The organism is Bacillus cereus group sp. RP43 (assembly GCF_040459645.1).
Taxonomy (GTDB): domain Bacteria; phylum Bacillota; class Bacilli; order Bacillales; family Bacillaceae_G; genus Bacillus_A; species Bacillus_A mycoides_C.
Map to the genome: position 1 here is coordinate 2,766,885 of NZ_JARVHQ010000001.1, position 115,343 is coordinate 2,882,227.

Consider the following 115,343-nt stretch of genomic DNA (forward strand, 5'->3'; position numbering starts at 1 on the left):
ATTATATATATTGCTTACTATTTGATTGTATTTTCCACTACAATATATCCGTATTTATTTTTCAGTTTCGAATCTGTGACCATTTTATTTCAAAAAACCGTTCGCAATTGGGCGCTGGCTGGTTTTATGCTATTAATAGTCGGCTTATTCGTTTTTCTAAATCCCGATGTGGATCAATATTTATTTATATATTCTCTTATGGATATCTTAAATACCATTTTCTTTATTCTATTACCAATCTTCTTTTTCGCTTACAGCATTCTTTTTACTTGGTTTACTAGGAGGAAACAGCTTTGATTCGAAAATGGATATGGATTGTAATCTGTTGTGTATGTTTAATTAGTTGTAGTCAGAGAATTCCACTTGAGAAGGTTTCATTAATCCTTTTAATTGCCTTGGATAGAAACTCTAATGGAGACGTAAAGGTGGGCACAAGCATACCACTCTTTCATCATAAACAACAAAAAAGTACTATAGAGCATTGGACGCAGGCATCAACTGTATATAATGGATTCAGTAAGATAGATACGAAGTTAACGGGTTATATGACAGCCTCCAAAGCCGAAATTATTTTAATTGGAAAAAAATTAGCACAAGAAGCAAATTGGATGCAGGAGCTTGATTCTTCTTACCGTGATCCTTACGCTACCATTAATGCTAAAGTAGTACTTGTTGATGGACCTGTAGAAGAAATTTTCACAATTAATAAGCCCGACAAACCATCACTACCATCTTATATAAGTAGTGTAATCGAATCCTCCATTCAAAATAATCAATCCGTTTCTTCCACTATTCAACAATTAATGAGAGAAAAAAATGAAGAAGGAATGACACAAGCTGTTCCAGTTATCAAAAAAACACAAAATGAAATTGACACGATAGGAATTGCACTTTTAGATCGACAAGGAAAATTTTTAACTCGTATCCCTAAAAAAGATGTTAAATTCTTCAATCTTATAAATAAGCCCAAAAATAAAGGCCGGATGATACTACACCTTGTGCTTCCTCCTAAAAAATCCAACAAAAAACCAAACACTTCTATCTTGGTACAGAATGCGACAAGGAAGATAGATGTTAATTTTCAAAACGGAAAGTTTGTATTTAATCTCGATATAAATGCAAATGTAGCTTTAATAGAAAAAACCAATGCGAATTTAATTAAGGGACATTATGATAATAAAAAAAACATAAATAATTTAAAGAGCGCTATTCAAAAAGAAATTAATAAGAAGTTACAAGATATTTTGGATGAAATACAGCAGAATAAAATTGATCCAATCGGATTATCCCTATATGCTAGAGCTTTTCAATATAACGAGTGGAAAAAACTAAAAGGAAATTGGTTGCAAGCGTTAGCAGAGGCTAAAATAACTGTAAAGACACACGTCAAAATAAAAGATACTGGGACCATTAGAAATTAGACTAGCCTATTCTTGTATTTGATAGCATCTCTCAGTGGAATTTCCCTTCCTCAATAATTATTATGTAAAAGACGCTAACTCAAAGAAAAATCTTTCGGTTAAATGCTAACCAATAGATTTTTCTTTTTTATATAACCAGTTCTTTTAAAATGGCAACAATTTAACTACGGTAATCAAGTACAAGTTTCTAATTTAAGGAATTTAAGAACTTATAACTCTGTTGCAGTAAACATGCCAGCTGCCATTTCTATAGCAACTCCATGATATAACATCAAAGCCGAAATTCCTAAGTTAAGGGGTTTCGGCTTTTTGAGTTCGTTCGAATATCTTAGTTTTAGTTTTATGTACTTTGATAGAATAGATACACATCAGCATATTTGTGCTTAATTTTATCGTTTAATGCGGCTTTAATAAATCATTTTTAGTTTATATCTCCCATACTGATAGCAATTGAATTTTATTATTTATCCCCTTAGATTATTTCAAATGATTCTATTTTCTTTCCATTTGACTCTTTTGATATATTTCAAATTTCTTGATTACATGTTGTATAGGGGAGCCCTTCTTTTTTCCACGCAAGAAATCCCCCCTTTAAATTAAATACTTTCTTTATATCAGCTTTTTGTAAAATGCTAGCTGCTATAGCGGAACGTAACCCCGTTCGACATTGTAAAACTATTGGACAATTTTTCGGTACATCATCTAGCCGTTCAAGTAGATTACCTAAAGTGATATGTATTGCATCATGAAGATGTCCTTCATCCCACTCTTTTTTACTACGCACATCGATAACCTTTACACTTCCATCTTTTATTAACGGATATAATTCATTTGATGTTTTTTCCTTATAGATCTCTAAACTATGGAATCTTTGAATTACCTTTGAAGGTGCAAAAGCAATAATATTATCTAAGCCAATGGACTCAAAGTCTCTAATAACTTCCTCCACTTTAACCTTTTCCGCATCTAAAATTATTAAAGTTTCTTTTTTATAATCTAATATCCCCCCACACCAAGTTGTGAAAGAATTGTTATAAGGTATGTTAATTGACTTCTCGATGTGGCCAGCAGCAAAACACTCTACATCCCTTATATCAACTATTTGCTGAACACCCCTCATCACTTCTTGAAGTTCTTCTATTGTATAAATAGCAGTAATTTCTCTCTTCTTACGAGTTGGTGGACCATACTTATTTAAATTCTTCATTAATGGAAAATACTTTGGAGGCTCTGGCTGTCCCGTCAATAAATTCGATACAAAATTATCTTCATCATTACACTGAAACGCCCAATTAAACATCTTTTCATAACCTAATGTGGAAGTTGGAATTGTTCCTAATGCTTTTCCACATGCACTTCCTGCACCATGTGATGGCCATATTTGCAAATAATCGGGGAGTATTTTTATTTTTTGTATAGAATCAAATAATTGTTTCGCTCCTATTTTCGCGGTATCTTTAATACCAACAGCAATTTCTAACAAATCGGGTCTACCTATATCTCCTACAAATATAAAATCACCCGTGAATATTCCTATCGGTTTATCATTCGTATAATTATTTTGACTTGTATCGGTTACTAAAAAGGAAATACTTTCAGGCGTATGCCCTGGGGTATGAATGACATTGAATTTTATATGACCAACCTTAAACTCTGTTCCCTCTCTAACCAAATTGTATCGGCCTTCGTTAAGATATTGATATTTCCACTCACTATCTCCTTCATCTGATACATATAAATTTGCATTAAAAAGAAGGGAAAGTTCTCTAGACCCAGAAAGAAAATCTGCATGAATATGAGTCTCAGCCGAAGCGATTACTTCCATCCCTTCTTTTTTAGCAAATTCTATATATTGTTCTATATAGCGGCTGGGATCAATAACAATTGCTACGCCTTCCTTCTGACAACCAACTAAATAGGAAGCATGAGCTAATTTTTCATCATAAAAATATTTTAAAAGCATAGCTATTCCCTCCAAATGCTTAGTTCAAATTACTTCTCGGTTGTTACAACAACTCTCTCTATCTTTTCTTATAGAATCCCTTTCAACATTAAATTCCAATACATATAGGGCAACATATATCTTTTAAGTAAAAACATACTATACCGTTCTTTCGCTTGATTAAACGGAAACGTTTCTTGAGGCTCATGTTCATAGTTAAATTCAGCAAGTATAAGACTTTTATATCCTGTAACAATCGGACAGGATGTATACCCATCATAATTAGCCTGCAAGTCTCTTCCATTAAGTACGTCCAAAATATTTTGTTTTAAGACAGGTATTTGTTTTCGAATTGCCGCTCCAGTTTTAGATGTAGGTAAATTGGTACAATCTCCAAGTCCAAAAATATTCTTATATTGTACATGCTGCAAAGTATAAGGACTTATATCTACCCACCCATGATGATCACTTATCTCACTTTCTTTAATAAAGTTAGGTGGCCCCATTGGTGGAACAACATGTATCATACTGTATGGTACTGTTTCTCTTTTCATTGTTTGCGTATCTTCAAAAATTGCTTCTCTCTTTTCAGCGATAATTTCAACTAAGTTTTTATTATAATTCGTTATAATTTGCTTTCTTTCTAGTACTTGTTCTAATGTATCTGCATAACGTGGCACCTGAAATATGTTTGCGTTTGCAGAATAAAACATTACTTCACTTCTGTTTCTTACCCCGCTATTACAAAAATACTCTTCTGCTAAATACATAATTTTTTGTGGAGCGCCACCGCATTTAATAGGAGTATTGGGGTGGGTAAAAATCGCTTTTCCTCCTTTAAATTTTTCGATTTCTCTCCAAGTAGACTCAACATATTTATAAGAATAATTGCTACAGACCCCATTAGCCCCAATAGATTCCTTTAAACCTTTAATACCTTCCCAATTTATTTGTATACCGGCTGCTACAATAAGAATCTCATATTTAAGTAGCATTCCATCATCTAAAAGTATCTTATTTTGATCTGGAAACAACTTAACAACACTTTTAGGAATCCACGTTGCTCCTTTTGGAATAAGTGATTCTTGATCACGCATCGTACATTCCTTTGAAACAATTCCTCCCCCAACTAAACTCCATAGTGGTTGGAAGTAATGTTTTTTAGATGAATCGATAATAGCTATACTTTCTTTCAATAGGGGTACATTTCGTAACAAATGTGCAGTAGAAGATAGTCCTGCAGTCCCAGCGCCAATCACAATAATTTTATAATTATCTCTGGTCTTCATTATCCTCTTCCTATCTGAATTTAATTTTTAAGTTAACTAATTATTAGCCTTATTCCATCGTAGTAACAATATTATAAGATAAAAATACTATTATTTTATCTAATTAAAACGAATATTCCGTTAACATTACCCGTCGACATTACTATATGCGTAAATCCCTTATGTTACTTCTTTAATTTGTTTCAAACTCTACAAACTTTACATTTCTCAATATTAGCCTGTATCCTATCTCACTTTAATGACATTACACTTCTATAGATAATGAAATGCAAGTTTCTTTGGTATGGTTTGTCCATCCTCCTTTTCAGGGGATAGACAAAAACAATCTTATTCCAATAGCTATATTACCTATTCTTTTTTGAATCTTTGTTATAAATATCTATACATGCATTTGAGAACGTCTTTGTTGTTTTTCCAGTCCCTCAATAATGTGAGAATTGCTATTACCATATTTCCCGTAGCCTTTGATTTATAGGGAGATGAAAAAATAATTTATTTTTCTATATTAAGCAATGTTAAGACTACGAGTTATTCCAAATAAACTGGACGAAACATATACTTCATTTAAAAGAAGATTTTTGTCTTTGATTGGATAAAAAGTTTAATTTAGAATTATTTAAATCGGATGAAATCCTTACCATAATAAATTCTCTAAAACTTAACTAAGTGAATTTATTCTTTGTATAACTATACTTAAAAGCCTTTTAACCACTTTAACCGCATCACTTCATTCATTAATTATTTACTACAGCCGCTTTTGTTTTATTGGATAATTAAATCATAAATTCTAAATAGAAGAATAAAATAAATTGAAGAACTTCATTGTAATATGCATTATAAGTTTTAAATATTAAAATCAAAAAATATATTATTTTTTCATTATTCTTTGCTTTATAAAATGCTAATAATTTATTACGAACTTTTTTGGCCAATCGTCTATACCGGGGTCATACTACGATTAAAATATATAACAGCAGGAATCAATATTTATTTTGTAGAATGAAATATTATGAAATAGATTAATATTGGTAGGAGGAGTTATAATGAAATTAAGTAAAATCGTATTAACTGGAACCTTGTTATTAGGAAGTATGACTAGCATTGAAATAATTTCACCAATAAATGAAGTTAAAGCCGCATATTCTGAACCTTTTAATGACGATTGGGGATATAAAACCATTAATGAATTAGAGGGAGCTGAAAATAGTACATACCAACCCGACTGGAATATTGAACACCTCATAACAGGAGATACTTTCTACTTAACTCAACGTTTTGGTAGAGCGCATTTTGGTGCCAAAATGAAGATTTTCAAGGTTCACCCTGACGGCACTTTACAACGCTTTATTACAATTGAACCAGAATTTATTACTACGCCTACAGGGTTAGAAATTTGGAGAACACCAATTACAAATGTATATACTAAAGGGACATATATTGCAGTAATTAAGTATAACGGAGAATTTACCTACTCAAATCATTTTCAAATTAATTAACTCTTTCCTACTCAGTAGCTAGAATTGATTAATTAGGTAGCTATGAAGAATTAAGATCTTAACCAGCTTCAATTGGATCTTAACTTTTTTAATATAAACACATTTTACTTTTAATAGAAATAAGTTAACTATTATATCCACCTACTCTTCGTATGCAATATTGCATACGAAGGGCCTTAAATATTTTGGTATACTATGCATGTGGATTTTTCATCCAAAATTCCACTCAAACGCATATTTATGTATATGCCGACCCTAATTGCTAAAAGTGAGAAGAATGTTATTCATTCTTCTCACTTTTTTTATTTAAAATGTGTGCTTGTACTTAGGTCTTTAGATATTTTACATTTTGAATCTTAATACTAATCCACGTATGTGAATTTCCTTATAAAAATAAACTCCAAAATAGAATTAATCTTCCAAATTCCACCTATGGAGTCAGTTGTTTTCTAAAAAACATTCCAGCGTTTTTATCAATTGATTTTAGAATAGTTAAATAATAATACCATATACAAGCTCTGCATAAATTATTCATTTTCTTTTATATAATACCTACCTTTTTACTTCTGATAAATCATTAAACATTGGATTATATTTCACTTTTATATAAATAAAAGCCAAATAGCCGTTCATAATGAACGACTATTTAGCATCTTACTAATAATTTGAATGTTCTTCATGTTAATCTATTTTGTGTAAACCTGTTGAAGTAATTTGATAGGTTCTTTTCTTACCTATATATTCCTGTTTACTATTCTCAAGGTTAATAAGTGTAGCCCGTGTCTTTTCCTTTACTGCTTCCCCTTCTATATGGGTAAACTCGATATAATCTCCCACTTTGACTGGCACAGTTTGTCTTTCAGCAGTTTGCTGTCTATTTCCCACTATTTCCTTATTGTACACAACACTACCGGATGAATTCTGTACTTTGATACTTGCATACGTATTATTAAAATAAGAATGTGGTACGCCTGCTTCTAAATTCACCTGCATTTTCTCTGTTACCCTATTATAATTTACTTTTGCAATTTCTCTATCACTATATCCTTTTAAAGACCAACCAAATTGATTTCCGTCTAAAACCGTTGCTTCTGGGATTTTTTCTACTTTCTTCAGACCTTCTTTTGTAACTTCGTATATGGCTTTTTTTCCAAAGCTCTCTTGTTTACTATTATCAACATTTGTGAGAGTAGCTCTATGCACACCTTCTAGATGTGTTAACTCAATATAATCTCCTACTTTGACTGGAACTTTTTGCGATTCAGCATTTTGTTGTTTGTTTCCATAAATGTCTTTATTGTATACTACTTTCCCTGATGCATTTTGTACTTTAATACTCGCGTATGTTTCATTAAAATAATGATGTGGTATGCCTGCCTTTAAATCAACTTGCACTTCTTCTGTCGATTTATTGAGATTGATTTTAGCAAACTCGAAATCGCTAATTCCTTTTAGCGACCATGCAAACTGCTTTCCTTCTAAAATATTAGAAGAGTTCGGTATATCTGGATTAAAACCTAAGTTATCTAATATAGATTTTAAATCAGGTAAAACACCTATTCTATCATTCCACGGATCTTGAGATTTTGTTCCTGTATTTGGATTACTTAAGATATTTCTTAATTCGGCTGGTGTATAAGGGGAACCTCGATGTTCTTTAGCAATACCTTGAATCGAAGTTGCTGCCCCAGCAATAATTGGTGAAGCACTTGATGTGCCACTAAATGTTGATGTATATAAATTTGTAGTATTTTGACTTGGATTTGCTGATGTTGTATCAACATTTTCTCCCCATCCATATACATCTAATCGACTTCCATAATTTGAAAACCATAAACGTTTATGTGGAACAGTTGATGATCCCGCCCCAACCATAATAGCACCTGAATCCTTAAAGTCTGGACTATTTCGATTTAAGATCTTTTTTCCATTACGATCTTTAAAATTATCTAAGTCGTTTGAACCATTTGCGCCAGCTTCTATAATAATAATCCCTTTATCTGTACCAACACGAATCGCATCAAAAATATCTGGATGTACTTCTACAGGTAAATATTTATCCCCATACCCATCATACGAAGCTTGTGCCTCTAATAAAAGAATATCCCCTGCTTGTAAATTATGTACAGCACTTAAAATAGCATCCGCTGTATTATAAATTCCATTATCCCTAATTTGGGATATTACTTTTACATTTGCTTTTGGTGCAATTCCAATATTTCCAATTTGATTATCTTCGGATGAAACAATTCCTAATACAGAAGTACCATGAGCTCTATGTTGGCTTATATTTTGTCCAGACATAAGCTTTATATTTTTATTGACTAAATCCTCATGGTTCAATAACCATCCATATTCCATATCCACAAAAGTTGTACCCTTCCCGTCACCACCTTTAATGCTCCAAGCATGCGAGGCATTAATTCCCTTTGGTGCCGCTTCAAGATATCCTTGATTTTTAAATCTAGGATCATCGTACGGATTAACAGATAAATCTGGTAACTGTATTTCAGGGGGTGTCAAAATTTGTTTTTCTTGTATATAAGCTTCTTCTACAAGAGGTGATGTTTCAAATTTTTTCAGTAATAATTCTATTTCAATGTTATTAGGAGCTTGTACAATATAATAATTTAATAAATTGTTAGCTGATTGATTAGCAAATGATTTAGAGTGTAATGATAACTTTTCAATCTCTATTGGATTTACAGATGAGAACAGGCGATCCAAAGTAAGTTCTGTATTTTCAGAAAATAACTTTTTTAAATTGTTATCATAATTTCCATTTTTTATTCGTTTCTCAATACCATCTTCATAAGGTAAATCAATTTCATTTTTAAACTTTACAATTAATTGTTCTTCCTGTGAATCTCTTTTATTAGAATCTGTTTCTTTGTATGTGACATTATAAGATTCAGCGTAAACTTTATTATGAATTCTATCATTTTGTAGTATTAGATCTGTTCCTACGAATGTTGTCATTGCAATTGATGAAATTAGAAACCCTTTGAATATGTTCATACTATACCCGCCAATCTATTTTCTCTTGAGCATTTTTAAATGCGCTTAATAGTTAAGAGTTTTATATAATATATAAATCAATAATTTAAGTTTTGTAGTGAAATCTATGACTTTATTAATAATCCCATAGAGGTAACCTGATATATTCTTTTCTTTCCTATATATTCCTGTTTACTATTCTCAAGATTAGTAAGTGTGGCACGTGTCTTTTCCTTTTGTGCTTCTCCCTCTATATGAGTCAACTCAATATAATCTCCTACTTTGACTGGAACAGTTTGGCTTTCAGCAGCTTGTTGTCTATTTCCTACAATTTCTTTATTGTACAAAATATTGCCAGATGAGTTTTGAACTTTAATGCTTGCATACGTACTAGTAAAATAGGAATGGGGTACTCCCGCTTCTATTTTAATCTGCATTTTTTCTGTTGCTTTGTTATACTCTACTTTTGCGATTTCTCGATCATTATATCCCTTTAAAGACCAGGCAAATTGATTTCCATCTAAAACTGTTGTTTCTGGCATTTTCTCTACTTTCTTCAGGCCTTCTTTTGTAACTTGATACCTTGCTGTCTTTCCAATGGTTTCATTTTTGTTATTTTCAAGGTTAGTTAAAGTTGCTCGCGTTTTCTCCTTTGTTGCTTCTCCTTCTATATGGGTAAATTCAATGTAATCCCCTACCTTGACTGGCACAGTTTGGCTTTCAGCATTTTGTTGTTTATTTCCCACGATTTCCTTATTGTACAGAACATTTCCAGAAGAATTCTGGACCTTAATACTCGCATACGTACTAGCAAAGTAGGAATGTGGTACACCTGCTTCTAGTTTTATCTTCATCTCTTCTGCCGTTTTATCGTAATCTACTTTTGCAATTTCTCTATCACTATATCCTTTTAATGACCATCCAAATTGATTTCCATCTAAGATTGTTGCTTCTGGCATTTTTTCTACTTTCTTCAGACCTTCTTTTGTAACTTCGTATATGGCTTTTTTTCCAAAACTCTCTTGCTTACTATTATCGACATTTGTGAAAGTAGCTCTATGCACACCTTCTAAATGTGTTAACTCGATATAATCTCCTACTTTGACTGGTACCTTTTGTGATTCAGCATTTTGCTGTTTGTTTCCATAAATCTCTTTGTTATAGATCACTTTACCTGATGTATTCTGCACTTTAATACTTGCATATGTACTATCAAAGTAGTCATGTGGTACACCTGCTTTTAGATCAATTTGCATTTCTTCTGTTGATTTATTTAAATTTACTTTCGCAAATTCAAAATCGCCAATCCCTTTCAGCGACCATGCAAATCCTTTACCTTCAAAAATGTTTGGAGATTCATTTTTGATTTGTACCTTTTTCTCAACAGTTTGATCAAATAAATCCGTTAATACAATTTTTGCATAAGCATTTGTTGATAATGATATAGATTGACTGATTCCATTTTGATAAGATTTAATATCATCAATTACGTTAATAGGTTGGCCCGTCATATTTTCATTGTTATAAATTTCAATTTTCCCCTTAAATTGCGGTGTACTATTTTCTTTTAGTTTCCAAGATACATTTAATTTTTCATTTTCATAATATATAGATTGAATATCAAAATCTAGTTTTCCTATTTCAGGTTGAGTAGGTTGATTTAGCGTGAATATTTTTCCTGATCCAATGGTAGACTGCGTATTACCTCCTGCTTTGACCCATACATATTCTGAAGTGGCTCCTCCATCATATTGATAAGTATTATCATGCGTCCCTGAGATATTTTGATTATTCCAAGAACTCCATTGTTTATCTACTAACTTTCGGCTATAACCATTTTTCAGGCGCGCTTCTCGAACATTCTGTCCACTATCAGCCCAGTCTTCTTGAAACATTCCTAATCCATGATTAAATGCAACATTAGCAACAGGAAAATCCATAATTGCAATTTGATGCCATTTATTATTTGTTACATCTTTCAGCCATTGTCCAAATTTAGTATGACCATTTTCTTGCCATGAACGCATTGTCATTCTGTACCAATTGTAGTCTTTCCAACCATAAGTTGTTTGAACCTTCATTCCTGTTCCTTCTCCTCCAAAGGGTCCAGCTTGCGAATTCGGAGATAAGTATTCGGCCTTTATTGCTTCTTTAGAGGAAATTGGATCCCATAAAGCAAAATGTAAAGTACGTTTTCCATTTTCATCAAACCCACTTTGTTGTTGAAAACCAGCATATCCTCCAGCTTCACCACCTGCATTCCAGTTGTGTACAGCCCAGTACGTATAAGGTGGAGTCTGAACTGGTGACCAGTCTATACTAATAATATCTGAGGCAGGTATATTTTGGGGACTGACATAAACTGCTGGAGCAGCTGAATGTGTTGCAGCTTTAGTGTGCGAAATAGACGCTCCAAACATAGAAAATATGCTACATGCTGCGGTAATTATAATAACTTTATTAAACCTTTTCTTTTTTTTCTGACTAATCACTAATCTACTTCCTTTTCTTATTTTTATTTTTGAATACTAACTTAATAGAGAAATCTATCAAAATTCAAGCAACATCCAGTAATTCTTTAAACTACTGGATGTTGTTCTATCTTCACATCTGATTCTTACATATTACTTGATTGTAATTGGTTTCCATAACGATAAAGCAAATATCCAATTCGTGTCACCATTTCCTTGATGATTTTGAACAGCTTCATACACTTTCCCTTGATGTTCTACTTTGTCACCCTTTGTATACGCCTTCTTCGGATCCCATTTTTCATAAGATACATTTTGATCCTTTGTTTTTATCGGAAGAATGTTACTTTGAATTGATGTATTTCCAGCTGCATCTACAGCCTTCACTGCATATTTATATTCCTTATTAGCTGTTAAGTTTTGATCAGTAAACGTCGTTCCTTGTACCGTTTGAATCAATTGTCCATCGCGTAGTACCTGATATTCTTTTACACCTACATTATCTGTGGAAGGGTTCCATTTTAGCTCTACACTGTTAGAAGAAACGTTGCTTGCATATAATCCTTGTGGCTGTGTCGGAGCCTCTGTATCTGGTTTCGGATTAACAATTTGATTTACTGTTTTCAGGCCATCCTTTGTAACTTCGTATATGGCTTTTTTTCCAAAGCTCTCTTGTTTACTATTATCGACATTCATAAAAGTTGCTCTATGCACACCTTCTAGATGTGTTAACTCAATATAATCTCCTACTTTGACTGGAACTTTTTGCAGTTCAGCATTTTGTTGTTTGTTTCCATAAATGTCTTTCTTATATACTACTTTTCCTGATGCATTTTGTACTTTAATACTCGCATATGTTTCATTAAAATAATGATGCGGTATGCCTTCTTTTAAGTCGATTTGCATTTCTTCTGTCGACTTATTGAAATTGACTTTAGCAAACTCAAAATCACTAATTCCTTTTAATGACCATGCAAACTTGTTTCCTTCTAAAATATTATTTCCATTAGGCATATCTGGTTTAATTGGATTAGAATCCGTACCCTTCCAAATCTCTGCTGTTAAAATTGGATATCCTAATGCAGCCACTTTTTGGATGGTATCGTTATTTGGACGTAATCCCCACTTCTCAAAGAAAGGAATCAAATTTTGTTTGGCTACTTTTGATGCTGAAATCATAAATAATTGTTTTTTCGTTTCATCAGTTTGTGGAAGTTCACTTGAAGGCATGTCTCTATACAATTGATGTAATTTAGGATGGAAATCCTCTCCATATGCTAACTGTAGTTGCCAAAGCATAACAAGCTTAACAAAAACATCACTAATTTCGTCATAATTTTTATTCGTTTGTTCTAGATATTGAAACGCTTTTGGATAAATTCCACTTTTCTCTAAATTGGATGGTTGATTAAATGCTTTTTCTACAGAAAGGCTGTATATATTATTTTGTACTTCTGTCATATTATAAAAATTCCAGGGCCATTGTTGTCTCAAATGCCCTGCCTCATGCCATGGACCCCAGCCATCTTTTATAAATTTATTAATATCTAACACGTATTGGATTGCATCTCCTACATAAGCGGTTCGATAAGGATACGCATACATATAATAATCGGGCGAATGATTTTCTTCTACGTAATGAATATAATGTTTATCTGCTTGTTCCTCGGATAACCCAGCTACTTTGTCCTGAATTCGAGTAGCTTCATCCAACTTTTTTAAGAGTTGTACAGGATCTGTATTAGAACCCAACAAATATTTCTTAACACGTGCAGGGCTAGCCGTAATTAATACACGTTCTCCCTTTAACTCCACTGCATGTGCATTTGGATATTGGTCCAGCATGTTTATTAAATCTTGTTTCGTATGCTTTCCTAGTTCAAAGAAAGGAGTAGTCGTCCCACCTGTTGTGACTGTTGTTCGAATGGTACCACCTTGTTGTTTATTATAAAAATAAATCATTCCCCCATTTGGAGATTGGATTGTGTTTATACCCGGTTTTAATGTAAATGATTTTATTTTAGAATCTTCTCTCCAAGAAGCATCATACGAATACGTTCCAATGTATGCTTGAATATCTTGATTTCCTTCTACATTAATTGTTATTTGTTCATTTGGCTTTGCATATAAACCAGTTGGTTCATATGGACTAAATGCCATACTTTTTCTTTCCTGTTGTTTTAGTACCTCAACATCCCCTTTTCCTGGGACTGTATATGTTCTATTTTCTAATTTAACTGACTTTTCTTCTTGCAGTGATGTTGATAATTTTTTTTGCTGCTGCATTTCCTCTGCAAAGACATCCGGTGAAGAAATCATTCCAGTCGCAAGCATAGTTACTGTAGCAGTAGCTGCAAGTATTTTTCTAGTTTTATATTTTGAATTATTCCCCATATTATCTCCCTCATTTTTCCTTATTGCATGTAAGGATTATTATTTTATTTATTATGTTTTTACACCAAAAATCATTTACGCTATTTATGTTGTATCTAATACTCTATTTTTTCTCATAATAATCTCCTTTTCTTTATTTCTAATTGTTTATAAATGTTATTTGATGACACATAAAATAACAACTTTGCGATAAACTCATCAATAACAACCTATTATGTTTTGATTCAGTATCGTTAACTTCCATCTAATTGTATAAAAGTATTCAATTAGTAAAATAAGAATATAAAGCTCACTAATCATAGGTTAGGATTTATGGAAAAATTCATAAAAATCATTCACCTTAAAATTTTAAACTTGTATAACTACTTTCTACATATAGGATGGAGTTATACATATATTTATTTACTCTTAATGTAAGAGACTTCACTACACTAAAAAATATTTCAATAAAAATAGAAGACAGAGGCCTAATTAAACCTCTGTCTTTTCAATTTATAAAGAACAAAAAATCATTTTATAACTGTATAAATGCCCTTGTAACAAAAACCGCATTCCCCTATTTTTTTGAAGAAACAGGATCCATTTTTAATGTTTTTATCCCTTCTTTTAATGTAAACGCATCAGCTCTTAATGTTTCCCAACTGTCTTTCGCTGCATTCAGGTTAGGTTTTAAGAATTTAAATTTATTTTGATCTGCTTTTTGGGACGCTTTGTCAATATGACTAAGCACTCCTGAATATTGAGAATCTAAATCATGCCATTGTGCAGACATATAAGTAAGAGCATTAATAGCCGACCCAATTGCATTGTGCATTTCATTAATGTTATTATACGCAACACCGACTACACGATTTAATGTTACTTTATAGTCTATAGTTTGACGTAATTGCGCTAATAATGGCTCTAACGTACCTAAATTATCTCTTGCTACACCTATCATTACACCTCCGGCAATCCATGTAGGAATAGAGGGAACTGATACAGTTATTATTCCATCTGATTCTACTTGTTTAAAATGTCTTACTTGCTCTAAAACATCATTTAGGTGCTTTTCATCTTCATCTATTCCAGATGCTTGGTTTTTTAAAATCGATTCCAAGATATTTTTATGACCTCCAAATGCTCGGACATCTTCTCCAATACTATCTCTTAACTTAGCTAGTTCTTGTATTAAATTCTGTGTATATGCTTGATTTTGTTTAATCTCACCTTGTAAATCTGTAATGCCTTCTTTTAATGTGTCTGCGTCCCCTTCATTAATCGCTTCTACTAATGTGTCATAATAATTGTCGAATTTAGTATCATACTCTACAATCCCCGTCAGTGTATCTAAAAGTTGTTTTTTTATGTGTGAATCCCATTTCGTAGCATGCTCTCTTGCATTCTTTTGATCTTGTAGAATTTGACTAGGTAGATTTGTATACCCTTTAATATCAATTCCTTCAAAGTTGACATCTGGATTATTAATTAACAAATAAGAGTAATCATTCATGGATTTTGCAAATACCCCAGCATCTTGTAAAGCTTTTTTCATCTTTTCGCTGTTTACAGAAAGAAATATATCTTCAGTACTAGTTTGTTCCATTTTACTTTCACTTGCGTAGGCTGCTACTGGAGAAACGACAGTAGTTGTTGTCAAAGTTAAAAACGTTGATACAGCAAGTAATTTGTAAGGAAAGTTTTTATTCACTTTAATTCCTCCTATGTATATATATTGATTTTTAGTTTGTTTTTTCTTGTTTAAAAGCAATGTCTTTTGAAATGAATTCTGCGTCCTTATGAATATCATTCCAACTTTGTTTTGCAGCCTTTAAATCGTCAGGTATTAACGAAAGTTTATGTTCTTGCATTTGATCGATATTATCATATAAATCTTTATAATTTGCTCCCATTGTATTCCATTGTTGCTGAATACTTGTTAGAGACATAATTGCTTGATCAACTGTTTGATACAAATATGTTAAAGTGTCTTTTGTATTAGTAAGTGAAATAACTGCTTGGTTAGCTAAATCAGCTTTCATACTTAATTCTCCAATTTTATTCGAAATTTCATTATAGGAGTTTATATGATTAGATGCCTCAACACCAGCTGCTGTTCCTAAACCGATACCAGCTGCCCCTAGAGCTGTTAGACCACCAACAACAGCTGGTGTCGCTGTGCCACCAGTCACAACAATTACTACCGCTCCTGCAATCGTTCCAATAACTAAAATAGCTGCTCCTAATCCACCACCAATTGACCAGGCTAATACATTATCAAAATGTGCTTTCTGCGTAGAACGTAAATTCTCAATTTCGGCCTGTAGTTGTGGGACAAGTGCTTGTTTTCCCGCTAATATAGCCGTTAATCCCCCTTGTCCATCTGGACCTCCAACATTATTTTTAAAATCTACAGTATTTGTATACAACTTTGTTTTGAAAGCTTCTAACATCTTAATAACTTCCGTAACTTCATTTGAATTTGTATGAATTGTACCGATTAAATCCCCAATTCCTTCTTTGAGGCCCGCCTTATCTTTCTTTTTTACAGTATCTACTAGTGTGTCGTAATAATTTTGAAATTGTTCATCATAATTTACAATATTACGTGCTGTCTTTTGAATGTTTGGCTTCGCTGTATCTAGCCAGTAATTTGCATTGATTCGTGACAGTTCCTGATTCACGTGAATGTTTTTGATTAATTCTCCCCCTCCTGAACCTAAATCAATGTTGGATAAATTTACATTCGGTTGCTTAATCATTGTTTTTGCGTACAAATCCATTACAAGAATATGAGAGCCTGTTTCAGCCAACACTTTCTTTAACCCTTCAGGTCCTAACGCATAATTTTCTATTTTCTGTTCTTGTGCTGTCTGTTCTTGTGCAAGTGCGTGAATAGTACTACCATTCGTAGCAGTTATAACCGTTGCTAAAGTGGCCAAAGTTATGACCTTAAATGGAAATTTCATTATTTGATTCTCCTCCTTATTTTCAATTGAGTTATTATCTTTTTACTAAACCTAAATTCTTAATATTAAAATTTATAAACTTGTTCTTCGAGTTGATTTGTTACATTTTTTAGTCGTCTTAATGTATCTTTTTGAGACTGAGTGTTACTAGTATCAACTTCAGTCAATAATTTTGTAATACTATTATTTATTAGATTCAAATCCTCTTTATAACGTTTCATTAGCTCAATTTCCCCATCTACTTGATTAGCAAATGTATGCAAATCATTTTGCATGAAAAGAATCATTGATTTTTGTAAATCTGCTACTGTTAATTTAGTTGTTAAGTCATATAATGTCTGATTTTGTTTCTCTAAATCATTTAAATATGCTCTTTGCTCTGCTGTTAGTTTATTAATTTCGGCAAAGGTACTATATGTTTTTTTAATTTTTTCAGGATCAATCACTTTCATAAGATCATACTCTTTCGTTTTTGTAACTGCAGCTGCAGCAATTTCACCTTTTTTACTTTTCTCTATTACTTCACGTGCTTCTTTTTTGGCAGCTTCAATTTCTATAGCTGATTTTCCCTTTTCTGTTGCTTCTTGCTCTGCTTTCTTCTCTGCTTCTACAATAGCATTGTTTATTTCTTTTCCTTTGTTATACGCTGCTACCGCTGTTTGGGCAGCCGGTTCAATGATATCTTTTGATAGACTATAAATTTCTTGGAATACCTTTAGCCCTTGTTCATTTAAAGCTCCTGGTAATAATGCTATTTGCTGTAAATCATTTTGAATTGATTTTTTTGTATTTAGCATTTCATTTTTTAACTTGTCTATTTTTCCTGTTCCCTCTGAACTAAGTACACTCTGCGCTTTTGTCACATCAGTATCAAGATTTTTCAGTTTCTTATCTACCTGTAGCTTAAGATCTGTTAACTCATTAATCTGACGTTGCACGTTTTCTTGGTTTGTTATAGTCATATCTTGAAGAACTTCCAGTCTATCTAAAAACCCTTCTTTATCTTCCTTATTATCTACAAATCCTTTTAATGTTGGATAATAGCTATTAAATTTGGTTGCAAATCCTTTACTTTTTGAATTTAGTAGAATTAATTTTGGATATAGTTCTGATGACCACTCTTTCATATCTTGTTTAATTAGAAATTGAGTTGTATTTAAAGATGGAACTTCTTCAAGTTGCACATTCGGACTTGCTAAGGCTCCATCTATAAAGGTTTGTGTTAATTTGGAGTGTGCACCTATTTTTCGTAATGCTGAGGAAATATCTATATTATCTTGTTTCGTTTCTGCCTGAACGATTGGCATTGCGAGAGTATTGATAGGAATAGTCGCTCCAGTAACGATTGATGTTATTAAAAATCCTGTCATAATTTTATTCTTCATTCCGTACACCTCTTCACTATTGTTTTTTACAATTTTAATCGTAAATGTTGTACAACCTAACGTTAGGATTTCATCACACACACTTGAGGATAGAAATTTTTTCGATAGAGTAATCGTATCTCGTTTTTTATTTATTTTTGATAGAATATAAGGACCTTACTTCCCCCTCATTTTAAACACTATGTTTTTCATAAGTAAACCTGAAAATCACATTGATTAAATTTAATTTTTCAGATATTTATTATTCTAATTTAAAAATATTATATTTAAAAAAGTTAAATACAAATTTCATTTCATAAAGTGAAATAATTATACTATGATAATTAAACATAAAAATTCTTTGATTCCCTTAAATCTATATGAATCCCTTACCTAAAAATGATTTCAATATAATTTAATAGTGATTAACACATATGTGTCTTTTATATGGATATGTAAAATTACATATCCATATAGGAGTATCTAGCTTAACTACTCCAAAATATTATTATCGTATACATAATAATCATATTGCTACGAACACCACAGGAGAAAATTTCCCACATGCACTTTAGGGGATAAATTGTCCATGAAATAATAATTTTCGCTTATATACTTACTATTCATTATAGGAATACAAAAAAGCGATTCTTTTCACATTAAAAAGAATCGCTTTCCAAGTTCATATTTTCAATTACATTAAATAAAGAATTGAGAGATTATCACCTAAGAGCCTTAACTATAACTTCAGCTGCCTCTGCAATTAGTTGATTATCATAGGTAGCCTCTTTCTCATCTTTACTAGATAAAATTGCGATGATAATGGGTGCTCTATTCGGAGGCCAAACGATAGCAATATCATTTCGTGTCCCATAACTTCCAGCTCCTGATTTATCTCCAACTACCCAGTCAGTTGGTACGCCTGCACGAATAAGTTTGTCTCCTGTAGCATTTCCTTTCATCCACTCTGTAAGAATTTTACGTTTATCAGCTGGAAGTGCATTTCCGACCGTAAAAGCCTTAAGATTGGTAGCAATTGCTTTCGCTGTACTAGTGTCACGAATGTCTCCTGGAATAGCCTCGTTTAACTCTGTCTCAAAGCGATCAGCCATAGTAACCCGATCACCCATCTGTCTAAGCGCTTTTTCATATCCCTTAGGTCCGCCTATTTTATGAAATAAAATGTTACCTGCAGTATTATCACTGGAACGAACAGCAGCCTCAGCAATTTCTCCTAGTACCATTCCGGTATCTACATGTTTCTCAGTAACAGGTGAATATTCCACTAAGTCGTCTTTCGTATAAGTGATAACTTCATTTAATTTCTCAATTGAGTTTTGCTGTAGCAATACTCCTGCCGCTAATGCCTTGTAGGTTGATGCAAAGGCAAATCTTTCGTTAGGTCGATAAGCAATTGTTCGATTAGTACCAGTATCAATAGCATACACACCTAATCGAGCATCAAATTTTTTCTCAAGTTGAGAGAATTCTTTATACGTCGCATGATTTTTATGTTTAACTGGTCCGGTCTTTTCTTTCGCTTCAACTTGCAATGCCCCTCCTGTAAAAGCTTCTAGACTTGTAAGACTTAAACCTAATATACCAACGCATATACCTATTTTTAGCATCCTCTTGTTTTTCAAAATCATCATTCCTTTCAAATTTTCAATACTGAAAACAAGTAGTAAATTCAATGCACTGTATCCTATTTGAAGACTTGTTTTTATACGTACACATAATAGACCATCTAAGAAACAAGTTTGTTCCATAAATTTAAAACCTTTTTAACTAGTAGCCAAGATATTAACAAAGGTAAGAGATAGCAACTATGATAGCTGCTATCTCTTATTTCAAATCTTCCTTTTTCTTTAACTTATAAAGGCTTTTATATAAACAGGGTCTCTTCCCCTGAGAAAAGTGCACAAATTTTACTAATTTTGATTCGAACTATCTGTACTAGCAGCTTCACCATGTATACGTTGCTTTTTTAAATCAAAGTATACATCTAAAATTTCCTTTCCAATTATAGAATTAATTCCATTTTTATCATCATGAAGCCATGGGACTACTACAGAAAATGCTACTTCTGGATTATCATATGGAGCATATCCAACTAATGTTAAGTTGTAACATTCCATACGTTCTCCTTTTGCATTTCTACCAATTGGATCATCTCCACCATATACAGTTTGAGCTGTCCCTGTCTTTCCTGCTGGTTTGTATGGAGCATTTTTGAAATACTTCACGCCAGTTCCATCACCTTCTTGGAATACCCATCTAAAGCCTTCTTTTATCCGATCAATATGTTCTTTCTTCATATCAACTCGATTTAATACGACAGGCTCTATAGATCGTATAACTTTGCCAACTTCCTCTTCTTTTATTGATTGTTCTCTTATTTCTTGTACAATTTGGGGTTGCATTCTATATCCACCGTTAGCAATAGTTGAAATATATTGTGCCAATTGCAATGGCGTATAAGTATCATACTGACCAATAGAAAAATCTAGTAAAAACCCAGGTTGACTGTCTACTTTTCTAGTTTGCCCAATTATTTCATTCGGTAAATCAATACCTGTTGGTACCCCTAAACCAAATTGTTTAAAATAATAACGCATCTTATCAAATGCTTCTTGTTTAATATCCAATGAACCATTCGGTACGTAATTAACTCCCGCAATTTTTAAAGCTGTCTGGAACATATATACATTCGAAGATACTTGTAAAGCTCGTAAATCATTAATATTACCAAATCCGGATACATTCCATGATTTCTTGGCTTGTGTACCTTTAAATTTCATCGGCGCATCATAAAATTGATCTCCTGGCTGTATTGCCCCTGTCTCATATCCAGTTAATAACGTTGCGCCTTTTACAGCTGACCCTAGCTCATACGAAGTTGTCATGTTACCTAATGCCAAATCCTCAATCTCTATTTTCCCTTCTTTTTCTACAATCTTTTTGCCTGCCATAGATAAAATCTGTCCGTTATTTGGATTTGTCATGACGACAAACGCTCGGTCCAACAGTGGCTCTGAACTCTTAAAAGCTCTCAAATTTTTCTCTATACTTTCTTCCACTTTCTTTTGTAATTCCATATCAATCGTTAATGTTAAACTATTACCACTTTTTCCTTTAGAGATTATTTCTGCGCTAACAATGTTTCCTGATTTATCAGTAATGTTTTTCACTTCTTCTTTTGTGCCGTGTAATACATCTTCATATCGTTGTTCAATATAACTTTTTCCTACACGATCATTACGGTTATATCCACGTACCAAATAAGAATCTAAGTTTTCTTTCGGTAGTCCTTCTTCACTACTTGTAATATTACCTAACACGGAACGAAATAAATTACCATTTACATAATTACGTTCCCAATCAACTGTTGTATCTACTCCTGGAAACTCCGCAAGGTTTTCACTTATCCGCGCATATTCTTGATCTGTCACATCTTTTTTAATAATTTGTGGTGTCAGTTGATAACCTGAACTCATTTTACTTTTAATAGCTAACACCTTTAAATCTTGTGCTGTTAATTCTGCCAATTCTACTTCTGTAACGCGACTTCGTCTTAAGTCTTGAATTTTTTTGTCTAGTTCTTTTCCCTCTATTCCCTTTTCTTTAAACTTTCCTATATCTTTTTTAGTAATTTTTGATTCCGCACGTTTCGTATTCAATTGCATCCAGAAATCTTTTTTATCGATATCGGTTAACTTATTTATATCTTGTTCGGGCATTTCAAGTACTTTCGCCAATTCTTTTGCTGTTTTTAAAATATCTTCACTCGTAATCCCCTTCACCCTTGTATACGTAATTGTGCGAAGAGATTTATTATTAACGACCGTTTTCCCTTCTCGATCTAGAATTTGTCCACGTGGAACTGGTATACTAGTTGTTTCATTTTGACTGTTTTCCACTTGGTTCTTATAAGCCTCTCCCTCAACGATTTGTACTTTTCCTAGCTGCATAATAATAGCTGAGAATAGTACAAATATGCAAAGGAACATTATATTCAATCGAATAGATATATATGTCTTCTGTTTCTTTACTTTTTGTTCTTTCATAAATCCTCCATATAATTCTTCCGGAAATCCTCACTAATATTTAGTAAATAAATATACTAAAAGCATTCCCTATATATTAGAAACCACTATTCAGTTATAATAGTGTCTTATCTTTTTTGTTAAATCCTTGTAAGCATCCATTCCTTTGGGTTTAGCCGCGTAATTGATAAATCTCCCTTCCTGTTTTTTTTCTTTATTTTTTTGTCGCCTGCATTAGAAATGCTAAACTGTATAATGACTCATATTAAACTTACACATAGACTTACTATTAACATGTACTTTTTTTCATACTGATTGTTCCTTTCTTCATGCTGTAATACTTAATAGACAATCTAAATCATAAAGTTGTTCCACATTTACAAAAAAAATAATTAACTATAAGATAGAATAGGCTAAATAAGGGAGGGCTTTATGTTACATACGAAAATAAAAAGATGGAGATTTTTATTGGTTCTTTCCATTGTAGGTGTGATTTCACTAATTTTATTAAGAATCAATTTCATTTCAATTACTATCGCAACTTCTTCAGCTGAAAGAGGAAAAATTCTTGATCAAAATGGTGTAATACTAGCTACAAATAAAAAAGTAAAATCTCTGTATTGCACCTCTAATCATGAGGAGTTAGCGAATCAAGATACATCGAATACATTAGCTTTTTTCAATCAATTTTCAACCAATTTTCAACATGAGATTTCTGCAGAGGACATAAAATCACAATTACAACAATCCTGTAATAAGCAGACTATGAATGAAATATCCTTATACTCTGATATAAATGAAAATGAAATTTCATTCATAAACAAGAATAAACCTAAAAATGTAGTGATCAAAGACGAATTCATTCGATATTATCCAAAGAACGAAATTGCTTCACAAGTAATTGGGTATGTAGAAAATGACCTTAATTCTAAAAATGTACCTGTTGGTAAAAGTGGGATTGAGTTTCAATATGAAAATGATTTAAAAGGAAAGCCAGGAAAAACTCTTATTTTTAAAATTAAAAATAAGAAATTCTTATGGAACATCCAAACAGTACAAAAGGGAAAAGATGTCAGGCTAGCTATAGACTCTAAGTTACAGCAAAAAACAGAGGAAGCACTAAGATCTCAAATTAAGAAAGTACCTGATGCTAATGCTGGTTATGCAGTAGTAACCGATGTAAAAACTGGTGCAATTTTAACTATGGCCAACTCGGCAGTTTTTGATCCAAATATATTACATACACATGTATTATCTAAAAAAGAAAACATTAAATCACTTTCGCAAAATAAAGCAATTCAAAAATTAAAGTATGGGGAATCTTATGTAAATATGGCCTCTACTATAAAGCCACTTACTATTTTAATTGGATTAAACGAAAAGCTTTTTCAACCTGAGGATACATATTTGGATAATGGTAGTTTTCAGTATGATAATCAAAATAACATTACTAATGCTCCTGGAACACCCACAGGTGAAATTACACCGAGTCAAGCTATCATTAATTCATCTAATACATTTATGACAGCAAAAGTAGCTCTCCCCTTATTCAACCGGAATAATGGGAATATAGAAAAAGTAGCAAATATATGGACAGATTATTTAAAGCAATTTGGCCTCCGCTCTAAAACTGGTATTGATTTACCCTTTGAAGAAGACGGAGAATATGAATTTCATCCATCTAATAAGTTTGAAAATGGAATCTCTGCTTTATTAAATGCATCTTGGGGAGGAAATGAAGTACACACCCCTCTTCAACTTGCTCAATATGCAGCAACTTTGGCAAGTAAAGGTGATAAATATAAACCTCAAATCGTAAGTGCTATTATTGGTCAGGACGGTAAGGAAACAAAAAAGTTTAAACCAATCTTAGAAAGTTCAAATCGTTATCCTATGAAATTTTGGAGTGTCGTGCAAGGTGGGATGAGTCAAAATATACAGGAGATTAAAAACTTGCCCTTTGATGTCGCGGGTAAAACAGGGATAACTGGCTCTCCGAACGAGCAAGAAAGAATGATAAATCATTCTCTTTTCATTGCATATGCTCCTACCGAAGATCCAAAAATTGCTATTTCTGTCGTTATTCCTGGTAGTAATTCGGAAAAAAACATTGCTGCTCTCGTTACATCAGAAATTTTAAAGTCTTGGAATACACTTCAAAAGGAGGATAAAGATAAAGAGGAAGGTTCATTAAAGTGAACCTTCCTCTTTTACCATATAGATTCTATATTCGTTATTTTCCATATACCTTCATGATTCTTTTCGAACATGAAAGAATATTTAATATCAGTTAAAACATACTTTTTTTGTACATATCCAGTAGTATTACCGTTAATAGTCGATATTTTTATATATCCATCATTTTGCACTTTTTCCGGGATCCAAGCTTTTACCATTTCATTAGATACTTCATATAAAACTTGTGATTCTCGTTGTGGTTCAGCTAAAATTTTCGTTTTATTTCCAGTAACAGTTACATATATAAAATGTTCTTGCTTTGATTGATTACTTTCTGTCGATCCACTTGGCACTTTGTAGACTTTCTTCGTATCATTCACAAATTCTCCCCCCATTGTAAGAGCAACTTGCAACTCATGAAAAATATCTTCATCAAACTTCAATTCATCCTTCTTATAAGTCTTCCCTTTAAATAGAACTTCATCATTTAACACTCTATACAGGTCATTTTCATTTTTTGAATTTGTACTTCGATATAAATCATTCATAAATTGTTTTAATGATGGATCTTGAGCAGACTCATCTTTTGTTTTCGGCTTAATTTGAGTACTACTTTGTACCGGTGATTTATTATCATCAAGCCAAGGTTGTTGAACAATAAAAAATAACATTGTACAAACAAAAACAACTACAATAGGCAATACTTTTTTACGAAATGGTCTCTTGTGTGTTACAGAATCTACTTCACTATTTTGGTATATCGATTGCTTTATTTTATAAATAAATTCCTCTTCATCTTTACGATGCTCCATCGGGCCGTTTTTTAATTTCCTATACCAGTCAGGGTTTTTTTTACTGTTCATCATTTCTACCCTCCCCTATTAGTTTTGAAACCTTACTTCTCGCTCGGCTTAATCTAGATTTGACTGTTCCAATTGATACACCTAATGTTTCAGCCATTTCTTCATAAGATAATTCATATTTCGCGTCCAATATTAGTATTTCGCGGTGTTTTTTAGGTAGTTTTAATACAACCTCCCACACATCATTCATTTCCTCTTGATTAAAAAATTCTTGTTCTGCCGATGGAGATTGCTTATCATCACTAAAAAATCCCACTAAAGATATCCTTTTAAAATAAGAGGATTTCAAATAGTTTATTGCCGTATTTCTTGTAATTTTTAATATCCACGTTTTAATAGATGACTCTTTTCGAAATGAATGCCAATGTTTAAAAACCTTTATAAATACATCTTGCGTGATGTCATCTGATAAGTGTGGATCTTTCGTAATAATAAATGAATAATTCCATACATCTTGCCAATAGTCTTTTATAACATAGTCAAGCTCATCATGATTACATTTTTCAATAAACTTCTGTTCCATTTCCACACCTCAAACTTATTTGAATAAACATAAAACTGCCCTCACTTTTAATATGGTTTCAATATATAGACATGATACAAGTTTCATTTGTTCCATTGTTTATCTTTTTTTTGATAAAAGAATCCTCCTGAAAAATGTAAAGGTATGCAATACATTTCATTACATAATCACCTTTACATCCTCTTCGATGACAGACTCTATATTCAGCCCGTACTTGCAAATAATGAAAATGATGCCATATCAACTTTCTAGAGCCACAATAACATAGAAAAAGCATTCTCAATTAGGGAGAATGCTTTTTTTAAAACTTAATTATTCTTTGTTTTGCCCAATTTATACCATTGAGTTAAGCATACATATAATAAATTTAGTAAAAGATTTTACCTTATACTTAAGTGTTATTTCTGAAAAATATGTTTTACTTTTTCGCCGGGAACATTACTCCCCCCTCTTCCTTTTACATCTTCAATCATCATGGTAACAATCATGTCTGGCGCATTTGCATCAAAAGCTGCAAACCATCCAAGTTCTTTTCCGTCTGCTTCTTTCGACTCTTTCAGCTCTGCTGTACCGGTTTTACCAGCAAGAGTTATACCATCAACCTTAGCAATTCTCCCCGCGCCATCAGGGTCATTAATGACTTTTATTAATGCACTTTTTAATATCTCTTGATTCTTTTTAGAAACCACATTTTCTTTCCAATTCTCCGCTACTTTGGCTTCTTTTAAAAGATGAGGCGATGGAATATTCCCTTCATTCACAATCGGTGCATATGTTAATGCTAAATGAAGTGGTGTCATTAATACTTGTCCTTGTCCATATCCCGTATCTGCTAGTTGAATATCGTTTTTTATCCCATCTTTTGCAATTGTTGAAATAGGAAATTCGTATTCGATTGGTAGTTTTTCATGAAATCCGTATTTCTTAAATTCATTTACATACTGATCTTTCCCCATTTTCAAAGCTTGTTGAGCAAAATAAATATTATCAGAGTACTTCATTGCCTTATCAAAATCAATTGGACTAGCTTCCTTCACACGTGTTACATAATAATTTCCCCACGATGAATCTTTTGTCCATTTTAATCCTTGAATTTTAAATTCTTCTTTAGGATTTATTGTTTTCGTTTCCAAACCAATTGCACCTGTAATCGTTTTAAATACAGAACCTGGTACAAATGCTTGTGTGAAACGATTCGTCATTGGCAGTTTCGAGTCGTTATTCCATGCTTCTCGTTGGGCTTTTGATGCTCCTCTAACTATCGTATTTGGATTATAAGCAGGGCTACTTACAAGTGCAATTGTTTCACCCGTTTTAGGATTGACCGCTGCACTAGATCCTGCTTCATTTTTCATCTCATTAAAGATTTTTTCTTGAATTGCAGCATCAATTGTTAACGTAACATTTTCCCCTTCTTTTGCTTCTTTTTTTGCTAAGTTTTTAATCTCTTTCCCGTTCTCATCTTCCATAAATACGCGTCCACCCTTTTCACCACGCAATTTATTCTCTAATACTTTCTCTAAACCTGTCTTACCCACTAAATCATCTGCTTGATAACCTTTTTTTTGAAGCGATTTTAACTCCTCTGCATTTACCTTTCCTATATATCCCGTTAAGTGTGCCGCTGCTTCTCCTAATGGATACGTACGAATATTTACTGGGCGAGATGAAACTCCTTCTAATTCAATATAATCATTCTGTCTGGTTCCCTCTTTTAAAATACCAATTGGTACAAGGGAATCTGGTTTTATCCATTTCGCTGCGAGCTTCTGATCGACCTCTTCTGTAGACATATCAAGTAATTGTGCTACTATTTCTTTCGTTTGCGCTGCCGTTTCACCTAGTTTCTCTGGAATAATTCCAACCTCAGACGCTTTACCATTCGTTGCAAGCCCTTTTCCATTTCGATCATATATTTCTCCGCGTTTTCCTTGCTCTGTTTGCATACGTACTTTGTAATCTTTTTTCATACCTGGGAAAATGAAGTCTGGTGTCCAATCTATTTTCCAAGATTCCTTATCTTTCACGAGTTTTGCTTCATGGATGAATGAAACTGTTCCTCCATCCGTATCCATTTTAACTTCAAAAAGAAAACGTTCTTTATCTTTAGTATTCTCTTCTTTCGTTTTAATTTTTAAATTCTCAACTCCAATACCTTCATAGATTTTTTCATATTTCTCTGTGAAATCCTTTTTAGAAATCGTTTTTTTTGCATGTTCTGATAAACGATCATACATATCTGCAAATTTTTTATCATTCCATAAATTGATATATTCTTCAAATGCTTGTTTTGGCGGTTCGTTTTTATTACATCCTACCAACATAACTCCAAAACAAAAGAAAAACAGCATCCATAATTTTTTCAATTCAATCTACTCCTTTAGTTATAAATGATTGTTCCTTTCTTAAAATATTAAATAAAAATGTTTTAACGCTTAATAGACAGTATAAGTAATGAAATAGTTCCACATTTGCAAAAAGAATTAACTTTATTGTTAAGCTGCATTCAAAAAGGGAAGATTTTAAGATTCTTACAAACGAAAGAAGCGAATATATTTAGCGAACATTATCATTATTAGTGTTGCTTTGACAATTTTATTTCAGTTACTAATACTACTTCTTTAGTTGAAAGAGGTAGTATTTTTGATCATAATGGTAATGGTTCGATCTCATCCAAAGTATTTTCACAGAAAAAAGGGTTCTGGTGCAAACACTCCACAACGTTTGTAAGTAACCTTCTAGACTTGGACATACTGATACTAGTACTCTAAAAAAGGACGTAATCAGCCTGGACTAATCTTATTAACAGTAAGATGGTACCTGCCGTACAATTTAAGCTTTCGAAGAAAATGGGTAAATTGCGATAAATTCAATAATATAAAGGTTTCAAATGTGAACTGATATTTAATAGTTTACATCGAGATTTATTTCATTCATCAAGGTTTGCTTTAGTAAATGAAAAGGATAGTTAGCCCTCATAATGGACTAACTATCCTTTTATTATTTTTTTCTTGACTTAGAGTTCACTCTAACCATTATAATCAACTCATAGTTCATTCACGATAAAATCAATTGGATAAAATTCAGGAGGGATCGGAAAAGCTAAAATCAAAAGTGGCTGACATTAACGCAGACCTGGATGTTGTTATTCGAACTTTCGATTTATCTGTTACTACAATTGTACGTTAAGTTACTATTTAAATAAAAACCACCGATTTCCTGTACGTTAAGAAGTCAGTAATTCTTGTTATTTTTTCCTTATTTCGTTTTCTCTTAATAGTCGTAAATCTTCTATAATATATTTAGTGCATATAAAAGAGACGGAACCATAAAATCAGCAAATTAGAAAATAAAACAGGATGGGAGTCAGTTATTATGGAACAATCAAATAAAGCGTTTAGCGAGGCATTAGTAAAATCGTTAAGAGGAGAACGCGGACATCTTCCCATCAAGAATGCTTTGTCGGATATAGACGTGGCGCTTGCGGGAAAACGCAGAGAGGAACTGCCTTATTCTATTTATCAATTAGTGAAACACATGACCTACTGGCAAGATTTTCTCTTATTATCCGCTCAGGGGAAGAAGCCTGCATTGCCTGTCCATGTAAAAGAGAGCTGGCCTGAAGAAAAATGTCCTGGCAGTGAGGAAGAGTGGCAACAGATTATTCAGTATTTTCTTCAGGGGATTGAACAGGCATGCGCGATTGCCCAAACTGTTCAATTGGACAAAACATTGGAAGAATGGCCTGGTGAAACCCCGGGCGGTGTTCTACGCAATATTGCATCTCACAACTCCTACCATTTAGGAGAAATTGTGCTGATTCGCAGATTATTTAGTGCTTGGCCACCGCCAACAGGCGGATATCCGGCCTAAACAAAGAAAGGGTTCCAACCCATGCCCATTAACTTAAGATTTTGAATTACCCCCAAAACGAAATTTTTACCACTTTACAGTTATTTATGAGAATTAAATTCATTTTTTTCATTACTGGGGAACAACCATTTTTTTAACTTGATGGAGAAAGGGTACAAAAACAAAAATTTCATCTCCGAAAAAAATAAAAAAAACGATTGCTTGGATCCTAAGAGGCAATCGTTTTTTCTTTTTAAGCTGTTTGTAATGACCAATTACAGGTTTAAAATATTATTTAGTGTTATTTCTGTTTTCCAAAACCTTCTCCATATTATTAGTCGCCCATTCCTTCACTAATAGGATAATTGGACATAGTGACTCTCCAAGTTTTGTTAATAAAATATCAACCATCTTTCTCATACAATCTTGCATACTACAACTTTCTAATATAACGGATCCAATTCTTTCACAAAAACAAAAAACTGCTGGAATACCTCAACAGTTTTTTAATCGTTAAAACTAATCTGTCTTGTAGCATAATACATTTTGAAAAAATATGAACTTCCTTAAGGGATTTTCATCAGCTGCTATTCATTTCCTATTATGTAAGTCATAGCACTGATCATAGTTATGGAAACTAAAGTAAGAAAGCAATATTACAATGAAATCGTGACATTCTGTTGAATACTTTTTCGTTTTCAAATAAAATAAACTAATAAAAATTTTTAATTTTCACTTTGTAATTTGATAAATTTCATGTTAATATAGCGAAGGCTATGAAATATCTGTCGCCATCCATACTTATTTTCCAGAATATTCACTCCTTAAAAAGTATAATTATTCTAAAAATTGCATCATCCGTCACCTATACAAGGGCTACTTTCAATTTGTAATGCACATAACTAAAAATAGCTTTTTTAATAGATAATTTTTCTATCTTCCTCATCGGTTCTAATATACATAGTAAAAGATCACTTTTCAAATACCCTTCCCTTTCTTTTTAAAGATAGAAAATCTAAATTAAATTCATTCATAATACTACATACAAACTAGCAGAGAGGCATAAACTATGGGAATTTCTACACTATTATTAAATACCTTTATTATTATTATTTGTATCCTTAGCTATCAAGTATTTTGGCTAGAACATAAAGAAAAAATAGCATGTAATAATATATTAATTTCTGTTCTTTCCTCCATTGCAATTATTTTTTGTATGACTTTTCCTTTTCATTTACATGCTGGGTTTATTTATGATTTACGTTTTATTCCAATAATATTAGTTTTTCTATATGGAAATACAAAGAGCATTATTTCTATAGGAATTTTATATCTTTCTTATAGATTTTACTTAGGTGGAAGCGGAGTTTTCCCATCATTTATTATCTTTACTATTATTACTGGTATTACAATAATGTTTCGTTACTTGTTACCCATTTATTTCAAGGAAAAAAAGATATTATTAAGCATACTACTTGTTTTGATATGTACAACTTCACTTTCTATCTTTGGTATTATAACTCAAATAAACACAGGTGGTAAAATTGGCTCTACTCTCATTGAATTTTTATTAAATTATATAGTCATTAATATTTTTACAGTATTATTATCCGTTTATTTAATAGAGGGAATGATTGAGAAATTTAAAATGAAAGAAAGAATGCAAAGAGCAGAAAAATTTTATATAGCTAGTGAACTAGCTGCATCTATTGCGCATGAAATTCATAATCCACTGACCACGGTACATGGATTCACTCAATTATTAAATGAAAATGAGAACACTAAGATGTCTCAAGATAAGTACTTAGAAATTATGTTACTTGAAATGCAGCAAATACAATCTACTATAAATAACTATTTATCTTTAACCAAACCACAAAACATTATAAAAGAGAAACTAGATATTAATCACATTTTAAATCAGGTGAAAGATGCTATTTCACCAATCGCTCTATCGTACAATGTTAAATTAAAACTGAATATTACAGACTCCCTTTTTATAAATGCTGATCCTGAAAAATTAAAACTGTGTTTAACTAACATCATACAAAACGGTATCGAGGCTATGATAGATGGTGGAGTATTGCAAATTAATATACAAAAAATTAAAGGGAATATTGTTATTGATATTATTGATTCAGGAATTGGAATGTCCTCCGAACAACTAAAACGAATTGCCTTACCATTTTATTCAACAACTGAAAAAGGCACTGGACTGGGTACCATGATTGCCTACAGTACTATTAAAGAATTAAACGGAGATATAGACATAGAGAGTAAAGAAGGAAAAGGAACACGCTTTTCTATTAGTATTCCTTGTTAACATAACAAAAGTATATTTCTTTCTCACGTAATTATATCAAGATATGGTGAAAATATATGATGTTACAAGAGGTAGTAAATTTATAATAAATTCACTACCTCTTGTCTCTCTATCCACTTATCGAGTTTAATCTTGGTATCATCATTTAATCGTTTTCTTTTACCACATAACATCCTTGAAAGTGTTAAATATGAAATCTCTATTTCTTTTGCTAACTCACGTATACTTTTATTATTCTTCTCTTTATAGGTGTTCATCTTTTCAATATAAAACTCAATACTATTTAGGATTTCTTGATTTAGTATACTTATTGGCTGCTCTTCAATAACTGGTTGTTTTTCCTCCATCTCAATGACTATGGCTATTAGCAAAACGAAGAAAGAAAAGAAACGGGAAAAAAGAAAATCCATGGATGTATCGGATAAGCATCATTATTATTATGCTCACTGTTTTTCTATTCGTGAGTCAAGTTTGGAAATTATGATACAGAAATTGAGATGCACAATTGCATCTTTTATTTAGATATATTGATGTATAATGAAATTGAACTGCTCAACATTTTTCGTTTAAGTTAGTCTATCAAGCTCTAACTACCTAATGAACTCAAGTAAACGCATCTTAAGTCATTTTAAGAAATACAAAAGGCGCCCATGTAGGCGCTTTTTGTATAAGAAAACACCTTATATTTCAGCTTTTAGAATTCTTCTATTTCAACTGTAAAATGTGGCTTGAATTTCACTTCGATTCTTTTCTTTGCTTTTGCCCCTTGAATGTATAGCGAGTCATTACGCGTATAAATTTGTTTCACCGACTCCATCTTGGTTTCAATGATACGTTTGTCTTCATAAAGCATTTTTAATTCAACAGTTGCATCATAATAGAACATAATCATTACCAATTCAAATCCAAGTTTATCGATTTTGCAATATCTATACGCACCCGCACCTGGAATATAATAATCTTCTGGTTCATCCTCGAATATTTCTAATAACTCGTATTTATCATATTTTATATCCAATATTCCTCAACCTTTTTTGTACTAGAATGTTTTAACTATGCTATTCATTTGTAACTAATCTCTGAAACTTGGACATACTGATACTAGTACTCTAAAAAGGACGTGATCAGTATGGAAAAGCAAAACCTATTCAAGTGTTTGGGCTAACAGCATAAAATACAGTTCCGCTCGAAATATATGCGCTATATTCTCTATTATTTTATCTTTGCACCAGAACCTTAATTCTTAACTAACTATTTGGACAACCAGTTAAACGGGACATTTTATGGATGATAAATCTAGGTTATGGCCCGTTTTTATATGCCATTTAGATCTTCCCTTTTAACATCAATTAGTGAGATTCTTATTTCCCACCTTTGTATAAAGTTCAAATTTGCTCTAACTTCACTCCCGTGCTCCAAAATATTTGGTGCCTTAATCATTTTTACACCTTCAGGGATTTCATGTTCTCTTCTAGAAATATGTTTCAAATCAGAAGGTATTAACCGCAATTTAGGCATAGGATGGATGACCTCTTTTTTTTACAATCCTTAATTAATGTGCTCAATTTTATAATATAGATTCTAGACAACTACCCAAAAAAGGTGGGAATACAAGAGTTTACTGAAATCAAAAAATCATGTTATGACATATAAAACCGACAGCTCTCAATCCGGATAAATTGGCAAAGACGTAGCAATGATGCTTAAGATTCAGAAGTCTACTTTGGATCACAACAAAATATAGATTTGAATCATATTTCTCAATGAACAATATTACTTAACGTGATAAAATAATATTGGATGGGAGCCCAATATTATTAAAATTAAGATGGTTCAAGTCAGAGGAAGGCACCCTAGGGTGTCTTTTCTTGTTTATTATAAAAAACCTCAAGCATGAATTATATACTTGAGGTTTTTTTCGATTTCTTGTCTCAAAGATACCAATATAGAACTTGATGGAATTCCTAAAAAAACATCTCTTAATACAAATTATATCATATTTGTTAAATAGTGAACTATTATTCTGACTTCTGTACAGGCAAACTACTAAAAATCAATTCAGCAACTTTTACATATCCTTTTGAGTTTGGATGAATTAAATCCGTAGACCAAAGCGTATTGTCAATAACTAAATGATGATTCCAAAAGTCAACATGATGAAGCTTATACTCTCTGCTCAGTGAAAGTATAACTTCATTTGCCTCTAATAATTGTTCTTTTAATACTTGTTTTTTTTCAGAAGAAAAAGGAAGCCTAACTGTAAAATCTGGAAGGTTTGCTATAATAATATCAGCACCTGTTTTACTTAATGTATCTATCATAAATTCCATATCGTTCTTATATGTATGATGATTCCAACGTCCTTTTAAAACATCGTTTGCACCTGCAATTAGACTAACCAAATCTGGATTAAAAGTTAATGCCTGCTCCAATTGCTGTGAGCGAATTTCTTTAGTTACTAACCCACGTTTTGCAAAATTAGCATATTTCAAATCATTTACACACAGTTGAACAAAATGATCTACCCAGCTTTTTAATGCTATTCCCTCAACTTCATCCCCTATCCCCTCTGTAAAACTATCACCAATCGCTACAAATCGCTTCCACATATCTAGTCCCCCTTTTTTGTTATTCATATCTACACTATACAATATCCCACAGCGTAATTGTTCTTCTTAAATGTTTTTCAATTTAAATTAAATTCCATAGGAGATTTTTCAAATGAGCAAGACAACTCGATTAAACTATTTCACATGAACAAAAACATGAAAATCTACGTTATCTTCTCGCAGAAATAGGTTGAGACCAACTATCTTTTCCATTATCATTTAAGCGTACTTGAAAAACATATATAGGTTGAGAAAAGCCTTTTGTATCAGCGTAGTAATCTATATTATAATCTGTAATGACTAATGTATCACCTGCTTTGAAAGATATTATAGGATCAAAGTCTCCTTGTTTTAGTTTTTGAAATACTTCTTTGGGAGACAGAATTTCGACATCTCGAATATGTGATTTTTTTGTAACTGGCTCATTGTCATTAGCCATTTTTGTAATTCCCTCTTTATAAACAGGCATTTTATTACCTTCGTCTTTTAACTCTATTGATGTTTTTATAGTGACATCAGTCATGTCTGTTTTTGTAATGGGATCTAAAGGCATATTCCCAAATTCCTTCATTTGATATGAAATCATTATTCCAAGTGCAACAAAACTTACTGTAATCGGAAGAAATAAATATTTGGTCATTTGTGTATCTGTTTCTTTTTTCTTCAACAATATAAGAACTATATTTAACATAGAATATCCTAGCATCATTCCTAAAGTATTATGAAGTAAATCGGCTAGTTCCATACTTCCACGTTGCATTATAAATTCAAGGATTTCAATCAATAAACTTGCTATAATTGAGCTGATTAACATCCATTTTGTTTTTTGAAAAACATTACTAAATAAAGGTAGTAAAATTCCTAACGGAAAAAGCATACCTATATTCACAATGATATGGAAAAAAGAAGAAAATGAAAAGGTATTCCATGCTTTTTTATAAACACTAAGTACATCAAAGTCAATTGTTCTTGCAAAAGTTATATCATCTGGACGACCAAATGAAGTGGCTGATAATGCAAGGGAATAATATCCTATTATTAACATAAACAATATAATTTGTTGTACAGTAAATTTTTTTCCTCCTCTACATACCTTTTTGTATACTACAAAGTAGCTAAAAGCAAAAAGGAGTAGTAACAAGAATGTAAGTTGTATTGTAGGAATTGCAACGAGAACTAGTAGTTCGGAAATAAAATTCATTTTACACCTCTGTTTTTACGAATAAAATATTCAATAGTTTTATATAACAATCTAGATATAGGTAGCGATGTGTTGTTACCCCTAATAATTATTAATATAGAATTAAACCTATACTCTTGAAACTAACTTTATATGAACAAGCGGCTACCAGGAAACTAGCGTTTTACTAATTGTATTTTCGGCTATGTTTGGATAAACGTTACGAAGATTCTCTTTAGTAAGAGGATTTTTGAAGTTAAGTATAAGATTAAAAATTTATTCAATTTTAGTATGTTTATATAGAATCCATAATTGACCGGATCCTAATATACTTAGGATCCGGTAATATACGTATATTTACTAAAGAAATAAAATTCCTTCAAGCATTACATTTTTTTTCGAAAATTTATTGTTCTTTGTTTTGCCCAGTTGATACATTTCTTTTCAATTAACTGATACGAAACTATCGAAAAAAGTATTGTCATTGAAATACACAAAGCAAGAAGGAAAAAGATAGGTATCTTTGTATACAAAAGTTTAAATAGTACCATCATGATTGGAAAATGACACAAATAGATACTGTATGAAATTTCTCCTAAGTATACAAATACACTCTTATTTAAAAATGCTTTCACTTTTAGGTTACTCATGGCCATTATTATAAATATACTAACACCGATTACGACACCCCAATCTTTTAATAAGAAAGTAGTATCATTACGGGAAAAACCATAAATTAAAATGGAATATAAATATAGAATAATCCCTAATGCAATAAGAAATCCTTTATTAAATTTTTTCATATTCCTATATAAGTAGATAAGCTTTTCCTGATGCTTAAAAATTAACATTCCAACCATAAACATCGATGTGAAATGCAGTGTATCGGCATAACCATTATAAAATCCCTCTGCTTTCCCTATATGCAACATATTAAGGAAAACACTAATTAAAGAAAAGCTCAAAGCAAATAGTATCGTTTTCTTCCAACTCAGTTTATAAAAAAGAAGGAATAACAAAGGAAACACAATAGATATACGCATTTCTTGAGCCAATGACCAGATAACTGGATTATAATTTTCCGTAAAAAAGTTATTAAGAAGCACAAAGTGGTTTATAATATCTATTTTTGTTATAGACCCCTGCCACCTATCATAGAACCAATCCCGTAGTCCAGCCACTTCATACGGCGAGAATAAAATAAATAAAGCAAAGGTAATGATTATCCAAAAATAATAAGGGATATAGATTCGTACAAATCGCTTAATTAAATATCCCCAATAATTTGTTTTTGAATGATAAAGTGCCATAGATAACACAAAACCACTTAGTACATAAAAAACGATTACAGCTTCTCCACCCGCCCATAAAAACCTAAGCGGGGAAAATTTAATAGAATTAGGCAACGATGGTAGCATTAAACAAAAATGTCCAAATACCACTGTAAGTGCTGCTAATCCTCGTATGGAATCTAATTCTTTTATTCTCTTACTCATAAAATGTTCTCCTTGTAAATTGTAGATTTTGCTGTTAATAAAGGCCACTATACTAGTGTAGTGGGAGAATTGTACATATTGTTTCTTTAAATTCCTAATATAAGCAGTACAAAGTCAATCTATGTATCTGTTTAAGGGAACTTTCGAATTTAGGCATAAGTTATATAATAATAGAAAGAAAAAAGAAATTTCATTCTATAAAATCGTATTGTTGTTTAGAAAACATTTTAAAACTGTTTTCTAAACCCTTGTTATAGTCTGTCTGTTTATCTGTCCACTGAACACCCTTATTGCCAGGCCACCCTGAGGTATTTGCAACATGTTTTAATAGCTCTGGCCCTTTTAAATTTTGTTGTAAACCACGGTTATATGCATTTGTCATATTAGATATTGCAATTCGAGTATTCGTTTCTATATTTTTCAAATCTTCGTTCGTTAAATCTTTAGGTGCTAGTCCACCTCGATGGAGCTGAAACAGTCCAAATGATGTTCCCTGATCTCCGACTGCATTTTGATCAAACTTACTTTCATGGAATGCAATAGATAAAGGAATCCATGGTGGCATACCATGCTCTATTGATATTTGTTGTATCGTGTTTCTTACTTTAACTCGGTTAGTATGATGGTCATATGCGTATTTTGTAATATATAGCCCTACTGTTAAAACCAAAATAAATACTCCGATTTTTATTAATGTCCCTCTCATCGACGTCACCTCACTTGTCAGTATCAGAGATTGTCACTAATAATATTTGATTATTCTTTGTTTCATTAATTGCCAATTTTTAAGTGGAATTATTAGGGGTTTCTTCCATACAACATCCACCTTTATCACTTTCAGTACATTTACTGTTGCAAGGAAGAGAGTTTTCTCCAATTCCTGACTTTTTTATTCGATTAAAATTAAAGAATAACTCTATACATAGCGATAAACGCTATAAAAGATACTTAAATTTTTTAAAAAAATTCATTTTCTAGCCTCCATTTCTTTATACAATTAATTTAAAACAAAATATTTAATAGAAAGAAAAGATTTTATTAATTTTTTATAAAATTTGATAACAGAAATAAGTACCAGGTATTATTTTTTTATTGTCACTTGATCGAATAATGAATGATTACTCATCATGTAACTTTATTAAACTAACATTGCACCAGAATCCTTTGAATCAAAAGATCGAAAATAAAAGCCATCCTTTCTGTATATTTCTACAAAAAGAATAGCGTTTTTTGATTATATGGATACAAATTTATCTTAGCTTGATTGCAATACCAAAAGTTCCAAAGAACCAAATTTGAGAATTAATGCAATCTTCAATTCCAAGCCATCCACATAAGAATCTATAATACTTTGAAACCTTTTGTTTCAGGCTAATATTTAGTTTTATCCTACAAAGTTAGCCTTTTACTATATCAACCGCACTATTCCACATACCTCTAAAGAAAGATCCTATTTCGCGCATTAAACGTGTAAACCAATTAGCTTGTTCTACTTCAGATTTTGTTACAAGGTCTACTTGTAATGATTTACCTGATAAAAACCCAGGATCTGTACTATCTTTAGGTGATATAATCATTTGGCTAATTGTTACGCCTTTTTTAATAGGCGCTTCTTGTTCTTTATTCGATACTTTAAATTCTTTTTTATAAACGTCATTGTTGCCCTTTGGCATTGGAAGTGAAACAGCTTGCTTCGTTTGAACAACTACATCTTGGCCCTTTGCATTTGCTACTCGCACTGTTTCATGCCCTTTTACTACTGAATCTTTCCCATAGACTTTCTTCACTTCAAAATTCGCAAATCCATAATCATATAATTTCTTTGTTTCATCAAAACGTGCTGTATGAGAGTTTGCTTTTATCACTACAGAGATTAGACGCATACCGTTTCTTTCTACTGTACCAGTGAAACAATCTCCGGCTTCTGGAGTAGTTCCTGTTTTCAATCCATCAACACCTTCGTATTGCTTAATTAAACCTTTTAACATCATGTTAAAATTCACCATATCAATTGGATACTTGCCACCCTTTTGGAATGTTTTTTTGGGGATTTTTGCTGTATCTAATATTTTCGGAAAATCTTGAATGAGACGTTGTGCTAAAATCGCACAATCTCTTGCGGACATTTTATTTTTCTCGTCTAGAGTTGTCCCTTCTGGGTGATATCCTTTTAAATCTTGGTTTGTTAAACCTGTAGAGTTTACAAATATATAATTCTTCATTCCAAACTCTTTTGACTTATCGTTCATCATTTTTACGAAATTGACTTCTTTTCCAGCAATCTCTTCAGCTAAAGCAATTGTTGCACCGTTTGCAGAGTAAATTGCCATTGCCTCATATAACTCTTTTACCGTATAAGAGCCACCATTTTCTAATGGAACGTTTGATAATGAGCGATCTTGCGAAATCTTATATGCATATTCAGAAATTTTAACTTTTTGATCCCATTTAAGTTTTCCTTTATCCACCGCTTCATGAACTAAGTATTCACTCATCATTTTTGTCATACTAGCAATTGCTAATAATTCATCTGCATTTTTTTGATATAAAATTTTCCCGGAATTTGCTTCTACTAAAATTGCTGATCCTGCTTCTACGTCTATAGCAGGGACTGTTTCCGCTGATGCATTCCCAGATGTAACAACCATGCTACAAAATAGTGTAAGCACTGTTATTATTCCAATAAATCTCTTGCAAAACATACCTTTCACTTCTGTTACCTCCAATATCTTTGTATTCAAAAAAGCGTTATTCTAACATAATCCCCAAAAAAATAGACAGTGTTATCAAATTCTATATACATATAAGACATTAGGATCGCTTTCATATAGACCATCTCATCACACCCTTTAGGCGCACTGATACTTCGTATTTCCACACACATCCCTCTTTTTAATACCCTTGTATTTTTCAAAATGATCCGTACTTTCATATTTTTTAGGATTACACTTAATAGACAATCTAAGTAATACATTTGTTCCATGTTTACAAAAAATAAAACCGGTGTGTCCTGATTAAATATCGAGACACACTAGTAGATTAGTCCTTTTCTTATTGTCTACTTGACAGAGTCTGTCAGTCTTTTTTCAAAAATTACTATATTTGCATAAAAACCATATATTTCTATTACTACTGCTATTCTTCTCTAATTACATCTATAACATTATTCTTTTGAATTTTCCGAAGCGGAATTAGTACTGATACATAACTAATCAACAGTGCAGTTATTAATGCAACTTTCCCCTGCAATTTATTCATCTCATCATCCCCTTGTTCAAAATTCTACTTAGTTATATCACAAGATGCCCTTTAAAATATTGCGCTCTTATTTTGCATCCTAAATGCCTCACTAACATAAAAGTTTGCCCTTTTAATTCACAATTTAAATTTACTATCGTCTCTTCCATTACTCATATCAATGAACTTCCCCTTTATTCCAATACTTGCTTTATAGTAATAAATAAATTAATTTGTCAGTATCATTTCTACTATGAATGGCCTACTTGAATTATTAACTTAAGAAGTTTCTTAAGTTTTAAAAAAAGCTTATGGAACCTTTTATTCCATAAGCCATTCTATATGATTGGATGTTCAACAATAAAGGATATCCAACCTTCTTTATATTCTACATGTATATTACCATTATGAAGTTCAACAATTCTTTTTGAGATAGCGAGTCCCAGTCCATTTCCTTGACCATCTTCTCTTGCCTTATCACCCCTGAAAAACCTTTCAAATAATTTATTAGGATTGCTAACAGGCGGCTTCTCGACTTTATTTGATACTTTCAAAATTGCTTTGTTCCCTATTAGTTCAAGACATATTGATAATTCGGATGGTTTCATGCTGTACTTTATCGCATTCATAAACAGATTTTCATAAACACGTACCATTTTTTCTACATCCATGAAAATAGGTATTGTTTCTTCCGTTATTGATTTTTGAACACTTAAACCTTCCTTTTCAAATATAGGAATATATTCTCCAACTATTTGCTCCAACAAACCTGACAAATCAACTTCATTAAGGTTTAACTTAGTATCGCTGCCTGATAAACGGGTATATTCAAACAGTTCATCAATTAGATATTTCAATCTCTGTGATTTTAAATAAGTGGTTTCTAGGTATTCCTGTAATTGTGTTTTACCGTCGTATTGCCCTCTTTTTAATAAATCTACATATCCGATAATAGATGTCAACGGTGTACGCAAGTCATGAGATACATTAGTAATGAGTTCATTTTTTGTATGTTCTAATCTTCTTTCCTGTTCAAATGTATTCTCTAATTCCTTGGACATATAATTAATATTTTGAGCAAGTTGGGTTAATTCGTCCTTCCCGTTAATCCCAATAGTCAAACCCAGTTTTCCATTGGCAATATCATTCACATTATCAGAAATGAGCTTCAAATATACTATTTTTTTTCGAACCAATATCAAAAAAATCACTATAAAGTTGAAGATTGCGAACGTGAATAAGAACAACATTACGATTCTGAATTCAAACATGCCAAAATCTTCGTGTTTTATAAATAATGGATCTATGACGTATACCAAAATGAGGATTGTTAAACCAAATGAAATAAAAAAACTAACTGCAACAGCACCAAGAAGTTTTATAATGATCTTATTTCTGAAACTAACATTCTTCATATTTTATACCCAATTCCCCAAACAGTTTTAATATAAATGGGATGTTTAGAATCCTCTTCAATTTTGTCTCTTATTTTTGTAATATGCACCATGACGGTATTATCTGATTTATAAAAAACCTCTTTCCAAACTGATTCATATATTTTTGCAACACTCAGGACAATCCCTTTGTTACGGACAAGTAGTTCGAGAATATCAAACTCTTTTGGAGTTAGCCTTGTTTCTTTTCCCCTTACCCATACTTGACGAGTATCTGTATTCACGGTTAAGTCACCAATTTCTAGAATGCTTTTATTATGTTCTATTGACGTATTGTATTTTTTAAACCTTCTTAATTGGGATTTTACCCTAGCGATTAATTCCAATGGGTTAAACGGCTTTGATAAATAATCATCTGCACCAGAGGCCAGTCCCTGAATTTTGTCTATATCCTCAGATTTTGCAGATAGCATAATGATAGGCATATTGCGATCTTCCCTAATCTTCATACACGCTTCAATACCATCCATATTCGGCATCATAATATCTAAAATAATCAGATCAAACTCCTTTTCTTCTAACAGTTGTAAAGCTTCCATAGCATCTTCAGCCTTTTGAGTTTTCAGACCTTCATTTTCCAAATAAACAGAGATAAGATTTCTAATCTCTTTATCATCATCAACAATAAGAATTTTTGAATCCATATTATTCCTCCACATTTTTCTCGTATTGAACAACTAAAGACATAAGCAGGTGGTACATTTCTATCCTCTCTTTTTGTAAACTTATAATTGAAAGACCAAAAATAACATAATCGGTATAAGAGATACCTTCTTAAATATTGTTCTAAATTTTCTTTAGATCCATTTACAATTAATAAGTTTTCTTCTTCATTAAATTTAGCTTTTAATAAAAAATAATTGTTTTGATATTCCTTCTTTTAATTAAATTTTTTTGATTACACCGGTAGTGTATATAATTTATAAAATAAAAAAAGAATCCTCTTCAATACGTCCTTTAAAGGAAATTCTTTTTCAAATCTTATTTTCTTTACTCGTTACTTATTTTCACCAGTTTTTCTCCTTGTTCTAAAAGTGTTTCATAGTTATTGTTCTCTTTAATTTCTTCGATTTTATTTTCAATTGTGAGCGTATTATTTATATTAAAGTACGTATTTAATACTTCATATGGCGTCTTTCCTTGTTTGGTTGCACTATCTTCAATAGCTTCTTTCCATGGAATATTTGCTTTGTCCATGCTTAATTCAAGAGCTGAACCAGTCTCATATCTCATATTCCGCTCTAAAAACCTTGGAGATTCTGCCTGTCCATTAGCAATGAAGTTGAACGCCTCCATAAAAGTAACATGATATGGATTCTGTTTCTTTGCAAGTACCATAAGATTTCCACCAGTTAACTTACTATAACGATACTCTAAGTATCGTGCTGAACCTTCTATTGCTTCAGTTTTTGTTTCTCCAATTAATTGAGGCCATTTTTTATAGCGATAGTTACGTACAATTGTCCAATCATATAATGCCTGATTAATACTTTCTGAGTTCGTATCAATCATTGCTTTATCTAATAGCTTAAATTCTAATCCCATTAGCGCGTAATTTTCTTTATTAATCGGATATTCGTGAATAGACTCTCCATCATTTGCATCATATGTCCAATCTTTTTGTTTATAAGCATGAAAAGCTTCATGTAATAAGAAAGACGAAAAATCAAAATATAAATCTGGATTACTAAACATTTTAGAATAATATTTTAAATAAAACACATCCATATCGTTAATATTTATTATCCCAAAGTTCCAAGGAATCCAGGTAGAAATAGTTCTAAAATCAAAACGAGTTAAGCGATAGATTTTAGGTAGATGCAGAGAATTTGAGACTTTTATTTCCTTTGCAAAAATACTATTTTCTAATCCCGGTACATTAACTGCATAAGCTTCTTGTCTAAAGAATCCCCCGTCTTTATTACTACGTATCAGAACCAATGGCATTTTTTCGAAGCGATAATCTTCATTCCAAAGTTTATCACTCGATTCTTCGAAGCTCTTATAAATAGTAGATAATTCTTTTAACATGTTTTGATCCGTGTTATCTAAAGACTTAAACTCTGTATGATCTGTTTTATTTAAAATTATGCTTCCCAACATAATTCCTATAAATATTACTAATAAGATTAAAATTACCTTTAAAAATTTTTTCAACATACACTCCTTTTCTAAAACGATAATCCTTATGATGAATAAGGTTTACAAGTTTTATGTTTATTAACACTCTTTTGGTGCAGACCCAATTTTAAATAATAGCTAAAATAAATACAATGAATACAAGATATTATTTTGATAATTATTCCATCCTATCAAAATTTTGATTATAGTTAACAATTAATATTGGATGATTATTCAATTTTATTGTAATGGGATAGTGCAAGCGTTCCTACAAATGAGGTTAAAGTAGTACTCAATGTAGGAACGCTGCTATCTTGCCTCTTCATTTTCCTTCATTATTAAGATATAGAAAGAATAGTATTTTTCTCTTTTAATTGCTCATACATAACTTCTTGTAAGTTATACATGAAATGCGACCCCTACTTGTATTTACTTTTCTTCTAACACTTTCTGCCGCTCATTGCTGCATATTTGTATCTCAAATTCACTTTCTATTTTGCTTACATAGTATTTTTTCACTTCATCATACGGGGGCCAATTATGTTGATAGTTAGTATACATAACATTATTACATTAATTTTCTTTCGGAAGTACAATTCCTTTATACAATTGAACTGTAATCAAGTAGTAAATCGAGTAAATCACTACAAAAATAACAATTGGTAACCAAATACGAAAGTACGGATCAATTAAAAGAGGGCCAAACATGTTCATACCAACTAATATGTGAGCGATACCCACAATTGCTGGGACTAAGAATACGAAGAATAACTCCTTATAAATCGATTGTATTAATAACTCCCGGCGAACACCGATTTTACGAAGCATTTGATAACGTGTATTATCTTTGGATGCACCAGATAGAATTTTAAACATTAAGCAACTCGCCATCATTGCTAAGAACGCAATTCCAACGAAGAAACCCATAAACATTAGTCCGCTGGCAAAACCATGATTCATATTATATGTTTGATACTTACTATCCAGTTCTGCCGCTTTCACATTTTTATATTTCGCTACCTGTAATTCATCAAGTTTTTTCCATTCTTTTATGTATGATCCAAAATCATCTGTCTTCCCAATAAACACCGTATTTTCTGTACCTTTCATACTATCGTATATATTTTGATCGACAATTTTCACTTTATGATCAGGATACATATACATTGGCTGGATTGTTTGGAAAGCGTCGCTCCATTGTTTTGGTTTCCCATCATCTTTACCCCATTGTCTTGACAATGCAAATGCATCCATGGGAATTTCCTCTGAAACTTTCAGCGTCTTCCCATTTTTTCTATCTTTTACTAAAGGACGATTTTTCTCTAAATCTTCTTTTATATAATAAACATACTTATCATCTACTTTGTAGCGATATTCAAGATTCTCTTGGAATAAGATACCACTCAAAATGTCCTTTTCTTCCGCTGTTGGATTATGAACTACCGAATCGTAAATTGTTCCTTTATCAGTCTGCTTTAAAACGTCGTTTTTAAATGCCAGACCACACGCAATTCCACCAGCGCCAAGAGCCACTAAGATTGCTACCGTTGCAAGCACATTTGTTAGGCCATTAATGCGGAAGTTTAATTGAGCAAAAGTAAAAGCATTAAGCCCTTTTTCACTACGCTTTTTATTACTCTTTAACTTTCTAATCATAACTGGGAGAAGTGATCCAAATAACATGTAAGTACTAACTGTTGCTGTGATTAATCCAAGAGCCATTAATTTAGGAACGATTCCTAGATCTTTTTCATGTGGTATATAGATCAGTGATGCATAACCAATACCTAGCAAAATCAGACCGAGGAATGCAACTACAGCTGCCATTTTTCCTTTTACCGCGACATGCTCTGTTTGTGCATCTGCATGTACAAGTTGTAATACAGAAATACGTGATAATTTAATACTATTCATACTTGCTGATAGTACAAATAATGCAAAGAAGAAGATGCAAGTAACAACCATAGATGGAATGTACAAAGCTTTGTAACCTTCTCCAGTTAACTCCAATTGTTTCATTAATAACCGACCGATACCCTCTGCAAGTCCTACACCAACTGCAATTCCGATTACAAGAGATGCGGCACCTAATACGATTGTTTCGATAAACATAAGTAAGGTAACTTTATGCTTTTTTGCTCCTAACATCATGTACATGCCAAACTCTTTTTGGCGAAGAGATAATAAGAAAGAGTTTGCATATAAAATATAAAAAAATGTTACAATTGCTAATAAAAAGGAACCAATGTGGAATATATATACAATAGGACCCACATGTGCATTAGATTCAAGGAACCCTTTATTTAGTGCTAGCGTTTGAAACATATAGAAAATTGAAATAGATACAATAAGACCAACCAGTAAGACAATATAATCTTGTAATTTACTTTTTAACCCTGACATGGAAAGTTTAAATAACATGCCCAAACCCCTTTTCTTACGCTTTTTGTGTGCCTAAATCTGCAAGTACGTCTAAAATTTCTTTATAGAACTCTTCACGTATACCACCGCGATGAATTTCTTTATATAGCTCACCATCTTGAATGAATAAAATACGCTGACAGTAACTTGCACTGTACGGATCATGTGTAACCATCATAATAGATACACCTTGCTCTTGATTTAAGTTTGTCATGGCATCAAGTAAACTGGTTGCATTTTTAGAATCAAGAGCTCCTGTTGGCTCGTCTCCTAATATAATTGCTGGTTCATGAACTAACGCACGTGCCGCTGCTGAACGTTGCTTTTGTCCACCAGATACTTCAGATGGATACTTTTGAAGGATTGCTGAAATTCCTAACATATCAGCTACCTTTTCTACTTTCGGCCCAATATTTCGTGATGGAACACCTTGAAGGGAAAGTGGAAGTGCAATGTTTTCATAAATAGATAAGTTCTCTAATAAGTTAAAATCTTGGAAAATGAACCCTAATTTTTGTGAACGGAAATCTGAAAGCTCACCTTGTTTCATTTTCGTAATATCCGTTCCTGCAATTTCAATAACACCACCTGTCGCTTTATCAAGTGTCGAAATTACATTTAATAATGTTGTTTTGCCAGAACCAGATGGCCCCATAATACCGACAAACTCCCCCTCTTGAATCGAGAATGAAACACCTTTTAATGCGTGTGATTGATTCTCACCTTTTTTACCGTACACTTTTTGAACGTTTTTCACGTCTACAACTGGTTTCGTCATATATATCCTCCTACGTTTGTATGATTGATAAGCTACTGTTTGAGTTATGTCTTTTTCGTTTCCACTTGCAATGCTTCATCTGTAAAAGTATTAAACTTGTCCACCACCAATACACATCCTTTTATTTTTCAAAATAATAAGTCCTTTCATACTTTTGTAATACATAAAAATAGGTATCAAACGGGATTTATTGTATTTAATTTGAATATCCATTTTTAGTAATACGTGTAATAGACAATCTAAGTAATAAATATGTTCCCTTTTAAGATAAGAAAGCACTAGGTGTTTTGTTAAGAAACACAATTACGGTTTTAGAATGAAGAAACGATTTTGTGCAATCATTTGAATTATAAATAAAATATATTAAGAACTACTGATTATATTTCTTAATTTTTCTTAAGATAATCTATAAAAACCAAACCATAATGGGGAGATTATTTCATAATTGATTCTAGTACAAATAATAAAAAACAAAATTAGATATTGATTCCTATTGGAATCAACTCTAAAGCAGTTATTCCATGCCAATCACCTGATATGTAGATCGAGACATACATTCTGCTTTTTAAATTGCAATATAGAAGGTGTAATAAAAAAACATATTGCAGAAATAGAGGGAAATACGTAGTTTACAAAGGATATTTTCATTAAGTGAGCATATATAGCGCTCTCTAAAAGTATAAAATCTAATTCATAATAAAAGTAAGTCTATAACATATTTTCACACGTATCTCGCTTGTCCCCCAATTAAATCCGTATCCATTGAGCGTTTCGAATATCGTGTATTATAAATTTTTTTGATTGAGTATAAAATTTTGAATTTGTTCTATTTTGATATATTTAGATACTCTTTAAAATTTCGTTTTATATTCCGATGAACAATATTAAATAATATTATTTGTTATACCAACAGAAATATTAAACATCACATCCATGATCTGTTGGAAAAATTATTTGTGAGATACATCTTAACGATGTAATTCCGTATAAAGTAGTAAATCATAAAAAGTTATTTGCTAGAATAATTCTATTGCAAAATTTCAAATTAAGTAAAACGAATTTCATTTCAGCTCCAAGGTAAATAAGCACCTTCTATATTTTTCAATATTACAAAATATCAATAAATATAGAAGGTGCTGGTTCTATCCATATAGACGTAATTTTTTACTTTTCTGTAATATTTACAAAATTGACGGCTCTCTTGTCCTCAGTGCCTAAAGCCGTATTCACTTTATCTATTTCCTTTCTTAATTCGGGTGCTTTCCCTTGATTGACTAAATTAAGATTCCCAAAAGATTTATTAAAAGATAGAAATTGTCTTGTTTTTTCTTTCCCATTTATTTCTTTAAATAATGTATCATCTACAATTAATAGGATCACGTTGGATCCACCACGATATGGAGATAGCCATACATCCCCTTTATATTGAACATTCATTTTTTTCTCATCAAATGTTAGTTCTTTCAAGTCTTTATATTCTTTATTTGCAAATAAAATAATTTCATCTTTTTTTATTTTGTGTAAAGAATCCAGGGGAATTGAAGATGTGAGTCCACTATTATTATCTCTCTCACGTATAAGCCCTTTTTTATTCATTTTTTCAGCAGTTGTTTTACTTATAAATAGCACTTCACTATTATTAGAATCCCCAAAATCCGCTGGGAGCTTTATGTTGTGTTTTTTATTTTCTATGGTCCCTTTTTTTATTGCATATAAGTCTTTTGATATAGTTATATCTTTGTATAAATCTATTATAGAATTTCTAGTTTGTTCGTCTATCTCGCCAACCTCTATTGCAAGTCCATTTGCTGGAGAATCTTTTGCACCAAATAATGAACATGCTCCTAACATGGTAATAAAAATACCTGCTACTATCAATAATCTTAGTCTTTTTTTCAACCTATATTCTCCTTCTTTTAATTATTTTTGAATTAAAAAATCGTTTTATACATTTTTTTCAAGTATTGAGAACGAACAAAGTAAAAGTATATAATTTGCAAAACTAAGAAACAAATTAATACCATAACTGAACTACCCAAGACTGAAAAATTGGCTAACTTTTGTAAGGCCATAAAAGCAACTGTACTATGTGTAATCGCTATTGAAATTGGTAAAAAGAATAACAATGTAAGTTGACGTGACACAACTTTCTTTAATTCCGGTTTGCTTAAACCGACCTTTGCTATCATTTTATATTGCTGCTGATTTCGTTCTAAGTCTGTGTATAACCGGAAATATAAAAAGCTTGCGGCAAACGTAAAGAAAACAATGCCTATTAATACACTCATGATAGATGCAAGTCCAAACCCTTGCCTCATCTCTATCCATGTAAGAATTAAAGCCGAAAATGTATATTTTTCGCTGTCTACTATATGCTCATTTATACCTTTATTATCCTTCTGAAAAGCAGCTACAATATTTTCCGCAACTTTTTTTGTTTTCTCCCAATCTTTCACAATAAAACCATTAATAGTGTTTTCAAAATAGTAATTCTCTGGATCCGGTATCATTTGATTATATACAGCGTCTGGTACAATAATTATCGTTACTCTTGTATCTTGTAATTCTTTCGGAGTAAGTATTTTATTTACATGCATATCTTTTTTTATATCTCTATACAACAATTGAAAGTTATTTTGATTAGATTTTGTATTAGCAACTTTTCTTGAAGGTATGACAACACTATCATTTTCATCTTTTAAGCTTTCTTTTTCAAAACCAAATGCCTTAGCTAACTTATTATAATCACTTAATTTTATAACGGTTGATAATAAATTACTGTTATAGAGAGTATCTCGAATTTGTTTTATTGAATAAGTCACCTGTTTGAAATTAAACTCACCATCATGGAGTTCGCTTTCTATTTTTTTTAAATGTTCTTTTTCTAAATCGTTATTATTATAAGACTGATAAGAAAATGCAAAAGGACTTTCCGATTCAGCCATGGATGAGTTGCCTAATCCCATACAAGTCCCCACTGCAGTGAAGGCAACGGTAGAAATAATAGTGACCATAAAAAACATTTTTGCATTATCTTTTAATTGATACACTAAATCTGAGATGGTTAGTATGTTTGTTTTCTTAAAGAAAATATTTTCCCTTTTCTTTAATGCACGTAACACATACACACTGAGCTGGGTAAATAAGAAGTACGTTCCAAGTACAACAAAGCTCACCCCTGCCCCCATCATGAATAATACATAATTCGAACCCTTGTACTGAATTGCGTTAATACTATGGAAAACAGCCGTATATCCTAATCCCATACAAATAAGTGCGAATAAAGATAGCCAAAAGGATGCTTTTGGTTCAGGCTTTGGCTTTTCCTCTGCTTTTATTAATTCTACTAATTGCTCTACATTTACTAGTCGAGTAGTGAAAAGTGAAATAAATAAAAATAGTAAGAAGAAAGCTCCAAATGTTATTCCAATTGCTTTAAAGGGCATGTAAAATGGGAGTCCTTTATCAATTATTAACAGATTGTTGCTCATAATTAAGATAAACTTAGAGAACGCCATTCCAATTGTAATTCCTGTTAAAATAGAAGCGATACCAATTATTATATTTTCAATAAATACTAATTTATTCAACTGTGAACGTGACATCCCATGTAGCATTAGAATTCCAAAATCTTTTTTTCTTGTTTTTAAAAATGCACTTACAGAATATAGGATAAAGAAGAATGAGAAGAAAAATATTAACCCCTGCGATATCTGTAGTCCTGACTTTGCAACTGTATTGATTGTTACACTGGTAGCAAGATCGCCTTGTAAATTAGGATGAAATGCAAGTAATGCATAAGTAAAGAAAATCATAATAGCAAACGTACTACTTAAAAAATGAGCCAAATATGTTCGTTTACTTCGAATGACGTTATTAAACGCGAACTGTCGAAAAGTCATTTGCATTTCCTCCTAACAATGCTAAAACCTCTAGAATTTTTTGATAGAATACTTTGCGATTATCTCCACAATAAATCTCATTGTATAACTGTCCATCTTTGATAAACACAATTCGATCACAATAACTTGCAGCCATTGCATCATGTGTCACTAACATCATCGTTGTGCTATTTTCTTTATTAAGCCTTGTCAATAGTTCCATCACATCACGCGCTGATTTTGAATCCAGATTTCCTGTAGGTTCATCTGCAAGTAATAATTTTGGATTATGAATAGTAGCACGCGCGATTGCGGTTCTTTGTGCTTGTCCCCCAGAAATTTCATACGTACGTTTATCTAATATTTCAGTTATCCCAAGTTTTTCAGCAATAGCTTCCACTTTCCTTTCCATTTCTCTAGGATTTACACCATCAAGCGTAAGTGGAAGAACAATATTTTCTTTCACTGTCAATGTATTAAGGAGATTAAATGATTGAAAAACAAACCCTAATTCACGTCTCCGAAATAAAGACAACTGATCTGGAGATAACAGATATGGATTTTCTCCATGAATTACTACTTCTCCTGATGTTGGAGCATCTATAGTAGACACCATATTTAATAGCGTTGTTTTACCACTCCCAGATGGCCCCATAATTCCTACAAATTCACCTTTGTTTATTTTTAAATCAATATGGGATAATGCTGTATATGAAATTTTCCCAGGATAAACTTTCCCTAAATCTGAAACATGTAGTATCTCCACAAGTATTTCACCTTCCATTTCTCTTTTCGATACATGAAGTGTAACCTATATATAGTATGTCTCATATCGATTTCCCTAACATTTATCTAACAAGTTTGTAAGATTCAAAAGAAAAAACCGATGAATAATCATTCTTTCATCGGTTAACGAGATGCATACGGGAATATTATTCTAACTATTGTTCCCTTATCTACCTCAGATTCTAGCTCAATCTTATGATTTAATTTTCCACATACTTCTTTAACAAGATATAATCCCATACCAGTAGACTCTTTAAATTTTCTACCGTTTTCTCCAGTATAAAATGGATGGAAAACACGTGGTAAATCCGCAGTAGGGATACCCACTCCATAATCTCTTACTTCCAAAATAATTGCTCGTCCTTTGGAATACGCCGATACTATTACTTTCTCTTTCTTACTTGATGAATATTTAATTGCATTTGACAGCACTTGATTGAGTATAAATCGAAACCACTTCTTATCTGTTTCTACAATAAGACTCGGATCTACTTTTACCTGTGGATACACATAACTGCGTATAAACAGACGTTTATTTTCATGAATAACAGAATCAATCATTCCCAATAATTGCAATCTGTCTACATGAAAATCTTGTTCAAATGTTTCTAAACGGGCAACATATAAGACCATTTCTAATCCTTTTTTTATTCTTTCCGTTTCTTCATTAATACTGTCAAATCGAGAGTCATCTGCATCTTGTGTAATTAACTCAATAACAGAAAGAGGTGTTTTCATTTGATGAACCCACTGATTCATAAAGGTCATTTGTTCTTGTTGTTTTCGTTCCCATTTTTTTAATTGGTTTTGATAATATTGATATTGAGTTTGTAGTAATTTATCTAAGGCCATTGATAATGGCGTCAAATCACTATCTTTTATTGACTCATTTAACGTTTCCATTGGTGTTGATAGACGCTTGTAGAATGAACGATGACTATAATAACGATATATTAGATAACCCATTAATAAAAAAACACCCAAAAATACAGAATATAATGCTGTCAAAATATGTGGATAACCATCAAACCAATATATAAAAAGAATGATAAGCAATTGGGCAAATGTATAACAAATGAGTGGAATATGTTCTTGTAAAAATAATTTCATTATTCCTTTCCTTCCTTCTCCCAAGTAGCATGCAAACGATATCCAGCACCACGAACTGTCTCCAGTGCGTTTTCAATACCTAAATCTTGCAATTTCTTTCTAATTCTGCCTATATTTACACTCAATGTATTCTCGTCTATATATGAACTATCCCATAGTTGTTCTAAAATCACTTCACGTTTTACAAGGAGCGGAGACTTTGTTATCAATATTTCCAATAACGTTGTTTCTTTTCTAGTAAGTAAAATTGTCTTATCATCTAGTTGAAGTTCCATCCTTTCTGGGAACAGAAATAATCCTGATTGCTCAACTATTCGTTCTTTTACTTTAGGAGCATATTCACCGTATGCTCTTCTGATTTGACTTCGAATTTTAGACATTACAACCTCATAATAAAACGGTTTTGTAATGTAGTCATCACCACCATTTTCTAAAGCCATAACCTGATCCATCTCTCCACTCCTTGCAGATAGAAATATAATAGGACAAGTAGAGATAGCCCGTATTTGGCGGCACCAATAATAGCCGTCAAAATTAGGGAGATTTACATCTAATAGTACTAAATCTGGTTTAAGCTTTTGAAATGTATCTAAAACATTTTCAAAATCCTCTATCATAACACTTTGGTATCCATATTTTTCAATATGCGTTCCCAGTAATTCAGCGATTTTTATATCATCTTCTACAATCATGATTGTATTCATATCTTTCTCTCCTCTAATGGCAGTGTGATTTTTAAAGTTCGTTTGGCTTTTTATATTTAATTTATTTAATAGAGTTGATATATTACATGTATCCTTAAATGCAATTAATATAAAACAAAGCATGTACTTGTTGTTTTTTTAAAAAAATTTTAATAATTAGTGGGTTGATATAAGAAACCATAACACAATATGTTAATGACTTTTATCTTCGTGACTTTGGAATAATGTTTAATTTAACATAACTTGCTACTTCATTTCAATTTCACAAAAAATATATTGTAAGTGCTATATTAATCAGATGTTAAAATTGACAACTATTTTATACAGATTTTACTACTAGCGTTAGTTTATTGGATATTAAGAATTTCAATTATTAAATCCAACTATTTGCTAGAATCATAGCAGATATTAATTATTCTTATTCTAAACTATTAGTTTTTTGTAATAAAAAAACTACATTCTATATTGAATGTAGTTTTTCTAGCTGATTTATTTATTTTTCACTTCATTTTTATAAAAAGCAAATAATGGTTCAATGGCTGGACTAGATAAAAGAGGAATTGCCTTCTCAATCAATTCTCTATCCCAATCAAACCAACGCATTTCCATTAACATATTAATTTCTGTATCAGTGAATCGTTTTTTTATTTCCTTAGCAGGATTACCGCCCACTATTGTATATGGCGGAACATCTTTACATACGACAGATCCTGCCGCAACGATTGCACCTTCACCGATTGTAACGCCAGGCATTATTATAGCATTCATACCAATCCAGGCATCACTTTTAATGACTGTATCACCCTTCGGTTCATAAGATTGTCCGATTTGCTCAGCGAATGGATACACTGTAATCCATTCAGCGTGATGATTATGATTCCCACCCATTAGAATGACAACTCCACTTGCAATACAAACATAATTTCCAATAATGAGCTTATCAAGATGCCAACCCATCTGTTCAATTGGATTGAACAGTGCTTGGGACTTAGCATCGCCCCATAAATACCTTACACAACCATCCTCAAAATTTTGATTTCCATAATACCCTGAATAATAGGAGTACTCTCCTACTTCAATGAGTGGATTTGTTACTATATCTTTTAAATACTTTGTTTCAGACCAATGATTAAATAATGGATGCTTCATAACTATATTCCTCGCTTCTAAGTATTGTAGATTTTTGCAATTTACTTAGAAGCTTAATACGACTGCTACATTTTTTAGCTTTCTCAAACGACGAATCATCATCTTCAAGCCTTTCTTTTATAATAAAGGAATCATAACGTGATAAATTATATAAGTCAAATTAACCATGTTATAATAAATCCGAGAATGCGGACAAGAAAACCATTTTATAATTTTTTTGAAACTCTTTATTTTTTTATTTAAATTACGGTACATGAAATTCACATGGCACTTGTGTAGTAATAATTTCTCCTTATCAAGAGGGTATAATATTACAGCAGAACTTTTACATAGGTGTAGCTTTTGAATAAAGTTTGACTAAATTAACTTAATAAACCTTGATAAAAGAGCGAATAGAAAAAGTTTGATAATTTTTGTGAACCTTACTCAATTAAAGCGCCCGACTGTGGTAGATACATTATCCTCAATTACTTCTTGGGGTAGCGTCAGGAAAATGCGGATTTACAACGCTAAGGAAATGTCACTTATTAAAAAAGCCGATTTCCATCTCAAGGAATCGACTTTTTAGTTATTCTTAATGAACTAACGCATGCGTTAGTTGCATAAGTAAGAGGTTTGAAAAAATAGCCTGTATATATTTGAACGATGAATAACTTACCTATTTTCTTGTGTTGGTTTGCACTATATACAGAAAATCCCAAAAAACTTAACATATTATTTATCTGTTTGTTTTTGCTTCTTTTTCAAATACTCCGCACGCAATTTTTCAAGTTGCTGCTTTTTATCAAATTTGGCAGGCGTCTGTTTTTCATGAAACTTTGCCACAGCTGCCTGACCTTTGTAATCCAATTGATATTTCCCCACTTTGTTCACCTACTTTTCTTGTCTTTAAAGAAAATCTATTCAACAAATATAATATACCTTATTTTACTGAAGTAAATCTTATTAGTCAAAGGAACTTAAAGTAAAAAGCTTGATAACAAGGGAAAAATCAATCTAAAAAGTCGCTTTCCTTAGGCAAGGAAAAGCAACTTTTTGTGTAGTCTTATTCAATTAAATGGCCCGATTGTTGAAGAAAGAGATACTCTGCAAAATAGATCTTTTTATCAATCTTTATTACAAATGATCAAACTTTATTTTAAATCAACAATAGGTAAATTTCTTGGCCATTATTTTGCTTTACATAAAATTCTATACAAAAAAGCAACCTATAAATTTAGGCTGCTTTTTATTCCGTCTTTTATTACTTAGCTAATTCTTTCGTTCCCTGCATTACATCAACGAAAAATCCCCAGTTATTCACAACAGAAGAAATACTAATATGTTCATCTGGAGTGTGAACATTAAAGATATCTGGACCGAATGAAATAGCATCTAACTCAGGCATTTTTTGAACAAATACACTGCACTCAATTCCTGCATGTACTGCGAAGATTTCAGCATCTTTGCTATATTTTTCTTGGTGCACTTTTTCGAATAAATTACGGATAGGCGAATTAGGATTATATGGCCATTCTGGATACTCAGACTCTTTTTCAAATGTTGCCCCTACTAATTCCGCAATATACTTAATTTCATCTACAATATGTTGTTTTAAACTACTTACAGAACTTCTCACTTCGCTTCGTAATTTAATCTCATCTTGCAACGTTTCAATAACACCTAAATTTGTTGAACTTTCTACTAGACCTTTAATATCCATGCTCATACTTTGAATGCCATTTGGAATTAAAAATAACGATGAAATAAGTTGCTTTTGTGTTTCTTTAGCAAATACTTTTTCTACTTTCTCATCCAATTTTGTAAGTGTAACATGAACATCTGGATCAACAGCACGCATTTCTTCTTGTAATACTCGTGTCCATGATTCTAGTATTTCTTCTACTTTCTCTACATCTTCTGTACGTAATACAATTGTAGCTACACTTTCTCGCGGAATTGCATTCGTTTTTAATCCGCCGTGAACTTCACTTATATCAAATTGAATATTTGCTGATAAATCATGTAATACTCGTCCTAATACTTTGTTCGCATTACCACGTTGTTTATCAATTTCCATACCAGAATGTCCGCCTTTTAGACCGCCAACATATAGACGGTATGCATCCATATTCGCTGGCGCTTCATCCCAAATTACTGGAATTGTTTCAACAGCTTTCGCACCACCTGCGCTACTTACAAGTAATTTATGATCTTCTTCAGAATCAATATTAATAAAAATCTTTCCTTCAAAATGATTTGAATCAACAGCGAAAGCTCCGCCCATTGTCGTTTCTTCTTCAGTAGTAATAACTACTTCAAGTGCTGGATGCGGAATGTCTTTTGAATCTAATAAAGCTAATGCATATGCAACTGCAATACCATTATCAGCACCTAAAGTTGTTTGATTTGCATATAACATGTCCCCAATAATTCGTAATTCAATTGGATCTTTTTCAAAATCATGTACGGTTGCTTGGTTTTTTTCACATACCATATCCATATGACCCTGAATAATAATAGCTGGTACATTTTCATAGCCAGCGGTTGCTTCTTTTTTAATAATGACATTTAATGCTTCATCTTGAATCACTTCTAAGTTACGCTCTTTCGCAAAGCCCACTAAAAAATCACTAATTTCCTTTTCATTACCTGATCCTCTAGGAATCTTTGAAATTTCTGCAAAATGATAAAATACAGGGTGCTTTGTTAATTGTTCTAAAGTAGAATACATTTTTAAGCTCCTCTCAAAATAACAAAATAATATGTAAGTCTTTTATCATTATACCATGATTCATTATTTTCACTTTCAATTTCATACTTTAATATCTGCTCGTTAAACATTTAAATTGCATATAAAAAGAGAAAGAAAATGCACTATGCATTTTCTTTCTCTTTTTTTGCTCTCATATATTTTGAAGTACTATTATTCATTAATTTCTCTAACCGATTTATATTTTCCGTTAATGCACCTTTCACAAGAGAGAAATCTGTATTGGGTTCTTCTTTTTTTTCTTTAAAAAACGAAGACTTTTGTACATTTACTTCTGCCATCTCTTCTCCCCCTTTTCAAAAAGATACAATCTTTTATTTATATTATATAGCAAATGCAGATAGGGTGTACACGTATCATTTTCTTTTTAATTCATCTTCTAATTTTTCTACTTGCTGCAAAGTATCTCCTTTTATTAAAGAGAAATCTGTTGTATCTTCATTATCTTCTTTAAAAAAATCATTGTCATTATCTTTTATCACTACAATCACCTCTACGTGCTAGTGTAGGAATGATTGTCCAATTTTATACAAGTTTGTCTAAATTCGCTTTACCTTTATGTATAAGTGAAAAGGACAGAAAAAAATCCTGTCCTTATTTACTAAAATAACTATGATGTATTGTTAAATTATATACATTTTCAAAATCCCGATCTTGAAGATTATTTTTCTTCCCGTCAATAACAATGAAAACATCACTCACTATTTTTGCTGGTATAATACCGACATTTTCTACTTGCACTGCTTTCTGCTCATTCAATTGTTCAATGTGTTCTAATGGAACAATAATACTAAATTGAGAGCGAATACCACGAAAGTTTGTATTTAATTCCTTTGCCGCTTCAAATACAACTATTTTCGCCCCAATCTTTTCCCCATATGAATCTAAAAATACGTTTAAGCTCTTTGTATATTCCTCTTCCGTATGCCATTCCATCGTACCGAATGCTGCTGGATTGACATTTTGAATAATTGTTGTGTAAATTTCTCCTCTTGCTTTAGAAGCAATTAATGATCGTTTTATCGATTGGACAGTCTTACCAATATCACTAAATTTCGCTCCCCATATTTCTGAAATATTTGGTGTTAAAATAAATGCGATATCAACAAAAATAACCATTGCAGTGAACATTAAAAGATTTTTCCAGAGGGTTAAATCAATTCCTTTTATCATGAAATACACGGTGACTGATATTATAAACAACCCATACCAAGTCTTCCTAATACGTTGCTTCTTCTCCTCGTACAACTCTTCGTTTTTCCAATAAAAGAAAACAAGTACTAGAAAAACGATTGCTAAAATAAATAAGCCGATTCGAATGTTAGAGATCACCAATAACATCACCCTCCATTCAAAAACTACTCACGATATCATTACATGCACAAGCAGCTCTCTTTATGACAAAAGACGTGGACAAGCTTCTAAATTTAGCAATATCGCATATACATTAGAAGGTGCCACGTCTTTTACCCCGCATTAACGGGCAGTAAGACCCCACCTCAAAATTCAGAGAAAGCAAGGAAGTTTGATGGGGGATCAACTGCCCATAAAAGCCCGATTGGTTCAACTAATAACCAGTGGGGGGATGAATCCCCCCACTGATTAAAGTTTCACTTTATCATGAATCTACATTGTATATGTAGACAAGCATGCGTTTCAAATTTTCATGTTAAAAAGAAATATGTTTCGGAATTTCCCCTTCAGGTACTTCTCCGTCCATACTTAAATAATAATGACGAATTGGACGTAAATTTTCGTCTAATTCATAAACAAGCGGAATGCTAGTTGGAATATTTAATGAAACAACACCATCATTTGAAAGGTTGTCTAAATATTTCACTAGTGAGCGAATTGTGTTACCGTGTGATGATATCATTACTTTTTCACCATTCTTTAATGCCGGTGCGATTTCTGCATGCCAATAATCAACTACTCTTTTCTCCGTATCCTCTAAACATTCAGTCAATGGGAACTCGCCTTTTTTTAACGTTGTGTATCTCGGATCATTCGCTTCATATCGGGGATCATCTTCAGTAAGTGCAGGCGGTCTCACATCTATACTTCTTCTCCAAATATGAACTTTTTCATCTCCATATTTTTTTGCGGTTTCATCTTTATTTAATCCTTGTAGCGCACCATAATGTCTTTCATTTAGCTTCCAAGATTTATGTATTGGGACCCAAGTGAGATCCATTTCATGAAGTACAATCCATAATGTCCGAATTGCTCGTTTTAATACTGATGTATACGCAACATCAAACGTATATCCATTCTTTTTTAATATTGTTCCTGCTTCTCTCGCTTCACTCAATCCATTCTTTGATAAATCTACATCTGTCCATCCTGTAAATCGATTTTCAAGATTCCACAAACTTTGTCCGTGACGAATGAGTACAAGTTTTATCATTATAATTCCCCTCTCGGAAATATGAATTTTAAAATTTCAATACGTACACATATAAAGTTTTTGGTAATGTGAATTTTTTATCCATAGTTGCCAAATATACAGATAAAAATTTATAATTTTTCAAACTACAAAACAAGATACTATTTCTATCTTTTATTCTACTGGTATTTCACGCTTAGACGTCCATGCATCAAATCCTGAACGGCTATTTGCCATTTCATTCATAACTTGATGCCAACTTTCTTCACATGATTCTCCAAACTTTGAGAAAATAGCTCCCATTTGCTCTCTTTGAACATCGCTCAGTTTTTTCTCTAAGTCTGTTCCGTCTTCTGTTAAAGACAGCTGTTTCACACGACGATCATGTGCAGCTTCATTACTCTCAATAAGTCCTTTATCTAACAGTTGGCGCAACGGTCCGTGAAGAGCTTGTTTACTTATTTCTAAAAGTGATAGCAGCTCATTTACACTAAGCCCTGGAAAACGAGCGATAAAAAACAAAATTCTATGATGTACACGCTGTATACTATATTCTTTTATTATTTCATCTGGTTTTTCTGTGAAAGTTTTATATGCAAAGTAAAATAATGCTAATGCCTCATTCATTTGCTCTTCTTTATGTTGTGTCATCTATTTTCCCCCTGTATGTAAATTATACCACAACTCAATTATGAATAATTAAGTTGGTATATTGAGCCTAATTTCTTCATTCTAAAACCAACAAATTTCAACTATTATATTTTTTGAAGGTTGTTTAATTCGTAAACCATACCTTCAAATAAAGTATCCAAATTACTTTTTACAGATTTCTTAAGGAAATAGGTTAAATTCAAATGATAAATATTGTAAAATTTATTTATTAATATTTTTTTAAAAAACTCAATTGTGATTGGAGTGTTATTGTATGCAAACAAAAAAAGTTTATCTTTATGTATTTAATACGATGTCAGACTGGGAATATGGACATTTAATTGCAGAACTAAACTCAGGAAGATATTTCAAAAAAGAGTTAGCCCCTTTAAAGGTAGTTACAGTAGGAGCTAATAATGAAATTATTACTACGATGGGAGGACTGAGCATAAAGCCAGATATTTCCCTTGATGAATGTACTCTTGAGAGTAACGATCTTTTAGTTTTACCAGGAGGGACTACTTGGGGAGAAAGCATTCATCACCCTATCTTAAAAAAAATTGGTGAAGCGTTAAAACTCGGCACTATTGTTGCTGCCATTTGTGGTGCAACTGAGGGGTTAGCGAATTTTGGATACCTAGATTCTAGAAAACATACAAGCAATGATTTAGAATATATTAAAATGGTTTGTCCTAATTATAAAGGAGAACAACTTTATAAGATGGAACCTGCAGTATGTGATGAAAATTTGATTACTGCATCAGGAGTAGCTCCTCTGGAATTTGCAATGGAAGTATTGAAAAAAATTGATGTATTTGCACCAGATACGTTACATTCATGGTATAACCTAAATAAGACTTATAAGCCTGAATACTTCTTCCAGTTAATGAATTCAATTACTAGATAAGCTAAAAAATTAAATTAGCAGTTTTATATTATATAAAAACCTAAAGTTGTTATAAATACAACAGGTAGCTAAATCTATTATAATCTTATTGAATAACGATGGTCTTTCTTCTTTAGTTATTATAATGAAACGTTCTTTAAAAACCAGTGACGTTTGTAAAACAAAAAATAAAAGGGATGATACATATTAGTCTTGAATCATCCCTTTTTTTATGACGTTAATGTCACCATATTATTTTAATTATTCATCTCCAGCAAGCGTTAACTGCCAAGATACGCCATACTTATCATTTAACCAGCCAAACTTTTTACTAAACGGATATGAACCTAAAGGCATAAGAACTTTTCCATCTTGTGCTAGTTTATTAAAAACTGTTTCGATTTCCTCTTCCGTATCACAAGTTACATAAAGAGACATAGATGGAGTGAATGTAAAATCATGCTTTACATAACTATCGATACACATGAATTCTTGGCCATTTAACGTGAATGTTGCATGTATTACAGTTCCCTCTTTACCAGGTCCCTTTTCATCGTAACGAGAGATGTTTACAATTTCTGATTGATCAAATAGCGACGTGTAAAAATTCATCGCTTCTTCAGCTTTTCCCTCAAACATTAAAAACGTAGTGATTTTTTGATTTATGTTACTCATTTAGAAACATCCCCTTGTTATGTATTTATGCAAAACATACATCGGACAATAAAACCGAACGTACATTCTTATAAGTGTATTGTCTACAAAAACGATGAGTTTGTCAATTATCTATGTTTTATTTCTTCTTAAATAATGCTGTCCAAAGAAATGATTCTCCAAACATATTATTTGGTTGTTCAATTTGCTTCATTTTTCTAATTTCAATTACTTCAAACTCTTTAAATATCTCTCTTAACTTTTCTTCTGAATATGCAAGACCACCTTGCAAACTCCATCCTCTATACACATCCCAGTCCGTTATTTCCGATCCATTTCGCTCATTCAAATCACCTGCTGCAAAACATGTTAATCCGAAATAACCACCCGATTTTAATGAGTTTTTAACTAGATCGACATAATTGATTCTTCTATGTGGTGGAATGTGATGCAAGCAACCGGAATCATATACAAAATCATATTCATCTTGAAAATCCAAATTAAAAATCGATTCACAAACAAATTGTATTTCTATTCCGTTTTCTAACGCCCTCTCTTTGGCCCAATTAATTCCTTCTATAGACAAATCTACGGCTATTACATCAAACCTTTGTTTCGCTAAATAAATTGCATTTCTTCCTGGACCACATCCAAGCTCTAACACTTTCCCTTTTGAAATCCATTCTTTTTGTATATATGAAACTAAATTCTCATCTGGAACATTTGCAAAAAAAGGAACATCCTTTTCTCTATTCGTGTAAAATTCATTCCAAAATGGTACTGCGGGTCTTAATAAAGAATCCATCATCTTCAAAATATCTTCTTGTGTATGTAACGTTTCACTTTTCATCAAAACGCCTCCTGTTAAAAATTCATAATATTTTTACAATAACACACCAGAGAGTTTAAACAAAAGAAAAGCTCCCCATTAATAAAGGAGCTCCGCAAACACTTTTTATTTTCTTAATAAATGTTTAAAATTATTTTTATTACGGTAAATGAAATTAAATTGCTTCATAAATCGAACTTATCGTGTATATACTAATTTCAAAATAAAGAACAAAAAAGAGCCGCAATTTTTCGCGACTCTTTTTTGTCTATCTAATAAATAAAATGATTTACAATCATATCTGAAATTTTATCGGTGATTGTTATTATTTATCAACTTATCAACAAATAATAACAAACCTCTTTATCCCGATTACTATTTTAAGATTTAACGGCCACGTCTTTGCTGACCTTGCTTTGCACTATTGTTCTTATTACTTGGCTTATTAAATGATCGGTTGTTATCATTTCTCGAACTATTTCTTGAATCATTTCTTGAACCACTTCTTGAACCTTCACGGCTATCTCTTTGACGATATTGTCCTGTCTTCTTCGGTTTATCAAATTGTTTTTTTTGTGGTTTTCCATTTTCATCTACATGTTTTATCTTCGGTTGTTCAATTATTTCTCTTTGCAGTGGTGCACCAAGCGTTTTTTCAATTTCTTCTAAATATCTTTCATCTTTCGCTGCAACAAACGTAATTGCAAGACCTGATCCACCTGCACGTCCTGTTCGGCCAATACGGTGAATATAGCTTTCTACATCTTCAGGAATATCATAGTTAAATACGTGAGTGACACCATCTACATCCAGTCCACGAGCTGCTACATCAGTCGCAATTAAGTACTGAATTTTAGCTTCGCGGAAACTCTTCATGACTCTTTCACGTTTCGCTTGAGGTATATCACCATGAAGTTCAGCACAATTATAACCAAATCCCTTTAAATCATCATAAAGCTTACTTGCTCTAACCTTTGTACGACAGAAAATAACTGCTAAAAATGGCTGATCACGATCCATAACAAAACGAAGTGCATCTGGCTTTGCACGATCTGTCGTCTCAATGACACGCTGCTCAATTGTATCTACCGTTACTTCTTCACTTTGTATTTGAATCATTTGCGGCTCTTCCATATAACGCTTCGCTAGTTTTTTAATATCTTTTGGCATCGTTGCTGAGAATAACATCGTTTGTTTACTGTCAGGTGTCTCATCTAAAATATCTTCAATATCATATAAGAAACCGAAATAAAGCATTTGATCCGCTTCATCTAGTACAATCGTTGAAAGATTACTTAAATCAATTGTTTCACGTCGTATATGATCTAATAATCGTCCTGGTGTCGCTACAACAATATGTGTATTACCTTTTAATTTTCTCAATTGTTGTGCTACATCTTGTCCGCCATAAATCGCTAGTACATTAATATCTTCTCTTTGAACAAGCATTTTTTTAATTTCAGTTGTAATTTGCAGTGCTAGTTCCCTTGTTGGTGCAACAATTAAAGCCTGAACATCACTACACTCTGGATCGATTTTTTCTAAAATCGGTAACACGAATGCTAATGTTTTACCCGTTCCTGTTTTCGCTTGCCCAATAATATCTTTACCTGACATAATAACAGGAATTGCTTTTTCCTGAATCGGTGTTGCTTCTGTAATTCCATTTTCACGTAATGTATGATTAAAAGTTTCACTAATTCCTAATTCTAAAAAGTTTTTCAAATAGACCACTTCTTTTCCTTATTTTTCACATTAGCTTTCATTGTACCATTTGTTTCGCCAAATATGAAAAATAAAAAAATTCTTATCTTCTTTTTTTATATTCATCGTGTACTAGGTGGACAAATTCTTTTTGTTTTTTCTCGGAATTTATTAATGCTTCCATGTTAGTAGAAGACAAAATGAACCTTTTAATTTTTCTATTACTCCAAATTAGTCTTGTATACTTTGTATCTTCGTGCAACCTTCGAAACCACTCAAATTCGCTTAATTTGGCAATATGATGCTTTAATTTCATATCATTTCGAGGAAAAAATAAAATGATATCTGCAATTACATCAAACAATAAACTCATCTTCTCCCCTCCTATACATATATATTTCAATGTTACGGAAATATAGTTACAGGGTGATAAAATTGACCACTACATTCATAAAGACTTTTTGCATATTTTTCTTACTATATTTTCAATCTACCTCAATTATTATGGCGAAATCTCAAACCGATATAATAAGTAAATTCAAACACGCTTTACTTAAAAATGATAAAAAATTAATGCAGTCATATGTAACAGAAGGGATTAAACTACCTACTTTCCCAAAAGATAAACCTATTCATGAAATTAAAGTAGTACCATCTCCAAAAGAGGACACTACAATTCTTATTTCTTATTTCAAAGACACTGATGATGTAAGTACTATCGGTTTCATTTTAGAAATAGTAACAAAAAGTAATAAAATATCTCGAATTAATCAAATTTATAATGGAACCAATCCATTTATGAAAGAAGCTACTATTGTAAAAGAATATGAAATGAAGTGTAAGGAACATATACTTACTCCTACAAAATTCCCGTTCGAAATTCACGAATTTCAAGGTTACATCTATAACGATTACTTAGATCTCCAATACTACAATGAAGATTTTAATGGGATTTTAAAAATCACTGTTTCACCAGTTCAAAACAAATTAGGCCTATATGTACATAGGGGAGCTAAGTTCTACAGTTTAAAAAATAATATAAAAGCATTATATAATCCTCATTTTGATTTAGCATATGAGCTTATCTTTCAGAAGAATGGTTTTCAATATACAATTGCAATTGGTAAAAAACTATATATAAAAGGAAAATACCATGCTCATGATTTGATTCAAATCGCAGAATCTATGAATTGAAAATCCTAGCTTTCCGGCATAGGAAAGCTAGGATTTTTATTATTTTATATAGTACACATTTTTTTGAACAGGTACTTTCCTATTTCTTATGGAAATATACAAGTAAGAAAAAATAATAAATTGATTATTTTCTCACTTTTTTGTCCATCCTTTTAAAAAATCTATGTTTTTGTAAAAGGAGTGTTTATATGGAGAAACAGACACTTTGGAAAAAATTCAAAAAAAGCTCAGTAAACCTCGGTAAATCCAGCGTATATGAAAGTATTATTTTATTTTATACAATGAAAAAGAAAGAGTTACCTACTAAAGCGAAACTCATTATATTAGCCGCTTTATCCTATTACGTATTAACAATCGATTTCATTCCAGATATAGCTGCTATTATTGGGATTGGCTTATTAGATGATGTTTTAGCAATCGCTGTGGCGCATAAATATGTTATGCGACATGCTGATGCTGAAATTAGAGAAAAGAGTAAAATAAAAATGGAGTCATTATTTACTTCAGCACACATTTAACGAAGAAAGATAGGCTCTTACTTGTCTTTGCTCACTGCCTAACCATCATCTATAGCTTTTAAACAAATGATTTGAACAGTGTTAATACAGAAAAAAGAACTAAAATAATCTTTTAGTTCTTTTTTGTCAACTCAATTTATTTTTGAACAATAGTTAAAAGAGCCTATTTTAATTTACCAACTAAAACAGGCTCTTTACTAATTTAAATTTACAAGCTCATCATCATTTTACGCTATACTTTGCTACTTCAACAACATTTCTCTTTCATCGCTTTCATCATAGACATAGTAGTCTTCATCATTTCATCACATTCATTCATTTTCACCATCATTGCCTTATCCATTTCTACATCCATTTGCATCATGTTATTCATCATCATTTTCATACACTTCATTTCACACATCATTTTTTCCATAGACATCATCATGTTTGTTGTTTCTACCATCATAGTTTTTTCCATATTAACATCCCCCTAGAATTTTTATGTTACAAGTATAAAAATTCCTTTTCGTTTTTCTAAAACCTTCTTAGTTTACCTCATACAAATATTTATCAATATATTTCCCTCTCAATTCGTCATTGATTAACTTTATTTATTGTCACGCTGAAACGTAAATATAATAAAAAACATCTTATTATAGATGCTTCCTTGTCTAACAATTAAATTATTAACACTATGAAACTCCATTTGTTTCGTAAACATAGGGTAAATCTATTATTTTTATAAAATTCATAAATCCGACTATAACGTATTATAGTTTCATTCATATACTGTAGTAGATCACTAGAAAGGAGGCGTATATATGGAAAGTTGTATTGTGTTCGTAAACGGCCAACCTTTTTTAGTACTCACAGTTGCTGGCATCGAAATTGCTAGATTGGAAATTACTCTTCAAGTAGCACTAGCTTTGAGAGTTCTCGGTATTCCAATCTGTGGGTAATTCATTTAAGTAAGTTTAAAAGAGAGCTTTCGCTCTCTTTTAAACTCTTGTCAAAAAATGCACTTCTATACACTTAGCAAGTGTGACTCATAGCCTTGTAGAAATTATATAATAAATATACAAGCATTTACGTTAAAAGAACTTTCTTTAACACACACATCTGCAAACAATTCAACATCCTCTTCATATCACGTTCTTTATAGTGATTCAGACATGCTATTTGAATCCAGTTATTCTTTTGTAAATATGCTGATTCATAATGAACAATATATCCTTGTAATGCTAATGCATCGCCTACTGCCTTAGAAGACTGCCCTTCGTTTAATTGAATGGTAAGAACAATTTGAGCGGCATGATCTTTAGGTGAAACAAGCTTTAAACCCATAGTAGTAATAGCTTGCTCAATATAAGCATACGCCTCTTTTATTTTTTCAAATGCCTCTTCATCTTCAAATTGCTTCAATGCTTCTTGCAGTGCATAAATTAAATTCCATGAATGGGAGTATGGAATACTATCATTCATTTCATACATACCAATATCTATATACGCAGGTATTGCTTCGTTTTTCTCTATCATGTGATTATGAAAAACGAAAGATAATCCTGTAAATGATTTAATCGCTTTTCCGCTTACACCACTTGCAAAATATACATCCTTCAAATTTATTGGTATTGCTCCGATTGAGCTTATACAATCTACACATAGTTTCATTTGATACTTTTTACAAAGAATGTTTAGTTCTTCTAAATTATTTAACATTCCAGTTGATGTTTCATGGTGAACAAACCAAAGCCATTCATAATTTCCAGTTGCCATTATTTTTTCTAATTCTGTATAAATAAACGGCTCTCCCATTTCTTTTTTATACGTATCAAAATTTAAATATGCACGTTTTGCCTGCTCAATTAATCTATTACCGAATTCCCCGTTCGCTAAAACTAGTCCTTTACCTTTTAATGAACGTAACTGTAAAGCAATTGCATCATTCGCTAACGTTCCTGTTCCTAACATAAGTTGTACACGTTTTGCTTTCGTTATTTGAAGTAATCGTTTTTTTACATTTTCCATCGTCACTTGAAATGACTTAGAGCGATGGGAAATAGGCTTAGTAGAAAATGCCTTTTGGACATTCTCTTCGATGTCTACTGGGCCAGGTAAAAACGTATATTCTTTCGTCATAATCCCCCCAACACTCGACTCTTCAAACATAGCAGGTGTAACATACATTGGCTGGAAAGCTGCTGCTTCTGTACCAACTAACGTATAGAAAGGTTTGAATCCCATTTGTTCATATAAAGGAAGCTCACGTGTTGTGGCTGAAATGAGGGCTAATTCATATCCATTTAGAAGTAAATAACGATGTAAAAAGCGAATTAAGCCTAATAGCGCTCTTCCATTTCGATATTCACTTTCTACTGAGAGCAACCGAATTTCATATACTTTTTCTCCATGCTCTTGTAAATAAAAATCTAAATTTGAAATTTTATAATCTAATGAGAAGGGTCGTTTTCCCCGCACCGCGACCATACCAACTAATTTCCCACCATCTAAACAAATTAAATATGTATTTTCTTCATGAAATCGATCTATACGAAAACGGTTTTTCGTTTCTTCATGCTGCGGAATCTCTTCTACAAATGTTTTATAGTTCAATTTATGTATGCTTTCAAATTCCCAAGTTTGATCAGCAACTATATAAATTAACCCCATGTCCTATCCCCTTTATCTCTCTAATTATCGCTCACTATCTATTTAAAAAATATAATAAGTGGAGATTACTCCACTTATTAAAAGTTCACTTTATTCTCGATTTACATATAGAATAAGTAGAATAATAAGTACACTTAAAATAGTCGTAACACTAGAGTAAGAATAAAAAATCATGCAAATTGGTAAACAAGCGATTGTAATTAACCCTGGCTTAGTAAACCCTTTAAATATTACATAAAATACAATAAAAATACCTATTAGAGTAAGCGCTATCAAATAATCAAATGCGATTAATCCTCCAATAAATGTTGAAATACCTTTTCCGCCCTTGCCTTTAAACAAAATTGGATAAATATGTCCAATGATAACAGCCAATAATGCCAGCATTACGAATGTAGCATCTTCAAAAAGGTATTTTGCTATATAAACTACAATTGCACCTTTGATCGCATCACCTATAAATGTAGCGACAAAATACCCTTTTCCATATACTCGCCCCATATTTCTTGCACCAGGATTTCCGCTTCCTTCATCACGAATATCAACGTTATGTCTCCATTTTGTTACTATATAAGCGGTCAATATGTTTCCAAACAAATAAGAAGCCACTACATACAACAACTGCATACTATTAATCATGTAATCATTCACTTTCTACATGGGAATACTTATACAATATTCAATGACTATGTATATTGTACTTTTTTATCAACATCCCTTTATATATTTTAACATCATATTTTTACAAATCATACAAAAATTCTCATTCAGCTATTTACACTTTAAAATATAAATCCTTCATTAAATAATATGTTCCTTTCACTGCCATTTCTGATCGTGATACAAATGTAAGTTCTTCAATCCTTTCTTCACAGCATTTCTTAAATTCAGTATATATTTCAGGAACTAAACGCAATATGCCGCCACTTACTGCAATTGGAGTTGAAAGCTTAAATTGCATCTTATTATAAACATCTACTGTAATTCTCGCTAATTCCTTACCAGCTTGCATCATAATTTCATGTGCATCATCATTCCCATTTCTCGCTTCCTGAATAATTAATGGTGCGATTGCTGCAACTTTATCTTTTGAAGAAGTATATACTATGCTTCTTATATGAGACGGTGTCAAAAGTTGAAACTGCCTTTGAATATTCAAGCTTAATGGAGAAAGGCTAACTCCTTGATCGAATTGTAATGACATTCTCTTTAAAGCTTGTAAAGCAATCCAATAACCGCTTCCCTCATCTCCTAAAATATGTCCCCATCCACCACTATACTCGTACACTTTGCCTTTCTTTCCTATACAAATGGCACCTGTACCACCTATAGTTAATATTCCATCCTTACCTTTTAAAGCAGCCGCATGTGCAATGATAGCGTCATTAAAAATTTCAATTTGTGTTCCATACTTCTTTTTTAAACGTAATGTTAATTCGTTTGTATTTGCCCCACTTATACCCGCTAATCCTAAACAAATACAAACGCAGTTCCCATTTATTAAACCTTTCTGGCATTGATCGATCGCTTCCATAATATGCAAAATTGCTTCTTCAAAATCTATTATTATATTTCCAAAGCTACTCGTACCTCTTACAACTTCGTTTCCGTCTTGATCAAAAGCAATTGCTTCTGTCTTCGTTCCACCGCCATCTACTCCAATCATATACTTCATTTACTTGCCCCACTTTCATCTTCTTATCGGATGTAAAGTTATATTCCCTAAAACAACAGATTTCTTCGCACCTGTAGCACTCGGCACATTACTCGGATTACAATGGTACGTTTCGTTTGCTAAAACTGCAAATGCGATTGCTTCTTTCGCTGCTGAAGAATAGCCTATATCTTCTTGGATAAAGATTTCACATTTTTCTTCTTTCAATCCATTCCGTATCATTTTGATAAGTGTCTCATTATAACTTCCCCCACCACCTAAAATTATCTCATCGATTTCATATAATGGAAAAATGAACTCCTTATAATGATGAACAATTGAACTTGCTGTAAACATCGTGACAGTCGTCAATATATTTTCGTTACTATGTTTTTCAAACTGCTTCAATAATTCGTTCACAAATTCTATTCCAAACTGTTCTCTACCTGTTGATTTTGGTGGATTCATTTTCAAAAATGGATGGTTCATGCAGTATGTCAACATTTCATCTACAACTACTCCCTGTTTTGCAATTCCACCATTTTGATCATATGGTAAATGAAAGAATCTTTGACATACTTCATCGATTACCATGTTCCCTGGGCCGGTATCAAAAGCAATTACACTCTTATTACTTCGTTTACTTGGAATCACTGTAACATTACCAATCCCGCCAATATTTTGCATTAGCCTATTTTTAGTTTGATGCTGGTATAAAATGATCTCTGAATATGGTACAAGTGGTGCACCTTGTCCCCCTGCTGCCATATCCATCGTTCGAAAGTTAGAGATAACCGTTGTATTCGTTTCATACGCTATAACTGCTGGTTCCCCAATTTGAAATGTTGAAGAAATAATATTACCTTCTGGTGCTGGTTGATGATAAATCGTTTGTCCGTGAGAACCTATTAAACTTAATTGTTTTAGCGACAAATCAGCCTGTTTACAAACTTCCTTTACAGCATTGGCGAAACATAAACCAAGTTTGAAATTTAAACTACATATTAGTTGCACATTTGAATTCTCTATTGATAATGCATGTTGTATCTCATTTTTTATATCATTGCAAAATGGAACAGTATTAAAATGGATGAGTTCGACCTTAGAATCTACACCGTTCCCTTCTATATGAACGAGCGCTACATCTATTCCATCTAACGATGTACCGGACATTATCCCTGCAATATACATAAAATGCATGCCCCCTATTCACTAAAAAACAATTATGTAAGTAAACAACGTACAACCTACAGAAAACAATATAAATCTAATAAACAACTGGACTTTCGATACAAATGTGCCATCAATGAAAGAAACAACGATCGTAAGCAAAACACTTGCCGCAATGCTTGTAACGATCCATATACTATGCATTTGTGGTAGATTTAGCATTCTTAATAAAGGTACTAAGAGTAAATTCGCACATATTACTCCAAACAATAATATAAATACACCTTTATAACTAAATTTTATATTCATTCCATTTCACCTCTCTCGATTTAATATGAAAGAAGTGATAGACAAAAAGTCTATCACTCAAAATAACAGTATAAAACTTAAGGACTAACAGATTCCCCTTCACCATTCTTTTCAATTTCAAGCATATTTTTGTCATACATTTTAAAGAATGGTAGGTAAATAAGGAATGATATTGCTATATTTATAAAAACTAATACAACTGCACGCCAATCTCCACCTGTAGCTAAATATGCGCCAATTGGAGCTGGTAATGTCCACGGCGGCATAATATGTGTTGGCGTTACAAATCCCATCACAGTTGCTGAATATGCAACAGTTGCTGTTACGAGTGGTGTAATGATAAATGGGATAATTAAAATTGGATTTAGTACAATCGGTAATCCGAAAATAACAGGTTCATTAATATTAAAAATACCCGGAACAATACAAGTTCTTGATAATGCTTTCGAATATTTTGATCGACCAAATACAATCATAGCTAATACAAGACCTAACGTCGCACCAGAACCACCAATCCATATAAACCATTGATATAACGGCTCTGGTGATATGAATGGCAACTGATCTGCTCCACTAGCAACTGCTTCACCATTTTTCCCTAAGTATACTTCCCATAATGGCCGAGCAACAGTTCCAACAACCGACACACCATGGATTCCGAATGACCAAAAAAATGTAATTAAAAACACTGGAATGATTACACCGAAATAACTATCACCAGCTTTTACTAACGGTGCTGCTAATTTATCAACAACATGGTGTAAATCAATGCTAAAAACGACAGTTACTAAACTCATTATAATAATAACGAATGCAGCAGGTATAAGTGCTTCAAATGAACGCGATACAGATGGCGGTACTTGTTCTGGCATTTTAATCATTACATTTTTCGTCTTACAAAACCTTAAAATCTCTACGGATAAAATAGAAACAATCATCGTCACGAATAATCCATGACCTCCGAGATTTGTCATCGGAAGCATAAATCCTTTTTTATCAATTAATTCAGGGGTTAACGTTAATAGCAGTGAACATACCGCAAGCTGCGCTCCTGATAAAGCATCTAGCTTATAACTTTTCGCTAAATTATATCCTATTCCAAATGCTATATATAAAGACATAATAAACATCGTTAACCGATATGGTATTAATATACTTGTTTGATTTTTTAATGCCCATACTGATATGAAACTATCTTTCGGTAATGGTGGAAATGCTACTATTAAAAAGAAACTCCCTACGATAATAAATGGTAACGCCGAAATAACTCCATCACGGATTGCTTGTAAATGCCTCTGTTCAGAAAGCCTTGCCATCGGTCCAGATAAGTTTTTATCAAGAAACGTGACAAACTTATTCATAACGCTTCCCCCTAACTAATTAATTCATTTACAGTTTTTAATAAAGTCGGTCCACCAAGCGGCGTGTATGCGTGCGGCGGAATAATACCGCACGGAATGGATTCCTGTTCTGCAAATTTTTTTACAGACTCAAATCTGTGTCTTACTTGAGGTGCAACCATTACAACATCCCAGCCATTCTTTACTTCTTCCTCTACCTCATTCGTTCCAATTGCATGCACTTCCATGTGCACACCTTTTTTCTCCGCTTCTTTTTTTAAAGCGTTTACAACAATTGCGCTGGACATTCCTCCAGAACAAACGAATAAAACTTTCATTATTGAATCCTCCTATACTTATAAATTGTTTCCTTCAAATGAAAGAAAGTTTCACTTTACTCACAAGCATATGAAGAAATGAAACGATTTAGTTATACTGAAAGTAAATTTCACTAAAAATATTTTTCCTATTAAATTAATGTTTCAATATTTATTTGTCTCAATTGCAGGGCCAACCTCACATCATATATTATTTTAAATAATCGTATAATAGGGAGGCGTATAAATGATTATGAAACGTTTATTAATGATGTGCTGTATCGTCATCTTGTTTACTCCTTTCTCTTTCATTTCCCCTCACTCTACTTATGCTGAAGTAAATACTACTTACAAAAAACATGAATTACGCGCTGTATGGATAGCATCTGTTCTCAACATTGATTGGCCCTCAAAAACTAACTTACCTATCGAAAAACAAAAACAAGAATTTACGAAACTATTAGATGATGTTAAAAACATCGGTATGAACGCAGTTGTCGTACAAATTAAACCAACTGCCGATTCTTTTTATCCTTCCAAATATGGCCCTTGGTCTGAATACATTACAGGTACACAAGGAAAAGACCCTGGTTATGATCCACTCGCATTTATGATTGAAGAAGCACATAAAAGAAATATAGAATTCCACGCATGGATTAATCCATACCGAATAACGATGAATCACACTGATATAAATCGATTATCAAACAATCACCCTGCAAGACAACATCCCGATTGGGTTGTACCTTACGGCGGGAAGCTATATTACAACCCTGGTATTCCAGATGTGAAAAACTTTATAACGGAAGGCGCTTTAGAAATCTTAAAAAATTATGATGTTGATGCAATTCATATGGACGATTATTTTTACCCTTATAAAGTAGTTGGCGAAGAATTTCCTGATCAGAAAACGTACGAAATGTATAATAACGATAGATTTACAAATATAGAAGATTGGCGACGTAACAATGTAAATGAACTTGTAAAAGAATTAAATACTGTTATAAAACAAGAAAAATCATACGTAAAGTTTGGCATTAGTCCGTTCGGCGTATGGCGAAATATAGTTGACGATCCGACTGGCTCTAACACAACCGCAGGCCAAAGAAACTATGATGACCTTTATGCTGACACACGTGAGTGGATACAAAAAGGATATATTGACTACATTACACCTCAAATATATTGGAATATAGGTTTCACCCCAGCTGCATATGACATATTAGTAGATTGGTGGGTTAAAGAAACAAATAACAAACCGATTCACCTATACATCGGTCAAGCGGCCTATAAAATTAATAACAACTCTGTCTCTGCTTGGTCTGATCCAGAAGAATATCCAAAGCAAATCGCTTTAAACCGTCAATATCCTCAAATAAAAGGTAGCATGCATTTTAGCTTAAAAGATATTAATAACAATCCACTAGGAGTTAAGGATAGGCTCTCAAAAGACATATATAAGCATCCTGCATTAATCCCACCTATGCCTTGGCTTGATCATGATCCGCCAAAACAACCTACTTTAAAAGGTGCCATTCCAAGAGATGAAGGTATTGCTTTAGGCATAATTGATGATAGAGATAATGACGCTGCTTATTATGCGATATACCGTGTGAATGGAAAGAATGTAGTTGATATTCAAGATCCGAAGAATTTACTTACTACTGTTAGGAAGAAACCATCGGCAGAAATTTTTGTAGATAAGACGGCTTTACCTGGGGAGACTTATACGTATGTGGTGACTGCTTTAGATCGACTTCATAATGAGAGTATTTCTTCTAGTAAAGCAACTATTAAAGCAAAATAATAATAGAATCCCTTATATTAAAAAAACCGCCTTAAAGTCGAAATACTCAACTTTTAAGGCGGTCTCTTCTATTTGTTCTTAAACTTCTCTGTCGCTGCTCTCATCTTCACATTCAAATCGTGATCAATGGAGTCACGAATATCACGCTCTACTACTTCCATTTCCTTTTGGAAATTTTGCAAGTATATTTTTAGTTCTTCTTCTTTTTCAGGACGTTGTGATGGTGGTAATTGTACCACTAATGATAACATCGCTGTTAAATCTTTCATTAAGAACGTTTCAAGTTTATGTTGTTGTTCAAACATGCGTTGTTCTTGATAGTACGGAAGTGCATTTAATACTGAAATTGTAATGTCATCAACCGTTCTTTGTAGTGAAGGATTAATCGAGCGTTTATATGCTTGAATTGTATTTAGTGCATCTGGATATCGATCATAGAAATACAATTTATAAAACGATAGGTCTGTCGGTTTTACTGTTTGCTGTGATTCTTGTCTCAAGAAATCTTTCACTTTCATTGTTGCGATATCAATATCTTCATTCGTAAGCTTTTTCGTTGTTTTTGCCATCACATGCACTTTTTTCTGCTTTTCTTTCGGTAACATTGAGAAAACTTGCTCTCTCGTACGTTGGCCTGATGTACAGAAAAGAGTATTTAATGCATTTTGTTCTTTTTTCCCTTCTGTACGAATCCAGCGATAAAAGAGTGGGTGCTGCGTAAATTCTTGTAAAAACGGTGTTGATTTGTTCGATAATTTTTCAATGGAATCTTGCGCTCTCTTATATGGTTTCGTCCATGAAAAATAAAGTTTACGTCCGAAGTATACAACTAAAACAACGACAGTAAATGCGATTAAAAGTAATGACCCTAATAGTAATAATACTCCTTGAATGAAACTCATTTTTTCACCTCCTCTAATGATCTGTTATTTCCTTGGACGCTGAATGAGTTTCTGCTTCATCTCATCATTAAATGTGTCAAGTTCAATTACAAACTTCTTACTAGACTCAATAATACGCTCTGAAGATTTCTCAGATGCTTCAATAGCAGCGAATACATTTTGGAATGATTCACGTAATTTATCCATGCTAATTGCAGGATTTTCTAGGAGTTTTGTTGTTTCTTCTGTATTTTGTTTTAATGCTTGAGAATTGCTTAATACCATTGATTCAATCGCTTCATTTGTGGCATTAACTGCATCAATTGTTTTACGTTGATTTGTTAATGCCAGCTGAATTGCAGCTGAAACCGTTACAACGTTTTGTGTCATCGTAATTGCATTACGAATTGCCTCTGATAGCTTTTCATTATTTTTCTTAATGATGTCTACAGATGCGATAGATTGTAATAATACACTTTTTGCTTGCTGCATATTACGTGTACGTACAAGTATCTTTTCTAATGCATCATTTATTAACGGAATATCCCTTTGACGTTCTGGGTTTTGTTTCTCGGCTTCAAGCATGCCTGCAAGTTTTCTTCCTAAGTATACTTGTTTATCAAGAGCGTGAATTTTATCATGGGATTGCTCTTTTAACATTTCAAGACCAACCGTATCCTCTTGCAAGTTATCACGTCCAATGAGAAGTGATCTTATAATCTCCTCGATTTGCTTATCTATAGATTGATATTTATGCACGTAATTTTCAAGCGGATTTTTCTTGAACACTTTAAACATAAGTTTCTTCATACCAGATGCTTTTAATGAGTTTGGATCAAGTTCTGATACCACTTTTCGTAATTCTAACAATGTATTTGGAATTTCTTCATTCTTTCCATTCATCATCGCTGTCACAGGTCGTTTTAAAGCTGATAGCGTTTGTCCTGCCGCTTGCTGCTCTTTATCCCCTAAGTCTCCAAGCTGTGACAATACTTTTGATAAATCTGTATTTTGCTCGCTATTTAACTTTTGTACATATAGATCTGCTTCTTTATTCAGTTCTTCAAGTTCTGCATCTTTTATTACTGTATCAACTACTACTTCTACATTATTATCTTTCACAATCGATACAGGCTCTTTTTTCTCGAGTTCAGTCAACAAAATCGCTCCTTTATTTATATGTGCGAATTTATGTGCACTTTATTTCATCTAATATATCGTATTTCATATACATTTTGCTTGTTTGAAATCGATTTTTCAAGAAATACCTGCTTATGCAGTCATTCCCTGTTTCTTAGTATAAGTATACCTGTTCTCAACATTATTTTCCTCAGACTTAAGACCTAGAGAACAACATACTGAAGACGGATTCTTCACAGCTTACCTTACTTATCACCACTGAATATTAATTTGAAGTTCCATTTAGTTACCTTCTTAAATTCATACAATGCTCTATCTTTTGACATATGCTATCTTTCAATGTGATAATTATATTAGGTCCACTTCTAATTATTCTTCCGCGCAACAAATGCTCCCTTTTGAAAAGCTAATAACACGGTTTCAAACGTAACGTCTTCTTCAATCATCTTTATAAATCCAGCTAATTCCCCCGCATGAGAAGTTGCATTATCAATTACAAGAAAACCTTTTGGCTCTAAAATACGTTTTATATGTTCCCACCACCACATGTATTGCGTGCGCTCTGAATCTAGGAAAATAAAATCAAATGAACGATCTACTTGCGAATCTAAAAATGCCCCAGCCTCTTGATTATGAATATCGATTCTCTGTGTAAGATTTGCCCTTTCAAAATTTTCAAGTGCCTCTCCAACCCGTTCTGAAGAAAATTCTACAGTTATAACATTTCCATTTGTTTCTTCTACCGCATTTGCTAGCCACAATGTAGAATATCCATTTGAAGTTCCAATTTCTAAAATTTTTTTTGCATTGCACCCCTTTACTAATACTGATAAAAACTGCCCCATTTCACGAGAAATATTTCTTAATTTTTCTTCTCTTTTTTCTTTATGTCGATCATGCTCTTCTCCATATTGTTCAAGTTGCAATAATAATGAATCTAGAGTATTCATTTTCTCCATCGCCTTTCCAAGCAATATGATGAAAAAGTACATGATGCCCGTCTACTTTTCATTATATGCGAAATGTACACCTTTTTCCTGTTATACGACAAAGAATTAAAATTTTTTATAGCATATTGTTTCGTTTTTTGGTAAAGTTAATTTCTACGTGCAATTATTTAATTCACATTATTTTACAATCAGTTTTCAATTATAAGATAATCTACATTTAAATGAATCGGTATTTCTAATTCAACTAAGCGCCCTTTTTGGACGCATTTTCTTTTGTTTATATATTTCTGTAAGAAAGGATGCTTACACATGAACGTGATTAACTTAGATGCTGCTAGAAGACGTAAACAGCATAAAAAACTAATGATAACTATACCGATTATTAAACGCATTTATGAAGAAGACGGGGAAATTAAATTCGAGGTAGCTGGCGAAAAGGATGTACCTCTTGAAATGTTAGAAAAATAAAACTTTGTTCGCCCAACTAACCTCTATACTCTCACTTAGTTTTGAGGATGAAATCTTACTTCTCGCAAATAACGAGATAAATGAATAAAGACGTACTTCTTCTGAAGTACGTCTTTATATTATATACTTTTATTAAAATGCATAAGTTTTTCTGGATTAACCATCATATAAATGTTTGAAATCTCCCCATCTTCACTTAATTCGGCTGCTCTTGATGGATTCGTGAAAAATATAGGTTGGATCTAACCCTAATGCAAATTGATGTGTAGGGTTGGTTAAGCGTCTTAAACCAATATCTAATACAGCAACGGTAACCGGTATCGATTGTTCACTCCATCTATACAAACTTGTTTCTTCTGCACCTTTTATTATTTTACAAGCTTCTTTCGGTGGAATCGTCACGACAACTGCATTAACTTTAAATACTTCATCATCCGAACAACGAATTTTTGCTTGATTTTTCTAATACAACAACTTTCCTTCCTTCTTTCTTTCGCTAAATATATAGATGCTGTTAACCCAGCAAGGCCCCCGCCAACAATTGCTACATCAAACTTTTTCATAATAAAATCCCTCCTTATCGTTCTAAATACAAGACGAACGATGAAGGAAGGATGTGACAAAAAAATATATTATTAAGTTAGCTACTTTATTTATTTTTGGCAATCCGATCATATTGCATACGAAATAACTCAATAGCAAACGGAATGTCCTCTTCACTCTTTATAAAATAACTAATCCATCCTGATTCGGGTAATACATGGTGTGGTTGAACTGATCCTTGATTAATTAATTCATCTCGCTTTAGTTTCGGAAATGGTAAATCAGCTAACTTATCCCCGTGAAGATGCCCTAATTCTTTCTTGCCATAGTTTAATTCTACTCCACCAAATCGGTGTGGCTTTTCAGAAACACCTTCCCAGCTAAGCACTTCTTTTCTAATTACTTCACTATATGTCATAGTCATTCGCTCCTTTACGATTGGTGTAACTTAAAATTACCATTCCTCTCCATATATTTCATCAATCTAAAGTATGAAAGGCTATACGAATATAGTTTAATCTCAATTAATAAATAATTTTTTAATATTTATTAATAATCTAAAAGGTCTTTATCATATTATACAGAATTATTCGTTAGAAACAACTTCAAGGGATGGATATATATGAGCGAATTATTATTACAAAAGGCTACTTATCTACAATCTGATGAACTAAAGTTAATGAAAAAAGCTATAGAGTTTGCTGAACATGCGCATAATGGTCAATACCGTCAAACTGGGGAGGCATATATTATTCATCCTTTTGCTATTACAGAGGTACTATTAGATTATAAAGCTGATGTTACAACTTTGATTTCTGCGTTATTACACGATGTTGTAGAAGATACGACTTATTCTCTCGAAAAAGTAGAATTACTTTTCGGTACGACCGTCAGTTACATTGTTGATGGATTAACAAAAGTGAAAAAACAACACGGTCAAAAGAAGACATTATACGAAGCGATTAATTTTAAAAAGTTGCTGTTAGCTTCTCAACAAGATATACGTGTTGGCATTATTAAAGTTATAGATCGTCTTCATAACATAAAAACATTGAGTGTTAAAAAACCTGCAAAACAAGTAGCTTATGCAAACGAGACATTAACATTCTTTGCACCACTTGCAAAGCGATTAGGTTTATATTCTATCCAACATGAATTAGAAAACCTATCTTTTCAATATCTACATAAAGAGAGATATAAAAAAGTACATAATTTTTTAATGGAATATGTGCCACATATTCAAAAAAACATAACTGATTTAAGAAAAGGAATAAATTTTTTTTATGATACGAACCTTTCATTTGAAGTAAGTTATGAATTTACCCCAATTTATTCTGCTTACTCACAACTGCAAGAAGCACAAAACATATCAAGAGTTTCACAAATATTTATCACCACTATAAGTGTCCTAGATTGTTATAAAATCCTTGGAATAGTTCATCAATTATATAAACCAACTACACAATATTTCGAAGACAATATAGCACTTGAAAATACTCATTTTAATAACAATTTAAAAACTAAAGTCAATATAAATGATATTGAACAATCAATTATCATTCAAACACAATCAGAGAAAACATTAAGAGATAATGGTATTTTTTCTTTATTGAATAATAGAACTGCAGATATCCAAGCAATCTCTTATAAAATAATGAATGATACAATAATGAATAACAATTTATTAACTAAAGATCCAATTATTTTTCATAACTTAGTATCGTATGAACTATTTGAGAATACCATTACTGCTTACACTACAGATTTACGCCCTATTTATTTACCCGATGGTGCTACAATTATTGATTTTACTTTCTCTGCATTTCCAACAATTGCACATAACTTGAACAAAGCAAAGTTAAATGGCATTCCCGTTCCATTCAAAACAAAGATATCTCATTTAGACGTAATTGAAATCCATTTTGATTCAAAACAAAACTTGGCAATAGAATGGCTAAATTACGCTAATACTGCTAAAGCACAATTAATTATTCAACAAAGACTAACTTAAATAAAAGACCAATGCTTTATCTAAAAAGCATTGGTCCTTTATTGTTACGTACATAATATAAGAGCTAGATTCCTCAAATACTTTATTAAATATCACTTGATTTTTGTACACATCTTACACCGTTAAGAGATTCTTAATATCTGTATTAGAATTAGGTACCTTCACTTTCATCCAAACCCATCACCAATAATTCCGACTTTCATAATTTCATTCTTAATTACATTTTTAATAGTAATTTTGTATGATACACGGTACAGCCTAGAAATCCTTTATAAAATAGGCGATTTTATTATGATGACTACAATTGCACATTACAAAAACTAGACTCATATCCTAATTTCGTACAATGACTTACAAATAGAAAGGCAGGTAATACAATTGACTTCGAATATTGACTACACTTCCCCCTCAACCAATTTCACCCATGATTTAAATAAAAGTAATTTTTTTAAGAAAGATGCCAAAAATTATATAAACGTACTTGGCATTAAACAATTAAACACATTAGAAAACACTTCTTTATTAGATATATATTTAAGTACAGGTAATGTTGTAGAACCACATATCCATCAAAATGCAGCTGAACTCGTTTACTGTATTTCAGGGTCCGCTGTCGTTTCTTTACTTAATCCGTTTACGAATCAAATTTTAAACTTACCTATCAAACCAGGGCAAGTCGCTAATATCCCACAAGCTTGGTGGCATTATGAAATCGCCACAACAGATAACACACATTTATTAGCCATTTTTAATGCCCCGACACCAGAAGTTATTTTTGGTTCTGATATTTTAAGATTAACTCCCGCTAATATGATGGCTCATACTTATTGTCTAAATGAACAACAATGGAAACAAGCAGTATCCCCAATTCAATCTACTACAGTAATTGGTCCCCCGGCAAACTGTAATCAAAACCGTGATATGATAAATCAGTCAACTCCTCCGCCTACTCAACAACAAAATCTATATTACCAAGATTCTTATTACTTCCCTCTTTACTGGGGTTATTAATTAGTATCTCTTAATAAGAAACATCATTTATCTCCTTGGAAAATGCCGAGGAGATTTTTATTATATCTTCTCTTCCAATTCTTTATCGTAACAATTAATAGAGTACATACATATAATATTTATATATTTCATTGGAGGTGATAGCACTATGAGTAATTATAACTATCGAAAAAACTACTCTAATAATAAAAATAGTAGTTCATCAGCGTCCTCTCAATCTTCGAATTCTCAATCTTCCAGTTCCCAATCGGAAAGAGATTTAGCTCAACAAGGCTACGTAAAGAAAAAAGGATGTAACTGTAATAAAAATAAATAAGATCTTTTTTAGCTATACAAAAAGGAATACTCTTAAAAAGAGTATTCCTTTTTTCAATGCTCACCATTTAAGACGCGATGCTTAGACGAATGTTATCCCTGCACTTGCGAATCCTGTAATAGCAGTAGCAATATCGAAACCAGGTGTAGTTGATGAAACAACAAGTAATATCTTATCTTGTGGAGCGACCGGAATTACTTGTGCGCTAATACCACTCGAAGTATTACCGACAGCAATAAGACCACTAAATCCTGGTGTTAATAGTAACGGTGTACCTACTGGCGTGAAAGTATTACTTGCTGCTGGTGCGCTGTACAACTGCATTTGAATTTGTATGCTTCCTAATGCTAAAGCAACCGCTACAGTTACACTAAAGAATCCTGCTAACGAAGTAATTGTACCTGCGCGAGGAGCTACAAATGCGAAATCAAATACTGGAGGTACAGGACCTATAGTAATTGAGCCACCAGATACAATTACAGGGAAGAATGAACTTCCAAATCCAACAAGTGCCCCTGTGTTTGCCAACCCACCTAAAACAGTTGTTAATGCTACGGGTGTACCTGATGCAAACGGAATAACCGCTCCGCCTCCTGTTGCTCCTGTTGCTCCTGTTGGACCTGTTGGGCCTGTTGGGCCTGTTGGACCTGTTGGACCTGTTGGACCTGTTGGACCTGTTGGACCTGTTGGGCCTGTTGGACCTGTTGGACCTGTTGGACCTGTTGGACCTGTTGGACCTGTTGCTCCCGTTCCTGTTGCTCCTGTTGCTCCTGTTGCTCCTGTTGCTCCTGTTGCTCCTGTTGCTCCTGTTGCTCCTGTTGCTCCTGTTGCTCCTGTTGGACCTGTCGCCCCTGGAGTAGCATTGATTAATTGAATTAATAAACCAAAAAGAACTTGTAAAGTTGCAGGATCGATATTTGAGTTGCAGGATACAGGGATAAGATCTAAAGCGAAGAAGAATTGTGCAAGAGCGCTATAAAATTGTTGCAATAATGTTGACAATTGTCCTAAATTAGGTGCTGGAGATTGTAATAAAACTATAATACTTTGAGTTAATTGTTTCAAAAAATTAACTTCTGGGGAAGGTAATAAGGAATTTAAGAAAATTAAAAATTGATTAAATAAATCGAGTAACGCTAATCTGTTTGCATTACTTGGATTTGCAAAAAATGCTGCAATAGCTGATATTAATGAATTTAATAAAGTAATTAATTGACTTAATTGTTGGCTAGTAATAGGAACTGACTGTGGATTTTTACAACAATCTGCTGAAAAAACAATCGAATTGCAGTTATTATGATCAAAACAATCATTATGTTTCATTTATTTCCTCCTTACTTTTCTTATAGTTGAGTGTTTTCCTATTCTAAGAACTATAAAAGATGCGATTGAAAAAAGTAGTTGAGTTATATGTTTCTCTTAAAATAGGAAACATGAATTATAATCAAACTTGAAAACGTAATTTAATTATGTTCATGACTCACATATTAATTATATGTTTTTAATAATTGAGTGCTTAGATTAAACACCTAAACTTAAGAGTTTATTTTATTTTTCCACGTTTATCTCCCAAATTCAATTGCCTATCAATTTAATTATCCATAGTAATCACTAAAACAATCAATAACATACGTTCCACTTATAATGACATCACTTTTTCCATACTAGAATAATTAGTATTTTACCTATACAAAAATTGTGTTGAAACTATAATCAGGATGCCGTTTCTAATATAGAAAATCCTCATATTATATATTGGACAAGTTATTCTAAACTTCGTTCCAATAAATTTAGAATAGGAGTGAGAATTAAATGCCTATCATTCAACCATTTATGGCATCTAGAAGATTCACCTCTACACTAGGAGCTGGAACAGGCACAGGTGCTGCTTTTGCGATTACTGCCACAGCGTGTTTAAACGATGCGGGTACTACTGCAACTGCCTTCCCAACTTTTACGTATTACAATCTCTATATAAACGGTATTCTCCAGCCTAGTGTAAACTCCAGTGTTACTACTGGTCCTACTGGTGCTATTACAATTCCTGGCGGAGATGCATTAGACGGTGGAATTCCAATTACAATTGAATTTATCGTCACTTAATTTTAACTAACCAAATTTAGAACAAAAAGGGCAGATTTCTCTTTATAGGAAATCTGTCCTTTTTAATTGATAATAATAAATTGTAGGATAATTGAAGATCCTTGTGAGGGTGGTTCAGCATCTAATAAAGTTAACTGACCAGCTGTAACTTCATAAAAAGGTTGTGGTTGAAGAATTCCATTTATAAATAGATTAATATAAGAAACTTCACTTGGTGATAAGATTTGTGTTGTACCGTATTGTGCTATACCATCTGCATTAGTATATATAAGTTTTTCCCCATCTGAAAAAGTAAAATATAATAGGTTTGTTGTTGGGATTGTTCCCGGTATTCCCGTTGGGCCGGTTATTCCGGTTGCTCCGGTTGCCCCTGTTGCTCCTGTTTCTCCTGTTTCTCCCGTTATTCCTGTTATTCCTGTTGCTCCTGTTGCTCCTGTTGCTCCTGTTGCCCCTGTTTCTCCGGTTGCTCCCGTTATTCCTGTTGCTCCTGTTGCCCCTGTTTCTCCCGTTATTCCTGTTGCTCCTGTTGCCCCTGTTTCTCCCGTTATTCCTGTTATTCCTGTTGCCCCTGTTGCCCCTGTTTCTCCCGTTACTCCTGTTACTCCTGTTGCTCCTGTTGCCCCTGTTTCTCCGGTTGCTCCCGTTACTCCCGTTACTCCTGTTACTCCTGTTGCTCCCGTTATTCCTGTTATTCCTGTTACTCCCGTTATTCCTGTTATTCCTGTTACTCCTGTTACTCCTGTTGCCCCTGTTTCTCCCGTTATTCCTGTTGCTCCTGTTGCCCCTGTTTCTCCCGTTATTCCTGTTATTCCTGTTATTCCTGTTACTCCTGTTGCCCCTGTTGCCCCTGTTTCTCCTGTTTCTCCCGTTACTCCTGTTACTCCTGTTGCTCCTGTTGTCCCTGTTTCTCCTGTTTCTCCCGTTACTCCTGTTGCTCCGGTTGCTCCTGTTGCTCCTGTTGCTCCAGTTGGAAAATTAATAGACGGAAGAGGTGGAAATGTAGGACCAATATTTTTAGAATCCATAACTTCCTTAGACATTGGTAATTTGTCATATCGATTCAAATTTGCACCTCCCTTCTATAGTATTTATTAAATGTTAGATGTTCCGAAATGTTAAAAGGATTATCTAAAAAAATATTATTAATAGAATATATGAAAAGTATCTCCTTTATCATAAAAATGAGGTGATTTTAATTAAAAATAAAGATAGAGAAAATCCCCAAAATAATGACGTACAATTATCTATAATTTCACTTGAAATGCTCCTTCATTATAGACTAACTGGTAGTACTGGACCCATGAGTAATACCGGACCCACTGGTAATACCGGCATAAACGTTACAACAAATTCTATGTTTGCAAATAATACAGTGGATGGAACAGTTTCAGTTGTACTAGGTGGTACTAACATACTACTCTCAAACAATCAAAGCCTTGATAGCTTTGCAGTCAATAGTGCAAATGATTTATTTACAGTCCCTGTAACGGGACGTTATTATCTTTCTTATCAAATTAATACTACAACTGCACTTCTTGCGGGTTCAAGACTAATTTTAAACGGATCTACATCACTTCTGGGCTCAATTCTATATCCTGCCTTATCTACTTTAAGTTATAATAATAATTTAATTACAATATTAAATGCAGATAATACTATTTCTCTTCAATTATTCGGTCTCTTATCAATTGTCAATTTAGTCGTTGGTGGATCAACTGGCGCCTCTCTAACAATTATACGAGTTGATTAATAAATGCTTCATTTTTTCTTCTTAACTTTAAATGCCATTCCCCTATATAGATAGTAGAAACTATCTATACTAAATATTCCGGATAAACATTATCAATTTACTCTATACGCTATCAATGTTAAGTTATTTATGAAGACAGTTTCTCCTTTACTAATCATCTCAATATGTATTTGAGAAACATTCTCCAATCCTATACGCGAGAGAAATACTGTGTTGACACTCAAATGAGTGTCTTTTTTTTGTAATTTTTCACATAATAAAAACCACCTTGTATAGATGGTTTTATAATTACGCTTCCCTTATATTTTTGATGTACATAAAAACTTATGCAGCTGGATAATAAATTGTCATACTCAACCGAGTTAACGTACTTCCTGAATTATAATAAGCGTGAGGTCTATCCGCCTTAAACCTGATTGAGTCTCCACTATTTAATCTATATTGACAATTATTTACCTCAATTGTCAGCTCACCATCAAACACAGTTATAAATTCCTCTGTTCCTTCTTTATGCGCTTCAGCATATAACTTTCCTTCTGTTTCAATTTCAACAGTATAGATTTCAAAATGTCTATCATCTTGGAAAGGAAACGAAGGATACACTTTATATCTCCCATTGTCTTCAGATAATACTTGAACATCGTTTCGTAAAATAACTTTCGTATCTGGCTGTGGATTATTGATTAAAGAAGTAAAAGACACTTTCAGGCCATTAGCAATTTTCCAAATCGTAGTTAGTGTCGGGCTAGATTCTCCCCTTTCAATTTGTCCGATCATCGTTTTACTTACACCACTTAATTGAGAAACTTTTTCTAAGCTCAGCTTTTCTTTTTCTCGAATAGCTTTTAAATTTTTTGCAAGGATAAGTTGAATTTCCTCCATAAAAAACACTCCTATACAATATAACGACCATTGTGTATAATAAAAAGCACACGTTATATTGTTCTTTTCGGTCATTATAACATACAAATTCAAAGGGAGGTTTGAAATGCCTATATTTTCTTTTTTATTATTCGTCTTTATTAGTAGCTTCACACCAGGTCCTAACAATTTTTTAGCTATGACATACGCCAACCAACATGGGTTAAAAAGTAGCATTAAATTTTGCTTCGGAGTGGCTTTCGGCTTTTTCATCATCACTTCATTATGTAGTTTCTTTAATATTATACTTATAAACATTCTGCCAATAATTGAATTTCCTTTAAAAATTTTAGGTGTAGCTTATATGATGTATTTAGCTTTTAAAATACTCAATAGTAAAAGTAGTGCAAATACAAATGAAAAAAGCAATAAAAACTTATTTTTAGTAGGAATTATGCTTCAATTCGTTAATCCAAAGGGAATATTATTCGGACTGACTGTAGTATCAACTTTCATTCTCCCTTATTACAATTCATATTCTAGTTACCTTCTTTTTTCATTATTTTTAGGAGTAGTCGGTTTAATGAGTACGTTTAGTTGGAGCCTATTCGGTTCAATGTTCCAAAAACTTTTATTAAAACATAACCAATTCTTTAACATTATTATGGCAGTTTTATTAATTTTTAGCGCTATTTCAATTGTTATCAACTAGCTCCATAACCATCCCAATTCTTAATTTAACAGTCAATCCGAAATAAATAATTATCCTTACACCTATCATCTTTGTTTTTTTAGTTTTAAGGTGGGAACCTTCTAGCGATAAGATTCCCACCATATCGTACTAAATAAGAAGTGTGTTATATAAAGAGGAGGTTTTCATTAAAACTACTTTAATTTCTCATTTTTACAATGAAGAATATTTACTTCCATGGTGGTTAATGCATCATACAAAACTATTTGATCACGGTATTCTAATTAACTGAGGATCTACTGACCGTTCAGTGGAAATATGTAAGTTATTTGCACCTCATTGGGAAATTCGCAATTCAAAAGTATTAGAATTTGATGCCTATTTAGTTGATCAAGAAGTTATGGAAATTGAAAAAGAAGTTACTGGATGGAAAATGATATTAAATACGACAGAGTTTCTTTGGTGTTTTAATAAAGAACAATTTTTTCACTTCACTTAACTCTAATGGAGGGAACATGTTTTCCATTAGAGTTATAAAGATGATCGATGAACCTTCTCACGGCTATTCTAATCCAAGATACAGTACTCCACTAGTCAAACAACGTTATCACAGTATTTTAATCCAACCCAGTCCCAATCTGCTTTATCTCAACGGTAGATTAATTCACAATATTTTTCATGGTGACTACAGAGTCGGCAGACATGGCTCACATTATCCATATAGCATTTACATGCAGCCTGCGTTCGTTTTAAAATTTTTTTATAGTCCATGGAACGAGGCTATGAAAAAAAGAAAATTACAAATTGGACCTACTCTTTCTAAACATAGTGTACAGCGTGGTTTAGGTTCTCCTCATTTAACAACACTTGAAAAATTAGAAAAAAACTATACGCACTATGCGACCTTAACTACTGATCTTCGGTTAATCCCAGAATACCAAACTATATTTCCCGATCTATGCTTTCCTAACTATTAATATCGTAAAAAGGTTAGCTATACATTTCTTATATTTGAGTTAACTGAAACAAATTCTACAGAACATACATCTAAAATTTTTTCTCTTATTCTCCTAAATAGAACTTTTTTCTACCTTGTACAAACATTTCTTACTTTTATTAAATACTATATATAGACAAATAAAAGATAGGAGATTAAAGAATGGCTGACTATTTTTATAAACATGGAAAAAAGTACTATAAAAACTATTCGTATTCTCACCACAAAAAAGAGAACTGTTTCATTGAAACGCATACGATTGCCGGTTCAAATATACCTCTAGATATTGTCGTACCAGCTAACACTTCAAGAATAGTTTTTGAAGATTCTACTAATAATCACAACAAAACATTACTTCAGTTTCATGTTCCTGGCACTTCTGCACCGATTGTAATAACTATTCGTACAAGAAATTCTCGTAGACCAATTACTGCTACAATAGCTACAGGTGAAACAAGGATTTTTCAAGTAGAAAATTTTGAAAGCCTCACTGTCACAAATAATACTAATACAAGTAGCGATATTGGTATTTTTATTCAAAAAACGTTTTGCATCTGCTGTGATGACCAAAATGATTACTATGCAGAACAATCACATTCTCTTAACCAAAAGAGTAACTGTTTTATTGAGACTCATACCGTAGCCGGCTCGGGAACTTCCTCAACTGGAAATGTACCTCTAGATATTATCGTACCCCCTAACTCTTCAAGAGTGGTTTTTGAAGATCTTACTATTAATCACAACAAAACATTACTTCAAATATCTGTTCCTAACGATTCCGGTCCCATTGAAGTAACTATTCGTACAAGGATTTCTAACACACCAATTATCGCTACGATAGTTCCTAATGAAACAAGGATTTTTCAAGTAGAAGATTTCCAAGAACTTACCCTCACAAATAATTCCGATTCCTTTGATTTTATTGATATATTTATCAATAAAACGTTTTGTATTTGCTGCAATGATCAGAACAACCCTTGCGATGAATGTTGCAATGAATACGACAATGATTATGATTGCTAGAATAACCGAAAAAGAAATCTCTCCTTTTACATTTTTCCATTAATACAAGAGGATGCTGTTAAAACATTTAGTGAGAGACTATTCGGATATCAATGTTTACAAATATTAAAAATGCGGTTTCTCTTATCACGAGAAACCGCATTATATCAATATTTTTGTTAAATTTTAAACTGACTCGTATACAGATCAAAGTAAAACCCTCCATCTTCCATGAGAGTTTCATGACTTCCTCTTTCCAAAATACTACCATCTTTAATTACAAGTATTTGATCTGCTTTTTCAATCGTTTTCAGCCGATGAGCGATTACAAAACTTGTCCGCCCTCTCATTAAATTATTTAATCCAGATTGAATTTGTAATTCTGTTCTCGTATCAATATTAGATGTTGCTTCGTCGAGAATTAATATATCTGCATCGGCTAAAATCGCTCGTGCAATCGCAAGGAGTTGTTTTTGTCCTTGACTTAAATTCGAACCTTCTGAAGCAATTTCCGTTTCATATTGATTCGGTAGATGTTTTATAAAAGAATGTGCTGATGCTGCTTTTGCTGCTGCAACTACTTCTTCATCACTTGCATCTAAACGTCCATATCGAATATTTTCCATAATCGTTCCTGCAAATAAATACGTATCCTGTAAAACAACCCCTATTTTACTCCGCAAAGAATTAATATCATAATCCTTTATATCTTTTTCATCAATGCTAATTTGCCCTTTTTGAATGTCATAAAAGCGAGTTAACAAATTAATAATTGTTGTTTTTCCTGATCCAGTTGGACCGACTAAAGCGATTGTCTCCCCAGGATTCGCCTCGAGACTCACATCTTTTAAAATCATGTTGTCCTGTGCGTATCCAAATGAAACTTTCTCAAGCCTAACATGTCCTTGTAAATTTTGTACAAGTACTGCATCTTTTTTATTTTGAATTTCTGGTACTTCATCCATAATTTCAAAGACACGTTCTCCTCCAGCAACTGCCGCTTGAATCGTATTCATTAAAGTTGCAAATTGACTAAGTGGTCTTGAAAATTGTCGAGAATAATTAATAAAAGCTGCAATGACACCTACCGTTGTCATTCCGTTTAATACCATTACCGATCCAGTTCCAATTACAAGCCCCATTCCTAAGTTATTAATAAAGTTCATACTTGGAAAAATAAATGCTGAAAACGTTTCAGCCTTCGTTGCTGAAATTCTTAGCTGTTCGTTAATTTCATTAAAGTTATGTACGGTTTCTTTTTCTTTTCCGTATAACGTAGTTACGTCTGCACCTGTAATAGCTTCCTCGATAAATCCATTTAATTCCCCTAAATCCTTTTGACGCTTCGCAAAATTTTTACCACTATAAGCAACTAGTTTTTTTGTAACGAAAAACATAATAGGTACTGTAATTAAAGTTACAATCGCTAAAATCCAATCTAATGAAAACATCGCAATCGTTACACCTATAAATGTTAACGCTGATGAAATAATTTGTACAACACTTTGTGTCAAAGCTTGATTTAAGTTATCAATATCATTTGTCACACGACTCATTAAATCACCTTGCGAACGTACATCAAAGAATCTTAGAGAAAGCGTTTGGATTTTATCAAAAATATCTTGTCGTATTTTTTGTATCGTCTTTAATGCAACATTAATCATTACAAATGTTTGTAACCATGTTAACAATACGGTTATACCATATATTACAATGAGTAGCATGCACATTCTTGCTGTCCCACTTAAATCCTTTGGTACGATGTATTCATCAATAATGACCCCCATATAATATGGCCCAAGTAAACCGAGTAATGTCGTGATAAATACAAGAATAATAACGAACATAAGAGATGCTTTTTGATACCCCATATAGTTCCATATTCGCATTATAGTTCCTTTAGTATTCTTTACTTTTCCCGTTTTCGTATTATTACGTCCACCTTTATTTCCAAATTGTCCTTGAAAATTACGCACGCTCTTCCCCTCCTTCTTGCTGCAGGTTGCCACCTTGGGAAAGATAAATTTCCTGATACACTTCACAAGTTGCCAATAAAGCCTCATGCGTACCATTTCCAACTAATTCACCGTTATCCAAAACGAGAATTTTATCAGCATCTATAATAGAGGATATTTTTGATGCGATTAATAATGTCGTTGTGCCACTATATCTCGACCTTAATGCTTCTTGTATTACAGCTTCTGACTTCGCATCAACCGCCGATGTAGAATCATCTAATACCAGTATAGATGGTTTTCTCACTAAGGCTCTTGCAATAGATAGACGTTGTTTTTGACCACCAGATAGATTGGTTGCACCTTGTGTTAAGTTATATTGATATGTATCTTCAAATTTATTAATAAATTCTGCAGCACAAGCAGATGCAGATGCCATTTCTAATTCACCATAATCCGCCTCTTCTTTACCATAACGTAAATTCTCTTCAATACTTCCTGAAAAGAGAAGTGCCTTTTGTGGAACGAAGCCAATTGAAGCACGAAGTTTTTGCAAATCATATTCTTTCACATTGACACCATCTATACATATTTCACCTTTATCAACATCGTAAAGTCTTGGCAATAGTTTAGCCAATGTTGATTTACCGCTTCCGGTAGATCCAATAATCCCTATTTTTTCACCTTTCCGTACGGTAAATGAAATATCTTTTAAAACATATTCATTATTTTTCGTATAACTATAGCTAACATTTTTAAATTTTACATTACCATTCACTTGTTTTGGTTCATATACGTCGCCTTCAGTTGTAATGTCAACTTCAGTATGTAAGACTTGTTGTACACGATCAGCTGATGGAAAAGCACGGGCAATTTGAATAAATACCATACTAATAGACATAAGTGACATTAATATGATATTTAAATAGTTAATAAAAGCTAAAATGGCTCCTACTTGGAGTGTACCATTAAAAACTTTTTCGCCACCAAACCATAAAGTTGCTACAATCCCGCCATTTACAACTAGCATAATAATTGGCATCATCAATGAAATAATTTGTATAGCACGAATATTAATTCCAGTTAAACTTTTATTAACTTTCTCAAACTGTGAGATTTCATATTTTTGTCTTACATATGCTTTTATAACACGTACACCGGATAAATTTTCTTGTAGCTTTGTGTTTACTTTATCTAATGCTTCTTGTACTCGTTTAAATGAACCGCTCGCTTGACCTGTAATCAATACAATTGCAACTAATAAAACGGGTACCACAACAAGTAAAATTGGAAATAGGTCTCTCGCTGTTACAAAGACTATAATGATACTTCCAATAAATAATAACGGTCCACGGACAAGTACACGTAACGTCATCGTCATCGCCGATTGAATAGATGTAATATCATTTGTCACGATTGTTAATAATTTACCTGTTCCAAATGAATCACGATTTTTGCTAGAAAATGTTTCTATTTTCGCAAAAACATCTTTTCGTATGTCTGTAGCGAAATTAATAGCAGCTTTTGTAGAATACATCATACAACCAAGTCCTCCAACTAAACCGATCGCTGCTGCCCCTATCATAAGAAACCCCATTTTTATTACATAATTCAAATCCCGGTTTGCAATTCCAACATCAATAATATGTTGCATTATTGTCGGTTGAATTAAGTCCATCGCAACCTCAAGTACCATAAACAGCGGCCCAATAATAGCGAAGAACATGTATGGTTTTAAATACTGTAACAACTTGCGAAATGATTTCATACATAATCTCCTTTTTTCATGAAATTATCACTCAAAAATTCAAATCCCTCCCTATTTAACTGATCTTTTCTTACTACTCTAGTATATTATGTAAATTAATATTTAACATTATTAAATGATAAGTTTTAAATCATTTTTAGTCAATAAAATGGAACTTTAATCTACCAGGCATTTTCACTGCCAGTTGATGTGAATAATCTTTAACTTAATAAAAACCGCATTCTCATTTAGTAAGAATGCGGTTTTCCCATCTATATTTGTTCAATTTTAAAATCGAAAACTTCGGTCTCGAATCCATTATTTTCAGAAGGACTACACGTATAAAAACCAATTTTAACAGGCTCCTTACCTATGTCCTCCATCAAAAAACATTTAAATTAATATTTAAAACTCAGTTAATACCGGGAATTTATAACCTTTAAAATCTAATTCTTTATTACTTCGAACCATTAAATACTTACTAGTCTGTAATTCTGTATATTGTACATCATCAATTCCTAATTGATCTGGGTAGAAATAAAATTCAATCTCCGTAAATTCCCCAGAGATTTCCTCACATAATTCATCTAAAATCGGAATTACCGGCGCAAATACTCCAAATAATTTTAGTTTTTGATTTTCTACTGTAAAAACAATTAGCGCATCTAATTTCTCTGAATAATAAAGGTTTTCATTCCATGTTGAATCATACATATTTAAATAAAACGAAGAGCGGTAATTTAACGTTGAAAATTTATTAGAAAGCCTTTGGCCATTTTCAATAATCTCATGTATTAATTGTCTATCCTCTTCATTATAAAAATCTAACTTTTTAAGTTGAGAATCTTTATCACTCTTGTTTTCGTATGATACTGTCATCAAATATTCTTGCACAATTTGAAAACCAAATGGTTTATATAGTTCCGGATTTTCAGTAAACAAGACCGCACACCCGCATTGCTCATCAATTTCCTCTATCATCTTACTAAACAATTGTTTCATTAATCCTCGTCTACGATAATTCGGATGTGTCATTACTGATTGAATACCCGCTGCATTTATTTTTTCACCATTAATTAAAAGCGGAAGTGAAAATGCCGCAACATTTGCAATCGCTTTATCATCTTGTAAAAATGATAATGCTTTATATGTATAATCCCAATACCCTTTCTCTGAAAAATCCTGCAATGTTTGGCTCGTAATCCCAAACACTTCTTCAAATAAAGGAAATAACTGTTCTCTTCTCGGTTCTTCTAATAGAAAGTTTGCCATTTTTTCAACATTCCCCATGTTGTCCCTCCATACGTCGATTCCATTAATTTAGATATACTTATATGACCTACTCTCAAAAAATAGGCCTTTCAAATCAATATAGTATCATAAAACTTTTAAAAATGGTTTAATTTATTTTATGTTTTGATTATTAAAAAACAAGTCGACTAAACTAGTATTAAGATTTTTGAATAATATCATGTTTATTATATAACAAATGGTGCTTCCTACTTATCTTTCCGATAATAGAAATACACCATTTTATGCAAATATAATTCACCTATTCTTTGATTCCTTCAAGTCGCTCCTTCGTACTAATTTCTTCTCCCTTCACTCGCTTTTCAAACGTCTTTCTCCAACTAGTAGACAGTGCATTTACTTCTAAAATCCTTTTTAATCCTTCAGAGTTTTGTTTTTCTTTATGCATTATGCGATTCGCAAATAAAATTGACACACCTTTTGGATCAGGCTTCAACAATTTTAAAGTATCTACCGGTAATATCCACCCTTCTTTTAATACTCGAAAATAAAAACCTGTGTATCCTGTATCTTGAAAATATAATGGCAACTTTGGAATATTATATTTCTTCGCTAATTTAAAACAAGGTTGTCTTGGCTGCGTTACTTGTACAATCGCTTCTCCGAGTTGAAACGTGTCACCAATACAAACATCTTCTTCACGCATTCCGCTTACTGTTATATTTTCACCGAAAGCCCCATATACAAGTTCCTGATTCAACTCTTTTTCCCAGTAAGGATAGTGGTCACTAGTATAAACACAAACCGCTTTATCTACCCCTCCATGATGAACTAAATCTGCCTGTCCATCTCCATTAAACTTTAAAAATGATAAAAAAACAGGTTCCTTTACTTGCTTTTTATTTATCCCTGTTTGAATTAACTTCCCACCATACATAACCTCTTTTGGCAATCCTATATTTAAAGATAGGATTTCATATACTTTAGTCATTCAAATCCCTCCTCTTACTTGCGGTACAACTTTTCAAAAGACTCATTTATTATTTCAAACCCTCTATCTATTTCTTCGTTTGAGATAACTAGAGGGGGTAAAAAGCGTAGTACATTATCAAATATCCCCGCTCCAATACTTATAAGCCCATTCTTCCAAAAATCTTCAATTAGCTTTACTGTTAGTTCTTTTGCAGGTTCTTTCGTTATGCGATTCGTTACAAGTTCCATTGCAACCATCGCACCGATTCCACGAACATCACCAATCACTTCGTACTTTAATTGCATTTGATGTAGATGTGACATTATTCTATTTCCAATTTGCTGACCCCTTTCAACTAGATTTTCTTCTTCCATTATTTCAAATACAGCAAGACCAGCTGCACATGATAACGGACTCCCGGCAAAAGTTCCACCAATTTGTCCTCTCCCAGGAATGTCCATCAACTCCTTACGACCGACAATAGCACTTAATGGTAAACCGCCAGCAATTGATTTTGACAAAGTCATTATGTCAGGTTCTATATGAAAATGTTCCGTTGCAAACCATTTCCCTGTTCGGCCAAATCCAGTTTGCACTTCATCCATTATCATTAAAATACCGTATTGATTACAAATTTCTCGTAATCGTTTTACAAATGAAATAGAAGGAACAATAAATCCACCTTCTCCTTGTACTGGTTCCATTACGATTGCTGCTACTTGTTCAGGTGATACTTCTTCTAAAAACTTTTCAAACTGATAGATGACTTGAGAATCCACTTCTTCAGGAGAAACTCCTTCTTCAGCTCTGTAATAGTACGGATACGGCAATATATGCATGTCTGAAACGAACGGACCAAATCCTGCTTTATATGGATTTTCTTTGGTCGATAAAGACATTGTCATTAATGTTCTCCCATGAAATCCTCGTTCAAACGAAATTACTTTCCTCCTCCCTGTTACTTTACGTGCGATCTTTACAGCATTTTCAATCGCTTCCGCACCACTATTGGCAAACATCGTTTTTTTCTTGCTTGTACCTGGCACTTTCTCATTAATTTTCTCCGCTAAAGTAATATAATTTTCATATGGAGTTACATGAAAACAAGGATGTATAAATGATTCTGCTTGTTTTTGTACCGCTCTTACAACTTTCGGATGACAATGTCCAACATTTTGCATACCAATTCCACCAGCAAAATCAATAAACTGATTTCCGTCTACATCTGTTATTATCGCTCCCCTTGCTTCTTTTACATATAAAGGCGTTAAATGATATATTCCTTTCGGTACAGCCTCCTCATACCTTTTTTGAAGTACTTGTGAATAACTGCCCGGTAATACACTAGATTTCAACAATTCTTCTTCACCTCATCTAATTTTTTAATCAATCCATTTCTGATAAAGTGATTATATATCCCACAAAACCATTGTTCAATTCAATTATTTATATAATAATGATAGGTATATCCTATGATTAAACTTGAGGTGATTTCAATCGAATTACGACAATTAGAATACTTTTTAGCTGTTTCGAAAGAATTACATTTTACAAAAGCAGCCGAGAAATTAAATATTTCACAACCTTCCCTAAGCCAACAAATACGTGCATTAGAACATGAAGTAGGCATGCCACTTTTCGATCGAATTGGTAAAAAAATATCTTTAACTGAAGCAGGAAGAGTTTTATTATCGCACAGTAAAACAATCTTTCACGAAGTCGAACAAGCTCGTTCTGCCATTCAAGATTTAAATGGATTACATCATGGTTCCTTAACAATAGGATCTTTGTTAACCGTAGTAAATTATTTACTACCACTAGCTATATTAGATTTCAATAAGCAATATCCAAATATCGAACTCTCTGTGTTGGGGCTTCGTACAGGAGAAATTCGTGAAAAATTATTACAAAATGAATTAGATATTGGTATTACATTTCTCCCGGTGCAAGATAAAGAGATTGTTTCTATCCCACTATATAAAAGTGAACTTACATTAGTTGTGCCAACCAGCCATTCTTTAACTGAACGTAAGTATGTATCTATTGAAGAATTACAGGACTATCCTTTAATTCTTCTTCCTAAAAATTTCTATTTAACAGAACTAATTACATCTCATTGCCAAAACTTTAACTTTAAACCAAAGCCAATTTTAGAAATTAGTACAATGGAATCTTTAATTCAAATGGTCGCACAAGGTATGGGGATTACCGTGTTACCAAAACCGTATATAGACTTTTTGCAAAGTGAGCACATACAAGCTATTAAAATTGAAAAACCCACTCCAACAATAGAGATAGGACTTATTTATAGAAGAGATAAATATATGTGCGCTGCTACCCGGAAATTTATTGAGCAACTCAAAATAACAGTACATTCTTTACAAAAATAAGCATAAAAAGAGATTATCCTATGCAGCCGTTACACAACGACCTATTAGAATAATCTCTTTTTATAATGATATAAAACATTACATTTTATGGTTTCTTTTCTAATAACCTATTATTCATTATAGGTGTTAAATTATTATCGTATTATTAAGCTACACATCAGCGATATTTTATGTCTATTTCGTATAGGTGTTAGCAAGTCCGTTTGCAAACTTGTTAGCACATTTTTATAAAAATTATATAATACTTCACAAAGTAGGAATCCGTTTCGATCAATCTTTTTTCAAAATGGATTCCTTTTTGTCTCTTATCAATATTCAAATGTTACAGTAGTACCATTAAAACCATTTAAACCATCAAAACAATTAGAGCAATTAGAGCAATTAGAGCAACCACCACAACCAAAACAACTAAAGCAACCGAAGCAACCAAAACAACGGAATCCACCACAACGACCTCCGCCACAACCACCACAACGACCTCCGCCACAACCGCCACAGCGACCTCCGCCACAACCGCCACAGCGACGAGCATCATCTGTAATATAGTAATATGGATATTGGTTTTGCTGATCCCAATACACAATATTTCCAGACTGATAATCATTAAGGCTTAACGCTTGTAGTTCTTGTTGAAACTTATTCATTTTCATGACCTCCGTTTATAAACTACAACCCCATCGATGCTTTCCTATATTTCTGTTCGTTAAATCTAAGTAAAAATAGCGCTATAAAGTGAAACTTTAATCAGTGGGGAGTGTTCATCCCCCACTGATTATTAGCCCGCACCAATCGGGCGTTTACAGGTAGCCCGACTCCCACCTAACTTCTTTGCTTCAGTCGAATTTTGAGGTGGGAGTTTTACTGCCCACAAATAGCGGGATAAACTAAGTTCAATACGTACACCAACAAAATATGACCTATCACTAGAGGATGCACCTTGTTCATATGCCTATTTTTAGGTTATTTTTACTATAGGCTCATTTTTATAAAGTGAAACTTTAATCAGTGGGGGTTTTGTTCATCCCCCACTGATTATTAGCCCGCACCAATCGGGCGTTTACGGGCAGTTAATCTCCCACCTAACTTCTTTGCTCCAGTCGAATTTTGAGGTGGGAATTTTACTGCCCACAAATAGCGGGATAAATGGAAATTATAAAATATGAATTTAAACAATAACATTTAGATTTATGTCATCATTTTCTAGTTCTATAGTCGTATATTCCCCCCGCATATTTTTATAAATTGTATACAGTTCCATATGGAATTGTTGAAACAGAAATTCCGTAAGGTGTAATATGATGCATTGGATAATAATACTCCATAGATGAATAGTACGGTTGTATGCCTTGCTGTATTTGTTGCATTTGCTGCTGTGCTTGTAACGCTTGTTGAACAGCTTGAATTGTACTTTGTGCTCCACTATACGTAATACCCGCCGTACCATACGGACGCATTCTATCTCGGGTATCAAAATATGAATAAAACATTAGTATTCAACTCACTTCCATATAAGTTATTACAAAGTATATTATGAGTATTAATTTCAGTGAGTGTTAAAAACTAGTCCACTAGCTTTTATTCAAATAACGTTTTTGTTCAACTGCCTTCTTTTAATCCCCACTCCTTATCAAAATATAATCTTATATATCTTTCAATTTATTATGATGCAAGTGTCTACACTAAATTGTTAGACAAGCATAAAATAAATTAAATCTAATAATAAAGGAAAAATAAATATGCAAAACCGTTACATGCTTACAGTCAAACTCACCTCATTTAACGGGACAACGCTGACTGGCATTACTATAGAAGGTATCACGCTGACAGCGAACGTCACGTTAAGAACAACCTATCATCAAGCAATTCTCAATCGCTTTCCCCATCAGGACCCAGTTCGCCCCCTAGTCGTGAACTATAACGTAGCCGTCAAATCTGGCAGAAGATCTGCTATCTTGAATGCCGTGACGCAACTCACGAATGCTGGGGTAAGCGCGCAGGTCCGTCTGGATTCCTGCAACAATACCGTGGCATCCTTCCGTCCCGTTCCCTCAATAATATAAGTCAGATACCCGTCACAATAGGATACCGACTGTGACGGGTACGAAGCTGTTCGAGTGAATAGCCCTCAAATTTGTCCCCATCCCATTTCCCTTCACTCCTTGAATATTTTTTCAAAACCAATACATACTATTCTCAAGCCGCCGTATCCACGGCTAATACTTCTTTCTTTTGTTACAGCAGAAGCAGGTAGCTACGTCACTTATCTGCTTTCTCTGTATATTTTTTAAAATATCGAAAAGACTACATACAAGCTGTTTGAACTAGCAGCTTCACTCTTCTTGTAATGGGAAAGCAATTTATCACAATTAGCTAACTCATTCGACTCACTGGCAGACAACCAAAATTGTTGTCTGCTTTTTGTATGGAATTTTTCATTTTGCATATACTACTTTTGAGCCTGTTTACCAATGCAAGCCATTTTGGTGTTTTGAATTCCGACTAAGCTTTTTTGTTGCATAGATTATTACATCTTTGACAACACTGGTTAAAAGCGCGTTTTCTGGTTATTCGTAGTTCTAGTCCAGAATAATTTTTCTCCTATAAAGGACAGTAGGTACGACTGCTCGTCCTTTTTTACTTATATCGCATACTCTCCCTTTTGACAGCTATGAACCACATTGCCTTCTTCATCGAAGTAAGCGATTTCCCAATAAGGGTGGCAGTTGTACGCTTCTATTTCCCCATCGAACAAATTAGTTTTCCAATTTCCAACGATTGTACCCCACTTACCAGCTACATTTACTCGCATACCCATGTAAGCAAAATGTAGATTTCGGTGGTTCTACATTTTCTTGAAAGCTTTTTCCGCGCTGTACATCTGCTTGATGTCAAAAACACCTTCGTTCTCGCACTTTACAAACTTCATGAATTCTGTCATTGGCATTTGATATCTCTTTAACTTTAAGGGTATATTCTTATGTCTTACCCAATATGCAAGAAGATGCAGTGAAAACATTCGCGAAGAGTATATTTCGATATGTGTTTGCAAACACATATCGAAATGCTCAAAAGCATTGATTTAAAGGCATCTATAGCATATTGAAATAAAACATTACATATAAACTCATATAATTTTAGTGTACCTTTTTTGAGATTGGAATATATTTTGTAAAATACGCCCCCACTAGCAACAATACGATTGAGACTAGCCAAGTAAAAATACCGCCAAAATGAAGCCAATATGCAAACAAATTTAAAATTGCAATTAAAAAGCAACAAATAGAAGTTAATGCACTTTTTAATCCTTTTATCCCCGCTTTTTTTCTTTTTTGATAAGTTATATACATCGAAGCGACTAGAAAAAGGATTAGAACAATTGGTAACATAGCTTGTTGCAATGGCAATCCCTCCTGTCTATTTCCACACCCTTGATTTCACCATTTAATTCCTTTTATTACAGTCCTTTTTTCTTTTCACTTGGCTAAACTAAATATTATTTGATGTCTACTCAAAACCTTGTTAAAATCACTTCAAGAACATACATTCGAAATGTTGTTAATGTGCGTATAATATTTTAAAACTAGATTAAATAATTCCAAATGGATAAAACTCTATATTGAAACTTCTTATTGGCGATCAACTATTTGTTGAAACGAGCAAACTTGTATTTATAGGATTGCAAATAGTCGCATTGAACAGTTAAAGAATAATTTTTTAATCATCCATTTATCATGATAAGAGAGGAAGCATTTATGATTAAAAGCAAACCAGTTGACGAATTAACTATTGAAGACTTGAAACAAAACCCAATATGGGAATGGGCAATAGATGAAGAGGAATACGAAGAGTGCGATGAAACGTGGGTAAAACCAGTTGAAACTATAAATTTCACAGAAGAATTAAACGGTTCAATAGTACTGGGCGAATTAATAATACATAATGATGAGAAATTCCCTATGATGTGTAGTATTGATATTGAAAATAACGCGGTATTAATTAGTTCCGTTGTTTTTTATAACGAAAAAGAAAATGAGTATATTGCTATAGAAGATGTAGTAAAAAAGGTTGAGATGCCAATCTCAATTAATATTTATCTCACAATTAATGGAGAGCCTAGATCTTTAAAATTCTCTGCAAATAAAATTGATATTTATAAAAACACTATAAAAACTAACTTAAATTAAATTCAAATTGAAGATAGGAGAATATTCATTAAGTAAAAAATGGGAAACCATTATAATTAACGGTTTCCCATATATTCTCCTATTTTCAATGTTTATATAAATTTATACTAAATAATCCCCTTTTCCACCAATGTCTCTGCGATTTGAACTGAGTTCCAAGCTGCACCTTTTAATAAATTATCGGAAACGATCCAAAGATGGAACCCTTTTGGCGTATCCGGGTCTTTACGTATTCTCCCAACAAATGTATCTCTTTTACCCTCTGCATATAATGGCATTGGATAAATTTGTTCATTCGGATTATCTTGTAAAATAACACCTGGTGCATTCAGTAGTACTTCTTTAATTTCTGCAACGGTCGCTTCTTTTTCAAGTTCAATATAAACCGATTCGGAATGCCCTGATACAACTGGAACTCTGACGCAAGTAGCTGCCATTTTCAGATTTGGATCTTCTAAAATTTTCTTCGTCTCTTGAATCATCTTTACTTCTTCGAATGTGAAATCATTGTCTGTAAATATATCTACTTGCGGTAATACATTAAATGCAATTGGATAATGTTTTTTATCTTTTTTTGCGGGTAATATAGTACTCTTCACTTCTTCACCTGTAAGCATTGACTTAGCTTGTTCTTTTAATTCATGAATCGCATGAATTCCTGACCCTGATACAGCTTGATACGTTGAAACAATAATTCGTTCTAAACCAAATGATTTTCGAATTGGCTGAAGAGCTGTTACCATCTGTAGTGCTGAACAATTTGGAACTGCAATGATCCCTTTATGTTCCCTTAAAGTATGTGCATTTACTTCTGGAACAACGAGTGGTACATCGTGTGCCATTCGGTATTCACTTGTGTTGTCAATGACAATCGCACCGCTAGAAACTGCATGATTTACATATTGTCTAGAAACTTCTCCTCCAGCACTAAAAAATGCAATGTCTACACCTTCAAAACTAGTTGATTTTGCCTCTTGTATTTTAATCTCTCTTCCTTTAAATTGTACTATCTTACCAGCAGATCGTTTTGACGAGAGTAATGTAATTTCTTCTATATTAAATTTCGTTACTCTCTCTAACAATGCAATGATTTTTTGCCCTACTGCGCCTGTAGCCCCAACTACAGCTACATGATAGCTCTTTTCACTCATTTTTTCTCCTCCAATTTCACTTGAATGAATTTCTCCACAACTTAATTTTAAAAGAAATTTAATGATTTGAAAAATTGAAATACATGATATAATCATTCACAAATCATGATAATAAAAGAGGTATCATTTATGGAAATGAGACATGTTAAAACATTTTGTGCCATTGTTAAATATGGCAGCTTTTCTAAAGCTGCTCATGCATTAGGTTATGCGCAATCTACTGTGACAGCCCATATTAAAGCATTAGAGAACGATTTAAACATTCCTCTATTCGATCGATTAGGAAAAAAAATACTTCTTACAAAAGCAGGTCATCAATTTCATCCGTATGCATTAGAATTACTTACTATTTATGATAAAGCGCAAGAAATCCCTCAAAACAGTGACCATTTAGAAGGAACATTGACTATTACATCTAATGAATCATTGGCAGTGTATCGGTTACCACAATTATTACGTACTTACAAACAGGAAAATCCGAAAGTAAATATCGTACTTGAGACAAATACCAATGAGCAAGCATTGAAAAAACTACATGAAGGAGAAACCGATGTTATCTTCATAATTGGAGAAAGTATAGAGCATAATGATTTTATTACGTGCAATTTATGTAATGAAACATTTGGATGGATTTTCCCTGCTCATTTCCCTTCAAACATTGATCCACTCCTTTTATTACAAGATACTCAATTTATATTTACAGAACAAAGCTGCGGCTATAGACCAATGGTAGATCGTTTTTTACGTCAAAGCGGAAGAAATCCTAATAAAACATTTGAGACTTCCAATGTTGAAGTCATTAAACAATCCGTTATGTGTGAGTTAGGAATTTCTATTCTCCCTTACATCGTTGTACAAGAAAGTTTTCAAAAAGAGCAACTCTGTTTTCAGCCCATCGAAACTCCAGCAGTCATTCAAAGCCACGTAATCTATCATAAATCTAGATGGATATCCCCAGTTTTACAATCGTTTCTTACATTATTAGAGAGAACAGAAAAGTAAGCGAGTAATAACAAAAATGAGTAACTGCTCTAAAAAGCAATTACTCATTTTTGTTAAAACATTTGTGTTCATAACAGTAAAGGTATTTCAAAATCAATATGTATTTTATTTATTAGCTTGTACCTCACCTGCAATTAATTTACTACCTGAATATGTACCTTTTTGTATAAAAACTTGATTAATTAATTCTTTTTGCTCCTTTTCTGACATTACTCCTTTCCCTTCTCCTAAATTCCCACTTTGCAATTTCCAAATCTTGTTGTGGTCCACATCAACCTTTTCATATTTTCCTTGTTTCCATCGTTCTAAAATATCCACATATGTACTTTTTTGTGCAACATCATTACTATTTATAATTTCAAGTAAACTTTCAATACGTTCTTGTGTAATAAAAATATAACCCCATTTTTGATCAGCTTTCGTTTTTTGATGTGCCATTTCATGTAATGCTGTCTGTATGTTCTCATCTGTCCATTTGAAATTTTTATTAAAACCACTATTCGGCAATGAATGATTTCCATTTTCTAACAACTTTGCATCTTCGGCTTTTACATTACTATCAGCTAGCACTTCTACTGCCGGAGCGGCTGGTGATGCCTTTTTCGCAGCTGGTTTACTATTATTCAGATAATACAGCATACCATATGTTACACCTACGCCGATTACTGCCATACCAGCTATAATCCCTATTATTTTAAAAAGTGTTTTCATCTCGCTTGTTCCCTCCAAAATATCTCAGTTCTTACTACCTGATTATTTCTTATATAAAACCGTTTCTTCATTCAAAATATATCATCCCATCCCCTATCATATTATTTATATATATTTCCTTATATTGTATTTCTTTTTTTGCGAAATTGAAAGATTATTCTGTTAAATATTAAAAATATTCTACAAAATTCCCCTTTATATTTATAAAGAAACAAAAAAAACAACGAGCACCTTCTACACCACTCGTTGTTTTTACTTTATGCACGATTTTCTTTTAACCACTCCGTAATAGCATCTAACCTAGAAAGATCAAAACGTCTATCTTCACACACGTTTAAGTTGTTTAAACTCGTCACAATTTCTAATTCATTCGACTTTACACTTTTCGCTTCAATCGATTTACAGTACCCGTCTGTGACGGTATTGAGATTTTCATAATAACGTTGAAATGGTTTTGATATATGTAAATGTTTTTCAAAGTTTCTTCTGCTTTTCGTCTCATCAAATTTTTTCCGTTTTCTAAGTTCTTCATCATTCGTGTACAAATAAAAATATTGATCCGGAAAACCAATTTCCCTATTTATTAACTTTTCTTTATAAAAATTTTCTATTAAAGATAATGGTTGATTAAATATATCAAAATGAAAACACCAATTATAACTCAGTGGCTGATAAATATCACCATCAAGTATTACTATTTCATATTGCTGTGATTTCTGCACTGCCATATTCCAGCGCTCTACTTGTTTTTCAAAATACCATGTTCTATGTTCATTTCTAGGTCTTTCAAATAAAACGTTAACTTCTGGAATAATAAATGCACCGTAATTTCTTTCTAATTCTCGACATGTTGTACTCTTACCAACTGCGCTCGCTCCCTCAAACGCTATAATCCCCATATTTTCTCCCTCTTTCATTAGCTAATATCTCGTTGTTTCGACTTTCGCCCCCACAACTGTTTCCATAAAACGATTGAAGCAATTGAAAGCATTATTGTTGTAATGATACTACCTTCAATACCAAATGAGCCTCCATGAAGCACTTCTGATCCATTTGTTACAGGTTTAAATAGTGGCGTTGAATATATCGTCATACCACTAACTGCAAAACCATAGATGTTATATTGCGCCCAATTCCAAATAGAATGCCACGCGCATATCCCCCAAAGACTACTGTCTTTTAATACATAAAAAGCTGCAAATACACCAACTAATATTATATTCGATATCGAAAGAATTGTAATACCTGGATTAAGTAAATGAAGAAAACCAAATAAAAACGACGTCACGGTAATCCCAATCCATATACGGCTTCTAACAGAAAGAATTGGGAATAACCAACCTCGTACAATAATTTCTTCAGTTGCCCCTTGTATTAAAAATGCAACTAAAGATCCTACAATACCGAATATCGCAGTTACCGTAATTTCTTGTATTTGTAGTTTTACATTGCCTGTTAATAAGAGTGAAATTACTGGTATTGAAATGAAAACAAACCCTATTAATGCACCTCTCAAATATTTTCTTATCCACTGATTTCCCCAAAAACCAATTGATGAAAATGATCTTTTCTCTACAAATCTAATCCATAAAAAAACAAAAAATATAGCCCCGCCAAACGTTAATATCATCTCAATATTGCTATAAATTGCCTTCATAAAGATTGTTTCTGCTTTCGGTAAAAACAGCATAAATAACATAAACAATTCACCTAAAGTTAAAAATACAATTGCAAGTATAACAGTGAAAATAGGATGAATTTTTTTTCTTCCTTCTTTTGCTGCTTCAATTATTTTAAATTGTTTATTTTGCAATTTCATCTCCCCCTATTCATAAAAACCTTCAATATTCTTAAATATATATATCGTTTCTCTTATACATACTTTTTAATAAAAATGTTCTCAGTTTAGCATAAATACAAATTAGGAATAATATATAAATAAAAGAGGTGACTTTGTGCCTTTTACCCTTTTCTCCACACATTACTTACTGGTATTACCAGCACTTGCTATTTCCCACCATTTGTTGTAAGATAGTAATTAAGGTCAATTTAACAATATATTTTCTTTGCATATTATCAAGTATCAATCAGGAACATTTTGTACTCCTTATGGATTTTTGATAATATGTGAACTTTTATTTCAATCAAATAAGGCCGATCATATTGTAATCTTTTTAAATTTTAGGAGGCATTACCATGACATTAACAGGTAAAGTAAAATGGTTTAACAGCGAAAAAGGTTTCGGTTTCATCGAAGTTGCAGACGGTAGCGATGTATTCGTTCACTTCTCAGCTATCACTGGCGACGGCTTCAAGTCTCTTGACGAAGGTCAAGAAGTTAGCTTCGAAGTTGAAGACGGTAACCGTGGACCTCAAGCTAAAAACGTTGTAAAGCTATAATTCAAACAATAAAAAGGTTGTTACCAGCTCGGTTAACAACCTTTTTAATATATAACTAAAAATTTTTACATAAAAGGAGTGGTTACATGTATCGCAATCGAAAGAACGATGTAGCAGAAGTACCACCAGAACAAACCCCTGTTTGGGAATGTGAATCAGAGGATTGTTTAGGATGGATGAGAAAGAACTTTTCATTTGAAGAAGAGCCTAAATGCCCTTTATGTAAAAGTAGTATGAAAAGCGGAGAACGTTTATTACCTAAAATAGGTTAATTTTTACAAGCCCCTCTTATTTTAAATAAGAGGGGCTTTTTATTAATAATGAATATCCTCTACATCTGTTCGTACAATAGAATACATTAATGCATCATGTTGTTTATTTCCTTGATGAATGTATCCACGTAACAGCCCTTCTTGTTGAAAACCTAATTTAGATAACATATTACACGAAGTTATATTTTCAGGATATGTAATAGCTCCAATTCTAAATAAACCTAAATCTCGAAATCCATAAGTAATAATTTCTCGAGCAGCTTCAGAAGCATAACCATTCCCCCAATAACGAGGATGCAAATCATACCCAATCTCTGAGCGTTTACTCCAAAGTTGTAAATTATTTAATCCAATTGTTCCTACTAAAGTATTTGTGTCTTTTAATACAATCCCCCAACGCATTGCCTTTTTCTCAAAGTAATTTTTCGAAAAAGATTCAATCATACGTGAAGCTTGTCCAAACTCAGTAAAAGAATTCATACCGTAATAACACGTTACCTCATCCAACGAGAATATTTCATATATTTTTTGACAATAAGATTGTTCTATTTCAACTAAGCGCAAGCGTTCCGTTTCTAATATAGGAAATGCCATAACCATAGGATCACTCCTTTCTCTCTACTAATTTATTATAGCAGAAAAAGTATTTATAATTAGGAAAGTCCTCAATGTCCCACAAATCAAACATTTCTAGCGACGCTTTTCCTCATTTTCTATTTATATGCAACTAACGTCCAATCGTCAATTAATCTTTGTTTCGCCTCAAAGGTACGTAACACTCTCAATCCCTCCAGTTATTCCTTTCTACTCTTCACTATGAAAATAGATTGTTTATTCATCATCTACATCACTCCACTCGACATTTCATTCTATATAATTTCGGTGTACTTTTAATATCCCCTCTAAAAAACACCCCTGCTTCATACATTCATGTTAAAATATAGAAAATGGAAAATTCCTTTTCTTTTGGAGGTGTGTAAACTTTATGTATATTTTCATTGGCTTATCCCTCTTGCTCATTTTACTCATTTTTTTATTCGCAAAAAAATTTACACCAAATTCATTCATGATGACTAGTTTTAAAGGAAATAGCTTTAAGACATTTTCAGTTGGTATATTAATCGCTGCCACACTCTCTCTTTCATACGGAATTTATCACGCAGCAACATATCAACCTAGATATTTAGATATTAAATTACAAAATCAAAATTTTACTGTTTTCGGTAATGTTGGTGAGTTTGGTTATTTCTCAAAAGAATTACTAAAAAAAGATGCAGAAGTTCAACTGTATTTTGTCTCTTGGGAAACAATACAATTAAATAATCCAGAAATAATAGTAGACTACCCTTCAGGCAAACAGGAAACATGGAAGCCTAATATAACAAGAATACCTACAAATAAATTACAAGAAGAACATAATATAAAAGAACTTTATCAACTCTCACCATACTCCTTTGAAGAATCTGGAAAAATAACATTAACTATTAAAGAGAATAAAGCCAATCATAAAAAGATTTCAATTAGTGTGAAATAATTACAAATAAAATGTCCCTCCATTATGTTGGAGGGACATTTTATTTACATATGTATTCAATATTATTATTTTGACTGTTCATTCAATGTCGCAATTATTTCATTGGCAGTATTCTTTCCGTTTCCAATACAAGCTCCAATTCCTACACCGTAATATGAAGCTCCAGCTAAGTATACATTAGGATGCAGAACGGCCAATTTTTCTTGTAATGATTGAACAGCTTGATTATGTTCCAAATGATATTTCGGCATTAAATCTTTCCAATTTGTAACTTCAATTACTTCTGGTTCACCTTTAATTCCAAGACTCTTTTCAATATCATATAAAGCTACTCGTACTAATTCCTCTTCACTATAACTTTTGATCGTTTCATATACTGGATTAGTGCTCTTATAAAACATTCTTACTAATAGCTTTTGTTTACCAGATGTATGTTTCCACTTCCTGCTTGTCCATGTGCAAGCATCACAATGTAAATCACTGTTTTCTGTTACGATAAAACCTGTGCCGTCAGCCGGTAGTTGTTCATCTAGTATGTCAAAACCTAAGTAAATACTTATAAGTGATGAATTTTTAAATGTATTAAAATGCTCGTTTAACTCATTAGACTGTAATAAAGTTTGTGCGATATCATGCGGAGCTGCTAAAACGACATAATCAGCTTGTATCGTCTCATGATTTGCAAAAGAAATATCATATCGATCAACTTTTTTACTTACAGCTGTCGTTACAATACCTTTTTTAATGACAGTCTCAGTCAGCACTTCTTCTAAGCGATTAATAATCGTAGATAGTCCGCTTTTAAATGATACAAATTTTTTATTCCCTGCTGATTGAAATTGTTTTTTATTCTCTTCAAAACCTTTAATAATACTTCCGTATTTATTTTTATAATCCAGTAAATACGGTAATGTAGATGCCATAGTAAGCACATTCAATTTACCAGAATATACACCTGAAAGTACAGGCGCAATTTGTCTTTCCACTAACTCTTTCCCTAAAAAGCTTTCTAAAAATACAGCAAGTGATGTATCCTTTGTAAACTCTTTATTTTTCGTAATAAAATCTTTTAAAGCAACGATTTTCCCTTTTTTTGAGACTAGCGTACTGCTAAATAATGATTCAACACTCATAGGAATCCCAAATATAGTGTCGGAAGGAATTGGATGTAATATGTTATCAGAGTATATGTAAGAAATACCTGTTTCGTTATATACCATTTCATTTTCTAAATTTAAATCTTTTACAAGCGGCAAAACATGTTCATTACGAACTACGATAGAATCTGCTCCAGATTCCATAATAAAATCATTTTCTTCCACACTGTGGATTTTACCACCTAAATACTCTTCTTTCTCAATAAGGATTAAATTTAAATCTATATTATAATCCTTCTTTAATTTTTCTAAGTAAAACATAGTAGAAAGTCCAGTAATACCTCCACCGATGACAACGACTGTTTTCATATTTGCTGCGCTCCTAACCGATACAATTAATAATTCCTTTATTATTATAACCAAAAATCATCATAGTCGACTAGCAGCTTGCGCATTCTGTAAGAAATTAGACAATATATATGAATATATTTTAGGCTGATCATTATGCACTAAATGACCTGCAAACGGAATAACAGCAATATGTATATTGTTGTTTAATTGTTTAAACGTTGTAGCCGCTGTAACTTCATCTTCCGAATCTCCCCCAACAATACACAGTGTAGGTACTTGAAGTTTAGCTACATCACCCGTTTCATGAAATGGGTACCTATCCTTAACTTGCCAAGATTTCAGCAACCCTTTCCAATCACTTTTTACATGAATTTGATTCATATAAGTTACAACTTCTTCATTTTCCATCAACTGTTGATGACACTTTACTTCATACTCCTGATACTCTTCCCAATTATCTCGCTCAATAGGAAAGATACCTGAAAAAGTTAATGTCCTCACTTTATCTGGATATTTTTTTGCAAATAATAAAGCGGCTATCCCCCCTAGTGAAACACCCGCTATATGACAACTATTAATTTGCAAATGTTCTAGTGTATCATTCAAATCATCAGCAGAGCAAAGAAAATAATTATCTAATGTACCTCCTGATTCTCCATGTCCCCTCAAATCAGGACGAATTACTTTATATTGTTTTTCTGTAAAAAATTCTACCTGTTCTTCAAACTCTACTAAACCTGTCATACCACCAGAATGTAAAAGCACAATCGGTTCCCCTTCACCTGAAATATGCGTATGTAGTATCATTTATCCCCCTCCTTTAAAACTGAATATTCTATTTATTAACAGTATATCGAATATATTTCTAAATTACCAAATAAAAAAGAACTATAACATATTCAACTCACGTCATAGTTCTTTCTATTTTAAAAACATAAACCAGTTTATTAATTTGTCAATTTCTTGGCTGAGTGCTATTACTTTTTCATGTTGAAGTCCATAATTTGAGACTAGATTCAATAATTCTTCTTTTTTCAATTCAATTACTTTTTCTAACTTCACTAATTCCATGTCGTCTTTATTCGCTCCAATTTCAAAATATATGTATTTTAGTATAGCCTACTTACATAATAAGTAAAAGTCTCATACGAATGTAAAATCTTACATATTTGAAAAAATAATATACTACTAACAAAAAAAGAGACTTAAACTAAGCCTATTATTATAGATCATTATAATTTTCTACCATATTTATTATGTAACACGTCCTTACAATCATCCCACTTTGGAATCGTATCACTTTCCCAATTTGTAAATTCTAATTCATTCGCTATCTTTTTTGCTATTTTCATGGCTTTTAAATGGCTTCCATTACTACGATACTTTTTCATACATTCCTTATTCTCCCAAACCGGTAACATCCAAAACGTATGCCATCCTTCTTTTGCAAATGAAGAGTGTATTAAGCCATTCGCTTTATTTGCCTGTAGTCCAGCTCTCGTTGTATATATATAAGAACGGTAACATCCTTTTTCCTTTTAGACGCATTCTAGTAACAGGAACAAACATATTCTACATCCTCTCACGTAAAATATAATAAGTTATTACAAAAAACTTTCGTATTTTTATAAATATGTTAGTTTATGAATGTGTGCCATTTACTATTTAAAGTTAGATACTTTTACTCATTAATAATACAACAAAATTTCTCAAATGTTTTATCTTTATATTCTGGAACCCTTGTTAAGTGATCAAAATAACTATATGAAAATTTAAATATGTGCCCAAAATCCCAATTAAATTCGCTGTAGTCTTTAAGCCAGAATGCATTATCTAGCGGAAGTGTATCAACTTGTTTTGCTTTTGTGAGAGGTAAACGATCTACAGGAGAATTCAATATTATTTGGGCATTCGGCATTAAATTACGACTTTTTCTAAGTACATAAACTAGCTTTAATAGTGGTTTTATTCCTCGTTGAAATAATTCTATATGCCCTAAGTCATATAATATATTAATCGCATGTGAGAAGGTAAGCATATGACCAATTAAATCGTGATGTGATTCCGCCTTATATATAACATGAAATTTGGATAACTCATTTAAAATAAATTTAGATAATTGCTTTGGGTTTTTAATTTCACTTTGAACCTCATCATTACATATGCTTAATTGCTTTACTTCTTTAGTTGTAAAACCAATCCAAGACCTACCGGGAATTGTTTTTTGAAACGATAATATAAGGTTTGCTATATTATTAATATCTTGCTCACACCCCCAATGGCCTAACTCCTTAATGGCTAATAAACTTAATGAAGAGTAAATTACATTATGACCAACCCAATGGAGTTCATCAATCGTTTGTTCCGAATATTTGATTATCGTTTCTTCAGCACTTTGATAATCCACACCTTGCTCATTATCAATCGCTATACCTAGCCTTTGCTTATGAAGCATCATTTTCGTTTGAGAATAAATGTTACATGTTGTTTCTTCATCGATGCTATTATCTTTTGTAAAAAAATAACTAGCAATTGCAGCTGCTCCAAAATGCGCATGCCAAATATCATTTGTTTCTTTTTTACATTGAGATATAATTGAAAGCCCCTCTTTTAATACATTTATATTTTCCATCTCTATTATCCCCTCTAAATCCTAATAAAAATGGCTTTTTAGCATCTACAAATTTGCCAAAAAGCCAGGTAAAAACTCTTGAAACATTTCTACCTTAGCTTAAGGAAGGTGTTAACACAAATAAGATATGATTCATCTCATCACTCTTATTCAAAAATCTATGCTTCACGTTCGGTGGAATACGCACAACATCACCTTCTTCTAAAAAATATTCATGCCCTTCTAATTCCACATACACTTCTCCCTTCATTACAACCGCAATTTCTTCTTTATCTTCGTGAGAATAATGACTTTCTGTTGTATTTGCGTGTCCATTTAAATCCATCATTAGCATTTCAATACGAGCTTTCATAAAATCTGGTGTTAATACATCATAAACAATATGATCATTATTTTCTCGATATACTTTTTTCCGATCTTTCTTCTTAGAAATAAGTGAGTCTGTATCAATATCATTAATAAAAAGAGTAAATAGCGGTACATTTAATGCTTTCGCTATTAATTCCAATACATTTAAAGAAGGATTGGCATGTCCTCTTTCAATTTGACTAATAAGTGAAGTACTGATTCCTGCATAATCAGCAAATTCACGAATTGTCATATTATTTTTCTTACGATAACTTAAAACAGTTTGACCTAGTCGATAATGAATCATTTTTAAAATTTCCTTTCGTCCATCATAATACATCTTTCGTCCCTTTTGTGCTGACATACTAAACAGTGGCAATTAACCCTTCCTTATTTCAGCTTAAGCTTATATACTAACTTTTGTACATTATATTATATACAGTTTATTATAATAAACAACCAAACGGAGGGACAAACTTTGAAATCACCTATTCTTTCATATTTCATCTTATTTTTCGGCGTGTTCGCCTTATCAACTTCAGCAATCTTCGTAAAAATAGCAGATGCCCCTGCAGCAATCACTGCTTTTTATCGATTATTGTTTGCTACGGTAATTCTTTTACCGTTTCTAATATTTAATAAAAACAATCGAAGCGAACTTCGCTCATTATCAAAAAAGCAATGGGGATTTGGACTCTTATCTGGATTATTTCTAGCAGCTCATTATGTCCTATGGTTTGAATCATTACAGTATACTTCTGTAGC

General features: G+C 32.5%; 103 protein-coding genes and 7 pseudogenes (2 of these 110 cut by a window edge). 28 read left to right on the forward strand and 82 right to left on the reverse strand.

Annotated features, from left to right (window positions below; all coding sequences use genetic code 11):
- Together QCI75_RS14580 and QCI75_RS14585 are read left to right on the forward strand one after the other, a co-directional pair.
- Nucleotides 1-297, forward strand: partial view of a GerAB/ArcD/ProY family transporter gene (locus QCI75_RS14580; protein WP_353760744.1) — the 3' end only. The gene continues 807 nt to the left of window position 1, outside the view; only the last 297 of its 1,104 coding nucleotides appear in the window; the start codon falls outside the window, past its left edge; its stop codon occupies nucleotides 295-297.
- Nucleotides 294-1,421, forward strand: a complete 1,128-nt coding sequence (locus QCI75_RS14585) for a Ger(x)C family spore germination protein (RefSeq protein ID WP_353760745.1) — start codon at nucleotides 294-296, stop codon at nucleotides 1,419-1,421. Before QCI75_RS14580 ends, QCI75_RS14585 begins: the two co-directional genes overlap by 4 nt.
- Before the next feature lie 526 nt (nucleotides 1,422-1,947).
- Here QCI75_RS14585 and QCI75_RS14590 read toward each other — a convergent pair.
- Complete coding sequence (locus QCI75_RS14590; RefSeq protein WP_144506515.1) at nucleotides 1,948-3,384, reverse strand: MBL fold metallo-hydrolase; 1,437 nt, start codon at nucleotides 3,382-3,384, stop codon at nucleotides 1,948-1,950.
- A gap of 68 nt (nucleotides 3,385-3,452) precedes the next feature.
- Complete coding sequence (locus QCI75_RS14595) at nucleotides 3,453-4,652, reverse strand: NAD(P)/FAD-dependent oxidoreductase (protein ID WP_144506516.1); 1,200 nt, start codon at nucleotides 4,650-4,652, stop codon at nucleotides 3,453-3,455.
- 1,043 nt (nucleotides 4,653-5,695) lie between these two features.
- On the opposite strand from QCI75_RS14595, the gene QCI75_RS14600 reads away from it, so the two are divergent.
- Nucleotides 5,696-6,148, forward strand: a complete 453-nt coding sequence (locus QCI75_RS14600; protein ID WP_144506517.1) for a DUF5065 family protein — start codon at nucleotides 5,696-5,698, stop codon at nucleotides 6,146-6,148.
- 681 nt (nucleotides 6,149-6,829) lie between these two features.
- On the opposite strand, the gene QCI75_RS14605 is transcribed toward QCI75_RS14600, so the two are convergent.
- The 6 genes from QCI75_RS14605 to hblC all read right to left on the reverse strand — a co-directional run bounded on the left by QCI75_RS14605 (nucleotide 6,830) and on the right by hblC (nucleotide 18,343).
- The gene (locus QCI75_RS14605; RefSeq protein WP_353760746.1) at nucleotides 6,830-9,166 is read right to left on the reverse strand and encodes a putative mucin/carbohydrate-binding domain-containing protein; all 2,337 of its coding nucleotides are present in this window, start codon (nucleotides 9,164-9,166) and stop codon (nucleotides 6,830-6,832) included.
- A 104-nt stretch (nucleotides 9,167-9,270) separates the two neighbouring features.
- The gene (locus QCI75_RS14610) at nucleotides 9,271-11,637 is read right to left on the reverse strand and encodes a putative mucin/carbohydrate-binding domain-containing protein (protein ID WP_353760747.1); all 2,367 of its coding nucleotides are present in this window, start codon (nucleotides 11,635-11,637) and stop codon (nucleotides 9,271-9,273) included.
- A 132-nt stretch (nucleotides 11,638-11,769) separates the two neighbouring features.
- Nucleotides 11,770-14,010 carry a M60 family metallopeptidase gene (locus QCI75_RS14615; RefSeq protein WP_144506520.1) on the reverse strand — a complete coding sequence of 747 codons (2,241 nt, stop codon included), beginning with the start codon at nucleotides 14,008-14,010 and terminating at the stop codon, nucleotides 11,770-11,772.
- Nucleotides 14,011-14,566: 556 nt separating this feature from the next.
- Nucleotides 14,567-15,700, reverse strand: a complete 1,134-nt coding sequence (hblA, locus tag QCI75_RS14620; RefSeq protein ID WP_144506521.1) for a hemolysin BL binding component B — start codon at nucleotides 15,698-15,700, stop codon at nucleotides 14,567-14,569.
- Nucleotides 15,701-15,731: 31 nt separating this feature from the next.
- Nucleotides 15,732-16,961 (reverse strand): hemolysin BL lytic component L1, encoded by a 1,230-nt coding sequence (hblD, locus tag QCI75_RS14625; RefSeq protein ID WP_353761543.1) that lies wholly within the window; start codon nucleotides 16,959-16,961, stop codon nucleotides 15,732-15,734.
- 62 nt (nucleotides 16,962-17,023) lie between these two features.
- Nucleotides 17,024-18,343: a hemolysin BL lytic component L2 gene (gene hblC, locus QCI75_RS14630; protein WP_353760748.1), complete on the reverse strand. Its 1,320-nt coding sequence runs from the start codon at nucleotides 18,341-18,343 to the stop codon at nucleotides 17,024-17,026.
- A 607-nt stretch (nucleotides 18,344-18,950) separates the two neighbouring features.
- Between hblC and QCI75_RS30555 the strand changes: the two are divergent.
- A pseudogene (locus QCI75_RS30555) lies at nucleotides 18,951-19,025 on the forward strand (undecaprenyl-diphosphatase); the annotation flags it as partial.
- A 19-nt stretch (nucleotides 19,026-19,044) separates the two neighbouring features.
- Here QCI75_RS30555 and bla read toward each other — a convergent pair.
- Nucleotides 19,045-19,971, reverse strand: coding sequence for a class A beta-lactamase Bla1 (gene bla / locus QCI75_RS14635; RefSeq protein ID WP_425290582.1), 927 nt, complete (start codon nucleotides 19,969-19,971; stop codon nucleotides 19,045-19,047).
- Nucleotides 19,972-20,253: 282 nt separating this feature from the next.
- Nucleotides 20,254-22,389, reverse strand: a complete 2,136-nt coding sequence (locus QCI75_RS14640) for a peptidoglycan D,D-transpeptidase FtsI family protein (RefSeq protein WP_144506524.1) — start codon at nucleotides 22,387-22,389, stop codon at nucleotides 20,254-20,256.
- Nucleotides 22,390-22,800: 411 nt separating this feature from the next.
- On the opposite strand from QCI75_RS14640, the gene QCI75_RS14645 reads away from it, so the two are divergent.
- Nucleotides 22,801-24,567: a peptidoglycan D,D-transpeptidase FtsI family protein gene (locus tag QCI75_RS14645; protein WP_353760749.1), complete on the forward strand. Its 1,767-nt coding sequence runs from the start codon at nucleotides 22,801-22,803 to the stop codon at nucleotides 24,565-24,567.
- Nucleotides 24,568-24,578: 11 nt separating this feature from the next.
- Here QCI75_RS14645 and QCI75_RS14650 read toward each other — a convergent pair whose 3' ends face one another.
- The 3 genes from QCI75_RS14650 to QCI75_RS14660 form a co-directional block, all read right to left on the reverse strand.
- Nucleotides 24,579-25,409, reverse strand: a complete 831-nt coding sequence (locus QCI75_RS14650) for an SH3 domain-containing protein (RefSeq protein WP_144506526.1) — start codon at nucleotides 25,407-25,409, stop codon at nucleotides 24,579-24,581.
- On the reverse strand, nucleotides 25,399-25,932 hold the full coding sequence (locus tag QCI75_RS14655) for an RNA polymerase sigma factor (protein WP_002200457.1): 534 nt from the start codon (nucleotides 25,930-25,932) through the stop codon (nucleotides 25,399-25,401). The genes QCI75_RS14650 and QCI75_RS14655 overlap by 11 nt, the downstream gene beginning before the upstream one ends.
- A 398-nt stretch (nucleotides 25,933-26,330) precedes the next feature.
- Nucleotides 26,331-28,298 carry a penicillin-binding transpeptidase domain-containing protein gene (locus QCI75_RS14660; protein ID WP_353760751.1) on the reverse strand — a complete coding sequence of 656 codons (1,968 nt, stop codon included), beginning with the start codon at nucleotides 28,296-28,298 and terminating at the stop codon, nucleotides 26,331-26,333.
- A 721-nt stretch (nucleotides 28,299-29,019) separates the two neighbouring features.
- Here QCI75_RS14660 and QCI75_RS14665 point away from each other — a divergent pair.
- The 3 genes and pseudogenes from QCI75_RS14665 to QCI75_RS14675 form a co-directional block, all read left to right on the forward strand.
- A pseudogene (locus QCI75_RS14665) lies at nucleotides 29,020-29,115 on the forward strand (SDR family NAD(P)-dependent oxidoreductase); the annotation flags it as partial.
- Between the two features lie 192 nt (nucleotides 29,116-29,307).
- Complete coding sequence (locus QCI75_RS14670) at nucleotides 29,308-29,805, forward strand: DinB family protein (protein ID WP_144508483.1); 498 nt, start codon at nucleotides 29,308-29,310, stop codon at nucleotides 29,803-29,805.
- 1,048 nt (nucleotides 29,806-30,853) lie between these two features.
- A complete protein-coding gene (locus QCI75_RS14675; protein WP_144508484.1) occupies nucleotides 30,854-32,107 on the forward strand; it encodes an ATP-binding protein in 1,254 nt (417 codons plus the stop codon).
- Nucleotides 32,108-32,187: 80 nt separating this feature from the next.
- On the opposite strand, the pseudogene QCI75_RS14680 reads toward QCI75_RS14675, so the two are convergent.
- The 27 genes and pseudogenes from QCI75_RS14680 to QCI75_RS14805 form a co-directional block, all read right to left on the reverse strand.
- Nucleotides 32,188-32,466: pseudogene (locus QCI75_RS14680) on the reverse strand (helix-turn-helix domain-containing protein); the annotation flags it as partial.
- Nucleotides 32,467-32,801: 335 nt separating this feature from the next.
- A complete protein-coding gene (locus tag QCI75_RS14685; protein ID WP_144508486.1) occupies nucleotides 32,802-33,125 on the reverse strand; it encodes a hypothetical protein in 324 nt (107 codons plus the stop codon).
- 1,000 nt (nucleotides 33,126-34,125) lie between these two features.
- The gene (locus QCI75_RS14690) at nucleotides 34,126-34,743 is read right to left on the reverse strand and encodes an SGNH/GDSL hydrolase family protein (protein ID WP_144508488.1); all 618 of its coding nucleotides are present in this window, start codon (nucleotides 34,741-34,743) and stop codon (nucleotides 34,126-34,128) included.
- A gap of 142 nt (nucleotides 34,744-34,885) precedes the next feature.
- Complete coding sequence (locus tag QCI75_RS14695; RefSeq protein ID WP_144508489.1) at nucleotides 34,886-35,917, reverse strand: VanZ family protein; 1,032 nt, start codon at nucleotides 35,915-35,917, stop codon at nucleotides 34,886-34,888.
- Between the two features lie 150 nt (nucleotides 35,918-36,067).
- A pseudogene (locus QCI75_RS30560) lies at nucleotides 36,068-36,193 on the reverse strand (Fic family protein); the annotation flags it as partial.
- A gap of 89 nt (nucleotides 36,194-36,282) precedes the next feature.
- Entirely contained in the window at nucleotides 36,283-37,440 is a 1,158-nt protein-coding gene (locus tag QCI75_RS14700) for an acyltransferase family protein (protein WP_144508490.1), read from the reverse strand.
- 142 nt (nucleotides 37,441-37,582) lie between these two features.
- Nucleotides 37,583-38,098: a transglycosylase SLT domain-containing protein gene (locus QCI75_RS14705; RefSeq protein WP_144508491.1), complete on the reverse strand. Its 516-nt coding sequence runs from the start codon at nucleotides 38,096-38,098 to the stop codon at nucleotides 37,583-37,585.
- Between the two features lie 691 nt (nucleotides 38,099-38,789).
- Complete coding sequence (locus QCI75_RS14710) at nucleotides 38,790-40,103, reverse strand: D-alanyl-D-alanine carboxypeptidase family protein (RefSeq protein WP_272950325.1); 1,314 nt, start codon at nucleotides 40,101-40,103, stop codon at nucleotides 38,790-38,792.
- A 424-nt stretch (nucleotides 40,104-40,527) separates the two neighbouring features.
- Complete coding sequence (locus QCI75_RS14715; RefSeq protein WP_272950326.1) at nucleotides 40,528-40,650, reverse strand: hypothetical protein; 123 nt, start codon at nucleotides 40,648-40,650, stop codon at nucleotides 40,528-40,530.
- Between the two features lie 317 nt (nucleotides 40,651-40,967).
- Complete coding sequence (locus QCI75_RS14720; RefSeq protein ID WP_144508924.1) at nucleotides 40,968-42,044, reverse strand: sensor histidine kinase; 1,077 nt, start codon at nucleotides 42,042-42,044, stop codon at nucleotides 40,968-40,970.
- A complete protein-coding gene (locus tag QCI75_RS14725) occupies nucleotides 42,041-42,727 on the reverse strand; it encodes a response regulator transcription factor (RefSeq protein ID WP_144508925.1) in 687 nt (228 codons plus the stop codon). The genes QCI75_RS14720 and QCI75_RS14725 overlap by 4 nt, the downstream gene beginning before the upstream one ends.
- A gap of 346 nt (nucleotides 42,728-43,073) precedes the next feature.
- Nucleotides 43,074-44,240 carry a hypothetical protein gene (locus QCI75_RS14730; RefSeq protein ID WP_353761544.1) on the reverse strand — a complete coding sequence of 389 codons (1,167 nt, stop codon included), beginning with the start codon at nucleotides 44,238-44,240 and terminating at the stop codon, nucleotides 43,074-43,076.
- A gap of 537 nt (nucleotides 44,241-44,777) precedes the next feature.
- Nucleotides 44,778-46,625, reverse strand: coding sequence for an ABC transporter permease (locus QCI75_RS14735; protein ID WP_144508771.1), 1,848 nt, complete (start codon nucleotides 46,623-46,625; stop codon nucleotides 44,778-44,780).
- A 16-nt stretch (nucleotides 46,626-46,641) separates the two neighbouring features.
- Nucleotides 46,642-47,403, reverse strand: a complete 762-nt coding sequence (locus QCI75_RS14740) for an ABC transporter ATP-binding protein (protein ID WP_144508770.1) — start codon at nucleotides 47,401-47,403, stop codon at nucleotides 46,642-46,644.
- Nucleotides 47,404-48,567: 1,164 nt separating this feature from the next.
- On the reverse strand, nucleotides 48,568-49,302 hold the full coding sequence (locus QCI75_RS14745; RefSeq protein WP_144508769.1) for a lipoprotein BA_5634 family protein: 735 nt from the start codon (nucleotides 49,300-49,302) through the stop codon (nucleotides 48,568-48,570).
- A 32-nt stretch (nucleotides 49,303-49,334) separates the two neighbouring features.
- A complete protein-coding gene (locus QCI75_RS14750; protein WP_353760752.1) occupies nucleotides 49,335-51,305 on the reverse strand; it encodes an FtsX-like permease family protein in 1,971 nt (656 codons plus the stop codon).
- Complete coding sequence (locus tag QCI75_RS14755; protein ID WP_002141793.1) at nucleotides 51,280-52,050, reverse strand: ABC transporter ATP-binding protein; 771 nt, start codon at nucleotides 52,048-52,050, stop codon at nucleotides 51,280-51,282. Before QCI75_RS14755 ends, QCI75_RS14750 begins: the two co-directional genes overlap by 26 nt.
- A 143-nt stretch (nucleotides 52,051-52,193) precedes the next feature.
- On the reverse strand, nucleotides 52,194-53,180 hold the full coding sequence (locus QCI75_RS14760; RefSeq protein ID WP_002127431.1) for a sensor histidine kinase: 987 nt from the start codon (nucleotides 53,178-53,180) through the stop codon (nucleotides 52,194-52,196).
- Nucleotides 53,180-53,884: a response regulator gene (locus QCI75_RS14765; protein WP_353760753.1), complete on the reverse strand. Its 705-nt coding sequence runs from the start codon at nucleotides 53,882-53,884 to the stop codon at nucleotides 53,180-53,182. The genes QCI75_RS14760 and QCI75_RS14765 overlap by 1 nt, the downstream gene beginning before the upstream one ends.
- A gap of 489 nt (nucleotides 53,885-54,373) precedes the next feature.
- The gene (locus QCI75_RS14770; RefSeq protein WP_144508621.1) at nucleotides 54,374-55,033 is read right to left on the reverse strand and encodes a CatB-related O-acetyltransferase; all 660 of its coding nucleotides are present in this window, start codon (nucleotides 55,031-55,033) and stop codon (nucleotides 54,374-54,376) included.
- Nucleotides 55,034-55,747: 714 nt separating this feature from the next.
- The gene (locus QCI75_RS14775) at nucleotides 55,748-55,897 is read right to left on the reverse strand and encodes a hypothetical protein (RefSeq protein ID WP_002069316.1); all 150 of its coding nucleotides are present in this window, start codon (nucleotides 55,895-55,897) and stop codon (nucleotides 55,748-55,750) included.
- Nucleotides 55,898-56,276: 379 nt separating this feature from the next.
- Nucleotides 56,277-57,746, reverse strand: a complete 1,470-nt coding sequence (gene pepD, locus QCI75_RS14780) for a beta-Ala-His dipeptidase (RefSeq protein ID WP_353760754.1) — start codon at nucleotides 57,744-57,746, stop codon at nucleotides 56,277-56,279.
- Nucleotides 57,747-57,889: 143 nt separating this feature from the next.
- Complete coding sequence (gene spoIISB, locus QCI75_RS14785; protein WP_044791796.1) at nucleotides 57,890-58,066, reverse strand: stage II sporulation protein SB; 177 nt, start codon at nucleotides 58,064-58,066, stop codon at nucleotides 57,890-57,892.
- A gap of 75 nt (nucleotides 58,067-58,141) precedes the next feature.
- Nucleotides 58,142-58,267, reverse strand: coding sequence for a D-alanyl-D-alanine carboxypeptidase (locus QCI75_RS14790; protein WP_144508623.1), 126 nt, complete (start codon nucleotides 58,265-58,267; stop codon nucleotides 58,142-58,144).
- 112 nt (nucleotides 58,268-58,379) lie between these two features.
- The gene (locus QCI75_RS14795) at nucleotides 58,380-59,117 is read right to left on the reverse strand and encodes a type II toxin-antitoxin system SpoIISA family toxin (protein ID WP_144508625.1); all 738 of its coding nucleotides are present in this window, start codon (nucleotides 59,115-59,117) and stop codon (nucleotides 58,380-58,382) included.
- 337 nt (nucleotides 59,118-59,454) lie between these two features.
- Nucleotides 59,455-60,192, reverse strand: coding sequence for a 2,3-diphosphoglycerate-dependent phosphoglycerate mutase (gpmA, locus tag QCI75_RS14800; RefSeq protein ID WP_144508624.1), 738 nt, complete (start codon nucleotides 60,190-60,192; stop codon nucleotides 59,455-59,457).
- A gap of 153 nt (nucleotides 60,193-60,345) precedes the next feature.
- Entirely contained in the window at nucleotides 60,346-60,822 is a 477-nt protein-coding gene (locus QCI75_RS14805; RefSeq protein ID WP_353760755.1) for a MarR family winged helix-turn-helix transcriptional regulator, read from the reverse strand.
- Between the two features lie 274 nt (nucleotides 60,823-61,096).
- Here QCI75_RS14805 and QCI75_RS14810 point away from each other — a divergent pair, with 274 nt between their 5' ends.
- The gene (locus QCI75_RS14810; protein WP_002017047.1) at nucleotides 61,097-61,729 is read left to right on the forward strand and encodes a type 1 glutamine amidotransferase family protein; all 633 of its coding nucleotides are present in this window, start codon (nucleotides 61,097-61,099) and stop codon (nucleotides 61,727-61,729) included.
- A 240-nt stretch (nucleotides 61,730-61,969) separates the two neighbouring features.
- Here the strand turns inward: QCI75_RS14810 and QCI75_RS14815 are convergent, their stop codons facing one another.
- The 4 genes from QCI75_RS14815 to QCI75_RS14830 form a co-directional block, all read right to left on the reverse strand.
- Nucleotides 61,970-62,383, reverse strand: coding sequence for a VOC family protein (locus QCI75_RS14815; protein WP_144508667.1), 414 nt, complete (start codon nucleotides 62,381-62,383; stop codon nucleotides 61,970-61,972).
- A gap of 118 nt (nucleotides 62,384-62,501) precedes the next feature.
- Complete coding sequence (locus tag QCI75_RS14820) at nucleotides 62,502-63,212, reverse strand: class I SAM-dependent methyltransferase (RefSeq protein ID WP_144508668.1); 711 nt, start codon at nucleotides 63,210-63,212, stop codon at nucleotides 62,502-62,504.
- A gap of 366 nt (nucleotides 63,213-63,578) precedes the next feature.
- Nucleotides 63,579-64,925 (reverse strand): DEAD/DEAH box helicase, encoded by a 1,347-nt coding sequence (locus QCI75_RS14825; RefSeq protein ID WP_353760756.1) that lies wholly within the window; start codon nucleotides 64,923-64,925, stop codon nucleotides 63,579-63,581.
- 73 nt (nucleotides 64,926-64,998) lie between these two features.
- Nucleotides 64,999-65,268, reverse strand: coding sequence for a hypothetical protein (locus QCI75_RS14830; RefSeq protein WP_016087861.1), 270 nt, complete (start codon nucleotides 65,266-65,268; stop codon nucleotides 64,999-65,001).
- A gap of 29 nt (nucleotides 65,269-65,297) precedes the next feature.
- Here QCI75_RS14830 and QCI75_RS14835 point away from each other — a divergent pair, with 29 nt between their 5' ends.
- Nucleotides 65,298-66,089, forward strand: a complete 792-nt coding sequence (locus QCI75_RS14835; protein WP_144508670.1) for a hypothetical protein — start codon at nucleotides 65,298-65,300, stop codon at nucleotides 66,087-66,089.
- 188 nt (nucleotides 66,090-66,277) lie between these two features.
- Nucleotides 66,278-66,607: a YkvA family protein gene (locus QCI75_RS14840; RefSeq protein WP_002035120.1), complete on the forward strand. Its 330-nt coding sequence runs from the start codon at nucleotides 66,278-66,280 to the stop codon at nucleotides 66,605-66,607.
- A 247-nt stretch (nucleotides 66,608-66,854) separates the two neighbouring features.
- On the opposite strand, the gene QCI75_RS14845 is transcribed toward QCI75_RS14840, so the two are convergent.
- On the reverse strand, nucleotides 66,855-67,067 hold the full coding sequence (locus tag QCI75_RS14845; protein WP_000416118.1) for a hypothetical protein: 213 nt from the start codon (nucleotides 67,065-67,067) through the stop codon (nucleotides 66,855-66,857).
- Nucleotides 67,068-67,410: 343 nt separating this feature from the next.
- Between QCI75_RS14845 and QCI75_RS14850 the strand changes: the two genes are divergently transcribed.
- On the forward strand, nucleotides 67,411-67,548 hold the full coding sequence (locus tag QCI75_RS14850) for a DUF3956 domain-containing protein (RefSeq protein ID WP_002127410.1): 138 nt from the start codon (nucleotides 67,411-67,413) through the stop codon (nucleotides 67,546-67,548).
- Nucleotides 67,549-67,675: 127 nt separating this feature from the next.
- On the opposite strand, the gene QCI75_RS14855 is transcribed toward QCI75_RS14850, so the two are convergent.
- From QCI75_RS14855 to QCI75_RS14885, 7 genes are all read right to left on the reverse strand, one after another.
- On the reverse strand, nucleotides 67,676-69,259 hold the full coding sequence (locus QCI75_RS14855; RefSeq protein WP_353760757.1) for an aminotransferase class V-fold PLP-dependent enzyme: 1,584 nt from the start codon (nucleotides 69,257-69,259) through the stop codon (nucleotides 67,676-67,678).
- A gap of 90 nt (nucleotides 69,260-69,349) precedes the next feature.
- Nucleotides 69,350-69,898 carry a glycerol-3-phosphate 1-O-acyltransferase PlsY gene (plsY, locus tag QCI75_RS14860; protein ID WP_144507052.1) on the reverse strand — a complete coding sequence of 183 codons (549 nt, stop codon included), beginning with the start codon at nucleotides 69,896-69,898 and terminating at the stop codon, nucleotides 69,350-69,352.
- 136 nt (nucleotides 69,899-70,034) lie between these two features.
- Entirely contained in the window at nucleotides 70,035-70,934 is a 900-nt protein-coding gene (locus QCI75_RS14865) for a BadF/BadG/BcrA/BcrD ATPase family protein (RefSeq protein ID WP_144507053.1), read from the reverse strand.
- A gap of 15 nt (nucleotides 70,935-70,949) precedes the next feature.
- Nucleotides 70,950-72,104 carry an anhydro-N-acetylmuramic acid kinase AnmK gene (anmK, locus tag QCI75_RS14870; protein ID WP_353760758.1) on the reverse strand — a complete coding sequence of 385 codons (1,155 nt, stop codon included), beginning with the start codon at nucleotides 72,102-72,104 and terminating at the stop codon, nucleotides 70,950-70,952.
- A 21-nt stretch (nucleotides 72,105-72,125) separates the two neighbouring features.
- Nucleotides 72,126-72,392 carry a hypothetical protein gene (locus QCI75_RS14875; RefSeq protein WP_085311091.1) on the reverse strand — a complete coding sequence of 89 codons (267 nt, stop codon included), beginning with the start codon at nucleotides 72,390-72,392 and terminating at the stop codon, nucleotides 72,126-72,128.
- Nucleotides 72,393-72,469: 77 nt separating this feature from the next.
- On the reverse strand, nucleotides 72,470-73,753 hold the full coding sequence (locus tag QCI75_RS14880) for a PTS sugar transporter subunit IIC (RefSeq protein WP_144507055.1): 1,284 nt from the start codon (nucleotides 73,751-73,753) through the stop codon (nucleotides 72,470-72,472).
- Between the two features lie 11 nt (nucleotides 73,754-73,764).
- Nucleotides 73,765-74,070, reverse strand: a complete 306-nt coding sequence (locus QCI75_RS14885) for a PTS sugar transporter subunit IIB (RefSeq protein ID WP_144507056.1) — start codon at nucleotides 74,068-74,070, stop codon at nucleotides 73,765-73,767.
- A gap of 226 nt (nucleotides 74,071-74,296) precedes the next feature.
- On the opposite strand from QCI75_RS14885, the gene QCI75_RS14890 reads away from it, so the two are divergent.
- Nucleotides 74,297-75,856, forward strand: coding sequence for a glycoside hydrolase family 10-like protein (locus QCI75_RS14890; protein WP_353760759.1), 1,560 nt, complete (start codon nucleotides 74,297-74,299; stop codon nucleotides 75,854-75,856).
- 68 nt (nucleotides 75,857-75,924) lie between these two features.
- Here the strand turns inward: QCI75_RS14890 and QCI75_RS14895 are convergent, their stop codons facing one another.
- The 3 genes from QCI75_RS14895 to QCI75_RS14905 all read right to left on the reverse strand — a co-directional run bounded on the left by QCI75_RS14895 (nucleotide 75,925) and on the right by QCI75_RS14905 (nucleotide 78,836).
- Entirely contained in the window at nucleotides 75,925-76,758 is an 834-nt protein-coding gene (locus QCI75_RS14895; protein ID WP_070128382.1) for a DUF3974 domain-containing protein, read from the reverse strand.
- A gap of 24 nt (nucleotides 76,759-76,782) precedes the next feature.
- Entirely contained in the window at nucleotides 76,783-77,895 is a 1,113-nt protein-coding gene (locus tag QCI75_RS14900) for a toxic anion resistance protein (RefSeq protein WP_144507058.1), read from the reverse strand.
- Nucleotides 77,896-78,242: 347 nt separating this feature from the next.
- A complete protein-coding gene (locus QCI75_RS14905) occupies nucleotides 78,243-78,836 on the reverse strand; it encodes an O-methyltransferase (protein WP_144507067.1) in 594 nt (197 codons plus the stop codon).
- A gap of 300 nt (nucleotides 78,837-79,136) precedes the next feature.
- Here QCI75_RS14905 and QCI75_RS14910 point away from each other — a divergent pair, with 300 nt between their 5' ends.
- Nucleotides 79,137-79,295: a hypothetical protein gene (locus QCI75_RS14910; RefSeq protein WP_002085567.1), complete on the forward strand. Its 159-nt coding sequence runs from the start codon at nucleotides 79,137-79,139 to the stop codon at nucleotides 79,293-79,295.
- A gap of 179 nt (nucleotides 79,296-79,474) precedes the next feature.
- Here the strand turns inward: QCI75_RS14910 and QCI75_RS14915 are convergent.
- The 3 genes and pseudogenes from QCI75_RS14915 to QCI75_RS14925 form a co-directional block, all read right to left on the reverse strand.
- Nucleotides 79,475-79,742 (reverse strand): annotated as a pseudogene (locus QCI75_RS14915) (dehydrogenase); the annotation flags it as partial.
- Nucleotides 79,694-79,858, reverse strand: a complete 165-nt coding sequence (locus QCI75_RS14920; protein WP_235676374.1) for an FAD-binding protein — start codon at nucleotides 79,856-79,858, stop codon at nucleotides 79,694-79,696. The gene QCI75_RS14920 and the pseudogene QCI75_RS14915, both read right to left, overlap by 49 nt.
- A gap of 86 nt (nucleotides 79,859-79,944) precedes the next feature.
- Nucleotides 79,945-80,256 (reverse strand): luciferase domain-containing protein, encoded by a 312-nt coding sequence (locus QCI75_RS14925; RefSeq protein ID WP_144507059.1) that lies wholly within the window; start codon nucleotides 80,254-80,256, stop codon nucleotides 79,945-79,947.
- A 204-nt stretch (nucleotides 80,257-80,460) separates the two neighbouring features.
- Here QCI75_RS14925 and QCI75_RS14930 point away from each other — a divergent pair, with 204 nt between their 5' ends.
- Both QCI75_RS14930 and QCI75_RS14935 read left to right on the forward strand, forming a co-directional pair.
- Nucleotides 80,461-81,849, forward strand: a complete 1,389-nt coding sequence (locus QCI75_RS14930; protein ID WP_144507060.1) for an HD domain-containing protein — start codon at nucleotides 80,461-80,463, stop codon at nucleotides 81,847-81,849.
- A 378-nt stretch (nucleotides 81,850-82,227) separates the two neighbouring features.
- Nucleotides 82,228-82,860, forward strand: coding sequence for a cupin domain-containing protein (locus QCI75_RS14935; RefSeq protein WP_098779873.1), 633 nt, complete (start codon nucleotides 82,228-82,230; stop codon nucleotides 82,858-82,860).
- 397 nt (nucleotides 82,861-83,257) lie between these two features.
- On the opposite strand, the gene QCI75_RS14940 is transcribed toward QCI75_RS14935, so the two are convergent.
- On the reverse strand, nucleotides 83,258-84,499 hold the full coding sequence (locus QCI75_RS14940; RefSeq protein ID WP_353760760.1) for an exosporium glycoprotein BclB-related protein: 1,242 nt from the start codon (nucleotides 84,497-84,499) through the stop codon (nucleotides 83,258-83,260).
- Between the two features lie 489 nt (nucleotides 84,500-84,988).
- On the opposite strand from QCI75_RS14940, the gene QCI75_RS14945 reads away from it, so the two are divergent.
- Nucleotides 84,989-85,279 (forward strand): DUF4183 domain-containing protein, encoded by a 291-nt coding sequence (locus QCI75_RS14945; protein ID WP_144507061.1) that lies wholly within the window; start codon nucleotides 84,989-84,991, stop codon nucleotides 85,277-85,279.
- 62 nt (nucleotides 85,280-85,341) lie between these two features.
- On the opposite strand, the gene QCI75_RS14950 is transcribed toward QCI75_RS14945, so the two are convergent.
- Nucleotides 85,342-86,343 (reverse strand): DUF4183 domain-containing protein, encoded by a 1,002-nt coding sequence (locus QCI75_RS14950; protein ID WP_353760761.1) that lies wholly within the window; start codon nucleotides 86,341-86,343, stop codon nucleotides 85,342-85,344.
- Nucleotides 86,344-86,579: 236 nt separating this feature from the next.
- On the opposite strand from QCI75_RS14950, the gene QCI75_RS14955 reads away from it, so the two are divergent.
- Nucleotides 86,580-87,029 (forward strand): BclA C-terminal domain-containing protein, encoded by a 450-nt coding sequence (locus QCI75_RS14955; RefSeq protein ID WP_483299465.1) that lies wholly within the window; start codon nucleotides 86,580-86,582, stop codon nucleotides 87,027-87,029.
- 324 nt (nucleotides 87,030-87,353) lie between these two features.
- Here QCI75_RS14955 and QCI75_RS14960 read toward each other — a convergent pair whose 3' ends face one another.
- On the reverse strand, nucleotides 87,354-87,911 hold the full coding sequence (locus tag QCI75_RS14960) for a helix-turn-helix domain-containing protein (protein ID WP_353760763.1): 558 nt from the start codon (nucleotides 87,909-87,911) through the stop codon (nucleotides 87,354-87,356).
- A gap of 106 nt (nucleotides 87,912-88,017) precedes the next feature.
- On the opposite strand from QCI75_RS14960, the gene QCI75_RS14965 reads away from it, so the two are divergent.
- From QCI75_RS14965 to QCI75_RS14975, 3 genes and pseudogenes are all read left to right on the forward strand, one after another.
- Entirely contained in the window at nucleotides 88,018-88,602 is a 585-nt protein-coding gene (locus QCI75_RS14965) for a LysE family translocator (RefSeq protein WP_144507065.1), read from the forward strand.
- A 226-nt stretch (nucleotides 88,603-88,828) separates the two neighbouring features.
- Nucleotides 88,829-89,558, forward strand: a pseudogene (locus QCI75_RS14970) (glycosyltransferase family protein).
- A gap of 182 nt (nucleotides 89,559-89,740) precedes the next feature.
- On the forward strand, nucleotides 89,741-90,601 hold the full coding sequence (locus QCI75_RS14975; protein WP_353760764.1) for an exosporium protein D: 861 nt from the start codon (nucleotides 89,741-89,743) through the stop codon (nucleotides 90,599-90,601).
- A 158-nt stretch (nucleotides 90,602-90,759) separates the two neighbouring features.
- On the opposite strand, the gene QCI75_RS14980 is transcribed toward QCI75_RS14975, so the two are convergent.
- The 6 genes and pseudogenes from QCI75_RS14980 to gabT form a co-directional block, all read right to left on the reverse strand.
- Complete coding sequence (locus QCI75_RS14980; protein WP_353760765.1) at nucleotides 90,760-92,556, reverse strand: ABC transporter ATP-binding protein; 1,797 nt, start codon at nucleotides 92,554-92,556, stop codon at nucleotides 90,760-90,762.
- Entirely contained in the window at nucleotides 92,549-94,303 is a 1,755-nt protein-coding gene (locus tag QCI75_RS14985) for an ABC transporter ATP-binding protein (RefSeq protein ID WP_353760766.1), read from the reverse strand. The genes QCI75_RS14980 and QCI75_RS14985 overlap by 8 nt, the downstream gene beginning before the upstream one ends.
- Before the next feature lie 251 nt (nucleotides 94,304-94,554).
- A pseudogene (locus QCI75_RS14990) lies at nucleotides 94,555-94,668 on the reverse strand (DUF1349 domain-containing protein); the annotation flags it as partial.
- A 19-nt stretch (nucleotides 94,669-94,687) separates the two neighbouring features.
- Complete coding sequence (locus tag QCI75_RS14995; RefSeq protein WP_353760767.1) at nucleotides 94,688-95,572, reverse strand: GNAT family N-acetyltransferase; 885 nt, start codon at nucleotides 95,570-95,572, stop codon at nucleotides 94,688-94,690.
- 262 nt (nucleotides 95,573-95,834) lie between these two features.
- The gene (locus QCI75_RS15000; protein ID WP_353760768.1) at nucleotides 95,835-96,524 is read right to left on the reverse strand and encodes an MOSC domain-containing protein; all 690 of its coding nucleotides are present in this window, start codon (nucleotides 96,522-96,524) and stop codon (nucleotides 95,835-95,837) included.
- A 14-nt stretch (nucleotides 96,525-96,538) separates the two neighbouring features.
- On the reverse strand, nucleotides 96,539-97,864 hold the full coding sequence (gene gabT, locus QCI75_RS15005) for a 4-aminobutyrate--2-oxoglutarate transaminase (RefSeq protein ID WP_353760769.1): 1,326 nt from the start codon (nucleotides 97,862-97,864) through the stop codon (nucleotides 96,539-96,541).
- Nucleotides 97,865-97,993: 129 nt separating this feature from the next.
- Between gabT and QCI75_RS15010 the strand changes: the two genes are divergently transcribed.
- On the forward strand, nucleotides 97,994-98,896 hold the full coding sequence (locus QCI75_RS15010) for a LysR family transcriptional regulator (RefSeq protein WP_353761545.1): 903 nt from the start codon (nucleotides 97,994-97,996) through the stop codon (nucleotides 98,894-98,896).
- Between the two features lie 308 nt (nucleotides 98,897-99,204).
- Here the strand turns inward: QCI75_RS15010 and QCI75_RS15015 are convergent, their stop codons facing one another.
- The 4 genes from QCI75_RS15015 to QCI75_RS15030 all read right to left on the reverse strand — a co-directional run bounded on the left by QCI75_RS15015 (nucleotide 99,205) and on the right by QCI75_RS15030 (nucleotide 102,282).
- A complete protein-coding gene (locus QCI75_RS15015; protein WP_353760770.1) occupies nucleotides 99,205-99,540 on the reverse strand; it encodes a heterocycloanthracin/sonorensin family bacteriocin in 336 nt (111 codons plus the stop codon).
- Nucleotides 99,541-100,131: 591 nt separating this feature from the next.
- On the reverse strand, nucleotides 100,132-100,383 hold the full coding sequence (locus QCI75_RS15020) for a DUF3947 family protein (protein ID WP_002136277.1): 252 nt from the start codon (nucleotides 100,381-100,383) through the stop codon (nucleotides 100,132-100,134).
- 1,151 nt (nucleotides 100,384-101,534) lie between these two features.
- Entirely contained in the window at nucleotides 101,535-101,711 is a 177-nt protein-coding gene (locus tag QCI75_RS15025; protein WP_353760771.1) for a hypothetical protein, read from the reverse strand.
- Between the two features lie 319 nt (nucleotides 101,712-102,030).
- Nucleotides 102,031-102,282 (reverse strand): hypothetical protein, encoded by a 252-nt coding sequence (locus QCI75_RS15030; RefSeq protein WP_098779249.1) that lies wholly within the window; start codon nucleotides 102,280-102,282, stop codon nucleotides 102,031-102,033.
- A 366-nt stretch (nucleotides 102,283-102,648) separates the two neighbouring features.
- On the opposite strand from QCI75_RS15030, the gene QCI75_RS15035 reads away from it, so the two are divergent.
- The gene (locus QCI75_RS15035; RefSeq protein WP_144505554.1) at nucleotides 102,649-103,080 is read left to right on the forward strand and encodes a hypothetical protein; all 432 of its coding nucleotides are present in this window, start codon (nucleotides 102,649-102,651) and stop codon (nucleotides 103,078-103,080) included.
- Between the two features lie 107 nt (nucleotides 103,081-103,187).
- Here QCI75_RS15035 and QCI75_RS15040 read toward each other — a convergent pair whose 3' ends face one another.
- Nucleotides 103,188-104,231 (reverse strand): aspartate-semialdehyde dehydrogenase, encoded by a 1,044-nt coding sequence (locus tag QCI75_RS15040; RefSeq protein ID WP_144505555.1) that lies wholly within the window; start codon nucleotides 104,229-104,231, stop codon nucleotides 103,188-103,190.
- A gap of 129 nt (nucleotides 104,232-104,360) precedes the next feature.
- Here QCI75_RS15040 and QCI75_RS15045 point away from each other — a divergent pair, with 129 nt between their 5' ends.
- Nucleotides 104,361-105,233, forward strand: a complete 873-nt coding sequence (locus QCI75_RS15045) for a LysR family transcriptional regulator (RefSeq protein ID WP_353760772.1) — start codon at nucleotides 104,361-104,363, stop codon at nucleotides 105,231-105,233.
- Between the two features lie 105 nt (nucleotides 105,234-105,338).
- On the opposite strand, the gene QCI75_RS15050 is transcribed toward QCI75_RS15045, so the two are convergent.
- From QCI75_RS15050 to QCI75_RS15060, 3 genes are all read right to left on the reverse strand, one after another.
- Nucleotides 105,339-105,944: a PRK06770 family protein gene (locus QCI75_RS15050; protein ID WP_002085644.1), complete on the reverse strand. Its 606-nt coding sequence runs from the start codon at nucleotides 105,942-105,944 to the stop codon at nucleotides 105,339-105,341.
- A 257-nt stretch (nucleotides 105,945-106,201) separates the two neighbouring features.
- Nucleotides 106,202-106,861 (reverse strand): DEAD/DEAH box helicase family protein, encoded by a 660-nt coding sequence (locus tag QCI75_RS15055; protein WP_144505557.1) that lies wholly within the window; start codon nucleotides 106,859-106,861, stop codon nucleotides 106,202-106,204.
- Entirely contained in the window at nucleotides 106,861-107,757 is an 897-nt protein-coding gene (locus QCI75_RS15060; protein WP_353760773.1) for a CPBP family intramembrane glutamic endopeptidase, read from the reverse strand. Before QCI75_RS15060 ends, QCI75_RS15055 begins: the two co-directional genes overlap by 1 nt.
- Nucleotides 107,758-108,140: 383 nt before the next feature.
- Here QCI75_RS15060 and cspD point away from each other — a divergent pair, with 383 nt between their 5' ends.
- Nucleotides 108,141-108,344 carry a cold-shock protein CspD gene (gene cspD / locus QCI75_RS15065; protein ID WP_002012849.1) on the forward strand — a complete coding sequence of 68 codons (204 nt, stop codon included), beginning with the start codon at nucleotides 108,141-108,143 and terminating at the stop codon, nucleotides 108,342-108,344.
- An 86-nt stretch (nucleotides 108,345-108,430) separates the two neighbouring features.
- Nucleotides 108,431-108,616 (forward strand): cold-shock protein, encoded by a 186-nt coding sequence (locus QCI75_RS15070; RefSeq protein WP_000286202.1) that lies wholly within the window; start codon nucleotides 108,431-108,433, stop codon nucleotides 108,614-108,616.
- Nucleotides 108,617-108,658: 42 nt separating this feature from the next.
- On the opposite strand, the gene QCI75_RS15075 is transcribed toward QCI75_RS15070, so the two are convergent.
- A complete protein-coding gene (locus QCI75_RS15075) occupies nucleotides 108,659-109,210 on the reverse strand; it encodes a GNAT family N-acetyltransferase (protein WP_033710605.1) in 552 nt (183 codons plus the stop codon).
- A gap of 391 nt (nucleotides 109,211-109,601) precedes the next feature.
- Here QCI75_RS15075 and QCI75_RS15080 point away from each other — a divergent pair, with 391 nt between their 5' ends.
- Complete coding sequence (locus tag QCI75_RS15080; protein WP_353760774.1) at nucleotides 109,602-110,150, forward strand: hypothetical protein; 549 nt, start codon at nucleotides 109,602-109,604, stop codon at nucleotides 110,148-110,150.
- A gap of 65 nt (nucleotides 110,151-110,215) precedes the next feature.
- On the opposite strand, the gene QCI75_RS15085 is transcribed toward QCI75_RS15080, so the two are convergent.
- The 6 genes from QCI75_RS15085 to QCI75_RS15110 all read right to left on the reverse strand — a co-directional run bounded on the left by QCI75_RS15085 (nucleotide 110,216) and on the right by QCI75_RS15110 (nucleotide 114,942).
- Nucleotides 110,216-111,616: a protoporphyrinogen oxidase gene (locus QCI75_RS15085; RefSeq protein WP_353760775.1), complete on the reverse strand. Its 1,401-nt coding sequence runs from the start codon at nucleotides 111,614-111,616 to the stop codon at nucleotides 110,216-110,218.
- Nucleotides 111,617-111,676: 60 nt separating this feature from the next.
- Entirely contained in the window at nucleotides 111,677-112,405 is a 729-nt protein-coding gene (locus QCI75_RS15090) for an alpha/beta fold hydrolase (protein WP_353760776.1), read from the reverse strand.
- Between the two features lie 114 nt (nucleotides 112,406-112,519).
- The gene (locus QCI75_RS15095; RefSeq protein WP_098767787.1) at nucleotides 112,520-112,669 is read right to left on the reverse strand and encodes an aspartyl-phosphate phosphatase Spo0E family protein; all 150 of its coding nucleotides are present in this window, start codon (nucleotides 112,667-112,669) and stop codon (nucleotides 112,520-112,522) included.
- A gap of 161 nt (nucleotides 112,670-112,830) precedes the next feature.
- Nucleotides 112,831-112,989, reverse strand: coding sequence for a hypothetical protein (locus tag QCI75_RS30565; RefSeq protein ID WP_235676331.1), 159 nt, complete (start codon nucleotides 112,987-112,989; stop codon nucleotides 112,831-112,833).
- 290 nt (nucleotides 112,990-113,279) lie between these two features.
- On the reverse strand, nucleotides 113,280-114,230 hold the full coding sequence (locus QCI75_RS15105; protein WP_353760777.1) for a hypothetical protein: 951 nt from the start codon (nucleotides 114,228-114,230) through the stop codon (nucleotides 113,280-113,282).
- 94 nt (nucleotides 114,231-114,324) lie between these two features.
- Complete coding sequence (locus QCI75_RS15110) at nucleotides 114,325-114,942, reverse strand: helix-turn-helix domain-containing protein (protein ID WP_186320858.1); 618 nt, start codon at nucleotides 114,940-114,942, stop codon at nucleotides 114,325-114,327.
- Between the two features lie 114 nt (nucleotides 114,943-115,056).
- Here QCI75_RS15110 and QCI75_RS15115 point away from each other — a divergent pair, with 114 nt between their 5' ends.
- On the forward strand, nucleotides 115,057-115,343 hold the 5' end (the start) of the coding sequence (locus tag QCI75_RS15115) for a DMT family transporter (RefSeq protein WP_353760778.1). Its footprint extends 604 nt past the window's final position; the window shows 287 of its 891 coding nt (coding positions 1-287); its start codon is at nucleotides 115,057-115,059; the stop codon falls past the right edge of the window.

Excerpts from the sequence above, each read along its gene's own strand:
- QCI75_RS14590 (WP_144506515.1), bottom strand. The coding sequence starts at position 3,384 with ATGCTTTTAAAATATTTTTATGATGAAAAATTAGCTCATGCTTCCTAT.
- QCI75_RS14595 (WP_144506516.1), bottom strand. The coding sequence starts at position 4,652 with ATGAAGACCAGAGATAATTATAAAATTATTGTGATTGGCGCTGGGACT.
- QCI75_RS14600 (WP_144506517.1), top strand. The coding sequence starts at position 5,696 with ATGAAATTAAGTAAAATCGTATTAACTGGAACCTTGTTATTAGGAAGT.
- QCI75_RS14605 (WP_353760746.1), bottom strand. The coding sequence starts at position 9,166 with ATGAACATATTCAAAGGGTTTCTAATTTCATCAATTGCAATGACAACA.
- QCI75_RS14615 (WP_144506520.1), bottom strand. The coding sequence starts at position 14,010 with ATGGGGAATAATTCAAAATATAAAACTAGAAAAATACTTGCAGCTACT.
- hblC (WP_353760748.1), bottom strand. The coding sequence starts at position 18,343 with ATGAAGAATAAAATTATGACAGGATTTTTAATAACATCAATCGTTACT.
- bla (WP_425290582.1), bottom strand. The coding sequence starts at position 19,971 with ATGATTTTGAAAAACAAGAGGATGCTAAAAATAGGTATATGCGTTGGT.
- QCI75_RS14640 (WP_144506524.1), bottom strand. The coding sequence starts at position 22,389 with ATGAAAGAACAAAAAGTAAAGAAACAGAAGACATATATATCTATTCGA.
- QCI75_RS14645 (WP_353760749.1), top strand. The coding sequence starts at position 22,801 with ATGTTACATACGAAAATAAAAAGATGGAGATTTTTATTGGTTCTTTCC.
- QCI75_RS14650 (WP_144506526.1), bottom strand. The coding sequence starts at position 25,409 with ATGAACAGTAAAAAAAACCCTGACTGGTATAGGAAATTAAAAAACGGC.
- QCI75_RS14655 (WP_002200457.1), bottom strand. The coding sequence starts at position 25,932 with ATGGAACAGAAGTTTATTGAAAAATGTAATCATGATGAGCTTGACTAT.
- QCI75_RS14670 (WP_144508483.1), top strand. The coding sequence starts at position 29,308 with ATGGAACAATCAAATAAAGCGTTTAGCGAGGCATTAGTAAAATCGTTA.
- QCI75_RS14675 (WP_144508484.1), top strand. The coding sequence starts at position 30,854 with ATGGGAATTTCTACACTATTATTAAATACCTTTATTATTATTATTTGT.
- QCI75_RS14690 (WP_144508488.1), bottom strand. The coding sequence starts at position 34,743 with ATGAATAACAAAAAAGGGGGACTAGATATGTGGAAGCGATTTGTAGCG.
- QCI75_RS14695 (WP_144508489.1), bottom strand. The coding sequence starts at position 35,917 with ATGAATTTTATTTCCGAACTACTAGTTCTCGTTGCAATTCCTACAATA.
- QCI75_RS14705 (WP_144508491.1), bottom strand. The coding sequence starts at position 38,098 with ATGAGAGGGACATTAATAAAAATCGGAGTATTTATTTTGGTTTTAACA.
- QCI75_RS14715 (WP_272950326.1), bottom strand. The coding sequence starts at position 40,650 with ATGAATAAATTGCAGGGGAAAGTTGCATTAATAACTGCACTGTTGATT.
- QCI75_RS14720 (WP_144508924.1), bottom strand. The coding sequence starts at position 42,044 with ATGAAGAATGTTAGTTTCAGAAATAAGATCATTATAAAACTTCTTGGT.
- QCI75_RS14725 (WP_144508925.1), bottom strand. The coding sequence starts at position 42,727 with ATGGATTCAAAAATTCTTATTGTTGATGATGATAAAGAGATTAGAAAT.
- QCI75_RS14735 (WP_144508771.1), bottom strand. The coding sequence starts at position 46,625 with ATGTTATTTAAACTTTCCATGTCAGGGTTAAAAAGTAAATTACAAGAT.
- QCI75_RS14740 (WP_144508770.1), bottom strand. The coding sequence starts at position 47,403 with ATGACGAAACCAGTTGTAGACGTGAAAAACGTTCAAAAAGTGTACGGT.
- QCI75_RS14750 (WP_353760752.1), bottom strand. The coding sequence starts at position 51,305 with ATGACTTTTCGACAGTTCGCGTTTAATAACGTCATTCGAAGTAAACGA.
- QCI75_RS14760 (WP_002127431.1), bottom strand. The coding sequence starts at position 53,180 with ATGAAATTATTTTTACAAGAACATATTCCACTCATTTGTTATACATTT.
- QCI75_RS14765 (WP_353760753.1), bottom strand. The coding sequence starts at position 53,884 with ATGAATACAATCATGATTGTAGAAGATGATATAAAAATCGCTGAATTA.
- QCI75_RS14770 (WP_144508621.1), bottom strand. The coding sequence starts at position 55,033 with ATGAAGCATCCATTATTTAATCATTGGTCTGAAACAAAGTATTTAAAA.
- pepD (WP_353760754.1), bottom strand. The coding sequence starts at position 57,746 with ATGTATTCTACTTTAGAACAATTAACAAAGCACCCTGTATTTTATCAT.
- spoIISB (WP_044791796.1), bottom strand. The coding sequence starts at position 58,066 with ATGGCAGAAGTAAATGTACAAAAGTCTTCGTTTTTTAAAGAAAAAAAA.
- gpmA (WP_144508624.1), bottom strand. The coding sequence starts at position 60,192 with ATGATAAAACTTGTACTCATTCGTCACGGACAAAGTTTGTGGAATCTT.
- QCI75_RS14805 (WP_353760755.1), bottom strand. The coding sequence starts at position 60,822 with ATGACACAACATAAAGAAGAGCAAATGAATGAGGCATTAGCATTATTT.
- QCI75_RS14810 (WP_002017047.1), top strand. The coding sequence starts at position 61,097 with ATGCAAACAAAAAAAGTTTATCTTTATGTATTTAATACGATGTCAGAC.
- QCI75_RS14815 (WP_144508667.1), bottom strand. The coding sequence starts at position 62,383 with ATGAGTAACATAAATCAAAAAATCACTACGTTTTTAATGTTTGAGGGA.
- QCI75_RS14820 (WP_144508668.1), bottom strand. The coding sequence starts at position 63,212 with ATGAAAAGTGAAACGTTACATACACAAGAAGATATTTTGAAGATGATG.
- QCI75_RS14830 (WP_016087861.1), bottom strand. The coding sequence starts at position 65,268 with ATGAGTTTATTGTTTGATGTAATTGCAGATATCATTTTATTTTTTCCT.
- QCI75_RS14835 (WP_144508670.1), top strand. The coding sequence starts at position 65,298 with ATGTTACGGAAATATAGTTACAGGGTGATAAAATTGACCACTACATTC.
- QCI75_RS14840 (WP_002035120.1), top strand. The coding sequence starts at position 66,278 with ATGGAGAAACAGACACTTTGGAAAAAATTCAAAAAAAGCTCAGTAAAC.
- QCI75_RS14845 (WP_000416118.1), bottom strand. The coding sequence starts at position 67,067 with ATGGAAAAAACTATGATGGTAGAAACAACAAACATGATGATGTCTATG.
- QCI75_RS14850 (WP_002127410.1), top strand. The coding sequence starts at position 67,411 with ATGGAAAGTTGTATTGTGTTCGTAAACGGCCAACCTTTTTTAGTACTC.
- QCI75_RS14855 (WP_353760757.1), bottom strand. The coding sequence starts at position 69,259 with ATGGGGTTAATTTATATAGTTGCTGATCAAACTTGGGAATTTGAAAGC.
- plsY (WP_144507052.1), bottom strand. The coding sequence starts at position 69,898 with ATGATTAATAGTATGCAGTTGTTGTATGTAGTGGCTTCTTATTTGTTT.
- QCI75_RS14865 (WP_144507053.1), bottom strand. The coding sequence starts at position 70,934 with ATGAAGTATATGATTGGAGTAGATGGCGGTGGAACGAAGACAGAAGCA.
- anmK (WP_353760758.1), bottom strand. The coding sequence starts at position 72,104 with ATGTATATTGCAGGGATAATGTCCGGTACATCGTTAGATGGAATAGAT.
- QCI75_RS14875 (WP_085311091.1), bottom strand. The coding sequence starts at position 72,392 with ATGAATATAAAATTTAGTTATAAAGGTGTATTTATATTATTGTTTGGA.
- QCI75_RS14880 (WP_144507055.1), bottom strand. The coding sequence starts at position 73,753 with ATGAATAAGTTTGTCACGTTTCTTGATAAAAACTTATCTGGACCGATG.
- QCI75_RS14885 (WP_144507056.1), bottom strand. The coding sequence starts at position 74,070 with ATGAAAGTTTTATTCGTTTGTTCTGGAGGAATGTCCAGCGCAATTGTT.
- QCI75_RS14890 (WP_353760759.1), top strand. The coding sequence starts at position 74,297 with ATGATTATGAAACGTTTATTAATGATGTGCTGTATCGTCATCTTGTTT.
- QCI75_RS14895 (WP_070128382.1), bottom strand. The coding sequence starts at position 76,758 with ATGAGTTTCATTCAAGGAGTATTATTACTATTAGGGTCATTACTTTTA.
- QCI75_RS14905 (WP_144507067.1), bottom strand. The coding sequence starts at position 78,836 with ATGGAGAAAATGAATACTCTAGATTCATTATTATTGCAACTTGAACAA.
- QCI75_RS14910 (WP_002085567.1), top strand. The coding sequence starts at position 79,137 with ATGAACGTGATTAACTTAGATGCTGCTAGAAGACGTAAACAGCATAAA.
- QCI75_RS14920 (WP_235676374.1), bottom strand. The coding sequence starts at position 79,858 with ATGAAAAAGTTTGATGTAGCAATTGTTGGCGGGGGCCTTGCTGGGTTA.
- QCI75_RS14925 (WP_144507059.1), bottom strand. The coding sequence starts at position 80,256 with ATGACATATAGTGAAGTAATTAGAAAAGAAGTGCTTAGCTGGGAAGGT.
- QCI75_RS14930 (WP_144507060.1), top strand. The coding sequence starts at position 80,461 with ATGAGCGAATTATTATTACAAAAGGCTACTTATCTACAATCTGATGAA.
- QCI75_RS14940 (WP_353760760.1), bottom strand. The coding sequence starts at position 84,499 with ATGAAACATAATGATTGTTTTGATCATAATAACTGCAATTCGATTGTT.
- QCI75_RS14945 (WP_144507061.1), top strand. The coding sequence starts at position 84,989 with ATGCCTATCATTCAACCATTTATGGCATCTAGAAGATTCACCTCTACA.
- QCI75_RS14955 (WP_483299465.1), top strand. The coding sequence starts at position 86,580 with ATGAGTAATACCGGACCCACTGGTAATACCGGCATAAACGTTACAACA.
- QCI75_RS14960 (WP_353760763.1), bottom strand. The coding sequence starts at position 87,911 with ATGGAGGAAATTCAACTTATCCTTGCAAAAAATTTAAAAGCTATTCGA.
- QCI75_RS14965 (WP_144507065.1), top strand. The coding sequence starts at position 88,018 with ATGCCTATATTTTCTTTTTTATTATTCGTCTTTATTAGTAGCTTCACA.
- QCI75_RS14975 (WP_353760764.1), top strand. The coding sequence starts at position 89,741 with ATGGCTGACTATTTTTATAAACATGGAAAAAAGTACTATAAAAACTAT.
- QCI75_RS14985 (WP_353760766.1), bottom strand. The coding sequence starts at position 94,303 with ATGAAATCATTTCGCAAGTTGTTACAGTATTTAAAACCATACATGTTC.
- QCI75_RS14995 (WP_353760767.1), bottom strand. The coding sequence starts at position 95,572 with ATGGGGAATGTTGAAAAAATGGCAAACTTTCTATTAGAAGAACCGAGA.
- QCI75_RS15000 (WP_353760768.1), bottom strand. The coding sequence starts at position 96,524 with ATGACTAAAGTATATGAAATCCTATCTTTAAATATAGGATTGCCAAAA.
- QCI75_RS15015 (WP_353760770.1), bottom strand. The coding sequence starts at position 99,540 with ATGAATAAGTTTCAACAAGAACTACAAGCGTTAAGCCTTAATGATTAT.
- QCI75_RS15020 (WP_002136277.1), bottom strand. The coding sequence starts at position 100,383 with ATGTTTTATTCATATTTTGATACCCGAGATAGAATGCGTCCGTATGGT.
- QCI75_RS15025 (WP_353760771.1), bottom strand. The coding sequence starts at position 101,711 with ATGGGTATGCGAGTAAATGTAGCTGGTAAGTGGGGTACAATCGTTGGA.
- QCI75_RS15030 (WP_098779249.1), bottom strand. The coding sequence starts at position 102,282 with ATGTTACCAATTGTTCTAATCCTTTTTCTAGTCGCTTCGATGTATATA.
- QCI75_RS15035 (WP_144505554.1), top strand. The coding sequence starts at position 102,649 with ATGATTAAAAGCAAACCAGTTGACGAATTAACTATTGAAGACTTGAAA.
- QCI75_RS15040 (WP_144505555.1), bottom strand. The coding sequence starts at position 104,231 with ATGAGTGAAAAGAGCTATCATGTAGCTGTAGTTGGGGCTACAGGCGCA.
- QCI75_RS15045 (WP_353760772.1), top strand. The coding sequence starts at position 104,361 with ATGGAAATGAGACATGTTAAAACATTTTGTGCCATTGTTAAATATGGC.
- QCI75_RS15050 (WP_002085644.1), bottom strand. The coding sequence starts at position 105,944 with ATGAAAACACTTTTTAAAATAATAGGGATTATAGCTGGTATGGCAGTA.
- QCI75_RS15055 (WP_144505557.1), bottom strand. The coding sequence starts at position 106,861 with ATGAAAGAGGGAGAAAATATGGGGATTATAGCGTTTGAGGGAGCGAGC.
- cspD (WP_002012849.1), top strand. The coding sequence starts at position 108,141 with ATGACATTAACAGGTAAAGTAAAATGGTTTAACAGCGAAAAAGGTTTC.
- QCI75_RS15070 (WP_000286202.1), top strand. The coding sequence starts at position 108,431 with ATGTATCGCAATCGAAAGAACGATGTAGCAGAAGTACCACCAGAACAA.
- QCI75_RS15075 (WP_033710605.1), bottom strand. The coding sequence starts at position 109,210 with ATGGCATTTCCTATATTAGAAACGGAACGCTTGCGCTTAGTTGAAATA.
- QCI75_RS15080 (WP_353760774.1), top strand. The coding sequence starts at position 109,602 with ATGTATATTTTCATTGGCTTATCCCTCTTGCTCATTTTACTCATTTTT.
- QCI75_RS15085 (WP_353760775.1), bottom strand. The coding sequence starts at position 111,616 with ATGAAAACAGTCGTTGTCATCGGTGGAGGTATTACTGGACTTTCTACT.
- QCI75_RS15090 (WP_353760776.1), bottom strand. The coding sequence starts at position 112,405 with ATGATACTACATACGCATATTTCAGGTGAAGGGGAACCGATTGTGCTT.
- QCI75_RS15095 (WP_098767787.1), bottom strand. The coding sequence starts at position 112,669 with ATGGAATTAGTGAAGTTAGAAAAAGTAATTGAATTGAAAAAAGAAGAA.
- QCI75_RS30565 (WP_235676331.1), bottom strand. The coding sequence starts at position 112,989 with ATGAAAAAGTATCGTAGTAATGGAAGCCATTTAAAAGCCATGAAAATA.
- QCI75_RS15105 (WP_353760777.1), bottom strand. The coding sequence starts at position 114,230 with ATGGAAAATATAAATGTATTAAAAGAGGGGCTTTCAATTATATCTCAA.
- QCI75_RS15110 (WP_186320858.1), bottom strand. The coding sequence starts at position 114,942 with ATGTCAGCACAAAAGGGACGAAAGATGTATTATGATGGACGAAAGGAA.